The 98,936-nt window shown below is 72.9% G+C and carries 67 protein-coding genes and 1 pseudogene; 33 read left to right on the top strand and 35 right to left on the bottom strand.

The annotated features are described in order from the left end of the window. Nucleotides 1–241: 241 nt before the first annotated feature. Nucleotides 242–691, top strand: a complete 450-nt coding sequence (locus IH00_RS0107390) for an SRPBCC family protein (protein ID WP_031070879.1) — start codon at nt 242–244, stop codon at nt 689–691. A 392-nt stretch (nt 692–1,083) separates the two neighbouring features. Here IH00_RS0107390 and IH00_RS0107385 read toward each other — a convergent pair whose 3' ends face one another. From IH00_RS0107385 to IH00_RS0107375, 3 genes are all read right to left on the bottom strand, one after another. Then, nucleotides 1,084–1,602, bottom strand: coding sequence for a SixA phosphatase family protein (locus IH00_RS0107385; protein ID WP_031070877.1), 519 nt, complete (start codon nt 1,600–1,602; stop codon nt 1,084–1,086). 245 nt (nt 1,603–1,847) lie between these two features. Then, a complete protein-coding gene (locus tag IH00_RS0107380) occupies nt 1,848–3,587 on the bottom strand; it encodes an ABC transporter ATP-binding protein (protein ID WP_031070875.1) in 1,740 nt (579 codons plus the stop codon). A gap of 61 nt (nt 3,588–3,648) precedes the next feature. Then, the gene (locus IH00_RS0107375; RefSeq protein ID WP_031070873.1) at nt 3,649–5,478 is read right to left on the bottom strand and encodes an ABC transporter ATP-binding protein; all 1,830 of its coding nucleotides are present in this window, start codon (nt 5,476–5,478) and stop codon (nt 3,649–3,651) included. A gap of 152 nt (nt 5,479–5,630) precedes the next feature. On the opposite strand from IH00_RS0107375, the gene IH00_RS0107370 reads away from it, so the two are divergent. Next, nucleotides 5,631–6,266: a TetR/AcrR family transcriptional regulator gene (locus IH00_RS0107370; protein WP_031070871.1), complete on the top strand. Its 636-nt coding sequence runs from the start codon at nt 5,631–5,633 to the stop codon at nt 6,264–6,266. A 187-nt stretch (nt 6,267–6,453) separates the two neighbouring features. Here the strand turns inward: IH00_RS0107370 and IH00_RS0107365 are convergent, their stop codons facing one another. Both IH00_RS0107365 and IH00_RS0107360 read right to left on the bottom strand, forming a co-directional pair. Beyond that, entirely contained in the window at nt 6,454–7,362 is a 909-nt protein-coding gene (locus IH00_RS0107365; RefSeq protein WP_031070869.1) for an NAD-dependent protein deacetylase, read from the bottom strand. A 241-nt stretch (nt 7,363–7,603) separates the two neighbouring features. Then, nucleotides 7,604–8,179 carry a dihydrofolate reductase family protein gene (locus tag IH00_RS0107360; RefSeq protein WP_031070867.1) on the bottom strand — a complete coding sequence of 192 codons (576 nt, stop codon included), beginning with the start codon at nt 8,177–8,179 and terminating at the stop codon, nt 7,604–7,606. Between the two features lie 304 nt (nt 8,180–8,483). On the opposite strand from IH00_RS0107360, the gene IH00_RS0107350 reads away from it, so the two are divergent. After that, a complete protein-coding gene (locus IH00_RS0107350; protein WP_052411236.1) occupies nt 8,484–9,524 on the top strand; it encodes an AraC family transcriptional regulator in 1,041 nt (346 codons plus the stop codon). A 57-nt stretch (nt 9,525–9,581) separates the two neighbouring features. On the opposite strand, the gene IH00_RS0107345 is transcribed toward IH00_RS0107350, so the two are convergent. Continuing rightward, nucleotides 9,582–10,481 (bottom strand): LysR family transcriptional regulator, encoded by a 900-nt coding sequence (locus tag IH00_RS0107345; protein WP_234334794.1) that lies wholly within the window; start codon nt 10,479–10,481, stop codon nt 9,582–9,584. Between the two features lie 256 nt (nt 10,482–10,737). On the opposite strand from IH00_RS0107345, the gene IH00_RS0107340 reads away from it, so the two are divergent. Beyond that, entirely contained in the window at nt 10,738–11,577 is an 840-nt protein-coding gene (locus IH00_RS0107340; RefSeq protein WP_031070857.1) for a hypothetical protein, read from the top strand. A 49-nt stretch (nt 11,578–11,626) separates the two neighbouring features. Here the strand turns inward: IH00_RS0107340 and IH00_RS0107335 are convergent, their stop codons facing one another. Together IH00_RS0107335 and IH00_RS0107330 are read right to left on the bottom strand one after the other, a co-directional pair. Beyond that, entirely contained in the window at nt 11,627–12,070 is a 444-nt protein-coding gene (locus tag IH00_RS0107335) for a hypothetical protein (protein WP_031070855.1), read from the bottom strand. A 95-nt stretch (nt 12,071–12,165) separates the two neighbouring features. Beyond that, nucleotides 12,166–12,474, bottom strand: a complete 309-nt coding sequence (locus IH00_RS0107330; protein ID WP_031070853.1) for a DUF1330 domain-containing protein — start codon at nt 12,472–12,474, stop codon at nt 12,166–12,168. 140 nt (nt 12,475–12,614) lie between these two features. Here IH00_RS0107330 and IH00_RS0107325 point away from each other — a divergent pair, with 140 nt between their 5' ends. The 9 genes from IH00_RS0107325 (at nt 12,615) to IH00_RS0107285 (ending at nt 23,819) form a co-directional block, all read left to right on the top strand. After that, nucleotides 12,615–13,568 carry an AraC family transcriptional regulator gene (locus IH00_RS0107325; protein ID WP_031070851.1) on the top strand — a complete coding sequence of 318 codons (954 nt, stop codon included), beginning with the start codon at nt 12,615–12,617 and terminating at the stop codon, nt 13,566–13,568. Between the two features lie 41 nt (nt 13,569–13,609). Then, complete coding sequence (locus tag IH00_RS0107320) at nt 13,610–14,296, top strand: HAD family hydrolase (protein ID WP_031070849.1); 687 nt, start codon at nt 13,610–13,612, stop codon at nt 14,294–14,296. A 764-nt stretch (nt 14,297–15,060) separates the two neighbouring features. Beyond that, nucleotides 15,061–15,267 (top strand): hypothetical protein, encoded by a 207-nt coding sequence (locus tag IH00_RS0107315; RefSeq protein WP_158827723.1) that lies wholly within the window; start codon nt 15,061–15,063, stop codon nt 15,265–15,267. 114 nt (nt 15,268–15,381) lie between these two features. After that, nucleotides 15,382–18,540 (top strand): lantibiotic dehydratase, encoded by a 3,159-nt coding sequence (locus IH00_RS0107310; protein WP_078887607.1) that lies wholly within the window; start codon nt 15,382–15,384, stop codon nt 18,538–18,540. Then, nucleotides 18,537–19,910: a lanthionine synthetase C family protein gene (locus IH00_RS0107305; RefSeq protein WP_052411234.1), complete on the top strand. Its 1,374-nt coding sequence runs from the start codon at nt 18,537–18,539 to the stop codon at nt 19,908–19,910. Before IH00_RS0107310 ends, IH00_RS0107305 begins: the two co-directional genes overlap by 4 nt. Nucleotides 19,911–19,927: 17 nt before the next feature. Next, nucleotides 19,928–20,908: a thiopeptide-type bacteriocin biosynthesis protein gene (locus tag IH00_RS0107300; RefSeq protein ID WP_158827719.1), complete on the top strand. Its 981-nt coding sequence runs from the start codon at nt 19,928–19,930 to the stop codon at nt 20,906–20,908. Then, the gene (locus tag IH00_RS0107295) at nt 20,905–22,665 is read left to right on the top strand and encodes an ABC transporter ATP-binding protein (protein WP_031070839.1); all 1,761 of its coding nucleotides are present in this window, start codon (nt 20,905–20,907) and stop codon (nt 22,663–22,665) included. Before IH00_RS0107300 ends, IH00_RS0107295 begins: the two co-directional genes overlap by 4 nt. Nucleotides 22,666–22,678: 13 nt before the next feature. Further along, the gene (locus tag IH00_RS0107290; protein ID WP_031070837.1) at nt 22,679–23,275 is read left to right on the top strand and encodes a GNAT family N-acetyltransferase; all 597 of its coding nucleotides are present in this window, start codon (nt 22,679–22,681) and stop codon (nt 23,273–23,275) included. Nucleotides 23,276–23,522: 247 nt separating this feature from the next. Beyond that, on the top strand, nt 23,523–23,819 hold the full coding sequence (locus IH00_RS0107285) for a hypothetical protein (protein WP_031070834.1): 297 nt from the start codon (nt 23,523–23,525) through the stop codon (nt 23,817–23,819). A 240-nt stretch (nt 23,820–24,059) separates the two neighbouring features. Here IH00_RS0107285 and IH00_RS39970 read toward each other — a convergent pair. After that, nucleotides 24,060–24,263, bottom strand: a pseudogene (locus tag IH00_RS39970) (helix-turn-helix domain-containing protein); the annotation flags it as partial. A gap of 247 nt (nt 24,264–24,510) precedes the next feature. Here IH00_RS39970 and IH00_RS0107280 point away from each other — a divergent pair. After that, nucleotides 24,511–25,725, top strand: a complete 1,215-nt coding sequence (locus IH00_RS0107280; RefSeq protein ID WP_031070832.1) for a PQQ-binding-like beta-propeller repeat protein — start codon at nt 24,511–24,513, stop codon at nt 25,723–25,725. A gap of 117 nt (nt 25,726–25,842) precedes the next feature. Here IH00_RS0107280 and IH00_RS0107275 read toward each other — a convergent pair whose 3' ends face one another. Further along, a complete protein-coding gene (locus tag IH00_RS0107275) occupies nt 25,843–26,220 on the bottom strand; it encodes an HGxxPAAW family protein (protein ID WP_031070830.1) in 378 nt (125 codons plus the stop codon). Between the two features lie 94 nt (nt 26,221–26,314). On the opposite strand from IH00_RS0107275, the gene IH00_RS0107270 reads away from it, so the two are divergent. After that, the gene (locus IH00_RS0107270) at nt 26,315–26,803 is read left to right on the top strand and encodes a MarR family transcriptional regulator (RefSeq protein WP_031070828.1); all 489 of its coding nucleotides are present in this window, start codon (nt 26,315–26,317) and stop codon (nt 26,801–26,803) included. A 207-nt stretch (nt 26,804–27,010) separates the two neighbouring features. After that, a complete protein-coding gene (locus IH00_RS37095) occupies nt 27,011–27,211 on the top strand; it encodes a hypothetical protein (RefSeq protein ID WP_234334793.1) in 201 nt (66 codons plus the stop codon). A gap of 153 nt (nt 27,212–27,364) precedes the next feature. On the opposite strand, the gene IH00_RS0107260 is transcribed toward IH00_RS37095, so the two are convergent. Continuing rightward, nucleotides 27,365–28,462 (bottom strand): hypothetical protein, encoded by a 1,098-nt coding sequence (locus tag IH00_RS0107260; RefSeq protein ID WP_052411232.1) that lies wholly within the window; start codon nt 28,460–28,462, stop codon nt 27,365–27,367. 117 nt (nt 28,463–28,579) lie between these two features. Here IH00_RS0107260 and IH00_RS0107255 point away from each other — a divergent pair, with 117 nt between their 5' ends. The 4 genes from IH00_RS0107255 (at nt 28,580) to IH00_RS0107235 (ending at nt 32,495) form a co-directional block, all read left to right on the top strand. Further along, on the top strand, nt 28,580–29,203 hold the full coding sequence (locus IH00_RS0107255) for a TetR/AcrR family transcriptional regulator (protein ID WP_031070823.1): 624 nt from the start codon (nt 28,580–28,582) through the stop codon (nt 29,201–29,203). A 377-nt stretch (nt 29,204–29,580) separates the two neighbouring features. After that, on the top strand, nt 29,581–29,754 hold the full coding sequence (locus IH00_RS43270; protein ID WP_199819705.1) for a hypothetical protein: 174 nt from the start codon (nt 29,581–29,583) through the stop codon (nt 29,752–29,754). 700 nt (nt 29,755–30,454) lie between these two features. Then, a complete protein-coding gene (locus IH00_RS0107240; RefSeq protein WP_031070821.1) occupies nt 30,455–31,033 on the top strand; it encodes a potassium channel family protein in 579 nt (192 codons plus the stop codon). Nucleotides 31,034–31,088: 55 nt separating this feature from the next. Next, a complete protein-coding gene (locus tag IH00_RS0107235) occupies nt 31,089–32,495 on the top strand; it encodes a DUF2252 domain-containing protein (RefSeq protein WP_031070820.1) in 1,407 nt (468 codons plus the stop codon). A gap of 93 nt (nt 32,496–32,588) precedes the next feature. Here the strand turns inward: IH00_RS0107235 and IH00_RS0107230 are convergent, their stop codons facing one another. From IH00_RS0107230 to IH00_RS0107190, 9 genes are all read right to left on the bottom strand, one after another. Continuing rightward, nucleotides 32,589–32,786 (bottom strand): hypothetical protein, encoded by a 198-nt coding sequence (locus IH00_RS0107230; RefSeq protein WP_031070817.1) that lies wholly within the window; start codon nt 32,784–32,786, stop codon nt 32,589–32,591. Nucleotides 32,787–33,145: 359 nt separating this feature from the next. Further along, nucleotides 33,146–35,812: a winged helix-turn-helix domain-containing protein gene (locus IH00_RS0107225; protein WP_031070816.1), complete on the bottom strand. Its 2,667-nt coding sequence runs from the start codon at nt 35,810–35,812 to the stop codon at nt 33,146–33,148. 380 nt (nt 35,813–36,192) lie between these two features. Further along, on the bottom strand, nt 36,193–36,720 hold the full coding sequence (locus IH00_RS0107220) for a transglycosylase SLT domain-containing protein (RefSeq protein WP_031070814.1): 528 nt from the start codon (nt 36,718–36,720) through the stop codon (nt 36,193–36,195). Between the two features lie 662 nt (nt 36,721–37,382). Further along, nucleotides 37,383–38,447: a class I SAM-dependent methyltransferase gene (locus IH00_RS0107215; RefSeq protein WP_031070811.1), complete on the bottom strand. Its 1,065-nt coding sequence runs from the start codon at nt 38,445–38,447 to the stop codon at nt 37,383–37,385. Nucleotides 38,448–38,677: 230 nt separating this feature from the next. Beyond that, the gene (locus tag IH00_RS0107210) at nt 38,678–39,919 is read right to left on the bottom strand and encodes a glycosyltransferase (protein ID WP_031070808.1); all 1,242 of its coding nucleotides are present in this window, start codon (nt 39,917–39,919) and stop codon (nt 38,678–38,680) included. Continuing rightward, the gene (locus tag IH00_RS0107205; protein ID WP_052411231.1) at nt 39,916–40,761 is read right to left on the bottom strand and encodes an alpha/beta fold hydrolase; all 846 of its coding nucleotides are present in this window, start codon (nt 40,759–40,761) and stop codon (nt 39,916–39,918) included. Before IH00_RS0107205 ends, IH00_RS0107210 begins: the two co-directional genes overlap by 4 nt. Then, nucleotides 40,758–41,087 carry a phosphopantetheine-binding protein gene (locus IH00_RS0107200; RefSeq protein WP_031070804.1) on the bottom strand — a complete coding sequence of 110 codons (330 nt, stop codon included), beginning with the start codon at nt 41,085–41,087 and terminating at the stop codon, nt 40,758–40,760. Before IH00_RS0107200 ends, IH00_RS0107205 begins: the two co-directional genes overlap by 4 nt. After that, nucleotides 41,084–46,327 (bottom strand): type I polyketide synthase, encoded by a 5,244-nt coding sequence (locus tag IH00_RS0107195; protein WP_039946512.1) that lies wholly within the window; start codon nt 46,325–46,327, stop codon nt 41,084–41,086. Before IH00_RS0107195 ends, IH00_RS0107200 begins: the two co-directional genes overlap by 4 nt. Nucleotides 46,328–46,329: 2 nt before the next feature. Beyond that, nucleotides 46,330–53,847 (bottom strand): type I polyketide synthase, encoded by a 7,518-nt coding sequence (locus tag IH00_RS0107190; protein ID WP_031070801.1) that lies wholly within the window; start codon nt 53,845–53,847, stop codon nt 46,330–46,332. 772 nt (nt 53,848–54,619) lie between these two features. Here IH00_RS0107190 and IH00_RS38825 point away from each other — a divergent pair. From IH00_RS38825 to IH00_RS0107175, 4 genes are all read left to right on the top strand, one after another. Continuing rightward, entirely contained in the window at nt 54,620–55,825 is a 1,206-nt protein-coding gene (locus tag IH00_RS38825) for a heparin lyase I family protein (RefSeq protein WP_078887605.1), read from the top strand. Nucleotides 55,826–56,017: 192 nt separating this feature from the next. Then, complete coding sequence (locus IH00_RS45020; RefSeq protein ID WP_267882550.1) at nt 56,018–56,338, top strand: S8/S53 family peptidase; 321 nt, start codon at nt 56,018–56,020, stop codon at nt 56,336–56,338. Beyond that, nucleotides 56,335–56,700 (top strand): S8 family serine peptidase, encoded by a 366-nt coding sequence (locus IH00_RS45015; protein WP_267882549.1) that lies wholly within the window; start codon nt 56,335–56,337, stop codon nt 56,698–56,700. Before IH00_RS45020 ends, IH00_RS45015 begins: the two co-directional genes overlap by 4 nt. A gap of 170 nt (nt 56,701–56,870) precedes the next feature. After that, nucleotides 56,871–57,320, top strand: a complete 450-nt coding sequence (locus IH00_RS0107175; protein WP_234334792.1) for a hypothetical protein — start codon at nt 56,871–56,873, stop codon at nt 57,318–57,320. Between the two features lie 241 nt (nt 57,321–57,561). On the opposite strand, the gene IH00_RS0107170 is transcribed toward IH00_RS0107175, so the two are convergent. Beyond that, nucleotides 57,562–59,028, bottom strand: coding sequence for an aminotransferase-like domain-containing protein (locus tag IH00_RS0107170; RefSeq protein WP_031070798.1), 1,467 nt, complete (start codon nt 59,026–59,028; stop codon nt 57,562–57,564). 64 nt (nt 59,029–59,092) lie between these two features. On the opposite strand from IH00_RS0107170, the gene IH00_RS0107165 reads away from it, so the two are divergent. From IH00_RS0107165 to IH00_RS0107155, 3 genes are all read left to right on the top strand, one after another. Next, entirely contained in the window at nt 59,093–60,298 is a 1,206-nt protein-coding gene (locus tag IH00_RS0107165) for a trans-sulfuration enzyme family protein (RefSeq protein ID WP_031070796.1), read from the top strand. Between the two features lie 668 nt (nt 60,299–60,966). After that, nucleotides 60,967–61,785 (top strand): ABC transporter ATP-binding protein, encoded by an 819-nt coding sequence (locus tag IH00_RS0107160; RefSeq protein ID WP_031070794.1) that lies wholly within the window; start codon nt 60,967–60,969, stop codon nt 61,783–61,785. Further along, the gene (locus tag IH00_RS0107155) at nt 61,770–63,629 is read left to right on the top strand and encodes a hypothetical protein (RefSeq protein WP_031070791.1); all 1,860 of its coding nucleotides are present in this window, start codon (nt 61,770–61,772) and stop codon (nt 63,627–63,629) included. The genes IH00_RS0107160 and IH00_RS0107155 overlap by 16 nt, the downstream gene beginning before the upstream one ends. 543 nt (nt 63,630–64,172) lie before the next feature. Here the strand turns inward: IH00_RS0107155 and IH00_RS0107145 are convergent. The 5 genes from IH00_RS0107145 to IH00_RS0107125 form a co-directional block, all read right to left on the bottom strand. Beyond that, nucleotides 64,173–64,799 carry a hypothetical protein gene (locus tag IH00_RS0107145; RefSeq protein ID WP_199819703.1) on the bottom strand — a complete coding sequence of 209 codons (627 nt, stop codon included), beginning with the start codon at nt 64,797–64,799 and terminating at the stop codon, nt 64,173–64,175. Nucleotides 64,800–64,860: 61 nt separating this feature from the next. After that, nucleotides 64,861–66,402, bottom strand: coding sequence for an ATP-binding protein (locus IH00_RS0107140; RefSeq protein WP_078887644.1), 1,542 nt, complete (start codon nt 66,400–66,402; stop codon nt 64,861–64,863). Nucleotides 66,403–66,569: 167 nt separating this feature from the next. Beyond that, nucleotides 66,570–67,253, bottom strand: coding sequence for a response regulator transcription factor (locus tag IH00_RS0107135; RefSeq protein WP_031070783.1), 684 nt, complete (start codon nt 67,251–67,253; stop codon nt 66,570–66,572). Between the two features lie 22 nt (nt 67,254–67,275). Beyond that, on the bottom strand, nt 67,276–68,976 hold the full coding sequence (murJ, locus tag IH00_RS0107130; protein WP_078887603.1) for a murein biosynthesis integral membrane protein MurJ: 1,701 nt from the start codon (nt 68,974–68,976) through the stop codon (nt 67,276–67,278). Nucleotides 68,977–68,984: 8 nt separating this feature from the next. After that, nucleotides 68,985–70,181: a lipid II:glycine glycyltransferase FemX gene (locus tag IH00_RS0107125; RefSeq protein ID WP_031070780.1), complete on the bottom strand. Its 1,197-nt coding sequence runs from the start codon at nt 70,179–70,181 to the stop codon at nt 68,985–68,987. A gap of 229 nt (nt 70,182–70,410) precedes the next feature. Here IH00_RS0107125 and IH00_RS0107120 point away from each other — a divergent pair, with 229 nt between their 5' ends. Beyond that, entirely contained in the window at nt 70,411–71,613 is a 1,203-nt protein-coding gene (locus IH00_RS0107120; RefSeq protein WP_031070777.1) for a L,D-transpeptidase, read from the top strand. Between the two features lie 334 nt (nt 71,614–71,947). Here IH00_RS0107120 and IH00_RS0107115 read toward each other — a convergent pair whose 3' ends face one another. Then, complete coding sequence (locus tag IH00_RS0107115) at nt 71,948–72,310, bottom strand: STAS domain-containing protein (RefSeq protein WP_031070775.1); 363 nt, start codon at nt 72,308–72,310, stop codon at nt 71,948–71,950. A gap of 169 nt (nt 72,311–72,479) precedes the next feature. Between IH00_RS0107115 and IH00_RS0107110 the strand changes: the two genes are divergently transcribed. Beyond that, nucleotides 72,480–72,956 carry an ATP-binding protein gene (locus IH00_RS0107110; protein WP_039946509.1) on the top strand — a complete coding sequence of 159 codons (477 nt, stop codon included), beginning with the start codon at nt 72,480–72,482 and terminating at the stop codon, nt 72,954–72,956. A gap of 378 nt (nt 72,957–73,334) precedes the next feature. Here the strand turns inward: IH00_RS0107110 and IH00_RS0107105 are convergent, their stop codons facing one another. The 5 genes from IH00_RS0107105 to IH00_RS0107085 are packed head-to-tail and all read right to left on the bottom strand — an operon-like array spanning nt 73,335 to nt 89,979. Continuing rightward, the gene (locus IH00_RS0107105; RefSeq protein WP_052411229.1) at nt 73,335–74,600 is read right to left on the bottom strand and encodes a cation:proton antiporter; all 1,266 of its coding nucleotides are present in this window, start codon (nt 74,598–74,600) and stop codon (nt 73,335–73,337) included. Beyond that, a complete protein-coding gene (locus tag IH00_RS0107100; RefSeq protein WP_052411228.1) occupies nt 74,597–75,427 on the bottom strand; it encodes an alpha/beta hydrolase in 831 nt (276 codons plus the stop codon). The genes IH00_RS0107105 and IH00_RS0107100 overlap by 4 nt, the downstream gene beginning before the upstream one ends. 11 nt (nt 75,428–75,438) lie before the next feature. After that, nucleotides 75,439–76,230: an alpha/beta fold hydrolase gene (locus IH00_RS0107095; protein WP_052411227.1), complete on the bottom strand. Its 792-nt coding sequence runs from the start codon at nt 76,228–76,230 to the stop codon at nt 75,439–75,441. A 55-nt stretch (nt 76,231–76,285) separates the two neighbouring features. Further along, the gene (locus tag IH00_RS0107090) at nt 76,286–77,629 is read right to left on the bottom strand and encodes a hypothetical protein (protein WP_031070766.1); all 1,344 of its coding nucleotides are present in this window, start codon (nt 77,627–77,629) and stop codon (nt 76,286–76,288) included. Next, a complete protein-coding gene (locus IH00_RS0107085) occupies nt 77,626–89,979 on the bottom strand; it encodes a type I polyketide synthase (RefSeq protein ID WP_078887602.1) in 12,354 nt (4,117 codons plus the stop codon). The genes IH00_RS0107090 and IH00_RS0107085 overlap by 4 nt, the downstream gene beginning before the upstream one ends. A gap of 628 nt (nt 89,980–90,607) precedes the next feature. Between IH00_RS0107085 and IH00_RS0107080 the strand changes: the two genes are divergently transcribed. Next, nucleotides 90,608–92,077 carry an MFS transporter gene (locus IH00_RS0107080; RefSeq protein WP_052411226.1) on the top strand — a complete coding sequence of 490 codons (1,470 nt, stop codon included), beginning with the start codon at nt 90,608–90,610 and terminating at the stop codon, nt 92,075–92,077. A 162-nt stretch (nt 92,078–92,239) separates the two neighbouring features. Here the strand turns inward: IH00_RS0107080 and IH00_RS0107075 are convergent, their stop codons facing one another. After that, complete coding sequence (locus tag IH00_RS0107075; RefSeq protein ID WP_031070761.1) at nt 92,240–93,430, bottom strand: acetyl-CoA C-acetyltransferase; 1,191 nt, start codon at nt 93,428–93,430, stop codon at nt 92,240–92,242. A 578-nt stretch (nt 93,431–94,008) separates the two neighbouring features. Between IH00_RS0107075 and IH00_RS0107070 the strand changes: the two genes are divergently transcribed. Further along, nucleotides 94,009–94,806 (top strand): hypothetical protein, encoded by a 798-nt coding sequence (locus IH00_RS0107070; protein ID WP_031070759.1) that lies wholly within the window; start codon nt 94,009–94,011, stop codon nt 94,804–94,806. 105 nt (nt 94,807–94,911) lie between these two features. Further along, nucleotides 94,912–95,409, top strand: coding sequence for a hypothetical protein (locus tag IH00_RS0107065; RefSeq protein ID WP_199819702.1), 498 nt, complete (start codon nt 94,912–94,914; stop codon nt 95,407–95,409). 835 nt (nt 95,410–96,244) lie between these two features. On the opposite strand, the gene IH00_RS0107055 is transcribed toward IH00_RS0107065, so the two are convergent. Next, nucleotides 96,245–96,922: an RNA polymerase sigma factor gene (locus tag IH00_RS0107055; protein ID WP_234334791.1), complete on the bottom strand. Its 678-nt coding sequence runs from the start codon at nt 96,920–96,922 to the stop codon at nt 96,245–96,247. Nucleotides 96,923–96,944: 22 nt separating this feature from the next. Continuing rightward, nucleotides 96,945–97,343 (bottom strand): LAETG motif-containing sortase-dependent surface protein, encoded by a 399-nt coding sequence (locus IH00_RS41705; RefSeq protein WP_158827717.1) that lies wholly within the window; start codon nt 97,341–97,343, stop codon nt 96,945–96,947. A gap of 1,218 nt (nt 97,344–98,561) precedes the next feature. Here IH00_RS41705 and IH00_RS0107045 point away from each other — a divergent pair. Next, complete coding sequence (locus IH00_RS0107045; RefSeq protein WP_031070750.1) at nt 98,562–98,888, top strand: MerR family transcriptional regulator; 327 nt, start codon at nt 98,562–98,564, stop codon at nt 98,886–98,888. Nucleotides 98,889–98,936: the final 48 nt, after the last annotated feature.

The following is a 98,936-nucleotide window of genomic DNA, read 5'->3' as shown; positions in this document are numbered from 1 at the left end:
CCCGCGGAGCGGGCCGCACTCGCGGCAGGACTGAGCAGCTTCCGCCTCGCCGTCGCGGACACCGAGCCGGAGCAGCGCGCGGCGGGCGACGGCAGGGTGAGGTCCGCCGGATCGGCGTGAGCCGTACGCCACGGCACGGTGTCATGACGCGTCAACGCCGGGGTACACGCAGCCCGTCGGCGCCGCTGAGGGCAGTCCGCCGCAGCGCAGTCCCGAACCGACGAGGAAGCGAGGTGCTCGTATGTCGCAGGTCGAGGAGTCCATCGAGGTGGGCGTCCCGGTGAGGACGACGTACAACCAGTGGACGCAGTTCGAGACCTTCCCCGAATTCATGGAGGGGGTGGAGCGGGTCGAGCAACGCACCGACACCCTGACCCACTGGGTGACGACCGTGAACGGCGCCAAGCGCGAGTTCGACGCCGAGATCACCGAGCAGATCCCCGACGAGCGCGTCGCCTGGACCACCGTGAGCGGTGAAGCGAGGCAGGCGGGGGTGGTGACCTTCCACCGGCTCGACGACACCACCACGAAGGTCATGCTGCAAATGGACTTCGACCCCGAGGGCCTGGCCGAGACGGTCGGCGACAAGCTCGGTTTCGTCAGGCGGCAGGTCTCCGGTGACCTGAAGCGGTTCAAGGTCTTCATCGAGAACCGGGGCAGCGAGACCGGGGCCTGGCGAGGCCAGGTCTGACACCGCGCCGTCGCCCGCAGGACGTGATGTCCCGCGAGCGGGGCGCAGCACACCTTCGAGCCCCCGGACCGGACGCCCCCGGGCCGGGGGCTCGGTGCGCGCCGCCCTTGCCGGTACCCGCCCCGGCACCTCGGCGGAGCCGTCGCTTCTCTGTAGCTGACCGGTAACAGGTGTACCCACCAAGCGAGTTCGGAGCGATCGTGTTGCAGGTTCAGCACCTGCAACAACCGGGCCCGGGCGTGGCCCGGGCCCGGTCCCCGCACGGGTGTCGGCTGGAGCAGCGACGCACGGTGCTGGAGCAGCGACCGGTCGGCGGCGGTCAGCACGGCTCCCTTACTCGTGAGGCCCACCCAGAGGGGCGGGTGCACCGGACGTGCCCCGCAAGGCGCTGCTCATGCGTGTGGGGCCCAGAACGCCGCCAGTCTGCCGGTCCCGACCTCCACATTCTTCCAGGTGCCGGCGAAGGTGAGCACGGCGATGGCGGAGGTGGGGAAACCGCTGCGGTTCAGCCTGGCCGGCAGATCGCCGTCCGCCTCACCGGCGAGCGCGTCGGCGAGCGCGTGCATGCCCGGGTTGTGCCCCACGACCACGAGGTTCTCCACCTCGTCGGACACCTCGTTCAGCACGGCCATCAGCTCTCCGGGGGAGGCATCGTAGATGCGCTCGTCATACGCCGTCCGGGGCCGCTCGGGAAGCTCCGGCACGACGAGCTTCCACGTTTCGCGGCAGCGCACCGCGGTCGAGCACAGGGCCAGGTCCGGGGTGACACCGGAGCCCGCCAGCCAGCGCCCGGCCACGGGCGCGTCCTTGCGGCCGCGCTCCGCCAGCGGACGCTCGTGGTCGGCGTCGTCGTTCCATTCCGCCTTGCCGTGCCGGAGAAGGACAAGGCGGCGGGTGGTCTCAGTCGTCATGCGGTCGAGCTTGGCAGGACCCGCGGCCCACCAGGGCGAGGGCCGACCGGGATTCCACCCTGCGAGCGAATCCCCGCTCGACAAGAGGGGGGCCGCACGGGACAGCCGCCCGGTTCGGTCGGGCAGGACGGCGTCGTCGGAAACGCGGCAGACGTACCATCCCCCGCCAGCTGGGTACGTCGTCGAGGCCGGGTCCTGCCGCGGTGAGGTGGAACCCGCCGCGTATCAGGTCACCGGCGGTGAGGTCATGCCCCGGAAGCGGGACGCGGCGTCGATGACCCGGACGGTGCCAGGGCGAGGTTCCAGAAGCCGGCGTAGCGGCCACCGCTGCGCAGCAGTTCCTCGTGGGTGCCTTCCTCGACGATACGACCGGAGTCGAGGAAGACGATGCGGTCGGCGTGCTGGACGGTGCGCATCCGGTGGGCCACCATCACGACGGTGCGGCCCGCCATCAGGCGCTCGACGCCGGCGTGGACGGCTGCCTCGTTGACGGGGTCCAGCGCGGAGGTGACCTCGTCCAGCAGCACGATCGGCGCGTCCTTCAGCAGAGCCCGGGCGATCGAGACGCGCTGGCGCTCGCCGCCCGACAGGCGCGCGCCGCCCTCGCCCACCTGGGTCGACCATCCGTCGGGCAGGCGCCCGACCACTTCGTCCAGTCGCGCCGCGGCCGCCGCCGCCCGCACCTCGGCTTCGGTGGCGTCGGGGCGGCCCAGGCGTACGTTGTCCTCGATCGTGCCGTCGAACAGGTAGACGTCCTGGAAGACGATGGCGAAGCGTGCCATCAGCGCCGCTGTGCTGATCGCGCGCACGTCCGCACCGCCGACGCGCACCGCGCCCCCGTCCACGTCGTGGAACCGCGCGAGCAACTGCAGCAGCGTGGTCTTGCCCGCCCCCGACGGTCCCACCACGGCGAGCCGTTGCCCTTCGGGCACGGACAGCGACAGGTCGTCGAGCACCGTGCGCCCACCGTGCCGGAAGGTGACACCGTCGAACTCCACACCGTGGCCGACCGGTCGGACCGGCTCCGCGGCCTGCGGCAGCGGCTCGGTGCGCAGCACCGCATCGAGCCTGCCCAGCTCGCCGCGCGCGCCGCGCAGCTTGCCGCCGAGATCGGCCAGCGACAGCAGCGGATCCGCGCAACGGGCGGCCAGGACCAGGACCGTCAGCAGCTCCGCGGCCCCGATGCGCCCGCCGAGTGCGAGGTACGCCCCCAGGGCCAGTACGACGGTGAACACCGCCTGGACCGTGAGCGTCAGCCCCAGCGCGCCGGGCAGCGCGGACAGCGTGGAGCGGCGGGAGGCGCGCTGCACCTGCCGCAGGGCGTCGTCCAGCAGCCGGAAGCGTTCGGTGGTGCGGCCACCGGCGCGCAGCACCGGCTGGGCCTGGAGGAACTCGATGACCCGTCCGGTGGCCTCGCGGTCGCGTGCCGCGCGCTCCGTGTCCTCGGCGGCCGCCGAACGCCCGGTCAGGATCTGGATCGCCGCCACGACGGGGACGGCGGCCAGCGCGGCCAGGCCCAGCTGCCAGTCGAACGCGAGGATGACGACGACGATCGTCAGCGGCGTCACGGCGGCGGAGACGAACGGCGCCAGCAGGTGCGCGATCACGCTCATCGCCTGCAGTACGCCCTGACCGGCCAGGACGGACACCTCTCCCACCCGGGCCGGGCCGTACCAGCCGAGCGGCAGCCGGGCGAGGTGGTCGCCGAGGCGGTGGTACACACCGCGCAGCAGCGCGGTGCCGACGCGGAACCCCGACAGGTCGCTGACGTATCGCAGCACCGCGTAGGCCACCACCGAGGCCCCGAACGCGCCCAGCCACGGCCAGGCTTCGCCGGCCGAGCCCCCGAGCAGGGCCCGCAGCACGGGCACCAGCAGGCTGTAGGACAGGCCCTCGACGACCGCGGTCGTCGTCATCAGCGTGAGGGCGCGGCGCATCGGGCGGGAGTACTGGTGGCCCAGCACGCGCAGCAGCATGTGGATCATCGCGGGTCGTCTCCTTGGCGTCCATCGCCGGACAGAGGTGGGAAGGTGTGGTCGTGCCGGGTCACAGCCGCTCATCCCCTCCCGCGGAGCCCGCCGCGTGCCGGGCCCGCCACTGCGAGGCGAACGTCCCGCCCGCCTCCAGCAGTTCGGTGGGTGCGCCCTGCTCGACGATCATTCCGTCCTCCAGTACGGCTACGGTGTCGGCGCCGGCGATGGTCTCCATGCGGTGGGCGATGACCAGGACCGTACGGTCCCCCCGCAGCTCCTCCAGGGCGCGGCGCACCGCGAGCTCGGTGTGCGGGTCGGCGAAGGAGGTCGCCTCGTCGAGCACCAGGACGGGGGTCCCGGCCAGCAGCGCGCGGGCGAGCGCGACCCGTTGCGCCTCGCCGCCCGACAACCGGGCGTCTTCGCCGATCACCGTGTCGTACCCTTGCGGCAGTTCGAGGACGCGGTCGTGGACGTTCGCCAGACGGGCGGCGCGTACCACGTCCTCCGGACCGGCGTCCGGCACCGCCAGCGCGATGTTGTCCGCGACCGAGGCGCGGAGCAGGGAGACGTCCTGGAAGACGAAGGAGACCTGCCGGTACAGCTCCCGGCTGCCCAGCTCGCGCAGATCGACGCCGCCGAGGCTGACGGAGCCGCTCGTCGGGTCCACGAACCGGGGCAGCAGACGGACCAGGGTGGACTTGCCGCTGCCGGACGGTCCGACGAGCGCGGTGACCGTTCCCGGCTCCAGCACCAGGTCGATGCCGCGCAGAACCTCCCGGCCGGGTTCGTAGGCGAAGCGGACACCGCGCAGTTCCACGCGGTGGCCGTGCGGCGCGACCGGTTGGGCCGGCTCCCGCAGCGGCGGCACCGCGAGCACGTCACGGATCCGGCCGACCGCCCGGCGGGCGGCCTGCAGCTCGTCGAAGCCGTGCCCCAGCGCCGCAACCGGCGCGGTCAGCCCGAGCCCCAGCAGCAGGAAGGGCAGCAGATCGGCCGGGGCCATCCCACCGCCGGTGATCAGTGCCGTGCCGCCGACCAGCACGGCCAGGAGCACGAACGGGGGCGACAGCACCAGTTGCATCGCCGCGGCGATCGGGGAGATCCCGTGCACCCAGCGGCGGAAGGTGGCGACGAAGTCGTCGGTGGCGGTGCGGAACTCGCGGTGGGCGCGCTCGCCCCCGCCGAAGGCCTTGACCACCGCGATGCCCTGGACGAACTCCACGACGGAGCCTGCGATCCGGGTCATCGCCGCGTCGAAGTCGGCCTGCTCCCGGAGCCGGGCCGGGGTCATCATCAGCGGGACCAACGCCACTGCCGCCACCACCGGTACCAGTGTGATCAGTGTCAGGCGCCAGTCGACGCCGAAGAGGTAGACCAGCGACACCAGCGGCACGACGAAGGCGGAGACCAGCTCGCCGGGGGTATGGGCGATGAACGGGTGCACGGCGCCGACGTCCTCGCCCACCAGCTTGGCCAGCTCACCACTGCGGCGACGGGAGAGCCAGCCGATGGGCACGCGCCCCAGCCGCGCGGCCAGCTCCCGGCGTAACGCCAACTGCACCCATCCGTCCAGCAGATGCCCCATGCCCGCCGCGGCGGCGGTGAACAGCAGCCGGACGAGCAGGCCGGCCGCGCCCGCGACCACGATGAACCGGACATGGTCATGGTCGACCGTGCCTGGCGCGAGCAGGGTCCGGCCCAGCTCGACGGCCGCGAGCAGCGGCGCCAGCCCCGCCACCGCCCCGATGACCTGCAGGACGCCCACGGCGGCGAAGCCGCCCGCGTACGGACGCAGCAGCCGCCGCACGCCGTGACCCGCGGGGGAGTGTGCCCGCTCGGAACCGGCGTCCGCAGGTGGCGGCCCTGCTTGTTTCCTCGCTGTGGCGAGCTCGGTGGTCGTCATCGTCCTCGCGTCCTCGTCGGGCCCGTACGGGAGGGGCCGCGGCCGGCGTACAGCTCCCGCCATTCTTACGATGTAAGGCCAGGTGGGTCGACGCTATACTTACGCCGTAAGAAATGTCAATCGACCCGGGTACGGAGCGAAGGAGAGGCCCCATGGCGGCCAACAGGGCCCGCGGGCAGCGCGCCGGGCTCACGCGGCAGACCGTCCTGGAGGCGGCCGTACGGCTCGTCGACCGGGAGGGGATGAAGGCGCTGTCGATGCGCAGGCTCGGCGCCGAACTGGGCGTGGAGGCGATGACCCTCTACCACCACGTGCCCTCCAAGAGCGCCCTGCTGGACGGGATGATCGAGCAGGTCGTGGCGGAGGCCGTGCCCCCCGAGTTCGGCGCCGCGACGTGGCGGGAGGACCTGCGTGCCTACGCCCACGCGCTGATGGCCGCGCTCGCGGCGCATCCGCACGCCGTGCCGCTGCTGCTGTCGCGTCCCGCCCTGACACCCCGCAACCTGCGGACGATGGACGCCGTGGTGCGGATGCTGCACGAGGCGGGCTTCCCCCTGCCCCGGACCCTGGACATCCTCTACTCCCTGACCGGTTTCGTCGTCGGCCACGCCGCCGGGCAGGCGGGCGGCGTCGACGGCGCCGGCAGCCTGGCCTCATTGGACCCGGACGCCTATCCGATGCTGGTCCGGGCCGCCCGGGCGGCGGGCGGTGACGCGGGTGAGGCGCGGTTCGAGTACGCCCTCGACGCGCTGCTGTCCGGCTTCGAAGCATCACGTGGCCGCACCTGACGGCACCGGACCGCCTCCGCGCCTTCCCGCCGCCGGGTCTCCGGGCCGCCGGGGCTCCGCGCCTTGCGCCTTGCGTGCACGGGCCGGCCGCCGACGGCGCCGGCGTCAACGGCTGCCCCGACCAGCGGTGCTCCTCCCCGAGGAAGGTACGTCGCACAGGGCCGGCGCCGGCGTGGCCCCACCACCCTCACCGCGTCGGTCGGGCCGCCCGGCCGCCGACGGGGATGTCCAAACGGTGGGCCACGGTGGTGAGGGCTGTTCCCAGGGGGAGTGCGACCCGGGTGAGGGCGTGCCGGTCACCGCGGGTCGGGTCCTGGTTGACGATCAGCACCGGCTTCCCGGCCTGGACCGCCTGGCGGACGAACCGGAGCCCTGACATCACCGTCAGCGAGGAACCCAGAACCAGCAGCGAGGCCGCGTCACGGACCAGCCGGCGGCAGTACTCGACCCGCTGCGGCGGAACCGCTTCGCCGAAGAACACCACGTCCGGTTTCAGGATGCCGCCACAGCCCGTGCAGGGCAGCACGCGGAAGTCGCCGACCTGTTCGTCGGTGAGGTCGGCGTCACCGTCCGGGTTGATTCCGGCCGCCACCGGCTCGAAGCCCGCGTTGGCCTCCTGCAGCCGGACGGCGAGCTCGCGTCGCGGGCTGAAGGCTCCGCAGGACAGGCAGACGACGCGGTCCAGGCTTCCGTGGAGTTCCACGACGCCCTCGCTGCCGGCGGCCTGGTGCAGGCCGTCGACGTTCTGGGTGATCACGCCCGAGAGCAGGCCGTGCCGCCCGAAGGCGGCCACAGCCCGGTGCCCGGCGTTGGGTCGGGCGCTGCCGAAGGTGCGCCAGCCGAGGTGGCTGCGCGCCCAGTACCGGCGCCGGGCCCGGCCGCTGGCGGTGAACTCCTGGTAGGTCATCGGAGTGTGCCGGCTCAGGCTCCCGCCCTCGCCCCTGTAGTCGGGTATGCCCGACTCCGTGGAGATGCCCGCCCCGCTGAGCACCAGCACGCCCCCGGTGCTCAGCGCGTCGGCCACCGGTCGCAGATCCGTGGTCCCCGGCGGCAGGTCCTCGGTGGGGGTCCAGCTCAGGGTGGGGCGCATGCGCATGCCGCCAGGGTACGAAACGCGCCGCACCGCACGCCGTCGCCGTCCGGCCGCCCGCCTTCCTGGCCCCGGCCCGGTTGGTCGCGCCGCGCCCTGCCCTGGTGAGACGCCGTTCCGCCGGGCACGGCGTGGCACCGGCTCCGGCCACCGGGTGGCACGGCCCCTGTGCGGGAGGGGCCGGGTGCTCTCGTCGTCACGGAAGGCCGTGACGCGGTCCGAACCCGATGTCGTCACCGGCGGCGGATCACACCGTCCGCGTGTACGTCGTGATCAGCGCGCCGGTGGCGAAGGTGTGCACGTCCGTCACCGCGAAGCCGTGCGGGGCGAAGGGCGAGCGGAACAGCGGGATGCCGGTACCGACGACCACGGGGTACACCTTGACGATCAGCTCGTCGATCTCCTCGAGGAGTTCGCCGGCGAGGCCCGCACCGCCGCTGAGCCAGATGTCCATGCCGCCCTCCTGCCGCTTGAGGCCGCGGACGAATCCGGCGGGATCCCCGGGGACGATTTCCACCTCCGGGTCGACCTGCGTCAGGGTGCGGGAGAACACGTACTGCTCCAGGTGCGGATAGGGGCTGGTGAGACCCACCGCCAGCCCGGGGTCGTACGTGCCGCGGCCCATCACGATCGTGTCGAACCTCTTGTTCGCGACTCCGGTGAGCCCCAGGGACTCGCGTGCCGGTGCGGGCAGCGTCTCCGGGTAGTCCGCCATCACGGCGGCGGCGAAATCACCCTCGAAGGCCAAGAAGTCGTGCTGCCCGTCGGGGCTTGCGATGAAGCCGTCGATGCTCGAGCCGACGAAGTAGCTGAGCTTGCGCATGTGGATCCCCTTTCCTGGCCGGCGGCCACGCTATGGCCGCGGTCCTGAGCGGGGGGATGCCTTTCGGCGCCATGAAGCGGACCGCGTGCGCCACGACCGGCCCACCCGCGTCGTCCCGGGCCCTCCGCGTCGTGCCGGGACCGCCCGCGTCGTCCGGGGGCCGGGACGCCATCGAGGGTCCTGACCCGCCGACCGGAGCCAGCCCCGCCGGCCAGGTCTTCACATGCCGTCCCGGGACCGATCACGTCAAGAAGCGGGCGTGACAGGCCACTTGTGCACGATCGCTGGTAAGATCGTCACTCTTATGCATGAGGGGACGATCTCCGCGCGGCTGGCCCGATTCATCACCGCGTCGGTCCGCGCTTCGGGGACGCCGATGTGGCGTTTCGAGCGCTTTCCCGACCTCGGGCCCGAGGTGCTGAACGATGACCTGGCGCGGATATCGACGCCGTCGGCGCTCGCGCTGTGGGAGCAGCTGACGCTCACCGAGCCCGGCCCGGCGATCGGCGCGCTGATCACCGAGGGCACCCCGCTCGGCACCTTCGGCTTGTGGGACTACCTCATCAGCACCGGTGACAACCTTGCCGAGTCGCTGAAGGTCGCCATCGATCACCTTGCCTGCATCGGTGACGTGGCCGCCGAGAAACTGCAGGTCATCGAGGACGGACGCACCTTCACCGTCCGCCACGCCACCGGTTCGTGGGTACCCGACGTCGTCGAGGCCATCGACCTGTTCGCCCTGGCGATGCTCTCCACCAGGGCCAGCGCCGCCACGCAGCGGCCGGTGATACCGCTGGAGGTCACGCTCACCCACCGGCCGCCCCGGACGTACCAGCGGCTGGCCGCGTTCTTCGGCACCCGCAACATCGTCTTCGACGCCCCGCACAACTCCATCACCTTCGCCGACAACGACGTCCGCGCTCGGCTGCCCAAGGCCACGCCCGGTCTGCAGCAGATCCTGACCGAGCACGCCCTGCTGACCCTGTCCGCCTCCAAGCCCGTCCTCCGGTGGCACGACAGGTTCCGGGCCACCCTGGACGCGGCGCTGCGGGAGGACGCCGCATCACTGGACAGGGTCGCCCAGCGCCTGGCGATGAGCCCGCGCACACTGCAGCGCCGCCTGGCGGAACACGGCACCAGCTGGCGGGAGGAACTCGAGCAGACACGTCACCAGCAGGCCATGGAGCTGTTACGCCGCACCGACCTGCCGTTGCACTCCATCGCCACCCGGGTCGGCTACAGCGACGCCCGGGCGCTTCGCCGCGCCGTGCAGCGCTGGGAGGGACGCTCCCCGAACCTCGTCCGCCGCGACCCGGTCACGGTCGGAGGGCCGGCGGAGGCGTAGGGCGATGCCGCCGCGTCGCACTGCCGGCCCGGCTGCACCGGGCGGGGCCCGAGCGGCTCAGGGGCCGGCGACTCGGCGGACCACCTCGACGAAGGCCCGTACCCGCGCCGTCTCGCCGGCGACCGGCCACAGCAAGCCGTACTCGATCGGCGGAGCATCGTGGAACGGCACGAACGCGATGCCCGGCCGGACGTGGTACTCCGAGGCACGCAGAGCGGCCGGCGACACGCCCTTCCCGCTCGCGACGAGGGTGGGCACTTCCTGCCAGTAGGTGGCGGTCGCACCGTGTTCGACGGGGCGACCGGCGGGGGTGGTGCGGGGGTAGTGGTGGTCCAGCCAGTACTGGGGGATGTCGCCCGACATGCTCACCAACACGGTGTCCGCCAGGTCCTCGACCGAGACCGCATCCCGCCGGGCGAGCGGATGCCGGGCAGGGACGATCAGTGCGCGCGGCTCGGAGAAGATCACCGGTCCGGTGACCAGGTCGGGCTCGAGAACGGGGAACTCGGTGAGCTGGAGGTGCAGTGCGCCCGTGCGCAGCGGGCCGTAGGGGTCGGAGAGTTGCACCTCCTGGATGTGCACGGCGCAGTCCGGATACCGGCTGCGGAACGTGTCGGCGGCCCGGATCACCAGGTCGCCGACCCACGGGGAGGAGTACCCGACGCGCAGCATCCCGGTGATGCCCTTGCCGCTGGCGATGGCCCGCGCGACCGCCTCCCCGACCATGCGGTACGCCGGGGCCAGGTCGTCGCGCAGCTGCTGCCCGACGTCGGTCAGGGCGACACGGCGGCTGGTGCGGACGAACAGGGGAGTGCCGAGGCGGTGCTCGAGCTTTCTGATGGTCTGGCTGACCCTGCCCTGCGCCAGCCCCAGCCGTTCCGAGGTACGCCGGAAGTGCAGTTCTTCGGCCAGCGCCAGGAACACTTCGATTTCGTGCCGCTCCACCACTGCCCCCATGGGTGAGCATCCGTCACCGACCCATGCTACGTCGGTCTTCTCCGGCTCGGTCGCCCACGCGACAAGGGGCGTCCACCGGCCACCGGTACACGGAGCGACTCCACGGACGTGGACCCGGGCGCATGCTGCCGCACGGCGGGCGGTGTCGGGCTCCGGGCCGCGGAACTGCATCGGTGCGCCCCCGTGCGCTCTCGGGCGACGCGGCGGATGCCGTACACGATGGGACGCCCGGATGTTCGCGAGCAGAGGAGTACACATGGTCCGGCGCGGCGGTGCAGGCGGTTCCGGAGACACGGCCCGGGGCAAGTCGCGGTTCGACGACATCTACGACCGGCCCGACCCGCGTGCGTACTTCACGCGGCTGGAGCCGCTGGAGTACGAGATACCGCACCATGCCCAGCCCGTCTTCCGTCAGGCGGCCGCCGAACGGGCCGCCCTCGACGATGGCCACCCCGGCACGCCCGCGGTGCTCGACGTGTGCTGCTCGTACGGCATCAACGCCGCGCTCCTCAACCACGAGGTGACCTTGGCGCAGCTGTACGAGCGGTACACCTCCGAGGAGGCACGATCCATGTCGACGGCGGAACTCGCCGCGTCGGACAAGGAGTTCTACGCCGAGTGGCGCCGGCCCGGGGCGCTGCCGGTGTACGGCCTGGACGTGTCCCGGCCGGCGGTGGACTACGCGCGGGAGGTGGGTCTGCTGGACGCCGCCTTCACCGACAACCTGGAACAGGACCCGCCCGGCCCCCGCCTCGGCCGTGCACTGGCCGGCGTCGGCCTGATCACACTGACGGGCGGTGGCAGTTACATCACCGGCCGGACGCTGGCCGCGCTGCTCGACGGCGCACGGCGCCCGGTATGGGTGAGCGCGTTCGTCCTGCGGACCGTCGCCTACGCCCCTGTGCTGCGGACACTGTCCGCGTACGGTCTGCACAGCGCGGTCGATACAGCGCGCACCTACCCTCAGCGCCGGTTCACCGACGAGCGGGAACAGCGGTATGCGGTGGCGGCGGTCCGAGCGCTCGGCATCGATCCGTCGGGGCGGGAGGACGCCGGGCGCTTCCACAGCGTCCGGTACGACTCCCGCCCCGCCTGAGGGCCCGGGTGCGGCGGCCCGCTCTACGGGCAGCCGCACCCGGCGGGTGTCAGCCGCCCGGGCAGAAGCCGCTTCCGTGGAGCGAGGCACCGGCCTGGCCGCTGTTGTACGAGTCGAGGCTGGACCAGCCGCACACCTGCACGGCGGCAAGGTTGCCCCAGACGCGCAGGTAGTGCTTCCCGTGCAGGTCGATGCCCTTACGGTCCGCGCCGCCCACGATGTTGACGTCGATCCACGCCCGGTCCCCGCGGTTGTGCACCACGCCCAGGCGGAAGGAGCTGTAGGCGCCCTTGTTCCCGCTGCAATGGGCCCGGCTGTTGCCGCTGGTGTCGGTGAGGAGGCAGTAGTCGGAGACGAACGCCGTCTCCCGTACGTCGATGCGGATGTTGTAGCTGCCGGCGGCCTGGGCGTTCGGTGCCGTCGCGGTCAGCAATCCTGTGGCCGTGGCGAGTGCCGCCGCTGTCATGGTGAGGTTCTTGCCGAAGGCCTTCATGTGATTTCTGCTCCAAGAGGGAAGGGAGGGGCGAAACATGTGTTGCCGGCCGTGTCGCTGCACACCTGGCGAAGCGGTCGGGACGCGCAGGTGACTCACGGCTTTGCCGCGGGCGTTCGTCCGGTGGCCCCGACGACGACCCGGACCGAGGAGTGGTCGCGTCGCAGGGACTTGAGCGGCTGGTACTCGGGCGCGTCCCAGAAGGCCTGCGCGGCCGCAAGGTCTGGGAACTCGTGCACCACGAGCGTCGAAGGCCGCCAGTCCCCTTCCAGGACGACCGGGGCTTCGTCCACGACCAGGTTCCGGGCACCGGCCTGGTCCATCAGGGGGGTGACCAGCTCGACGTACCTCCTGAACCCCTCCGCGTCACGGATGTCGAGGTCGATCACGATGTACGCGCTCATGGACACTCCTTGCCTCGGTGCCGGTGGACCGGCGGTTCGTCGGAACGACCGTACGAAGCAGCGTGCAGGCGGTCCCATACGTCAAACGCCGCGATTCATGCGCGTACGTCCGGGACTTCGGATGCGGGGTACCGTCTGGTATGGACGTGTTCAGCGACGTGGTCGCGACGATGAAGGCCGGCCGGGCCAAACTCACCCGCTCCCGCTGCAGCGGCCGGTGGGGCAACCGATACGGCCCGTACCCCGGGGCCGGATTCCACGTCGTGCTCAAGGGCGCATGCTGGCTGTTACCGGCTGAGGGGCGTCCCGTCCGCATGTCCGCCGGAGACGTGGTGTTCCTGCCGAACGGCAGCACTCATGGCATGAGCGACACACCGGACCGCCCTCTGGAAGGACTTCCCCCGCTCTCACCGGAGGGGGACGGCCCGGTCGGCGGAGTCAGCCACCACACCCACGCGGGCCGGCCGCCGGCCGCTGACGACACGATCCTGTTGTGCGGCGCCTACCGGCTCGGATCCGGGACGGTGCATCCGTTTCTGCGAGGCCTTCCCGATGTGATCCACCTCCCGTCGGAGCCCGGTCGGCACAGCGAACTCCGTGCGGTGGTCGACCTGCTGAGCGCAGACACCATCGAGGACCGTCCCGGCGCGGACGCCGCCCTGCCGGCTCTGCTCGACCTCCTGCTCGTCTACGCCCTGAGGGTATGGCTGGAGGCGCAGTGTCCTGAGGCGTCCGGTGGGTGGTGTGCCGCGCTCAAGGACCCGGCCATCGGCACCGCGCTGGACCGTATGCACCGCGATCCCCGCCGTCCCTGGAGCGTGCGCGAACTCGCCGAGACCGCGGGGCTGTCGCGTACCGCCTTCGCGGCGCGCTTCACGGCCTACGTCGGCCAGTCCCCGATCGCCTACCTCACGTGGTGGCGCCTGAGCTCCGCCGCACGTCTTCTGCGCACGACCGACGCACCGATCGCTTCGGTCGCGCACCAGGTCGGTTACACGTCCGAATACGCCTTCGCGCACGCCTTCAAGCGGGAATTCGGCACGGCCCCGGGAACCTTCCGCCGAGTCGGTCGCGATGAACTGCCCCCCTCCTGACCGGCGGACTGCCTGCTCGGGCGCAATGACATGATCGAAGTGTGATCAGTGAAACCGGCCGGTCCGGTGCGACGAGGTATGTCCTGTTCGATGTCGATGGCACCTTGATCGACGCCGTGGACAATCAGCGCCTGGTATGGCGCACCTGGGCAGAGCGTTACGGACTGGACCCCGACGAGGTCCACCGGGTCGCGCTGCGGACGAGGCCGATGGAGACCTTCGCGCAGGTCGCTCCGGACCGGGACCCGCAACAATGCCTAGCGGCACTGCACGGGCTGGAGGACGAGGACGTCCGCTCCGGCGCCTATACGGCCTTCGATGGCGCCTCGGAGCTGCTCAGGGCTCTGCGGCCCGGGTCCTGGGCACTGGTGACGTCGAACTATGAGCACCGGGTGCGTGGACGCTTCGCACGGACCGGCCTGCCGGTCCCGGACGTCCTCGTGGATGCGGCCGCCGTGGAGGAAGGCAAACCGTCGCCTGTGCCGTATCTGCAGGCAGCCGCGCGACTTGGCGCCGAACCGGAGGACTGTCTGGTCATCGAGGACGCTCCTTCGGGGGTGGAGTCCGGGCTGCGTGCCGGGATGACGGTGTGGAGTGTCAACACCCCCGTGGCGGTGGAGGGCGTGCATCGTCATTTCGGCAGCCTGCGCGAAGCGGTCCGCGACGTCCTTGCCTTCGTGTCCGGACCCTGTCCTCACGGGTCGCAGGGAACGGCCGCGGCCGAGTGATCTGCCGGGCTGCTGTGATCACGGCGTAGGAGCCGTTCCGGACGGCCCCGTTCGCCGTGCCGAGCCCGCGCCCCATGCTGCTCTCCGGGCCCACGTGGTACCAGCACAACGGGCGCAGCACGGCAGGACTCCGTCCCGTCCCTGGCGACTTGGGGGATCGCGCGAACCGCTGGGCCGCGCTCCGCCCGACGCCACCTCCATCGGCCCGGCCCCGCGCCCAAGTGCAGCAAGCCCAGCTGGGCATGCGCTGTCATCCCGGTTTGTACCCATTCGTTCGCCCTGCTGCTTCTCGCAATGCTTGATCTTGCAGGTGATCGGGACCGCTCAGTGATCCGGGTGGGCGGCAAGGTGGGAAAACCAACTCCGCCACACCGCCACCCACCGGCACGCATTAGCCGGGGCGTCGGCGGTCGGCCACCCACCTGGGTGCGTTCCTGACCAGGACGATCCGGCAGGGCGGCCGTCAGGGGCGCGGGAACGACCAAGGGGAGGACAGTGACGGCAGAGCCACGGCCGGCCGGACCGCGCGGCACCGGAGGCTCGTAGGGCGTGCCACCGCGCGAGCGGCATGGAATCGCGTACTGAGATCGTCAACACTTCTGACCGTGTTCAGGCTTTATTGAATACGGCACTTCGGCATGCCCTTTTCGGGTTCGAAAGGCGAGAGGAAATTACAGTTGACGGTGCCGGGGAAGCGACCTAGCTTGATTTTGCAAGCGACGGGAAAACGGATTTCCGCCGCACTTCGACCATGGAGTTCACTCATGACTGCTGCCATGCTGCTCGACGACGCCGCGACCGCGGACCTCTCGGACTTCGACCTGGAGATCCAGCTCGCCGTCACCGGTGACCTGAACGGCCCGCTGGCCCCGGAAGCCGGCTTCACCAACGTCACCTGCCCGGAGGGCCCGGTGCTCACCTCCGGCCACTACGCGGTGAACCAGATGATGGGCCCCATCTGCTGTTCCTGAGCTCGGTCGGCCGGCACCGCCGGCACTCCGCCTCCGCCCGCCCGCATCTCCGCGGGCGGGCGGAGGCCCTGGCGGCCAGTACGGAAAGAGACTTCACAGCGGGGAACGCGGGCAATGACGACAGACCATGAATTCGAAGCCACCAGCCCTCTCCTTCTGCGGTTGGCGGCCCGGCCACGAAACGAAGAAACGCGCGATTCCCCACCGTGCTTCGGGCCGGAAATTCCCGGTGACGAGGAACTTGTCTCCGCAATTCGGGACATGCTGCGCCGTGCCGATCTGTGTGAAGCGGTGCACATATCCAGCGAATCCCTGATGTCCACGGCGGAGAAAATCGGAAGCGGCGCCACAGTTCCGCGAAAACGGCTGTTGAGCACAGCCATGTCCCTCACGCGCTACGCACTGCGGAGCGCCGGCCGGCCGACACCCTTCGGCCTGCAGGCAGGGGTGGCGCCCGTCGAGGTGGGCTCCCGAGCCCGTGTCACCTGGTCCTCGCACGACCGTAAGGCCGCGCGGCCGGACGCGGGCTGGTTCGCCGACATGGTCACGCGCTGGCTCGAGGTCCCGGCCATCCGCCACCGGCTGGAGGTGGTCGCCAACGACCTGTGCACCATCAGAGGGGAGCGGCTCGTCCTGCCGTACGTCACCGCGTCCGCCCGGACGGACAGCGCCCGCGCCGGACACGCGGGCCAGGAGGTGTCGCTGCGTCACACCCGGGTGCTGCGATGGATCCTGGACGCTGCCCGACGCCCCGTGACGTACACGGCGCTGCTGGAAGCGGCCGGTACCGAGTTCCCCCAGGTGGCGGTGAGCACCCTCGACGACCTGTTGCTGAGCCTCGTCCGGTGCGAGGTCCTCCTGACCGAACTCTCGGCCCGGGCCATGGACGAGGCCCTCCTCGACCGCACGCTCGGCCTCCTCACCGCGGTTCCGGAGGAACGCGCCGCCCTCGCCGAGGTCCGGGAGGCCCTCACCAGGTACATCGACGAGCCGCTGGGCTCCGGGGCGGAGCAATGGCGCCGGGCGGTCGCGGCCGCCCGCCGGATCGGTGAGAGCGCCCATCCCGTCGCCCAGGTCGATCTGCGCGTGGGAGCGGACGTCACACTGCCACGGACCGTCCTGCGCGAAGTGGAGAAGTGCGCCACCGCGCTGTGGAGGATGTCACCGGAGGGCCGCGTCCACCCGGAGATGCGCGCCTATTACGAGGCCTTCGTGGAGCGTTACGGAGAGGGAGGCGCCGCCCGGCTGCCCGAACTCGTCGACCCGCACAGCGGCCTGGGGTTCCCCGCCGGCTACAAGAACCCGCGCGTCGCGCGCAACGGCCGCCTGCTGATCCAGGCCGGGACCGTCGAGAACGCGGCCGACCCGTACCGGCAAGCCGTGGTCGCCGACCTCGTCCAGAAGGGCATGCTCCGCCCGGACCGCGAGATCGTCCTCGACGAGGAAGCCGTCGGCCGTCTGACCACCGGCCCCGCCGAGCCGCCGCCGTCGCTGGAGCTCTGCCTGCAACTGCTGTCCGACTCCGTCGAGGACCTGGACAGCGGCGACTTCCGGCTCCTGGTCTCTCCCATGCTCGGGTCGGCGACCCCGGGCGCGTCGATGGGCCGCTTCGCCGGCCTCGCGGGCATCGAGGAGGGTGTCGGCCGGCTCATGGCGCACGCCCGGGCCGGCGGTGACGGTGGCGGTGACAGGGACGGCATCACCGCGCAGCTCGCCTTCCGCACCCGGTCCGCCCGGAGCCTCAACGTCGCCCAGGTCCCGCTCCTCGCGCCCTGCGAGATCGCCATCGGGCGTTTCCCCCGTACCACCGGCGCCACGTCCCTCGACTGGCGCGAACTGCTCGTGGTCGCCGACGAGGAGCGGTTGCGGCTGGTGTGCGCGCAGACGGGCCGGGAAGTGCACCCTGTGCTCCCGCACAAGCTGAACCTGGAGGACCAGGCTCCCAACGTCGCCCGCCTCCTCAACGACCTGCGGCACACCGGACGCACGAAGAAGCTCCAGCTGTGGGACTGGGCCGGGTACGGCGCTTCCCCCTGGCTGCCGAGGGTGCGCATGGGGCGGGTGATCCTCTCCCCGCTCACCTGGAATCCCGGACCCGGACTCCGCGAGAACGCCGCGGCCCGCACCGGATGGAACACCGCGCTCGACCGCTGGCGCCGGGAGTACCAGGTCCCGGACCGCGTCTGCGTCGCCCGGGCGGACCAGGTGTACGAACTCGACCTGACCGACGGCCTCCAGCGGGAGATGTTCCGCCGCGACCTCGGCAACGGGTCGGTCACCGTGACGGAGAGCCCGCGTGATCTCGGATCGTACGGATGGTCCGGCGGCCGGGCCAACGAGGTGGTCGTACCGCTCGTGGGCAAGCGCGGCACCCACGACACGCACCGGTCCGCCTACCGCCACAGCACACCCGTGATCAGCGCCGTCCCCATGCACTCGCCGGGAAGCGACTGGTCGTACGCCCAAATGCCGGCGACCCCCGAGACGCACGACCAGCTCATCGGCGCCCTCGGCGTGCTGATACGCGAGATCGCTCCCGACCTCGACCAGTGGTTCTTCAGCCGGTACTACGCCCCCGAACCGCAGGTCCGCCTGCGGCTGCTGCCCACCTCCCCGCAGTCGGCCGAAGACGTGCGCAACCGGCTGTGCGCACACCTGGAACGGTTGCGCAAGGACGGCCTGATCCGCCAGTTCGCGCTGGCGGCGTACGAACCGGAGGTCGCCCGCTACGGAGGACCCGAGGCGCTCGCCGCCGCCGAACCGGTCTTCTGTCTCGACAGCCAGCTGGCCCTGGCACAACTCACCCTGGTCGGCACCGGCAAGTGCGCCGTGCCCCGGGCACAGCTCGTCGTCGCCAACCACGCGCTGCTGCTGGAGTCGCTGGGCTCCTGGGACTGGCTGCGCTGGGCCGCGACCGCGTTCCCGCGGAGCAACGACGGCACGGTCACACGTCAGGACGTGCACGAGGCCATGCGCCTGGTCCGGCCCGGCGAGACGGCGGCCCGTCTGGAACGGGCGCTGGGGCTGCGCCGACTGCACGAGACATGGCAGGGGTCCGGGACCGTGGCCCGGCTCGGCGACCGGCTCCAGGCCCTGCGCGACGGCGCCGCCGGCACCCGCCGCCGGGACCTGGCCGTGCTGTCGCTCCTCCACATGCAGCACAACCGCCTGGTGGGTGGAGACATGGCCGCCGAACGCAAGGCGGGCATGCTCCTGGGCCACGTCGCTCGGGCCCACCTCGCGGACGGCCGCGGAACGAAGGGATCCCGATGACCCCCCTGCCCGAGACGACGACCCCCCTGCCCGGGACGGCGACCCACCCGCCCGGGACGACGACTCCCCCTCCGCGCCACCGGGACCGCGCGGGGCAGCTGTCCGACCTCCTCACCGAGCGCCTCCTCGACCCGGTCGAGGTGGCGGCCCTGGCGGGTGTGCCCGGCGCACCCGCGTCGGAACCACTCGCCTGGGGACCGGTTTCCCTGGGACGGGGCCATGCGGGTCTCGCCGTGCTGTGCATCACCAGGTCGAACCGGCACCCCGGCTTCGCCGTCGCGGCACACCGCCACCTGAGCCGGGCCACCGACCTGCTCGGCCGGTCACGCCGCCCGAGTTACGGCATCGTCGGCGAGATCACCGGCCTCGCCTTCGGCATGGAGATGGCGCACCGGGTCACCGGTGGCTACACCGGCGCCCTGGCGTCCCTCGACCGGACCGTGGCGCAGCACGCCGCACGTCTGTGCCGGGACATCGAGCAGCGGCCGATCGGCGGCATGGCGCGGTACGACGCCATCGAAGGGCTGGCTGGCATGGGCCGCTACATGCTCCTGCGCGGCGACACCTTGCGCGCCCCGCTCGAAGAAGTGCTGGCCACGCTCGTGCGCATGGCCGGTACCGTGTCGGCGCCCTCCGGCCCTCTGCCGGGCCTGTGGTGCGACGGCCCGCCCTCGCTCACCGCCCGCGTCACACCCGATGTCGAGGAGCACGGGCACCTGAACCTCGGGCTCGCGCACGGCATCGCCGGCCCGCTCGCCCTGCTGTCCGTGGCCTTCCGTGAGGGGGTGCGCGTGCAGGGCCAGCACCGGGCGGCGTCCGCCATCGTTTCCCGACTGCGCCGCGCCGCGTACACCGATGCCTACGGAGTCGGCTGGGCGGACTACGTCTCGCGGGAGCAGTGGCTGCGGGGCACACCGGTACCGGCCTCCCGGCGCGCGGCGTGGTGCTACGCCGCACCGGGAGTCTCGCGGGCCGTCCAACTGGCCGGTGACGCCTTCGGCGAGCCGGGCTGGACGGAACTCGCCGAGGACTCGGTACGCGCCGTGGTGCGCGCCCCGATCGAGGAGTGGCGTCTCCGGGACCAGGGCCTGTGCCATGGAACGGCAGGCATGTTGACCATGTTGCGCTTCTTCGCCGACGGGCCGCTGGCGGAGCTGGTCGTACCGGTGCGCGACACGCTCGTGGAGATGCTCCTCAGCGCGTTCGATCCCGAGCGGCCGTTCGGCTACGTCGTTCCCGTACGCGGATCGGCCGCCGGCGGGGACTACCCCGGTCTCCTGGAGGGCGCTGCGGGCATCGCCCTGGCGCTGGACACGTACGCGGGCCCGGAGCCACGGGTCCCGTGGGAAGCGGCCCTGATGGTGGTATGAGGGAAAGAGACGTGATCATGGACGAGCTTCCCGGCCTTCTGCTTCCCGGTCCACGGATGCCGGCCGGCGGGCTGCCCGCCTTCCTGCGCCGTGTCGCCGACCTGCTGGAAACCGACACGGCGGACGAGAGCACGGAGTTCACACGGGTCGCGCGGCGATTCCTCGACGCCGGCCGTGCGGCGGCCTGCGCACCCGACACGGTGCCCTGGCTGGAGTACCGGCTGCTGACGCGTCCGGCCGCCATCGGCGAGGTGTTCGCCCGGCTTGCCCGGCTCGCCGTCGACCACTTGGACGCGGAGTCCGCCGAGGACTTCTTCTTCGTACGCAAAGGACCGGTCCTGCGCGTGCGCTTCCGGTGCGTGTCCGGCCGGGAGGACGAACTGGACGAGGTCACCGTGGCGGACTGGGACCGCCTGTGCCGGCAGGGCCACGTCGAGAGCTGGAGCCGCGCCTTCTACGAGCCCGAGTCGCATCTCTTCGGAGGCGAGAGCTCCATGGAGTTCGTCCACCGCATCTTCACGGCGGACTCGCTGTACTGGGCACGTCACCACGGCTCGCCGCACGAGCAGGCTCCGGCATGGGCCGTGTCGCTGCTGCTGATCCGGGTCCTGTTCGACGCCCTGGGCATCGTGGGCTGGGAGGACGGCCATGTCTGGGAGGTGCTGCGCCGGCGGGCCGGCCGCACGTTCGGCCCCACCGTGCCGGACGACTGGCCGCGGATCGCGGACGGCCTGCGCGACGCGTGGTCCGGGCCCGGCGGGCCGACACGGCTCGTGGACGACCGGACCCTCGCGCGGATCGAGGGGTACCGGACCGCGGTGGCCGCGTCCTGCGCACGCTGGCGCGAGGAGTACTTCGGCACTCGGAAGGCCGTGGTGGGTCCGCGGGAGGCAGCCGCGTTCCTCATCGTGTTCCACTGGAACCGGGCCGGTCTGCCGATGTCCTGGCAGACGGCGATCGCCGAGGCCCTGAGCGCGCCGGCGGGGGGCGGGCGATGACCGTGGCGGCCCGGCCCGACCGGCCGTGGCGCCGGATCGCGGGCCTGTTCGCGCCCTACCGCCGGAGTCTGTGGCTGCTCGTCCTCCTCCTCGTCATGGACGCGCTGGTGTCGATCACCTGGCCGTTCCTGCTCAAGGGCATCCTGGACGTGGCGCTGCCGCAGCAGCGTCCGGGGCTGCTGACCGTACTGGCGCTCGGCATGGTCGCCGTGGCCGTCGTCACCAATGCCCTCGACGCCTGGCAGACCCTGATCTCGACCAGGATGGGACAGGGGGTGATGCACGACCTGAGGACCGGCGTCCACGCGCGGCTGCAGGGCATGTCCTTGCGGTTCTTCACCGACCACTCCTCCGGAGAGACGCAGTCCCGGATCCTGAACGACGTGGGCGGTACGCAGTCCACGGTGACCACGGCAGCCACCTCTCTGGTCTCCCACCTCACCAGCGTGCTGGCGATCTCCACGTCCATGCTGGTGCTGGACTGGCGCCTGGCGGCGGTGTGCCTGCCCATGCTCGCGCTCTTCGCGTGGATCAGCGACCACGTGGGCAAGGAGCGCCTCGACATGACGCGCGAGAAGCAACGCCGACTGGCCGCCATGGCGGGAATGATCGGCGACTCCCTCTCGGTCGGCGGGATCCTCCTCAGCCGCACCATGGGGGCCGCCCCCACTCTGACGGACAGGTTCCGCGGTGCGTCGGCCGGCCTGGCGGAGGCCGAGGTGAGCACGGCGGTGGCGGGCCGGTGGCGGCTCTCGCTGATCGGCATGGTCATGGCCTCCGTACCCGCCCTGTTGTACTGGGTGGCCGGGGTGGTGCTGGGCGGCGGCACCGCGTCCCTCGGCACACTGGTCGCGTTCGTCGCCCTTCAACAGGCCCTCCTCTGGCCGGCCGTCGGGCTCCTCACCACCGGGGTCCAGGTGCAGGCGTCGCTGGGGCTGTTCGAGCGGGTTCTCGCCTACCTCGACCTCGAGCCCGACATCGCGGAGGCGCCCGTGCCGGTCGTGCTGGAAGCACCCCGCGGACACGTCCGGTTCGAGCAGGTCACGTTCGCCTACGACGGGGCAGGGACCGGACCGGCCCTCCGGGACGTGGATTTGAACGTGCCGGCGGGCACGCATGTGGCGGTCGTGGGGGAGACGGGGTCGGGGAAGACGACACTGGGCTACCTGCTGCCGAGGCTGTACGACGCGTCCGGGGGCCGCGTCCTGATCGACGGCGTGGACGTGCGCGACGTGTCCTTCGCGTCACTGGCCCGGACCGTGGGCGTGGTGTCGCAGGAATCCCACTTCTTCCATGCGTCGATCCGGGAGAACCTCCGCTTCGCGAAGAACGACGCCACCGTCGACGACATTCTGCGCGCCACGAGGACCGCTCAGGTGCACGACACCATCGTGCGACTGCCGGACGGTTACGACACGGTCCTCGGTGAGCGCGGCTACCGCTTCTCGGGGGGTGAGCGGCAGCGGCTCGCACTCGCCCGGACACTGCTGCGCGACCCGGCCGTGCTCGTCCTCGACGAAGCCACGAGCGCGCTGGACACGCGCACGGAGCACGAGGTACAGGCGGCGCTCTCCGAGGCCCTCGCGGGCCGGACCCGCATCAGCATCGCGCACCGCCTGTCCACCGTCCGGGACGCCGACCTCATCGTGGTGCTGCACCAGGGGCGGATCACCGAGCGGGGCACCCACGAGGAACTCATGGCGGCGGACGGCAGATACGCACGCCTGGTGGCACACGACCTGACAGCCGGATCTTGAAGGGAGCACTGCGATGGAGCCCGCGCACATCGTCACCGACCGTCTCGACATAGGAATGCTGCTCGACTCCGACGTCGACGCGTTCGTCGAGGCGTGGAAGGACCCGCTGATACGGCGTTGGACCAACGTGCCGAGTCCCGGTACGCGGGAGCAGGCCGCGCACTTCATCCACCACTTCTGCCCCGAGGGCTGGCGCGAGGACACCAACTACCTTTTCGGGGTGCGGGTCCGCGACTCCGGGGAACTCGTGGGTCCCATGGGTATTTTCGGACTCAGCTGGGTGGGCCGATCCGAGCGCATGGCGTCGCTGGGTTGCTGGACCCTCGCGGCCCACCGGGGCAAGGGGTACACCGCCGAGGCGATCCGCGCCATCGCAGGGTGGGCCTTCACCGAGTTGAGGCTCGACCGCATCGAGAGCGTCGGAGAGGTGGCGAACAGGGGGTCGCTGGCCTGTGCCGTCAAGGTCGGCTTCACCCACGAGGGAACCCTGCGCTCGCGCATCATCCAGGACGGCGTGCGGCGCGACGCGTGGATGGCGTCCCTCCTGCCCCAGGACCTCGGCCTGGAACCGTCCATGCCCTATGTCGGCGAGCACGAGACCCTCGTTTGAGTGCCGGCCCCCTCCGGTGCCATCGGGGCCGGGCGGCACGCTGCGAGCGCCGCGGTGACAGCGGTGACGGCGGTTGCCCGCGCCCGGCACGGTGTGTGCGTTGCGCCGAGCGGGGGTCGGGCGGCCGCCGTGCCGTCCTCCGGCGCGCCTGCTGCGGCACCTCACCCACGCCTGCCGCCTCCGGCCGCGGGAGCACCCCAGCCTGACGCACCCTGTGTTGTCAGTGGTGGCTGCCAGGCTGGTCGGCATGAACGGAGATGAGCAACTGCTGCGCGGCCGGGTCTACGGCCGGGACCACGACGACCCCGACCCCGGCCCGTTGCCGCACCACACGTACGCAGTGCTGATCGGCGGGCCGCTGGACGGGCTGCTGCTGGACATCACGGGCTGGCGGCCGGAGGAAGTCGGCGACGGCGCGGCCTTGCCCACCGAGCTCGGGCAGTTCCCCGGCGGCCGGTCGGTGTACGAACCGCGGCAGGGCGAACCGCGCGCACCGGGGCCGGGTGTGAGCTGCCGCTACTACTACTGCGGCGACACTCGCTGACCTGCGTGCCGCACGCTCACCCCGGCCGCCGTGCCGGGCCGTGCCGGGTGTGCCGGGCCGTCCCGGGCACGCGGCCGCGCCGGGCACTGAGGAAGTCACCCCGGTGCCGCCGACCGCGTGGATGACGTGGCCGTCGTCAGCGCGCGCCCGGCGGTGCCTCGGCCGAACCCCCGAGACCCCCACCGCATCCCTGCGTTCCACGAACGACCGGGAGCGAAGCCGTTTTTCCGGCCCGGCCGGCTACGCCCCCTGACGGAACGCCCTCCGGTAGCCCTGCGGGCTCGTCCCCACCACTCGTCGGAAGCGTTCCCGGAACGCCGTCGGCGAGCCGAATCCGCACTGTCCGGCGATCCGCTCCACCGAAGAGGACGTCGTCTCCAGCAGGTACTGCGCCCGTCGCACCCGCGCCCGGTGCAGCCATTGCAACGGCGTCGTTCCGGTCTGCTAAGCCGGGGCGCGGGCCGGACTCATGCCGTAGGGATGCGTACCTCCGGCCTCATGCCCGTACCTGCCCCTCCCGGACCGGCGCGACCAGTTGGCCGGATCCGGACGGATCAGGGACGGAAGCGGGGGTAACGGAGAGGGCGGCCGGGACACCGGTCCTTCCCGTACCCGCCGGTGCGCGGGTCTCGCCTTGGGGGGCACAGTGAACAGAACAGTGCGGCACGCCTGGAGAAGAGCCGGTTGTGTCATGGCGGCGGCCGTGGCGCTGCTGGCGGTCGACGCCGCTCCGCGGACCGCTGCCGCGGGCGCCGGACCCGTGGCGGTGACGACCACGGAGCCCGTCGACGCCACGCTGGGGTACCGTGCCAACGCCCGGAACGACAGCTGGGTCGCCGGCGCCACGGCCGCCCCGCCCTACAAGAAGTCGTGGTCCCGCGATCTGGGGTCCGCGGTCTCCGCTCCCGTGGCCGTCGGCCGTCACGTCTTCGTCGTGGTCAACGCCGATCAGGGGGACGAGGGCGGTCCGCGCATGCAGCTTGCCGGACTCGACGCTGCCACCGGCAAGGATCTGTGGCCGCAACGGTTCCTGACGGGCGAACCCGGAGCCACCGTGAGCTACGGCGGTGGACTGCTCTACACACAGACCCTCAGCGGCACTGTCGCCGCGTGGGATCCGGCCACCGGCACGCAGAAGTGGACCGTCCGGCTCGGATCGGGATCCGCCTCCTGCCAGTACCCTCCGACCTGGTACGAAGGCGTCCTCTACACCCAGGACGGGCGGGGGCTGGCGGTGGCCCTGGGGGCGGCGGACGGGCGACGCCTGTGGACGGCACCGCTCGCCGAGAACGGCTGGTCGACGGTCTCCGTCGACGACGCCGGTGTGTGGATCGGCTTCGACAACATCGCCTACCACCTGCTCGACCGGGCCACCGGTAGGGAACTGCGCCGTTTCGAGGCCCCGAACATCTCCGGGCCGGGCGGCAATCCGGCCGTGCTGGGGGCCGGCGCCCTGTGGCTGCGCAACAGCTGGTCCGACGACGAGAAGGTGGTCGCCTACGACCGGAAGAGCGGCGCCGCCCTGCGCTCCTTCCCCGCCGACGCCACTCCGGCGTTCGGCCCGGGCCGGGTCTACGTGACGTACCGCGGAGTCGTGAAGGCCGTCAGCACCGGCACGTACCAGGCCGTGTGGAGCTGGAGCAGCCCGCGCCAGGTGGCCACCGTCCGTCTGGTGGCGGGCGGGTACGTGTACGTGCAGGACGGCAACGGTGAGCTGGTGGTCCTCGATGAGCGCACCGGGGCAAGGGTGTGGTCGCACCGGCTGTGGCCCGAGCCGCACCCCATGGAGAACGTGACTCCGGAGGCCGACTGGCGGGGCTGGACCGTCCCCGGTGTCGCCACCGCGCAAGGGCGCCTGTTCGCGCAGGCGGAAGGCGGCGTGCTCATCGGCTTCGGAAGGGCCTGACCGCGCTCCCGCAACCGGAGTGACCGGCCGTCACGACGGTGTCCGGCAACGGCCTTGCCGTTGCCGGACACCGTCGTCGGTCAGGATGGCCGCCTGCGACCGCGCCGTACCGAGGGCTCATCGTGTGGCCGCAGCGGCTACCGCCGTGACGGGCTCGGGGAGTTCCACCGGGGCGGGCGCGGCGGCCGCCGTGGGGCGCCTGCCCGCCATGCGGCAGCCGAGGCAGTCCCGGTGGCCGTGCCTCGCCGCCCGGTCGCGTACCTTCCAGGACCACTCCTCGGGCGGACGCACTCCGCTCGGCTTGCCCCAGCCGAGGAGGTGGAGCACCCACGTCACGGCGGCGGCGGCAGCGAGGATCCCCGAGCCGAGCAGTGCCAGGGGGAGGGACACGGCGATGACGGCCAGTCCCATGACGCCGAGTCCGGTGAGACCGATCGCCGTGCCGGTCCAGCCCGCCACGGTGTGGCCCAGATCGACGTCTCCGTGTGCGCTCATGGCATGCCTTTCGGGTGGCGAGAGATAGGCTCCCCATGTCGGAAGAGAAGTTTATCTCGCGAGCTAAGTTACTTAGAGACTAAGGGAATATTCGGTGGACGGCAAGGTGCGGCCCCCCGCCACGGCGGAACAGGCTCATGCCCAGATGGATCACCTCATCGCGCTGGGCATCGTCGCCCAGCACGACGTGGCGCAGAGGCTGGGGCTGAACGTCACCGACCTCACCTGCCTCGGTTTCATCCTGGAGGCGCAGGGAGCGCAGGAGACCATCAGCGCCGGTGAGCTCGCCCAGCGGGCGAAGCTGACGACCGGGGCGATCACCGGAGTCATCAACCGGCTCGAACGTGCGGGATACGCCCGCCGCCGGAGCGACCCCGGCGACCGCAGACGCGTGCATGTGGTCGCCGACGTGTCCGCGGCGGCCCGGGTGTACGAGGTCTACGAAGGCAACCATCGCCGGATCGCGGAGCTGTTCGCCGATTACTCTCCCCAGGAGATCGCGGTGCTGTCCGACTGGTTCACTCGCGCGACCGACATCATGCGTGCCTCCTTGGAGGAGGTCCGCAGCCACGGAACGACCTGACCGCCGACGGCCGAGGCGTGACGGGCCCCGCCCACGCCCACACCGCGACGGTCAGCCGCGACGGCCCGCCGCGCCGGCCGGCGTGCCGGGACGAGTCGCAGTGCCGCCCCCAGGCGCGGGGCATCCCGGCGGGCGCACGGCCTGCGTACGGGCGCGTGAGTACGGATACTCATGTCTCGCGCCGCGGGCGCTGCCTACGTTTGCGGCATGCCCATGAGTCCACGCGAGTCGCCCGCTGCCGGCAGGGGCGGCGGGTGCTGCTGTCTGGTATTCGCCGTCCTGCCCGTCGCGTGGATCGTCGCTGCCCCGCTCCTGCCGGAGCCGGTGTTCTGGTTCCCCTTCTGGGTGGGGGCTGTGATCTGGAACGGAACCGATGGCCACGGCGGCATCGGTCATCTGCTCGACTGAAGGCGCAGGACGTGAGGATCGGCAACCCGGTGTCGGAGAGCGTCCTCCTCAGGCCTGCCCGGGCCGGAGGGAAGGGAGCTGATCGCCGCAGCGAGATGGTCGCCGCGGTGCGGTGCGTCCTCGCCGCCCACGCCTGCGATGGTGAAGTACAAGTCAAGCCGCTCCTCCCCGTACCCCGGTGTCCACGCGCCGCTCGGCACCGTCCTGCGGAGCAACGGTCCCGGCCGGTCGTCGCCGTGCCCAGAACAGCAGCGCCAGCACACCCGCCATGAGAACCGCGTTGGCTGCGTACTTGGCGGTGTAGGAAACCTCTCCCAGTGGCTCGACCATGAAGGCCAGCCCCGCGTTGGTCACCAGCGCGGCGCCTCCGACCGCCAACGCGTGCGCGCGTCCCCACTGCGCCCGCACGGACCACCGCGCCACCAGTCCGCCGAGCAGAACCAGTACCAGCAGATCCGACACGGTTCCCGGCCGGCTCGCGGGCAGTACATGATGCACCGTCATCAGCACCACTGCGGTGCTCCCGGCCAGCCACGGTGCCGGTACCCACCCGGAACGCCGCGGAGCGCGGCAACGCGGCACCAGGAATGCCGCCGCCGCCAGGGCGACGGCCGATGCCGCAGTGGCGCCGAGCTGCGCGGGCGAGGCCATGAAATGCTTGGTGTGCTCGTGGAGGAACACCAGTACCGCCAGCCCGTAGAGCATGACCATCACTCCGATGCCGACCCGGCCCAGCCATGGTCGCTCGGCGGCCCGCGGCGCGCACGACTCGACCACCGCGATGGGCGCGGCGAAGCTCCAGATCACATGGCCGACCACGAAGTCGAGTACGTGGTTGGCGCTGATTCCCAGAGCGGGGATCGCGGTCGGCAGCCGCTCCAGGTCCCAGGAGGGTTCGTCGACGAAGTCGGGGTTGAACAGACTCTGGTCGACCAGTCCCGCCTGGATCACGCCGAACGCGGCGCTCAGCAGCAGGATCGACGGCCATCCGCGCCCGGTCCGGCGTAACACTTCACGGATCAGCACCGCGGCCGTGCCGTAGAGCGGGGCCAGGAGCAGCAGCCCGATCAGCAGATCCACCGGCCGCCCCATGACCTCCAGGTAACCGATGAGGTACTCCGCGCAGATGGGGGAGAGCAGCAGCAGCCCGACGACCGGCCCGAGTCTGCGACGCAGCGGGGGCAGTGGGGCGCGGGTGGTGCGGGCAGTACCGGTGGTGCCGGGGGAGCCGGTGGGGCGGGCTGAGTCCATGGGCGTTCCTTGGTCGTGAGGGCGTGTTCATTAGTCGATCGAGTACTCGGTTTATTATTACGCGCACGGACCGCTAAGGTGGAACCGCTCCACGAAAGCTCAGTCAGGAAGGGTGCGATGAGAACGGTCGACCCGGCCAAGCACCAGGCGCGCCGGCAGCACATCCTGAACGCCGCGACCGGCCTGTTCGCGGCCAAGGGGTACGAGCGCACCACAACTGCCGAGATCTGCAAGGCCGCTGGGATCAGCGCGGGCAACCTGTTCCACTACTTCCCCAACAAGAAGGCGATTTTCCTCGCGGTGTTCGACGAGGAAGGCCATGACAAGGCCGAACGGCTGGCCAGGGCCCGGGACGCCGAGGACCCGTGGCAGGCCCTGCTGGATCTCGTGGACGACCTCGCCGCCCCTGCGGTCGAGCCGGTGGTGCCCGCACTGGTGATGGAGGCGATGGTCCAGGCCTACCGCGACCCCGAGATCGAAGCGCTGCTGAGCCGCGGCAACGCCGACGAGCACGCGGCGATCGCCGCGCTGCTGACGCGAGCCGCCGCTGCCGGCCGGATCGACCCCGGCCTCGACCCGGACAACACGGCGACGTGGATCATGGCCTTGATCGCCTCCGTCTTCACCAGCGCCGCCACCAACGCAGGCTTCGATCCGGCCGAACAACTCCCCGTTCTCCGCCTCATCCTGACCCGCTTCCTCGAGGCGCAGCCGCACGGCTCCCGGCCTCGGCCCCGGTAGCGTGCCCTCCCGCCCCTTACCCCGGGGGCACGCGTTCTGCTGAAGGTGCGAGGACGGCCGGTGCGCGCCGATACTGCCGGCGGGCGCAGCTGCTTGCCCGGGCGGGCGGCCCGCTCACGCTGGTGCCGGTGCGGTCCGTCCCCGCCGGTGCGACGGCGCTGCCCCCGGGCGTCGGCGATCCGGCTTCGTGTCCGGACCGGGGCAGTTGGGACGGCCTACGGGCTCCTCGCCGCGGCGCGGTGTCAACGAGGACGCCCGGTCCTCCGGTGCCCGCGCTCGGCTGTTCTCGCCGAGGCGCTTCCGGCCGCACACGGGACACCGTTTTCGCGTGGGTGTCCGGGGCAGGCGCATCGTAGAGCGTCGACGAAGGGACCGACATGAGCGCCGGGGAGAAGGCCAAGGCCACGACCGAGCAGGTTGTCGGGAAGGCCGTGAGGAAACTGGCCCACGCGATGGGCAAGGACACGACCGCCGCCAAGGGCGCCGCACTGGAGGCACGGGGCAAGGCCCGCGCGATCAAGGAGGGTGCCCGGGACGGCTTCCGTCACTGATCGCGTCCACTCCGAGGGGAAGGCGGAACGAAGGCCCGGTGCGCACAGCACCGGGCCCTTCGCCCGTACCGGCGTGCCGGACGTGGTCGAGTCCCTGCCGGAGTGGAATTCGAACTCACCCGCCTGGGCCGGCTGCTGGGTGAGCCGGACACCCGCGTCACCGACGCCGAAGTGAGGCCCCGGACGAAGACCGTGGGGGCAGCCGCAGGCATGCCGGGATCCAGCCTCTGCACGTCGATCGACTGCGTGAGGATGAACAGCTGCGCTTGTTCCCGCCGGCCCGGCGGCGGGAACGAACGGCGCCGACGAGTGATGGCGCAGCGGACGCTGCGCGACCCGGCGGCGGCAAGAGCCACCAGCACACCGGCCGGCAAGGCGCACAAGGACAGGCGCGCCCATCCGGCACGGCCTTCACCGGCGTCCGTCGCGGTGCGTCCGCCCGGCTCGTCCGTCTCAGCGCTGTGCCGGCCCATGCGGCCCCTGGGCGACCGGACTCGCCAGGAGAAGGGCGGTCGTCACCGCGCCCCCACCGGATGGAGCAGTACGGGGTCGACCGGCCCCGCATCCCACCGGCCGGCCTGCTGTCCGCCGCCGGGCGCAGGGTCACCCCTCGCGGGTGATCCGCCGGTCCCCGCCAAAGGGTGAGGTGGGTGTCTGGAGACGTACGCCGACGCACCGCGGAATGGACCAAGAGAACGACATGAGCGATCCAGCGGCATCCCGGACCGGTCCCGGCCGTGGGCGGGCCACCGACCGCCCGGGCCCGGGGCGAAGGGCGGCAGTCATTGCCCTCGCGCGAGCGGTGTGCGTCGCCGTCGGCCTCGTGGCCGCGTTCTACCTGCTGCCCTTGGAAGGGCGTAGAACGGCCGCCACCTGGGCCTTGCTCGCATGCGGTCTGCTCGCGGTCGTCATGGTCCTGGTCTGGGAAGCACGGGCCATCGTGCGCTCACCCTTCCCCCGCCTGAAGGCCGTCGAGGCCCTCGCCGCCACGCTGGTGCTCTACCTGGTGCTCTTCGCCAGTGCCTACCACCTGCTGGAGAGCTCCTCGCCGGGGACCTTCAGCGAGCCGCTGACCAGGACGGACGCGCTCTACTTCGCCTTGACCACGTTCTCCACCGTCGGCTTCGGCGACATCACCGCCCGTTCCCAGACGGCCCGAGTGGTGACGATGTTGCAGATGCTCGGCGGACTGCTGCTCGTCGGTGTCGCGGCGCGCATCCTCGCGGGCGCCGTGCAGGCGGGGCTGCGGCGCCAGGGCCGTGCATCGCCGCCGGAATAGGCCCCGGCACGAGAGCGACCGTCGTTTTGTGAACCGTGTCGAGGAGGTGTGAACCATGGCCGCACCGCACACGATGACGGCCCCGCCGTCACCGTCCGAGAGGGCGGCGTACGGAAGGAAGGCGCGTTCTCGTGCCTCGCGTTCCGGTCACGCCGCCTTCGAAAGGGACACGGGAAGGGTCGACCCGGTGGCAGTGGTCGAGCGGCAGTCGGCCACCCGACTGCCCGAGCTGGTGCCCCTCCGCTACGGTCGCATGCTCGAGTCCCCCTTCCGTTTCTACCGGGGTGCGGCAGCGATCATGGCGGCCGACCTCGGATCCCTGCCGAACACCGGCCTGACGGTCCAGCTCTGCGGGGATGGTCACCTGCTGAACTTCCGGCTGCTGGCCTCACCCGAGCGCCGCCTCGTCTTCGACATCAACGACTTCGACGAAACCCTGCCGGGGCCGTTCGAGTGGGACGTCAAGCGTCTGGCGGCCAGTGTGGCGATCGCGGGCCGGGCCAACGGCTACTCGGCCAAGGAGCAGAACTCCGCGGTGACTGCGTGTGTGAAGGCGTACCGCGAACGGATGCGCTTGTTCGCCGGGATGCGTGCCCTCGACATCTGGTACGCGCAGGACGACGCCGACCGCATGCGCGGCCTGCTCGCCTCGTCGAGCAAGGAGGCCAGACGCCGTACCGCCGCGGCAGCGGCCAAAGCCCGTACCCGCACGCACCTCCAGGCTTTCGCGCAACTCACCCGTGTCACGCCGGAAGGCCGGCGGATCGCAGCGGACCCACCTCTGGTCACTCCGCTCCGGGACCTGGTGACCGACCCCTCCGAGGACGACCGCCGACAACTCCGGACCCTCCTTCAGACCTACGAGGACACCCTCTCGTCCGAGCGCCGGCATCTGCTGCGCCAGTACCACCTGGTCGACATGGCCCGGAAGGTGGTGGGCGTCGGCAGCGTCGGAACGCGATGCTGGATCCTGCTCCTGCTCGGCAGGGACGACGACGACCCGCTGCTGCTCCAGGCCAAGGAGGCACAGCAGTCCGTCCTCGCCGCCCACACGGACGCCGACCGCTTCGACAACGAGGGCCGGCGGGTGGTGGCGGGGCAACGGCTGATCCAGACCACCAGCGACATCTTCCTGGGCTGGACGCATGTCGTGGGCCTCGACGGCCGCGGGCGGGATTTCTACGTGCGCCAGCTGCGGGACTGGAAGGGCATCGCCAGGCCGGACACCATGGACCCCGATCTGCTCCGCCTGTTCGCCCAGCTGTGCGGGGCCAGCCTGGCACGTGCCCACGCCCGCTCCGGCGACCCCGTGGCCATCGCGGCCTACCTGGGTCGGAGCGACCGCTTCGACCGCGCACTCGCCGCGTTCGCCCAGACCTATGCCGACCGCAACGAACGGGACTTCGAGGCGCTGGGCGTCGCGGCCCGCTCGGGCAGGATCCACGCCGAGAGCCCCGGGTGACCGCCCTCCTCACCGCGTCGCGTACACGGTGACGCCGCGTCGCGTACACGGTGACGCGGCCGCCGGTCCCCGCACTGTCACTCGGGGGGCCGGTCACTCCGGAAGCTGGCGCATCTCCATGACACGCAGCCCCAGTGACTGGCAGCGGGCGAGCAGCCCGTACAGGTGCGCCTCGTCGATGACGGGCCCGAAAAGTATGGTCTGCCCCGACATCCTCACGTGTTCCAGCTCCGGAAAGGCCTTCGTCAGCGGTTCCGACATGTGTCCTTCGACGCGGATCTCATAGCGCATGAGCTGCTCTCCCCGCGGGCGGCCCGGGACAGGCGGGTTCGTGTACTTCTCGATCGTCCGTCCCGGAGCCCCCTGGCGGCCTCACCCTGCACAGGTGACCGTGACGCCGGAGCCATCGGCACCCGCGTCCATGCGTCAAGAGGATCTTGACCGCGATGACGGACAGGCCGAGGACCGGATGCGCCGAAGCCGTGACGGCCATCAGCCGCCGCGCGGCGCCGGCGCGCCATGCCGCGGCCGGAACGGCCGGGCCGGCACCTCACCCACGGCGGGGGAGCCGAACCGCATCGTGTCGGGGAGCCCCTGGGCCGACGCGTGCCACGGCGGATCGGCCGTCTGACACCGGACCGGTGCCCACCTCACAGCAGCCGGTGCTCGCGCGCACGCCGTACAGCGTCATTGCGCCGGTTGACCGCCAGTTTCCGGTAGACGCTCTTGAGGTGGGTCTTGACGGTGTTCATCGAGACTTGCAGATCGGCGGCGATCTCCTCCGTCGACATCATCTGCGCCAGCCGTTGCAGCACGTCGTGCTCCCGTGCGCTGAGTTCCTCGAGGACCGGGGGCGACTGATCGGCAGCCCGGGGCGGTCCGCCGGGCGTCGCGGTACGGGGGGCGAGCCATCCCTCGGCCATGTTCCGCAGAGGCGCCGTGCTCAGAAGCGGCCGTATCCACGGCCCCGTCTCGAAGAAGGGGCGTCGCACCCGCTCGCGGCGCGCCTCGGACAAGGCCTGGGCGACCAGTCGGCGCGACCCCCCGTGATCATCCGCCAAGTGCGCCGCCTGCGCCCTCACCAGCAGGGCCCGTACGGTCAATGCGGGGCCGGTGCGCACCCGTGGGCCAAGGGTGCCGAGCAGATCGTCCACCGCGACGGAGTCCCCGACCGCGAGCCTGGCCCGGGCGATCTCCACGGCACACGCCGGCTGGTCCTCCGGCACCGTGCCCAGCAGCCTGACGGCCGCCTCGGACTGCCCTTCCGCCAGATGGGCGGCCGAGGCGACCAGCGCGGCGCACCCGTCCGCCCAAGGGGAGGCCACGTCGGTCGGGACCGCCTGCTCCGCCGTCCGCAGCGCGGTGCGCGTCTCACCGCGGGCCAGGAGCAGACGAGCGGTGACGATGGCCCGGCCCGCCCCCACCACCGGGTCCCGCATCATCCTGGGCGCCGCGGCCAGCGTGTCGAGCAGCTGCTGGGCCTTGCCCAGTTCGTTCCGCTCGAGGGCCACGGCGGCCAGGACGAGCTGCCCGATGCCCGACCCCGAGGGCTGTTCCTGACTGAACCGCTCTGCCGCGGACACGGCCGTCAGCGCCTTGCGCTCCGCCCTTTCGAGCCAGCCGTTCAGGTAGTCGATCATTGCCAGGCTGCCCAGTGCATCCTCCAGAGGCAGGGCTGTCGAGGGCCCGCCGGCAGCGTTGGCCACCTGGGACAGGGCGGCCCGAGCGTCCTCGAACCGCCCTGCCCACAGCCGCGCCGAGCCGACGTGGGTCAGGAGGAGGGCGGTCAGTTCGGGATGCTTGTCCAGGAGGGGGGAGGGAACCTCGTCGCGCAGCCTCCGGGCCGTCTCCGCTGCGACATCCGCTCTTCCGGGGGCACCGGTGAGGCGCGCCGCGAGGGCTTCGAGCAGGGCACAACTCAGCCGGGCCGCTGTCCGGTCGGTCCCGTCCGCGCTCAGGCCCTCCTCGGCGCGGCGCAAGTGGGTCAGGCCCCGGCTGATGTCCGACCGGGACAGGTCCCGCGCCGCACGTACGAGCTCGGTCGCGGGGCCGGCAGCCTCGGGACCCATCCGGGAGAACAGTTCCGCGAGGTCCTCGGAACGAAGACCGGTGAAGAGCTGACCGATGGCGAGGTCGTCCACCAGAGCACCGGCGGTGAACTCCCAGTCGCCCGCGGCGGCCCCGTGCCCGAGTGTTTCCCAGAGGGATCCGGCCCGCCGCAGCCACTGCGCCGCCCGCCGGTGGAGCTCCGGCTCGAGAGCGGGGCTCTGCAGGCGCAGGTGGGCCCGGAGGATCTCGCCGAACAGGGGGTGGAGGCGGTACCAGGTATGGCCGAGGTGCTCGACGAAGGCGTTCTCGCGATGGAGCTCGAAGAGGATGGCCTCGGCGTCGGCTCGTCCGGTCAGCGCGTTCACCAGCGCGGGAGTGAAGCGCTCCAGGACGCTGACCCTCAGAAGGAGGTCCTGCTTCGCCGGGGACTGCCGTCTGAGTACCTCCGCGAGCAGGAAGTCCGCAACGCTGGACTCGCCGGCCTCGAACTCCTTCAGGTACGTCTGGGGGGCCGGGCTCTCGCTCGCCGCCAGGGCGCTCAGCCGCAGACCGGCCGCCCACCCCTGCGTGCGCTGCACCAGGGCCCGTACGGCATCCGCCGGAAGACTCACACCATGCGTCTCCAGCAGCGCGGATGCCTCGTCGGGAGTGAAGGCCAGCTCCGCGCCCCGGATCTCGGTCATGTCGCCGGCCGCCCGGTAGCGGTGCAGCGGCAGAAGCGGTTCGGTACGGGTGACCAGGACAAGTCGCATGCCTCTGCCCGCGTGGTGCAGTACGAACTCCAGCTGCTGCGCGAACTCGGGGTCGGTCACCCGATCGAATTCGTCCAGAACCACGATCACCGGCTGGTCGCGGGTGCTCAGATGAGACGCCAGGCGCACCAGCAGCCCATGGTCCACGCGGCTCGCGTCCGCCGGGCAGCCGATCCCCGCGGGCAGTGGGACTCCCGAGAACCGCAGCGCTTGGAGCAGGTAGGCCCACAGCATGCCGGGGGCCGGCTCCGCGGCGTCGGTCGTGAGCCAGGCGACGGGTTCGTCCCGTTCCGAGGCCCAGTGGGCGACGAGCAGCGTCTTGCCCGCGCCGGCGGCGCCATTGACCATCGTCAGCGAGGTCTCCATGGCGTGGTCGAGATGCCTGATCAGCCGTTTCCTGGGCAAGTAGGTCACCGGAAGCGTCGGTATGGCGAACCGGGTGAGCAGGAACGGCTCTCCTTGCGGATCGGCGTACGGCCAAGTCGAGCTCGTGTCGCTCTCCTCGATACCGACCATGGTGCCCACCACCGCCGTCCCGTCCTGAGTCGGGCAATGCTGCTTTTCCCAGCATCTCAGCGTTGGTACGTTCGTGCGAGCCGCCGCCCGGGAGCAGCACCTCGGCGGTGGCCTCCCGGCTCGCCATCCGGGGAGAGGGGCAGCGGTGACCGGCGCCGGCCGCGTGAACGCGGGGCGACGTCCCAGGGGCGCCGGCGTCGACGCGCTCGCCCAGGCGGGACAACCCGGTGAGGAGCCTTCCGGGCGTGCCCCACCAGAAGGCGACCGCCCGGGCGAATCCCGCCAGGCCTGACCCGCCGACCGTCCGGCGCCGTGGTGCGCCGCTGTCGGGTCGGGCTGGGTCGGGCGGGGGCTGGTGGCGTGGGGTTTGGCGGGGAGGATCAGTAGGCGGAGTCGACGTTGTCGATCGAGCCGTACTTGTCGGCCGCGTAGTTGGCGGCCGCGGTGATGTTGGCGACCGGGTCGGTCAGGTCATGAGGGGTGCCGGGGACGTGGTAGGCGTCGAAGGTCGGCTGGATGACCTGGAGCAGGCCCTTGGACGGCGTGCCGTTCTGCGCGTTCACGTCCCAGTTGTTCTGGGCGTCCGGGTTGCCGGAGGACTCACGCATGATGTTGCGGTGCAGGCCCTCGTAGGTGCCGGGGATGTTGTGGGACTTCATGATGTCCAGCGCTTCCTTGATCCAGCCGTCGAGGTTGTCGGCGTACTGCTTCTTCGCCTTCTTCGCCGCCGGGGCGTCCGCCGCCGTCACCTGGGCCGCAGGGAGATTCGCCGACACCGGTGCCGCCTGGGCGGCCGACGGGGTCAGCATCAGCGCCGCTGCCGCCGCACCCGCGGTGGCCATGCCGGTCACGGAGAACTTGCGGAAGCGGGCGATACGGCTGGTGGTGCGGTGCGTGGGCGCGGTCATACGTGGGTGACTCTCCATCTGAGACAACGTGGGGAAGGCCGACCGCATGCGGTGCGGCGGAGCGGAGCAGCGCTCCGCGTGGGCCCCGAGCGGTCGTGCGGACCCGGCTGCTGCGTCGGGTCCGGCGCGGGGCTCCCCGGAACGACAGCCATGGTTAGGGGCGCTTCGAGCGCCACGCAAGGATGTGACGTACTACCCGACCGCATAGCAACGTCCGCCGCGGGCCTGCCGAAAGCCACAAGGATGCGGGTGGAACGGACTGCTGTGTACTACCTCCCTTAGGACGTGACGCAGCCCCTATGCGAGGCATCACAGCCATGGCGCGTCCCGGGGCGCCCATGTCACTGGCCGTGGAGACGGCTCACGTGCTGTCACCACCGGCGGAGGTGTCCAGGCGGACGACACCGCAGGACGGGCGGACGCGCTGCCGGGCGGACCGAGCGCTGCGCGTTCGCAAGCGCGGGCACCTGAGTCGGCGGGGCGTCCACCGGGCGGAGAGCGCAGCAACCCCGGCGTGGGTTCGTGAGCGCCTGAGCGACCGGACGACGGACGGGCATCGCCTGCCGGCCGCGTGACGGGAGCGGCGCAGGTAGGCCTGAAGGAAGTGGCTCGGGACGAGCCGGTGGACCTCCGGCACTCCGCCGGGCCGGGTACCGGGCGGCCTACGCCTGCCGGCTCGTCCCGGGCCGCACCTCCCGCCGCGCGACCAGCCGGTAGGCGTTGGTCAGTCCCCACCGCCCGGCGAGGGGCGCCGCCACCGTCCGGTCCAGCAGGGTGGCCGCCAGCAGCAGCGGCACACCGGCCATCAGGGTGGCGCCGCGCGCCGCCCTGCGCACCCGCCCGGGCGGCTCCGGCAGCCAGGGCAGGTCCTCGCGCGGCGCCAGCGCGTCCAGGGCCAGCCACGCCGCCGCGACCAGGTCCACCGTGTCGTGCGCCTGGGCGTGTTCCTCCGCCAGTACGGTGAAGCCGGTCTCGCCCAGCCGCCGGCGCAGGTTGGCCACCGGCGCCAGGTGCAGGTGCTGCGGCTGGAGCCACGGCAGCCACCAGCGGCCCAGCAGCCGGGCGAAGCGGCTCTCCGGATCCGGTACGTCGATCACCAGCAGCCCGCCCGGCCGCAGTACGGCGCGTGCCGCCTCCAACTCGTCCTGCGGGTCGGGCGCGTGCTCCAGGTAGTGGAACATGCTCACCACGTCGTACGACCCCGGCCTCTCCGCCGCCAGCTCCGGGAACGTCCCGCGGTGCCCGTGGCGCACCCGTCCGGCCCGCTGGGCGAGCTCCGCGCCGTCGGAGCGGTCGAGGCCGTCGAAGACCACCTCGGGCAGAACCTCACCGGCACTCGCGCAGAAGTGCCCGTGCCCGGTCCCCACGTCCAGCCACTCGGCCGGGCCGGCCAGGTGCGGGCGCACCGACTCGGCCCGCCTGCGGTAGGTCGCGGTGCCGCCCGCGAACATCCCGCCGAGGCGCTCCTCGCCCAGACCGTCGTAGAAGTCCCGGTAGTAGAAGGCGAGTCCCCGTTCGCTGAGCCGGGGATTCTGGAAGATGTGCCCGCAGTCATGGCAACGGTCCAGGCTGAACTCGCCCGGCTTGTGCTGCAAGAGGTCGGTGGTGCGCAGCCGCCCGCCGAGCCGGGCCGAGCCGCACCAGGGGCACCGGTGCTGCCGGGCCTCGAAGAAGACCCTGGTGCCGTCCGCGAGTTCCCGCCGGTAGGCGGCGCGCAGCTCGGCCACCCGTGCGGCGCGCTCCCTGCGCCCCGTACGGCCGGCGGCGGGGGAGGAGCTGCTACCGGGGGTGCCGCGCGGCCCATCCCCCTGGCGGTCGGCGACCCCGACCTCGTCGGCGTGCTCGGCGTGCCTGGCGTTCTCGAGGTTCCCTGTGTCCGCTGCGTCCCTGGTGTTTTCGGTGTCCCTGGTGCTTTCGGTGTCCCCGGGGTCGCCGAGGTCGGCGTGCGGTGCGGAGCTCATACGTGGTCCTCCTGCCGTGCCAGCCGTTCGAGATGGTCCGCCGCCGCGGTCGCGCCACCGGCCGCACGGAAGGCGGCGGAGATCGTGGCCGCCGCGGCCCGTACCTGCTGCTCGCCCAGTACGGTGTCCAGCGCCGCCCCGATGGCCGCGGCACCGGCCCGCCCGAAGCGGATCCGGACGCCCGCTCCGGCGCCCGCCACCTGTGCGGCGATCACCGGTTGGTCGTCCCGGATGGGCGCCACCACCAGGGGCACCCCGTGCCACAGCGCCTCGCACACGGTGTTGTGGCCCCCGTGGCAGACCACCGCGGCGGCATGCTCCAGGAGGTCGAGTTGCGGAATCACGGGCAGCGCGATGACGTCCGGATCGCCGGTCCGTTCGCCGAGCACCCCCTCCGGGTCGGCCACCACCGCCTGCACCCGCCCGGCCCGGGCCCGTACCGCGCCCGCCGCCTCGGTGAGGAATCGGCCGCCGACGCCGGCGTTCGCGGTCCCGAGCGTCACCAGCACCAGGGACCGGCGGGGATCGAGCCGGTGCCAGGGGAACGCGGCGGGGCGGGGCCGGGCGGCCAGTGAGGGGCCGATCCAGCGGATCCGGTCGCCACCGCGCAGGGCGGGCCCGGCCAGTTCGGGGGTGCTGAAGGCGAGTACGAGGTGCGGGGAGAACCGTGGGTCGCAGGTGCCGCCCGGGCGTCCTATCCGTTTCCGCAGGTCGCTCAGCAGCATGTCGTTCCAGGCGGCGACCCGCGGCATCGAGGCGAGCGCATCCGCGAACTCCGCGGAGGTCGTCGCCGACGTCACCCACGGCAGCCCCAGATCCTCGGCCACCAGAGCTCCGGCGAGCGCCTGCTGGTCGGCGACGACGACGTCCGGCCGGAAGGCGCCGATCGCCTGTCCCACTCCCGGCGCCATCGCCTCGGCGAGCGGGACCAGGAAGCGTTCCCACAGGAAGCGCAGGGCCTCGGGGCCGCGCAGGTCCGGCGGCCGGACGGCGCGCGGCGCACCCTCGCCGGGACCGGCCTCGCCGAGCCCGCCTGGAACGCCCGTCCCGCCTGGAACGCCCATCCCGCCCGGCGGGCACGGATGGACCACGGCATCCGGTCCGGCCAGGCGGCGTACCAGCGCGGGTTCGCCCGCCCAGGCCACGCGGTGCCCGCGGACGGTGAGCGCGGACGCCACTCCGACGAGCGGGTTGACGTGTCCGACCAGCGGCGGCACGACGAACAGGAAGGAGCTCACCGGGAGCGCACCTCCGGCCCGGCCGCGACCGGTGTCCTCGCCGGTTGCGGCGGGACCACACGGGCGACCCAGTCCAGGACCGCTTCCCGCACCCGCCCGGGCGCCTCCACCAGCACCGAGTGCCGCAGGCCCGGCACCAGCTCGGTGGTGCAGCGCGGCAGGAGTTCACGCAGCCGCGGAGCCTGTTCGGCCAGGTCGGACTCGGCGCCGTAGAGCGCGAGGACGGGGCAGCGGATGGAGCGGATCTGCGCGTCGTCGAGCACGGGGCTCGCCGGGATGTCCCGGGCCAGGGTGGTGTCCCGCACCAGCCGCCCGGCGGACTTCGCCAGGCGGGCGGTGTGGCCGCCGTGATGGGTGGCGATCCAGTCGAGGGCGGCGCTCTCGTTGACGCTCATCTCGTGGCGGACCCGCTCCAGCAGCCGGGCGAGCTTGACCGCCCAGGCGGCGGTGGCGGGTTCCGACTCGACGACCACGAGGCTCGCCACCCTCTCCGGGTGCCGGCGGGCGTACGCGAAGGCGACCGTCCCGCCGTACGAATTGCCCACCAGGTGCACCGGTCCGGTCACACCGAGACCGGCGAGCACCGCGTCCAGGTCGTCGGTGAAGGCGTCGAGGCCGTATCCGGATGCGGGACGCCCGCTGCGGCCGTGGCCCCGGTGGTCGTACATCACCACGTCCAGCCCGGCGGCGGCGAAGGCCGGGGCCACGGTGAAGTAGTAGCTGGCGAGGCTGTCGGTGAGCAGCCCGTGGACCAGTACCACGGTGGCTGGTGCCGGACCGCCGCCCGCGGGTGCGAGACGCTGCACGTGCAGCCGGATCCGGCCGGTGTCGAGGACGCTCACGGCCGGCTCCCGTCCGCGGCCTTCAGGCACACGCAGATGTGCTCGACCAGCCGGCCCACGTCCAGCTCGATGATCTCCTCCAGGTCCATGCCGGCCACGAACTCGGCGAAGTTCACCGCACGGCCGTAGCGTTCCTCCAGCAGCCCGGCGAGCGCCACCAGGTCGATGCTCTCGAGTTCGAGGTCGCTCCCGAAGCGGGTCCGCATCGTGACCTCGCCCTCCTCCCCTTCGTATCCCTCCAGCACCTGGCGGATCATGGCGGTCAGGTCGGCGAGCACCTCCGCCTCGTCGGTGCCTTCGCAGCCTGCGGGCCGGCTGGTCGTCACAACAGGTCCCCCTCGTCACGGTCGGAGCCCCGACCCGGCGGTTCCGGGTCCGGGCCGGTCGTCCACGCCACGACGTACGCGCGCGGTGGCAGTCCCGGCGGGTTGGCGACCTCCACGCAGTCGACCCGGTACACGCGGACCGGGGTGCCCGGAGGAACCGGGGAGTCCCGGCTGTCCCGGGCGTCCGGTGGATCGGGGGACTGCGGTGTGCCCGGCCGGTGGACGTGGACCGTCAGCCGGCCCGCGTCCGCGGCCGTCACCGCGATGTCCCTCGGGCGGCCACCGAAGCCTGTGCCCTCCGCCTTGGCGACGGCTTCCTTGGCCGCCCAGAACCGGGTGAACCACAGCTCCGGCGCCTCGCCGGAGCGTGCCCGGCAAGCCGTCAGCAGTTCGCGCTCTGCCGGGCCGAGCGCGGTGGCCACGGTCGCCTCCGCCGGCACGGTGATCTCCTCGATGTCGATGCCCGGCCCGGGCCGGCCCGTCTGCGCACCCTCCCCGCCCGGCCGCGCCGGTGGACGCGCAGTGCGGGCCAGCGCGACACCCGCCTCGGCGCGGTGCGCCAGCGACACCTCCAGCGGCGGCAGCGTACGACCGTGCCGCCCGGTGACCCGGGGCCGTCCCGACGGCTCGTTGTCCACGAGGAGTTCGGCGGGGAAGACGGGCCCCTCCCCGGCATCCCACAGCAGACGGCGCACGGCGTCCTTGGCGGCGATCCGGCCCAGCAGCCACTGCCGGCGGCCGCGCGGCGGCCTCGCGGCGTAGGCGGCACGCTCGGGTCCGCCCAGCGCGTTGCGCATGATCAGCTCCCGGGAGGCCAGATCGGGCCAGCGCTCGAACACCAGCGACCAACCGCCCGGCCCGGGCACCGAATGGGTGTTGCGCTCGGGGAAGCGTTCCACCGGCCGGGTGTGCGGGTCGTTGTCGAAGCGGCGGTCCTGCCAGCCGGTCACCTCCGCCCACACCCGGCCGGACACGGTGAGCACCGCGTCGGCCTCCAGAGCCGTGTCCGTGAGGGAGACGATCCGCACCAGGCAGTCCACCGGTGTGCCGGGCAGCGGGGCCGGGCCGAAGAACCGCATGCGCCGCATCCGCACCGGGAAGACCACGGTCCGGTCGGTGCGGGTCGCCATGATCCAGTAACCGAGGACCTGGCCGACGTTGTCCAGCAGCGCACCCGGCGCGGGCGGTGCGGTGAGGGTGGCGCGCACGTGCCGTTCCCCGATCGCGGTGAGCCGGCTGATGCCCTGGAAGGCGGGGCCGTGGAACATCCAGCGCTCGCGGTAGATCTGCTCGGCGGTGTGGTCCGGCACCCGCTCGGAAGCGTGGTCCGGTGGTGCGGGCGGCAGCGGGGCCGTGGGGTGGCGGGCGGCCAGTTCCACGACGGCACGCGCCTGCGGACCGAACGACACCCCCACCCGGTCCGGCCCTCGCGGGGTGACGGTGACCGGGACGTCCACCGGTTCGGACGCCGTCAGCCACCGGTCGAAGCACGCGTCGTGCACCGCCACGGCCACCTGCCCGGGTACGGCACGCTCCGCCGCCGCCATCAGGTGCGCCACGATCGTCGTGGCCGGCACCACCGGCCACCGGTCCGCGACATCCGGCCAGTCCGGCCGCTGCGGGAAGAAGCAGTGGTCCAGCAGGTAGGGCATGTGTTCCACCGAGACCCGCACCGTCTCGTGCCGCGCGGGGCCGCCGGGGTCGGCTCCCGGCTGCCGCGGCCCGCACTCCGGACGGACGGTGAGCCCACGCCCCGGTTCCGGCTCCGGCGGTGTCCCCGGCAGTGACGCCGGTGGACGCGCGGGCGGTCGTACGGGCGCGCCCGGTGCACTGGTACCGGATGGCGGTGCGGCCGGAAAGGACGGCTGCCCGGGCGAGGGCGGTGCTCCCGGCAGTCGTCCGTGCGCGGCGGGCACAGGGGCCCGTGCAGGCCGTGGGGCGGGTGCGTGCGCCGGAGGGCGTACGGGCCGGGCCGGGCGGGCGGCGGCGAGCAGTGCGGCGGCGGTGTGCGCGGCCTGTGCGGCCTCCTTCAGAAGAGCCGACAACTCCACTGCCACGGGTCCGGCGGCCGCCGGTACCTGCCCGGGTCCGGCCGAAGCGACGCCGGCCGCAAGGGCGTCGGCCGCACGGACATCGCCCGTACGAGCGTCATCCGGAGTGATGCCGGCCGGAGTGATGCCGGCCGGAGTGACGTCGGCCGAGGTTCCCTCGGCGACCGGGTGAGCAGCCACGGGCATCGCGGTGCCCGGCGTGGTGTCCACAGCGGTGGGGGAGGGGTGCGGGGTCAGGGAGGGACGGGCCGATGGCGGCAGGGTCACCAGCGCGCCGCCGAGGTCCAGCCGGACCGGTCGCCCGGGCCGACGCCCGGCGGGGCCGGCGTGCTCGGCGACGCGCCCGGACGCGGCCGGCCCGTCGACGGCCCCGGGGTCGGTGGTGGCGCCGGCCGTCCACAGGGCGGTGGCCGCTCGGCGGAGCTGGTCGAGCCCACCGCGCTGAGGGGAGTTGGCGGCGACCACCAGGTGGTCCCGCCCGGCCAGCGCATCACCCACCAGCGAGCCGAGCTGCCCGGGCCCCGCCTGGACGAAGACGCGGAACCCCGCCTCGTACAGCGCCCCGGTCAGCACGCGGAACCGGACGGGTTCGAGCAGGTGGCGTACGAACAGCTCCCGGATCCCCGCCTCGTCGGCCGGGAACGGCGCCCCGGTGGTCCCCGACCAGACCGGGGTGTGCGGGGCGCGCAGCGGCAGCCGTTCGGCGGCGTCCCGGAACGGCCCGAGACACGGGGCGAGCATCGGGGTGTGGAAGCCGGAGCGGAACGGCAGCGTGCGGACCAGCACGCCTTCGGCGCGCAGCGCGGCGGCGAACCGTTCCACCGCCGCGGGCGGCCCGCACACCATGGACTGGTGAGGCGCGTTGTCGTGCGAAACCACCACACCCGGGTGGTCTCCGGCGGCCAGCCGCCCGGCCACCCGGTCGGCGTGCGCGCCGACCGCCGCGTACGCGAGGTCGGCCGCCCGGACCGTCTCGGGGTCGAGGGCGGCCATGAAGGCGTCCACCGCCTCCTCCTCGTACAGCCCGCCGGCGGCCATCGCCGTCCACTCGCCGACGCTGTGTCCGGCGACCGCGTCCGGGACGACGCCGATGCGGCGCAGCGCGGCGTCCATCAGGCGGCCGACGGCGACGACACCGAGCCCGTGCCGGCCCAGCCCGCCGGGACCCCCGCCCGGCCCGCGGGGGCCGGCCGGGCCATCGGGGCCGCCGGGATCACTCGGACCGCCGGGACCGCGACCGCCCGGCCGCCCGCCGCCCGGAGCCGGGGCGGACGCGTCAGGCGGCCGGGGCAGGCCGAACCGGTCGGCGACGTCGTCGACCCGGGGCGCGAACTCGGCCTCCAGACCGGGGAACAGGAAGACCGTCCTGCCGGCCTCGGGCGCACCCTCGCCGAGCAGCGGGTACGGCCGGAACCACACATCCCCGCGCCCGTGCCAGGGCTCGCCCTTGGCGACGGCCCGCCGGGCGAGGGCGAGCCGCTTGGGGGTGGGGCCGACGATGCCCAGCCGTACCGGCCCGGCGCCCGCGCCGTCGGCGGGGCCCCCGCCTGCCGGGCCCGGGGCCCCCGACGCTGCGTGCTCGTCGAGAAGGCCGACAAGGGAGTCGGGCGTCGACGCGGCCAGCAGCAGGACCCGCTCCGGCTCGTCGACCACCGCCCGCGCCTCCACCGCCCGCGCCTCCGCCGCCCGTGGTGCGGGCGGCGGAGGCGCAGCGGGGACGGCGGCCGGTGCGTCGCCCGGGACCCGCGGGGCCTGTTCGAGGACGACGTGCGCGTTGATCCCGCCGAATCCGAACGCGTTGACCGCCGCCCGGCGCGGCCCGCCGTCCGCCCCGGACTCCCAGGAAGCCGCCTGCGCGAGCGGACGGAAGCGGGTCCCCGCCAGCGCGGGATGCGGGTCCTCGCAGTGCAGGGTCGGCAGCAGCACACCGTGGTGGACGGCCAGCGCCGCCTTGACGAGCCCGGCGACCCCCGCCGCGGGCATGGCATGCCCGATCATGGACTTCACCGACCCGATCACGGCCCGGTGCGCCGGCGATCCGGTGTCCGCCGGCCCGAACACCTCCCGTACGGTGGCCAGTTCGGCGGCGTCGCCGGCCGGGGTGGCCGTGCCGTGGGCCTCCAGCATCCCCAGGGAGCCGGGCGCCGCGGGATCCAGGCCGGCGGCACGCCAGGCCGCCCGTACCGCTCGTGTCTGCCCGGCCGGGTCGGGGTTCACCAGGCCGGACGTACGGCCGTCGCTGCTGACCCCGGTACCACGGATCACGGCGTACACCCGGTCGCCGTCGCGTTCCGCGTCGGCGAGGCGCTTGAGCACCACCACACCGGTGCCCTCGCCGATGAGGAGTCCGTCGGCGCCGCGGTGGAAAGGGCGGATCCGCTCGGTGGGGGAGAGGGCGCGCAACTGCGAGAAGACGCTCCACAGCGTGATGTCGTGGCAGTGGTGCACACCTCCCGCCAGCATCAGATCGCACCGCCCGGACGCCAGCGCGGCGACCGCCTGGTCCACGGCCAGCAGCGACGACGCGCATGCGGCGTCGACCGTGTAGGCGGGACCCCGGAGGTCCAGGCGGTTGGCGACCCGGGAGGCGGCGAGGTTGGGCACCAGCCCGATGGCGTCCTCCGGCCGGTCGGGGCCCAGGCGTTCGGTGAACGCCGCCCGGACCCGTTCCAGTTGCTCCGGATCCAGGCCGGGCACCAGCTCGCCGAGGGTGTGCACCAGCTGACGGGCGGTGCGGACCCGCTGGTCGAGGCGGACCAGGCCGGGGGTGAGGTAACCGCCGCGCCCGAGGACGATCCCGATGCGGTCGCGCTCGGGCAGCCGGCCGGTGCCGCCCGCGTCGGCCAGCGCGTTCGCAGCCACGTGGAGCGCGATCAGCTGGTCCGGCTCGGTGCCGGGCACGGAGCGGGGCATGACGCCCAGTCCGGTGACGTCCACCTCCGCGACGGCGTCCACGAACCCGCCGCGCCGGCAGTAGACGCGGTCGGCCACCGCCGGCTCCGGGGCGCTGCCGGGGTGGTAGTACGCGGCGTCCCAGCGTCCCGGTGGGACCTCGCCGATGACGTCCACGCCCGCGCACAGGTTGCGCCAGTACGAGGCGAGGTCGGGCGCGCCCGGCAGCAGCACGGCCATACCGGTGATCGCGACGGGTACGGAGGGGGCGCCACCGCCGTACGGGGGGCGGGTCACCCTCACCACTCCGAGGCGGTCAGGACGACGGCCCGCTCCGCCGGATCGCCCCAGGCCAGTTCCCGCAGCAGGGCCAGGGCTCCTTCCTCCGGATCGATGAGACGGACGCCGCGACGGGCATAGTGCCGGGCCAGCTCCGGGCCGACCATGCCGCCGTGGGCCGCGGAGGGGGCCCACGGTCCCCAGTGCACGGTCAGCGCCCGCCGTCCTGTGCGGGCGGCCCAGGCGGCGCCGTACGCCTCCAGCGCGTCGTTGGCCGCCGCGTAGTCGGACTGGCCCCGGTTGCCGAGAACCGCCGCGATGCTGCCGAACAGGACGACGAAGGAGGGGCGTTCGCCCTCCGGCAGCTGGTCCACCGCCGCGAGCAGCGCGGCCGCGCTCTCCGTCTTGGTGCCGTGGACGCGGCGGAAGGAGGCCTCCGGCTTGTCCTCGATCAGCCGGTCCTCGATGACTCCGGCCGCGTGGATCACCCCGTCGACGCGGCCGTGTTCCGCGTGGATCTCCTTGACGGCCTGAAGTACGGCGGCCGCGTCCCGGCAGTCGGTGCTGCGGTACCCGGCCCGGCCGCCGGCGGCCCGTACGGCGTCGAGCGTCGCGGCGACCTCGCGCTGGGCCAGGACCAGGCCGGCGGCACGGTCGACCGCGGCGGCTGAGGAACGGCGGCCGGTACGGGCCAGCACGCCCCGCAGGGCGGCGCGGTCGCGCGCGGCGGCGGTCGCCGGGTCCTCGGGACCGGTGGGCACGGGGGTACGGCCGAGGAGCTCGATCCGGCAACGGGCGGCGGCCGCCAGCACGGCCACGCACCGTGCGGTGATCCCACGGGCCCCGCCGACGACGACCACGACGCTGTCGCGGTCCAGCCCCATGGCCTCCGCCTCGGCGGCGCCTTCGCCGGCCGGCCCGGCCCCGGCCGCGGCGAGCGGGCCGAGCGGCGCCTCGGCGAGCGCCGGCGCGAACCGTCCGGCGGGCGTACGCACGACGACGGGTTCGGTGCCGCCCGCGGCCAGTTCCTCCAGCAGCGCGTCCGCGGCACGGGCCGGCCCGGGCGCACCACCCGGATCCAGCGCGACGCAGCGCACGGTGACGTCGGGGTACTCGCGGGCGGCGGAACGCAGCAGCCCGTCCGTGCCGGCCGCCCGCGCCCCGTACCCCGCCTCCCGGACGACCAGCAGGCGCCGCGGGGCACCCCGCAGGGCGGCTCGTACGACGGCGAAGCCGGCGGGCAGGAACGGCGGCCCGCCGTCGTCGCCCAGTGCGCTCAGCACGACGACACCGTCCGGCGGGCCGTCCGCCACCGTCGTGCGGTCCGTGGCCGTCACCGGTGGGAGCCCCGTTTCCGCCATCACCGCCTGCGCGCCGCGCGCGAGCAGCAGCGCCCGCAGGTGCGCGGCGGTCCCGCGCCAGGCCCCGGCACCGTCGCCGAGCAGCACCCACCGTGTGCCGGCGAGGTCCGCTGCCGAACCGGCCGTGCGCGCCAGCGCCGCCCGCACCACCCGGTACCGCCGGGGGGCGGCCACGACCGGCTCCACCGGCCCGTCGGGTTCCACTGCCGGGGCCGCCGGCGCGGGGGTTCCACCGCGCCCTGCGTCGGTGGCAGCACCGGGGGTGCCGCCGGCCGAGGGGTCCGGAGTACCGGCCGCGTCCGTGCGGGGTGCCGGCCCGGTCGATCCGGTCTCCGTCGCTTCGGTACCCGTCCTTTCGGTCGCCGTCCCTTCGGGCCCTGGGGCCCGGCTGCCGACGGGGTCCGAGGCGTCCGGAGCGGGGAAGGCATTGCTCTCGAAGGAGGGTGGGACGTGGCCCTGAGGCGTGGCGGGCGGGGCGGCCGGGACGTCGGGAAGGGCCGGGTGCACCGCCGCGCCGGGGCCCGACGCCCGGTCCACCAGCCACCGGGCGATCTCGGACGCGGTTCGCGCCCGCGTCAGTTCCTCCAGCTCCGCATCGTCCAGTGCCGCCGGCACGGGGCCGCCCGAGCCGCCGAGGCGACGCGCGAGTTCGCCCGCGATCTCGGCGCGTTTGATGGAGTCCACGCTCAGGTCGGCTTCCAGGTCGAGCCCCGGCTCCACCATGTCCAGGGGGTAGCCGGTCCGTTCGCTGATCAGCTCCAGGACCGCCCGCACCACCGTTTCCTCGGTGAACTCCGTCCTCGCGGAGGGGTGCGGCGCCGGCGCGGACGCCTCCGGCGCATCGCCTCCCGGGACGGGCTCCGCGCGAGCGTGCGGCGGTTCACGGTCCGGATGCGCACTGCCCTCATGCACGTCGTCCTCATGGTCCTCATGCACGCCGTTCCGGCCGGTGCCCGCCGGCTGGGCGCTCACCGCGGGCGCACCGTACGCCGCCGGCGCCGCGAGGCCCGCTGTGCCGGCGCCGGCGGCCGCCAGCCCAGGCCCGTACTCGGGCACCGGCACGGGACCGCCGGGAACCGCTGCGCCCGGTACGCCGCCGAAGTACGCGAGCAGCACGTCGCGCTGTGCGGCGATCATCTCCCGGCTGCTGCGCAGGAACTCGGCGATCAGCGCGTCCTGCGCGCCGGAGGGCGCCTCATCGGGGTTCGTCGTCACGGGTGCCTCCACGACTCGTCGGGCCGGCGCGAGGGCGCCGGGAAGCGGCTCGCCGGACGCGGTACGGACGATGTGTCCGTCCACCGTCCAGCCGGGCGTGCGCGGGGCGGCCGCGAGGTCGATGTCCACGGCGTCCCGCCCGCGGAACATCCAGTCGCAGACCACCGGAAGTCCGGCGACCGCCAGCCGGGCCAGTGCGTCGAGGAAACCAGCCAGACCGCTCCCGGCGTGCGGTTCGCAGGCGACGACCCGGTGCGGCCGGTCGCCCAGGACGTCCGCGACGAGCCGGGTCAGCACCCGTCCGGGACCCACCTCGACGAAGGTCCGGGCCCCGGCGCCGTACATCGCCTCGATCTGCGCCGCGAACCGCACCGGCGCTCCTATCTGCGCGGCGAGTTCCTCGCGCACCGCCCGGGGACCGGCCCCGTAGGGGCGGGCGGTGCGGTTGGCCCACACCTCGAACTCCGCTTCCCGTAACGGCTGTCGCGCCAGGACCCGGCCGAAGGCCGGCCCGGCCGCGGCCACTACCGGACTGTGGAAGGCGCACGCCACCGGCAGCCGCTTCACACCCAGCCCGGCCTCCCGCAGCCGTCGCACCGCTGCCTCGACCGCGAGCGTCGGTCCCGACAGGACGCTCTGCCGCGGCGCGTTGTGGTTGGCGACCACCACCCCGTCCGGCAGCGGCGGACCGCCCAGCACGCACCCGATGTCCTCCGGCGGGGCGGCCACCGCCGCCATCGCGCCGGGGTCGTCACCGGCCGCGTCCAGGATGGCCGCGGCGCGGGCGGAACTCAGCCGCGGCAGCGCCTCGGCCTCGATGACACCTGCGGCGCACAGGGCGACCAGCTCGCCGTAGCTGTGGCCGCCGGCCATGTCGGGCCGGATCCCGCAGCGGGTGAGCAGTTCGTACGCCGCAAGCTCCACCATGCCCAGGGCGGGCTGCGCGGCCCGCGTGTCGGTGAGCGCCCGCCGCGCCTCCTCCCGGGCGGCCTCGTCGAAGGCGGCGGGCGGGTACAGCGCCCCGACCGCCCGGCCGTCCGCGTCGGCAGCGAGCAGCCGGCCGAGTCCGGGAAAGGTGGTGAAGAGGTGGGCGGACATCCCGGGCCGCTGACTGCCCTGTCCGGGGAAGAGGAACGCGGTACGCCCGGCGCCCTCGTCCCCTTCGGCCGCCCGGTGCAGCCTGCCGCCGGCACCCGTGGAGGTGCCCGGACCCGGGCCGGCGCCCGCCCCGCGACCGGCCCCCGCACCCGGGCCGGCGCCCGCCCCGGAACTCACCCCCGCCCCGGAGCTCACCCCCGTGCCCGGATCCGCCCCGCCGTCCGCCTCGACCGCGGCCCGCAGCAGCCGGCACAGTTCCTCGGTGTCCGAGGCCACCAAGGCGATCCGGACGGACCCGCGGGCCCGCGCGGCGCGGTGGGACGCGGTGGCGGCCAGGTCGCGCAGCCGCCACGGGGCCTCACCGGCGGCGGCCGCGGTGGCCAGGTCCAGCAGTCCCGCGGCGGCGCGCCGGGCGGCCGCCGGATCGGTCCCGCGGAACAGGAACAGCTCAGCAGGCCACGCGTCCCGGGCGTGCGCCGGCGGCGGCCCGTCCCCGGCATGGGCGGCGAGCACCGCGTGGAAGTTGGTGCCGCCGAAGCCGAACGCGCTCAGCCCCGCGTACCGCCGCTCCGGGGCCGCCGGCCACGGCAGCGCCTCCCGGTGGAAGACGAAGGGCCCGGCGCCGGCCCCCCAGGCGGCGTTCGGCCGCTCCAGGTGCAGGGTGGGCGGCCGGACCCCGGTGTACAGGGCGAGTGCGGTCTTGATCAGCCCGGCCAGCCCCGCCGCGCACTTCGTGTGCCCGATCTGGGACTTCACCGAGCCCAGCACGCAACTCCCGCCGCGGGCACCCGCTTCGGTGAAGACGGCCGTGAGCACGCCCAGTTCGGTGCGGTCGCCGACGACCGTCCCGGTGCCGTGCGCCTCCACCAGACCGACCTCGGCGGGGGAGACCCCGGCGCCCCGGTAGGCACGTTCCAGGGCCGCGCGCTGGCCCTCCGGCCGGGGCGCGGTCAGCCCCAGGGAGCGGCCGTCGCTGGACGCCCCGACTGCCTTGATCACCGCGTACACCCGGTCCCCGTCGCGCTCGGCGTCGGCGAGACGTTTGAGGACGACGCAGGCGACTCCCTCCCCGAGGGCGATGCCGTCGGCGGCCTCGTCGAAGGCGCGGGACCGGCCGGTCGGGGACAGCGCGTGCACGGAGGTGAAGAGCGCGTAGTCGTTGATGCCGTTGTGCAGGTCCGCGCCGCCGCACAGCATCATGTCGCTGGTGCCGAGGACGAGCTCCTTGCATGCCACGTCCAGGGCGGCCAGCGAGGAGGCGCAGGCGGCGTCCACCGTGTAATTGGGGCCACGGAGGTCCAGCCGGTTGGCCACGCGGCCGGCGACGACGTTGGCGAGCATGCCGGGGAAGGTGTCCTCGGTGAGCCGGGGAAGCTGCTCGTCCAGCCCGGTGGGCACCTGCCCGTAGTAGGAGGGCAGCACGGCCCGCAGCGTGGTGGCGTTGGACAGGTCGCTGCCGGCCTCGGTGCCGAACACCACCCCGGTCCGCGCGCGGTCGAAGGCGCGGCCGTCCTCGCCGTAGCCGGCGTCCTCCAGGGCGCGCCGGGACGCTTCGAGCGCGAGCAACTGCACCGGCTCGATGCTGCCCAGGGACGCCGGCGGAATGCCGTACCGCAGCGGATCGAAGGGGATGCGCGGCAGGAACCCGCCCCATCTGGACGCGCTGGCCGCGCCCGTGCCGTCCGGGCCGGGGGAGCAGTGCACGGAGGGGTCCCAGCGCTCCGGGGCCACTTCGGTGACGGCGTCGCGGCCGTCCAGCACCTGCGCCCAGAAGGAAGCCAGGTCCGGAGCCTGCGGGAACATGCAGGCCATGCCGACGACGGCCACGTCCAGCGGTGCGGCCGCCCGGGTGGAGGGCCCGGCACCGGCCGGGTCCTGCCGGGCCCGCAGGGCGGCGCGCCGCCGGTCCAGGAAGGCGGCTGCCCCCTCGGTGACGGACGCGTGCAGCGCGGCGACGGTGGTGGTGGCATCGCGCAGCACCGCCACCTGGCCGGCCATGAACATCCCCTCGGCGTACTGCCGTTCCTCGTCCACCGGGACCAGGGCGCCGGCACCGGTACGCTCGACGCCCTTGCTCGCCAGCCTCAGCCGGCCCACGTTGAGGCGCTCCAGCCGCTCCCAGACCTCCCGGTCGGGAACGCCCTGCGCGCGCAGGCCCGCCGCCAGGTCCCGGAAGCCCTCGCTGAACGGGCTCGGTACGCACCGCGTGGCATGCCCGGGGGCCGTGCGCAGCAACGCCGTGCCGTCGGCCGCCAGCACCTGCCGCTGGAACAGGGGCCGTACGGCGCCGTGGGCGACGGCCTCCCGGGTGAACAGGTAGGCGGTGCCCATCAGCATGCCGACCGCGCACCCTCGGGCGGTGAGCGGCGCGGCCAGGGCCGCCACCATGGCGGCGGAGCGGGCGTCGTGCACGCCGCCCGCGAAGAACACCTCGATGTCCGGCGCGGCGCCGGGATCCTCATGCAGGTGGTCGAGCAGGACGCCGGTCTGCGCCTCCCACAGGGGGAAGCTGTTGCGCGGCCCGACGTGGCCCCCGCACTCGGCGCCCTCGAAGACGAACCGGCGCGCGCCCTGCCCGAGGTACTGGCGCAACAGCCCGGGGGAGGGTACGTGCAGGAAGGTGCGGATGCCGTCCGCCTCCAGGGCGCGGGCCTGCGAGGGCCGGCCCCCGGCGATGACGGCGTGGCTGGGCCGGTGCGCGCGCACCGCGTCGAGCTGTGCCGCACGGGTCTCCTCCGGCGCGAAGCCGAGGATGCCCACCCCCCAGGGGCGGCCCTCGAGTGTCGTGGCCGCCTCGGTGAGCAGGGTCCCGGCCTGTTCCCGGCCGGCGAGCGCCAGGGCGAGGAAGGGCAGGGCTCCGCCGTCGGAGACGGCGCGGGCGAAGTCAGCCCCGTCGCTGACCCGGGTCATCGGGCCCTGGGCGACCGGCAGCGGGGTGCCGAGCGCCCGGCTCATGGGCGACCCGGCACCAAGACTCCGGGCGGCGGTGTCGTCCTCGGTCGCCGCCCGGATCGCTTCGGTGACGGCGCGGACGGCACCGGCCGCGTCCCGGTGGCGGTCGGCGAAGTGCGCGGCGAGGAAGGCGTCCTGGCCGGCCGGCAGCAACTGGGTGTCCGGGTCGCGCCCGCCGAGCAGGCCGGCGACCTGGTCCGCGGCCGGGTCGGTGACCGGCGGGGCGCCGGGGCCACGGCGGCGCAGGAAGCGGTGGCCGCCGAGCACCGTGGTCTCGGAGCCGTCCATGGACCGCAGGACGGCGGCGACGGACGCGGGGAGCGCCGACTCCGCGAGGAGGGCCAGCTGGGTGTCGAGCACCACTCCAGCGGCGCCGCCGACGACGGCGGCGGCGGCCGTGCCCGGCGCGATGCCCCCGCAGGCCCACACGGGGGGCCCGTCGGGGCCGGTGGCGTCGAGGATCCGCTGCAGCAGCACGAACGTACTCAGGTCCCCGATCCGGCCGCCGCATTCGCTGCCCCGGGCGACGAGGCCGTGCGCGCCGTCGCGCAGGGCGTCCCGCGCTTCCGCCAGGTCGGTGATCTCGGCCAGCACCTGCACACCGGGCGGCAGGTCACCGGCCCGCAATCCGTCCCCGGCCAGGAGTACGGTGCGGGGCCCGCCGGGCCCGCCGAGCAGGCCGGCCGCGTCCCCGGCGCGTAATCGGCACCGCGGACCGATCCGCACGCCGTACCGCCCGGGCAGCCACCGACGCAGGTCGCGGAGGGCTTCTCGGGCGGCCCGGTCACCGGACCCGAGGTCCAGGACGCCGAGTCCGCCGCCGCGGGTGACGGCGGCCGCGAGGCGGGCGTCGGGCTCGCCGAAGGGGGTCAGTCCGATGACAGGATTCAGGACGTGCGCTGCCGACGTCATAATTCTCCGAATGTGCGATGGCGTTGCCCGGAGGGGGGGTATTCCGGCCATAACAAAGGCCGCGGGAAGCACAAGGTCGCGCGGGCCCGGAACGGGAATTCGGGCCTTTCGGTGAACGTAGCGAAAGTAGCGGGAAGTTACTGAGGGGTCAACGCTACGTTCCTGATCCGAGGGTGGCGGTGCGGAAGTGGCCGCCCGGGGTGCGGATCCCGAGCCGGAAAAGCGGACGCTCAGCGGGGGAATGTCGCGTACGGCTTCCCAGGTAATGAACGGCGTGAATTCGCTGTCCCGGAGCGGGCGCGGAAGAGCCGGAAAGTACTGGTCAGTAGCGTCATGAATGCCCGTTGTGGCTGCCGCGTGCCGGCCCCCCGGTGTCCGATTCGAGTCACGCACATTTCAGGCCGAACGCGGAACGGGCCGCCCCGGCCGCACGGGCCGGCGCGGTGCTCGACGCAGCCCGCACCGCGCCCCGCGCGTTCCTTCCGGTGCCCGAGAAGCGGCGGGCCCGACCGCCCCCCGCCGTCGCCGCCTCGTCCCGTCCGGCTGTACCGGTCACGCACGGCCGGTCCGTCCGGCGCCTGTGCGGTGTACGGATACGGCCGCCGCACCGGGCCGCATGGGCCATCTGTCGGTGGTGCGGCGAGGAGCCCGATGCACCACCGCGCGCCGGGTCGTCCGCCTTGCCCTACCCCTCGGTGGCGGGAAGAGTCGGCGCCCGGCACCGGACAGGTGCGGCATCGGGGCGACAGGCGTCCCGGAAGGGAAGGCAAGCATGCGACGATCACGCCTCAGAGCATGGCTCGTGGCGGTGGCCTCGACGGTCCTGGCCGCGGGAGTGACACTGGGCCCGGGGCAGCCGGCCGCGGCAGACCCCGCGGGGGTACAACGCACCCTCGACTGGGAGCAGTCGTCCGACCGGACGCTCCCCAGCGCGGCCCCTCCCCAGTTCATCAAGCAGTGGGCAACGGAGTACGGGGCGACGAACGCCACCGGTCCCGCGCGGGACGGCTCCTACGCGGCACGCTTCGAGTTACGCAAGACCGATCCGGTCGTCTCCAGCAGCAAGCGCGCGGAGATATCGCAGCGCGACGAGCAACCCGTGGGCGCGGAGCGGTGGTACGGATTCAGCATCAATCTGGCGACGACGTGGGCCCACGACACGTCGGCCGAGATCGTGAGCCAGTGGCATCAATGCGACGTCGGCTGCCCCGGAGGTTCACCTCCCTTGGCCCTGCTCACCGACGAAGGGCGCTGGAAGATCGACTTCCGTGGCCAGTTCATCGATCTGGGTCCGTACACCACCGGTGTCTGGGTCGACTGGGTCTTCCATGTGACCTGGCGTACGGACAGCACCGGTCTGCTGCAGGTGTGGAAGAACGGCGAGCGAGTCGTCCACCGGGCGGGCGTCGCCACCCACGGCGGGGGACCGAAATCCCCGTACTTCAAGTTCGGCATCTACAAGTGGGACTGGAACACCGGAGCTCCCTCCAGCGTCACCCAGCGAGTGCTGCACCACGACGCCCTGCGCCTCGGTGACGAACGCGCCACCTACAAGGACGTCGCACCTCAGCGGACCTGCACGCGCGCGGCGGCGGTGGCCTCGGCGTCCGCCACGACGTACGAGCCGTCCAGCCCGCCGGCCAACGCCATCGACGGCGACCTGACCACCCGCTGGTCCGGACAGGGCTTCGGCGCCGCACTGATCCTGGACACCGGTGCGGTCCGCCAGCTGTGCGGCGCGACGGTGGCCTGGCACCGGGGCAACCTCCGCTGGAACGACTACACCATCCACGCGTCGCAGGACGGCGTCTCCTACACCAAGGTGTGGGAAGGCCGCAGCTCGGGCACGACGACGGCGCCCGAGACCGTGCTGTTCACCGCGGGCTCCCTGGACGCCCGCCACCTCAAGATCTCGTTCTGGGCGAACCCCGAGAACGACTGGGCCAGCATCACGGAAGCCGGAGCGCTGGGGCTCTGAGCCGGACGGCCCGCCGGCGCCGACGGTGAGCATCGACGGCGCTCGCCGGGCCTGAACGCCGCCGAACCGCCGGTGCGGTCGCGCAGTTCCGGGGGCCTCACCGGCGGGTCCTTCTCCTCGGGAACCTTCGAGGCCGAGCCACGGGCAGTCCCCGGGTGCCCGGACCGAGGCGTCCAGCTGCGCGGTGTGCGCGTGCTCAACTGCCAGGGTTCCGGTTCGTTCTCGGGCATCATCGCCGGCTTCGACTGGGTCCGGCAGAACGCCGTCAAGCCCGCCGTCGCCAACGCCTCGCTGGGCGGCGGCTACTCAGCGGCCCTGAACAACGCGGCCACCGCACTCGCCAACTCCGGGGTGCACCTCGCCGTAGCGGCGGGCAACGAGAACCAGGACGCCTGCAACGTGTCCCCGGCGAGCGCGTCGGGCACCATCACGGTGGCCGCGTCCGACTCCGCCGACCGCAAGGCGAGCTCCAGCAACTACGGCAGCTGCACCGACCTCTACGCCCCGGGGTGAGCATCACCTCGGCGCGGGCCGGCAGCGGTTCCACCTCGTCGAGCGGCACCTCCATGGCCTCGCCGCACGTCTCCGGCGTGGCGGCCCTCTACAAGTCGGTCCACGGCGACGCGTCCAGCGCCACCGTCAACAACTGGCTGACCAGCAACAGCACCACCAGCGTGATCACCGGCAACATCAGCGGCACACCGAACCGCCAGCTGTTCACGCCCTCGACGGCCGTCGGCCCCACCTTGCACGGGCGCCTCGGCCGCCCGGCGTCGGCGGCAACCGCGGAGAGGGACGGTGCGACGACCGAACCGCGGCACCGCCCACCGCCGGGCGGAGGGGTCCGAGCACGCATGCCACCGTCGAACCTCTGACCTCTATCGCCACCGTTCGCCACCCTTCCGGACGGACCCCGCGGCTCACGAGGATGATCCAGCGTTCCCGGGCCGGATCGTTCGTGCCGGCCTACCGGCTCGGCGCGCCCGCACGCGAGCGGCCGCGCGCCGCCCTGTCGCAGGAGGTTCTTGTGTGGAATCCAGTGTGGATGCGGAGCGTCGAATGGCTGGCGGCGGCGGCGGCCGACCCCGTGGCGTGCAGGAAGCAGTGGCGGGGAGACCCCGGAACGGCGCTGCTGGAGGCCGGACGCTACTGGAACGTCCTCAGTACGCCCGAGGACCGGGGCTGGCTCGCCCTCGAGGCCCTGTGGTGCGACCGGACAACACCGCCCGGCCCCACCCTGCTGGACCGCAAGGCACGGAGAATCGGGTTCTTCCTGCCACCGGACAACGACGAATGGTTCGGGTCCGGCCTGCGGTACGCCAGCAGCAGCAGCTGGGTGGCCGTGCCGCCCCCCTACCGGGAAGCGGGACACCTGGAATGGATCATCCCGCCGGACGGCAAGGGAACTCTGCACTCGTCCGACGACCTCGAGGCCGCCCTGCGCGCAGCCGCCACCACACAGGTGTTATGGGCAGCCGCCCTGGGCGAGGAGTGACGGTCGACACCGGCTACGTCCCACCGCGGGCCGGAGCTGTTGCGGTCGGGCGACTGTTCTTCTGCGCGCCGGCTTCCGTGCGAAGGTCCGTCGCCCGTCGAGCACTTCCCCGTATGGGGGTGGGTCCGTCGGCCCCGGCCTTTCGTGATGCCGCGGACCCGGGCCCGGAACCGACGCCGCATGCGTACGCGGCACCCGCCCCGGACCCGGACCCGTACCTGGCCGGTCCGGGCCCCGCTTCTCAGACCGCGATCGCGTTCAGCGCTGCCGGTGAGACCGTCGGAGAGGTCGTCGGCGCGGCCTGGGCCCCGTACTCGGCCCAGGCCCGCGCCAGTCTGCCCACCGCCTCCGACAACAGGTCCGGAGGCAGCAGGAAGTGCAGCCGCAGGCAGCGCGTGCTCCCGCCCAGTGCGTCCATCGTGGCGCCCGGCAGCACCGCCACACCATGCCGGAGCGCCACCTGGGCGAAGGCGACGCCGTCGCCGTACGGGAGGCTCACCCAGATCGTCTGGCCGCCCTCGGCCGGCGGGCAGCTCCACGAGGGGAGCAGCCGCGCCAGCTCGGCCCGCAGGTGGTCGTGGCCGGCGCGCAGCATCCGCGCCCGGGCCGCCACGATCGGCGCGAAACCGTCCAGCAGCCGTGTGGCCACGTGCTGCGCCGCCACGTCCGACCCGAGGTCGTGGATGGCCTTCAGCCGGGCCAGCCGCGCGATCAGCGGTGCCGTGCCACGCACCCAACCGATCCGCAGTCCGCCCCACACGGCCTTGCTGAGTGAGCCGATCCCGATCACGTCCCCGTAGCAGGACAGCGACGGCGGCGGCATCCGGGGCTCGAACGCGAGGTCGGCCAGCACCTCGTCGTCCACCAGCGGCACACCGAGCCTGTTCGCCGCCTCGACGAGCCGCCGGCCGGCCAGCGGGGGAAGCACCGATCCGGTCGGGTTGTGGAACCGGGGGACCACATAGGCCAGAGCGGGCCGGTGATCCTCCATCACCGTGACCGCCTCCGCCACGTCCACCCCGTCCGGCCCCACCGCCACCGGGTGCGCGACGGCCGCCGCCTCCCGGAACAGGTCCAGCGCCCCCGGATACGTCGGCGCCTCGACCAGTACCCCGTCCCCGGGCGCGACCAGCAGCCGGGTCACGAGCGAAAGGCCCTGCTGCGCACCCGTGGTGACCAGGACCTGCTCGGGACCGGTCGGGACGCCCCGGGCGGCGTACCGTTGCGCGATCGCCTCCCGCAGAGCAGGAAGCCCCGCCGGGTGGTAGCCCAGGTCCCCGGCCGGGAGGGTCATCGTGCGGTACGCCTCCGTGAGTTCGGGCGGCGGGTCCAGCGGGGCCGCGCAGCTCATCAGGATCACGTCGTCGGGTGTCTCCAGCAGATGCAGGAAGAGAGGGTTGGACGTCTCCCGCACGCGAGGTCCGGGTGGGAGCGCGGCGGGCGCGACGCGCGTCCCGCTGCCCTGCCGCCGTACCAGCCGGCCTTCCTGACGCAGTGTGTCGTACGCCGCCACGACCGTCGTCCGGCCCACCGCGAGGGCAGCGGCGAGCCGCCGGTCGGGCGGCAGCAGGACACCCGGAGCCAGCAGCCCCTCGTCGATCAACTGCCGGAAACGGGCGGCGAGCAGGAGATACAGCGGTCCCCGCCCGGCCGACCAGCGGCCGAGACGGGCGACGAGTTCGTCCAGAGGCAGAGGAATTGGTTTCATCGCCGGACCAATCTGCCGCGATTGGTCCTGTGACCGCAAGCGGACCGCCCGTTCACTGGGATCCATGAGCGACGACACCGCAGCACTGCGACCCGAGACCCTCGCCGTCCACCCTCCCCAGGTACGGATCACCGGCAGCACACCCCTGGGCGTCCCCCTCCACCAGGGGCACGTCTTCGCCTTCGACAGCGCCGACGCGATGGCCGACGCCTTCCACTCGCCCGACACCTTCGTCTACAGCCGCCTCGGCAACCCCACCGTCCGCGCCCTGGAGGACGCCGTCACCCGCCTCGAAGGGGGAGCCGCCGCCCTCTCCTACGCCTCCGGCATGGGCGCCATCAGCGGCCTCCTGCTCGGACTGCTCTCCGCCGGGGACCATGTCATCGCGCAGCGCTGCCTCTACGGCGGCACCTACGCGACACTCACCGACCTCGCCGCGCGCTGGGGCATCGAGGTCACGTACGTTTCCGGGACCGACCCCGAGGAGACACGGCGAGCCGTGCGGCCCGAGACGCGGCTGCTCTACCTGGAGACCATCGCCAACCCCACCACCCGGGTCTCCGACCTGCCCGCCCTGATCGCCGTCGCCGCCGAAGCCGGCATTCCCAGCGCCGTCGACAACACCTTCGCCTCGCCACTGCTGTGCAGGCCGATCGAGCACGGCGCGGACGTCGTGATCCACTCGGCGACCAAGTACATGGCCGGACATGCCGACGTCCTCGGCGGGATCGCGGTCTTCAAGGACGCCGAGCTGTACGGCCGCATCCGCCACCACGCCATCGAACAGGGCGCCATCACCGACCCGTTCGCCGCCTGGCTGACCCTGCGGGGCCTGCAGACGATGCCGCTGCGCATCGAGCGGCAGAGCGCGAGTGCCCTCGACCTGGCCGGCCGGCTGGCCGCGCACCCGGCGGTCGCGGCTGTCCGCCACCCGGCGCTGGCGGCGCACCCCGACCACGCCATCGCACGCCGGTTGCTGCCGAAGGGCGGCGGCGGAGTCATCTCCTTCGACCTCGCGGGCGGGCGCGAGGCGGGCCGCGCCTTCATCGAGGCGGTCCGCCTGGCATCCCTGACCGCCTCGCTCGGCGACGTGAAGACCCTGGTGATGCACTCGGCCTCCACCTCCCACCGCCAGCTCGACCCCGCCGCCCTCGACGCGGCCGGCATCGGCCCCGGGACGGTACGGATGTCCGTGGGCATCGAGCACGTCGAGGACCTGTGGGCGGACCTGGAACAGGCGCTGGAGCAGGCGGCGGCGCGGACTCCGTAACGGGCGCCGGCCGGCGCGGCGACGCCGCTCGGCCGACCGCCCGGCCGCCCAGGGCCGCGGGCCGACCGACGGGCCGCCCAGGGGCGCGGGCCGGGCCCCGGCCCGACTTCCTCCACCGTCCGTTACTCCCTCCTCCGGACCAACCCGGTCGGCTCGTGGAGATCCACGACAACCTTCTCGACCGCATCACCGAGGCCCAGCGGGAGGCTGACTCGGAGAATCGAAGGCCTCCGCGTCAGCCTCGCCGGCGCCCGTGGCCTTCTTCTGCTCGGACCGCAATACCGTGCCAGGTTCTTACTGCGTCCGGCCGCTGAGTCGCAGCGGCTGCCCGTCCCGGCGGCATAGGTGGCCTGATCGACTCCGGGGAGAACGGCGGCACGCGATGACGGCCGCCCTCCCCGCCGGCGAACCGAACGGCGTTGCCCCTAGAGGGGCACGTTCCGGGGTTGGGGGGTGTTGACCGCGAACCGGTGCGGGGACCATCGGAGGAGCCGTCCGAGCTGAGCCCCCTCAACACCCTCACTCGGTACGCGCGGATCGCGACCGCTGCGTTCCGGCCTGCCACGTGAACGAACTCGCAAGCGTGACGGGACGTTGGCAGGATGGCAGGCAGGACCGAGAGGCCCGCACCCCGCGGGGCCACCCTGTGTCTCACCCAGAGGAATGCGGTGGACGACGTAACTCAGCACACGACCACGACCGACACGACCTCCAGGGACTCCGGTAGAGAGGAACCCGCGTTCCGCCTCGACGGCCTGCACAAGGTCTTCGGTGACTACACGGCGGCGGACCACGTGGAACTCGCCGTCCGGCCCGGCTCCTTCTACGGACTGGTGGGACCGAACGGAGCGGGCAAGACCACCACCCTCTCGATGGCCGTCGGCCTGCTCCGGCCCGACGCGGGCACGGCCAGGGTCCACGGCGTCGACGTCTGGGGGGAGCCGCTGAAGGCGCGCCGCCTGCTGGGCGTCCTGCCCGACGGGCTGGCCATGCCCGAGCGGCTCACCGGCCGGGAACTGCTCACCCACCTCGGCCAGTTACACGGCATCGACGCCATCGAGGCGGACCGGCGCGCCGACGAGCTGCTCGCCGTGATGGAACTCGACGGCTCCGCCGAACGCACCCTGGTGGTCGACTACTCCACCGGCATGCGCAAGAAGATCGGCCTCGCCACGGCCCTGCTGCACGCACCCAGGATGCTGGTGCTCGACGAGCCGTTCGAGGCGGTCGACCCGGTCTCCGCCGCCACCATCAAGCAGATCCTGCGGCGGTTCGTCGACGGCGGCGGCTCCGTTCTGATCTCCAGCCACGTCATGGCACTCGTCGAACAACTCTGCGACACCGTCGGCGTGATGGCCCGCGGCCGCGTCGTCGCCGAGGGACCGCTGGACGACGTGCGGGGCAGCCGCTCGCTGGAGGAGACCTTCGTCGAGCTGGTCGGCGTGACCATCGGCGGCGGGGAGGGACTGTCGTGGTTGGCGTCCTGATCCGGATGAAACTGGCCGTGCTGCGCCACAGCACGTCCGACACGAAGATGGCGCTGAGCGGCCTCGGCTGGGCCGCCGGGAGCTGCCTCGCCGTCACCACCGTCATCCTGGCGTTCCTCGACTTCTCCCAGCCGCGGATGCTGACGGACGTGCTCGCGGTCACCTTCGCGCTGTGGGCACTGGGCTGGATCGTCGGCCCGATCTTCGCAGGCGAACCCGCCCTCAACGGGGAGCACTTCCACCGGCAGCCGATCCCGCGCCGCACCCTCACCACGGGGCTGCTGGCCGCCGCGCTGGTCTCCGTCACCACGGCGATCACCGTGCTGGCGCTCGGAGCGACGATCGCCTTCGCGGCCCGGCTGAGCTGGCAGGCCGTCGTGGTGTCGGTGCCCGCCGTGGTGCTGCCCCTGCTCTTCATGGTGATCCTGTCCCGGGTGGTCACCCTGCTGTTCCGGGCACTGGCCCGGTCCCGTATCGGCGGCGCCATCACCGCGACCGTCACCGCCGCGATCGTCTCCCTGTGCTCCTTCTCCTGGGTGCTGTTCATCGGGGTCTACCTGCTCCTCGAGTACGGTTTCCCGCCCGCCTTCTCCACCGTGGTGCGAGCGCTGCCCTCCAGCTGGGGCCTGCTCGCCGTCGAGGCGGCGGGCCGCGGCGACTGGCTCTGGGCGGTGGGGCCGCTGGCCGCCCTGGCCGTGCTCGTGGCGGCGCTGTTCGCCGCGTGGAGCGCGCTCATCGGACCGCAGCGGCTGGCCCGTCCCGTCGTCCGCGGCTCCTGCGCGCAGGCCGCCGCACGGCGTCCGCGGCTGTTCCGCGGCGACGTGGGGACGATCTGCCTCAAGGAGCTGCGCACCTGGTGGCGCGATCCGATACGCACCCAGAGCATCGTGCTCGGCCCGGCCTTCGCGGTCATCACCGCGCTGTTCCCGCTGATCTTCGACTTCACCGCCGCGTTCCCGTTCGTCGGCGCGGCTGGCGCGCTCATGGCCGCGGCGACCTGCGCCAACCTCTACGGACAGGACGGCACCGCGCTCTGGCTGACCCTGACGGTGCCCGGGAAGGAGAGGGCCGACGTCCGCGCACGCCAGCTCGCCTGGCTGATCGTCTTCGGCCCGCTCACCCTGCTGCTGACGCTCGCCGGAACACTCGTCCACGGCGACCCCGACCTGCTGCCCTGGGCGCTCGCGGGCAACATCGCCGCCCTCGGCGGCGGTTCCGGCCTGCTGATCTGGGCCTCCGTCGCGGTCCTGGTGCCCGGCCCGGACCCGCGCAAGAGCAAGAACTCGCCGATGGACCACGGCGATGTCACCGGCCAGTCCTTCCTGATGTTCTTCCTGGTCGCGCTGGCCGTGGGCCCCACCCTCGGGGTCGCCTGGGCGGGCCACGCCCTGGAGCGGCCCGCGCTGCTGTGGGCGAGCCTCCCGGTCGCCTTGCTCACGGGTGTGCTCAGCCATGTGCTGCTCGGCTCGGTGGCGGCACGGAAGCTCCGGGACCAGGGGCCGGAGCTGCTGCACCTGATGCGCTCGGGCGCACCGTCGTCGACGGCCACCCCCGAGGAGGGGGTCGGCAAGTCCCCGTTCGAGACGATGTCCGCCCAGCGCCAGACGCTGATGTGGACGGCGATGGCCGTCGGCCTCATCGGGCTGCTCCCGCAGGGCCTGGTGCCCCTGGGCATCAAACTCAGCGGCTCCCCGGACAAGGTGTGGTTCCTCGCGCTGCACGTCTCCGACCCGTGGCAGTGGCCGGTGATCGCCGCCATGGTCCTCATCGGCGTCTCTGGCTTCTGGGCCGCCTACGGGCTCTACCGCGCCGAGAAGAGCCGCGGCCAGGCGGTGGCCGCGTGACCCGCGCCGTCCGGCAGCCCTCGCACCCCTGAACCGGCCGTGGCGCCGCCCCCTGGGCCAGGTGGTTGAGGGGCGCGGGCACCCCTCTAGGGGCGACGCCGTTCAGTCAGGCGTGGGGCTGGGCTGCCAGGGGTCGCTTGTGAGCATGTTGATGCTGATGGTGGCTTCACCCTCAGGCGGCTCGACCAGAAGTCCGGACACCGGCCTGACCCTCTACCAGGTCCTCGACGTTCTTCAGGACCTGCCGTCGGCCAGGGACTGGAGCCGGGTGAGGATTCACCACCGTTCCGGCCACTGACGGAACAGGCTGTCGACCGGTTCCACGGTCCGCATTCGACGGGGACGTCCCACCACGGAACACCGGTCCGGACCCGGAACCCCATGCCGTCGATCAGCTGCCGCCGAGGCCGGACGGGGCGGCCGCCCCACCTTGGCACCCTCCGGAAATAGCGGCTCCAGCATCGCCCACTGCTCGTCCGTGGGATCTCTCCGACCCATGAACCGTGATCATTCACGGCCCGAGATCAACTTCCGATGCACGGCCTAGCCGGCCCGGCCGGGCGGCGTCGTCCGGCTGCCGGTTTCGACGGCCACGGGAGTGGCGTCGGTGTTGAGGTCGAGACCGCAGGTACCGGTCGCCGTCACGCCGTCCTGGCCGGTGAGCAGCACCGTGGCCCGGCCGTCGCGGTCCTTGCTGTAGGCGGCGGTGCAGATCAATTGGCGCACAGCCGTCGCGTCCAGCCCGCCGAGGGCGAGGGGAAGGTTCACCATGACCTTTCCATCCCCGGAGAGCCGGACCCGGACGCCGTCGGCCGTGACCCGGGGCAGGGAGGTGCCGAGCCCGGCGGCCTTGTCGGCCTCTCCCGGGCCACTGAGCAGCGCGGACATCGCGCTCTCCGGCACCGCCGGCGGAGCCGCCCCGTCGGCCTGCCGATACTCGTCGCCGAAAGGGTTCCGGGGTGGGAACGACCGGATCACGGGCGTCAGCTTGCCGTGCGGCATCCGGAAGAACAGCAGCGCGTCGTAGCCGGGTTCGACGAAGGCCTGCACACTGGCCGGACCGCCCGCCTCGATGACGTCGGTCTCCTGGATTCCGCATCCGGCGAGCAGCAGGGCTGCTGCCATCGGCGCGGCGGCGAGCACCGGACGGCGTGTGTGCCACCGCCTCACGCGCCGCCCCCTCCCGTGCCTCCCTGACTCACGCGCCGTCCCCTCCCGTGCGTCCCCTGACTCACGCGCCGTCCCCTCCCGTGCGCAGCGGTATCTCCACGGTGAAGACGGAGCCTCCCCCCGGCAGGTTCCCCGCGCGGACCGTCCCACCGTGCAGCCTGACGTTCTCCAGAGTGATCGCGAGCCCCAGACCGCTGCCCGCGGAGCGGGTACGGGCCGCGTCGGCTTTGTAGAAGCGGTCGAAAATGTGCGGCAGTACTTCGGGCCGGATGCCGGGGCCGCTGTCGGCGACCTCGGTGACCAGCACGGGCACCCCGCCGGAGCTCATCTCGCTGCGCAGCCGTACGGTGACGGGCGCACCGCCGTGCCGCAACGCGTTGCCGACGAGGTTGGCGATGACGATGTCGAAGCGGCGCGGGTCGAGCCGTACACGGATCCCGTCGGGCAGTTCGGCGCGGACCCGGCCGTCCGTCCAGTGCCGGTTGTGCAGCGTCTTGCGGATGGCCTCCGCCGCGTCGAGTTCGTCGGTGTTCAGCTCCGCCGCCCGCGCGTCGAAGCGGGATATCTCCATCAGGTCCTCGACGAGGACGGCGAGCTTTCCGGTCTCCGAGCTGATCAGCCGCACCGCCCGGGCGGTGTCGGGGTCCAGCAGGCCCGCGTCCTCGTCGAGGACCTCGGTGACCGCGAGCATGCCGGCGAGCGGCGTGCGCAGCTCGTGCGAGACGTCGGACGCGAAACGGCGGGCGCGCGCCTCGGCCTGGCGCAGTTCCCGCACGGAGTGCTCGAGCTTGCCCGCGGACTCGTTGAAGGTGCGGGCGAGGTCGGCCAGTTCGTCCCTGCCCCGCACGCGGATACGGGTGTCGAGCCTGCCGCTGCCCATGCTCCGGGCGGCCTGGCGCAGTTCCCGCACCGGCCGCAGCACGCTGCGGGCGGCGAGCAGGCCGGGCAGCAGGGCGACGGCGAGTCCGGGCAGTGCACCGTCGCGGGCGGCGGTCATGAGCGCGTCCACGTTGATCTGCTCGTCCGTCATCCGCATGACGGCGTACAGGATCAGCCCGGTGGGCAGCACACCCTGGGGACCGGTCCGGAAGACCGTGGGCATGGCGATGGTCAGATACGGGACCCCGTCCTTGACGACCCGCTGGAAGCTGCCGTGGGGATCGGCCCGCGCGGCCCGCCGCAGCTGCGGGGTGATGACGCCGGAGACGGGGCTGGTGCCGGAGGAGGCACGGATCGAGCCGTATTCGGCGAAGACGACCCAGGGGTGCGGCTTGCCCTTGCGGGCGATGTCGCGCAGGACCTCCTCCATGCCCTCGCCCCGTACGGGCAGGGGGAAACCGGTCTGCTGGACCTGATCGCGGAACGACGAGACGGCCGTGTCCTGCGCGGTCTTCAGCAGGGCGCTGCGAGCCTCGCGGTAGGTCAGCGCCGCGGTGGTACCGGCGCTGACGACCGCGACCAGCAAGAACGCCAGAACCAGGCGCGTGCGCAGACCGAACGCCCACGCCCGCCGCGCCGGCCACCGCCCGCCGGCGCCGGAGCGCCTTCGCCGGCCGGCGGGACGTCCGCCCCCGGGGTGCTCCGCGCCGTCGCATCCCGGCACATCGCCGTCGCGGGCCGGGCCGCCGCCGGCCTCGGCGCTTCCGTCGGCCGGACCGCTGTACGCCCCGGCGCCGGGCACCGCGCCGAGGCCGTGCCCGCTTGCGTCCCCGTTCCCGTTCCTGCCGCCGTTCCTGCCGCGGCGCCCCCGGCCGAGGATGGGCGTCCCGGTCACAGCGGCCCGAAGCGGTAGCCGAAGCCCCGCAGCGTCTGGACGTACCGGGGGGTGCCGGAATCGTCCTCGATCTTGTTGCGCAGGCGGCGGACGCACGCGTCGACCAGGCGCGCGTCGGCGTGGTAGCTGTGCTCCCACACGTGCTCCAGCAGTTGCTGACGGCTGAAGACCTGCTCCGGGGCGGCGGAGAGGTGGAGCAGCAGTTTCAGCTCGGAGGGAGCCAGCGCCAGGTGCCGGCCGGCCTTGGTGACGGTCAGTCCGGCCCGGTCGATGGTGAGGTCGCCGTGGATCTCCGTGGCCGGCCGTCCCGGGCCGGTGTCCTCGATACGGCGCAGCACGGCACGGATGCGCGCCTCGATCACGTCGGGGCGGGCGGGCTTGACGATGTAGTCGTCGGCGCCCGCCTCCAGTCCCACGATCATGTCGAAGTCGTCGCCGCGTGCGGTGAGCATGATGATGGGCAGCTGGCTGTCCTCGCGGACGCGCCGGCAGATCTGCACGCCGTTCATGCCGGGCAGCATCAGGTCCAGCAGCAGCAGATCGGGGCGGAACTCGCCCAGCGCGGCGAGTCCGGCCTCGCCGGTGGCGGCCGACCGCACCTCGTGGCCGCGGCGGCGCAGACCGAGTTCGACGCCTTCCCGCACGGCGGGGTCGTCCTCGATGAGCAGTACGCGGGGCATCAACAGTCTCCTCGATGATGATTCAGCGCCGGGCCAGTCGTCGGCGTACGCCGGTGATCAGCGCGTCGAGTTCGGTCAGCCGCAGCGGACGGGCGAGCAGCGCGAAGGTGAGCACGATGACGGCCGCTCCGGCGGCCGTCGCGGCCGGAACCCCGGCCCGTGCGGCCCCGGTCGCCGCCAGATGACCCAGCGCGGCGGCGGGAACGGCGGCGAGGAGCAGCCGTGCGTGTGCCACGACGGCGGACGACCGCCACGGCCGGGCCACGACCAGCCGACGGCTCAGCACCCGGCCCGTGACCGCCCAACCCGCGAACAGTGCCAGGGAGTACGCCGCCGCCATCCCCGTCACCGCCCAGCGGGCCGGCAACAGCTGGGCGGCGGACACGGACAGCCCCGCGTTGAGGGTGACGATCACCAGGTTGAGCAGGAAAGGCGTACGGGTGTCGCCGAGCGCGTAGAAGGTGCGGGAGAGCACGTACTGGCCCGACATGGCGACGAGTCCGGGCGCGAACGCCATCAGGATCCCGGCCATCGCGGCCGTGTCGCCCGCGCTCGTCCTGCCGTGACCGAAGACGAGGGCCATCACCGGGTGCGCGAGAGCGAACAGCATGCAGGCGGCGGGAACGACCGCGGCCGCCGAGGCGCGCAGGGCGTGCGAGACGTCCCGCCGCAGGGCCGCGGTGTCCGCGTCGGCGGCCGCCGCGCTCATCCGGGGCAGCAGCGCGGTCACCAGGGAGACCGTGATGATGCCGTGCGGCACGACCCACAGGGCATAGGCGTTGTTGTAGGCGCTGTAGCCGGGGCCTCCCTGCAGGCCCGCGGTGGTGGCCAGCCGGGTCGTGACCCAGTAGGCGGCCTGGTTGGCCAGGACCAGCAGCACCAGCCAGCCGGCGGACCGCAGGGGGCGCGTCAGTCCGCTGCCCCGCCAGTCGAAGCGCGGCCGCCAGCGGAAGCGGGCCGCGCGCAGCCCCGGGACGAGGGCGAGTGCCTGGACGGCGATCCCGGCGGTGGTCCCCCAGCCGAGCAGCGCGGTCTCGGTCGCGGTGAGCGTGTCCCCGCCACCCATGGCCAGCGCCAGAAACAGACCGAAGACGCTGATGACGACCACGTTGTTGAGGACCGGGGCCCACATCATGGCGCCGAACCGGCCGCGTGCGTTGAGCACCTGCCCCAGCAGTGTGAACAGTCCGAGGAAGAAGATCTGAGGCAGGCAGTAGCGCGCGAACGCCGTCGTCATCGCCGCCTGCGGACCGCTGTAGTCGGTGTAGGCGTCGACGATCGCGGGGGCCGCCCACACCGCGGTCGCGGTGATCGCCAGCAGGGCTACGACGCAGACCGTGACGAGCCGGTCGGTGTACGCGGCCCCGCCGTCGTCGTGCTCCTTGGCCGCCTTGACCAGCTCGGGCACGAAGACGGCGTTCAGTGCGCCGCCGAGGAGCAGCATGTAGACGATGGTGGGCAGTGAGTTGCCGACCGCGTAACCGTCCGCCGTGGGTCCGATCGTGCCGAGCGCCGCGGCGACCACGGCGGAACGGACGAAACCGGTACCCCTGGACACCAGGGAGCCGGCGGCCATGACCGCACTGCTGCGCGCTGCGGAGACCGCCTTGCGGGCGTCGCCGGGTACGGCTCCCGCGCGACTGCCCGTACCGGAGCCGCCGTCCGGCGCCGTGCTCGCCTCCGTACCGGAGCCGCCGTCCGGCGCTGTGCCCGTCTGCGACATCGGCGGCCTCACCGGCGGTTCAGGTACGCCTGGAAGGCGCGGTGAAGCGTCTGATTGGCGGTGCCGCCCAAGGCTCTCTCCCATTCCCCCAACGTCTCGACGACCTGTCCGCCGGTGCCGAGCTTCCACCGCAACAGTCCGTACGCACGTTCGCCAGGGTCAAGGGTGGAGGGTACCCCGCGCATGTCGTAGACGTCAGCGCCCAGCGCGTGGGCGTCCAGCAGCATGCGCCATTGCAGGGCGTTCGACGGCCGTACCTCCCGGCGGTGGTCGGCGGAGGCGCCGGTCTGGTACCAGACCCTGTGGCCCACCGTGATCATGGTGTGCGCGGCGAGGACCTCCCCGCGGTGGCGGGCCAGGTAGAGCTTCATCCGGCCCGGCTCCTCGGCGTTGAGCGCCGCGTACTGGCGTTCGTAGTAGCTGAGCGAGCGGCCGAGCCGGAAACCGTCGCGCTCCTCGGTGATGCGCAGCAGCCGGTAGAACTCGGGCAGGTCGGCCGCACTGCCCACGACCACCTCCACGCCTTCCTTCCGGGCGCGCCGGACGTTGCGCCGCCACTCCTGGTTCAGCCCGGACCACAGATCCTCGGTGCTGCGCCCGGCGAGGGGCACGTGGAAGACATGGCGCGGCTGGGCGTCCCCGTCGTCCCCCGATCCGTCACCGCCGCAGCGGCGCCAGCCGCGGGCGCGCAGCCGATCGGCCACCGCGGTGCCGAGCGGGTCGACCTCGCTGGCGAGGACGTCGCCCAGACGCCTGTCCGGTCCGCCGAGCGACTTCAGCAGGGCCGCGTCCCAGCGCCGGTAGGCAGGCGAGGGACCGATGCGCACGGCGAAGGCGCCCGCGCCGCGCAGGTGCTCGAGCAGCGGGCCGAGCCAGCCGTCGATGTCCGGGTCCGCCCAGTCGGCGACGGGTCCCTCGGGAAGGTAGGCGAAGTACTTGCGCGTACCCGGCAATGGACGCAGCAGCACCAGCGCCACTCCCGTCAGCCGGCCGGCCTGCGGATCAGGACCCCAACCGACCAGCTGGGCACGCCAGCCCTCCTTGACGTCGGCCCAGGACGGGCACTGCAGGAATCCGGCGCCGAGCGCCGCGCCGTCGCGGGAGGCGAGAAAGGCCCGGTAGGTCTCGGCGGTGACGCATTCCAGCCTGAGGGACCGGTTGCCCTCGTCGTGAGGGCGTCGGGGCGGTACGAGCAGCGCTGACACGGACTGGGCCTCTCCTTCTCCCCGGACGGTCGCGGGGTTGCACGAGATGCTCACAGCCGCCCGTGACCGTCCCGCGCGGCGAATGTGACCGGACCATGACCGTTCCTCACCAGTCGCCGTCACATTGCTCCGCCACCGCTGACCTGCGCTTCTCCGCATCTACAGTCACGACATCGGCTGCCCGGCCCTTCCTTGCCGGCCCTCGCTCCCTTCCGCCCCGGAGGTCCTGTTGCACCGCATTCGTGTCCGCGTCCACGCCCCGGTACGTTCCGCCGTCGCCGTGGCCCTGTTCGCCTCGCTCGCGGCCGCCTGTTCCGCGAACCCCGCTCCGCCAACGGCGGACGCCGGCACGGCCGGGAAGGACGGTGACCGCCCCGTCACCGTGACGGTCACTCCCACGGGCCGGCAGGCCGCGGCCGGCGAGCCGGTGAAGGTCACCGCGGCGGACGGACGCCTCACCTCGGTGACCGTCACCGACGCCAAGGGCCGCGAACTCGCCGGCAAGGTCGCCGCCGACGGCCGCTCGTGGATCTCCGAGCGCAAGGCCGTACCCGGCACGGCGTACGCGGTCACGGCGGCCACCCGGACCCGGGGCGGCACCGCCGGCACGAGCCGGGCCTCCTTCGCCACCGCCCCGGCGGCCAAGGTCAACAAGGTCGACTGGCGACCGGGCGCCGGCGCCACCGTCGGCATAGCCCAGCCGATCTCGCTCGTCTTCGACAACCCCGTCGAGAACCGCGCCGAGGTCGAGAAACAGCTGAAGATCATCACTTCGAACGGCACCGGGGGATCATGGGGCTGGATGCGCGACTGGTCGGGCAAGGACCGGGTGGACTGGCGACCCGAGAAGTACTGGAAACCCGGCACCAAGGTCACCCTCGACGCCCGGCTGAACGGCACCGACTCCGGCGACGGCGGCTGGTTCGTGCGCGACTACACCACCACCTTCACCATCGGCGTCCAGCAGATCGTCAAGGTGGACCTGGACAGCCATCAGCTCACGCTCCTGCGCGACGGCAGGACCGTCCGGCGCATCCCGGTCTCCGGCGGCACGCCCGGCGGCGACAAGCGTTCCTGGCGCGGCACCGCCGTCCTGATGGCCAAGGAGGGCACCATCAACATGAACTCCGAGACGGTCGGCCTCGGTGACGCCTACGACAAGATGGTCGACTACTCGATGCGGCTCACCTGGTCGGGCATGTACGCGCACGCCGCTCCCTGGAACGCCCGCTGGTTCGGCAACGCCAACCGCAGTTCGGGCTGCATAGGAATGAGCAACGCCGACGCGGCCTGGTTCTACAGCCAGGTACGGGCGGGCGACCCGTTCGAGATCACCGGCAAGGACACCAAGGGCGTCGTCGCGCCGGCCAACGGCTTCGGCCAGTGGAACCTGTCGTGGGCCGACTGGCAGCGGCGAAGCGCGCTGCGCTGACGGGCGGGCCGCGACGGCTCGTCCGGCGCCGTGCCGCGGCGCGGGAGGCCGGCGCACATGGCCCGGTCCTCGCGATCGTGGCCCAGGCTGTGCGCACGTGACGGCGCATGCGTCGGCAGAGGTGGCGACGGGCGCGGCGGCGCGCGGTTCGAGGCGCTCGCCGCGCCGGTCGGCGCACAGCCGGCGGCCGTGGCCGACGACGACCACCGCGCCGGGGAACGAGGCCGGCGCGGCGGCCACCACGGCGGCACGGCGCCGCGTCTGCCTCTCCTGAGTGACCGGACGCTCCAAGGGCGTCCACGGCGCGCCGACCCGACCGCCCCGGGTGACGCGGTCAGTTGGTCAGGGCCTGCTCGATGGTGGGATGGCAGGGAATGACCGCGTCGACGCCGACCAGCTGGAGCACGCGCAGGACGGCTTCCTGAGCGCCGGCGATGCGCACCCACCCGCCCGCGCCGCTCACCTGCTGGTGGGTGGAGACGAAGACGTTGATCCCGCTGGAGTCCATGAACGTCACACCGCCGAGATCCGCCACGATCCGTGGAGGGGCACCGTCCTCGCACCGCAGGGCTTCGCTCAGCTGGTCCTTGACATCGTGGTCGATCTCGCCCCGGAGAGTAACCACCCGGACACCCTCGACCATGCGGTGCCCGGCAGAAAGCCGGGCCGGCCGGTCCGCGTTCTCGATGTGGGTCACGATCTCCTCGACTGCGCTCGGGCTTGCACGGGTCAGGGCTTGCGCGGACGATTCTGCCCCACTGCCGCCGCCGGATGCACCCGGGCGGCTGCGCCCGGCGAAACCCGTACGGCATGCATGGCATGGATCGGGGTAGAGGCGCGCGTAAACGGGGAGTGAGGCGAGGCCGGTGGGATCCCAAGCCGACGGTGACGGCTGCACGGCGCCGGACGCGTACCTGATGCGGGCCGGCTACGCCCTGGGCGGGGACGACGGCTGCATCGCGAACGCCCGCCACCACGCCGCCGCCTTCCTCGACCAGGCAGGCGACGAACATCACCTGCCGGTCTCCGCACGTGTGAAGGACCTCACCCGGCTGGTGGTCAGCGAACTGGTCACCAACGCCCGCAAGTACGCCCCCGGCCCGGTGCTGATGGACCTGCGCATCACCGCCCGTGCCGTGGAGGTCGTCGTGTGGGACAGCGACCCCGCGGTCCCCGTCGCCCGGGCCGCGGATGCCGGCAGAATCGGCCAGCACGGCCTGGAGATCGTCAAGGCCGTCACCGAGGACCTGTTCGTGGAGCAGGAACCGGTCGGCAAGCGCATCACGGCCCGCATCAGCCTGGCCGACACACCCAGCGACTCCGCTGCCGGCAGCCGGGCGTGAACACTCACCTTCTCCCTGGTCGTGCGGCTCCGTGATCGGGATGGCCGGGGTCGATGCGAGAGGTTGCGACCCGCATGGGCGCGCTTCCGGTGACGGGCCCTGACCCCCGGTGGAAGCTGCGCATTTCCCAGGCGTCCCTCGGCGTCGTCGCCGAACGACGTGTGGCTCCTCCGCTGTCCGGCCCGCGGTCCGTGGCCCCGCGCGGCTGCTCGCCGGCTGGTGGTCTTCTCGCCGGACTCCCGTTGCCGGGCCCGGCGCCCGCCCGCCGCCGGTCGGTCCTGCGAAGCCCCGAGTCCGGAGTCCGGCCGGGGTGCGGGGCCCGCCGCCCCGGCGGCCTGTCGTGCGCCGCCGGGGCGGCCGCGGGCGGGGGAGAGGTGCTCACCCTGCCGTGAGCTGCTCACTCTTCCGGGGCCCGGAGGGCGTGCGCCTGGCCTGGCGGCGGTCGATCAGCGACAGGAGCGGGCCGGTCATCGAGGTGGTGACCACCGCCATCACCAGCAGCGCCAGATACAGGCCGGAGGTGAGCACTCCGGCGCTGTACCCGACCTGGAGCAGGACGATCTCGGTGAGCCCCCGAGTGTTGAGCATCACGCCGACGCGAAGCGCCTCGGCGTGCTCCTCCCCGCCCAGACGGGAGACCGCGTAACCGCCACCGATCTTGGCGAGCACGGCCAGGACCGTCGCCAGGATCGTCACCAGCCACGGAATGCCGCCCGAGCCCGTCCATATCCTCAGCCCCGTGGCGATGAAGAAGACGGGCACCAGCCACAGGCCCAGGGTGGACACCCAGCGGACCGGTGCGTCCCAGCGAGGCGAGTCGGGCGGGACCATGAGCCCCACCACGAACGCGCCGAAGATCGCTGTGAGTCCCCAGGACTCCGCCACGCCCGCCGCGAGGAGCACGCAGACGCCCAGGACGACGGCCACCAGCCAGGGCCACCGGGCGCACAGGCGCTCGGCCTGAGTGGTCCTCAGCAGGCGGCGGCCCAGGGTGGCCGCCAGCACTCCGGTCACCAGTACGGTGGCCGCGGTCGCGACACCGCCCGAGCCGGGCTGGGCGATGCCGATCACCACGGCCAGCAGCAGCCAGGCGACGGAGTCGATGAGCGCGGCCGAGGTCAGCGAGAGCCGCCCGGCGCGGGTGGCGGTCAGGCCGCGGTCGGCGAGGATCCTGGCGAGCACGGGCACCGCCGAGACCGCCATGGTGGTCGCCAGCAGCAGCACGAAGGCCAGGGTGGGCGCGGCCCCCCGCAAGGAGGGCTGGTCGTACCAGACGAGCCAGCCGCCGAACGCAGCGCCGACCGCCAGGGAGGGCACGAGGGTGCCCAGTGCCGTCCAGCCGATGGCCCGGTCCCGCAGGCGGGAGGCGTCCAACCGCAGTTCGTGGGCCACGCCCACGAGGAACAGCACCAGTCCGGCATGCCCGAGGTCGCGCAGCGGCTGCAGCACCTCGGCCGGTAACAGCACGGACTGCGCCTCGGGCCAGGCCCAGCCGAGTACCGCCGGACCGAGCAGCATGCCGAACGCGATCTCGCCGACGACGCCGGGCTGCCCGATCCGGCGGGCCAGCCGGCGTCCCAGGTGGCCGACGACCAGGAAGGCGCCGAGTGCGGCGATCGCGTGCGCGGCCACGGGAAGTGTCACCGGCCCGCCGCTCCATCCCCCGCCGCGTCGCTGTCCGCTCCGTCGCCCGAGCCGTCCGCCGTCAGGAAGCCGACGGCGCGACGGACCACGGCCTCGTCGCGCAGCACCTTGGTGTGGCCCAGGTCCCGCACCCGCATCAGCTCGGCCTGTCCCCAGGCCGCCACCAGCGCCTCGCTGTCGGTGATCGGCGACTCCGGGTCGTTCTCGTCGTGGACGACGAGCAGCCGGCCGGTGAAGTCCCGTGCCGCGAGTGCGGGTTCGATGGCGTCGAAGGAGATGCCGAGCCACTCCTCCGCACGCGCGCGAACCAGCCCGATGGCCTCCGGCGACACCTGCATCACCTGGCCGGAGCGGCGCCAGAGGCTGGTGTAGCTGCTGATGGGGTTGACGAACACGGCCCGCTCCAGCGTTACCCCGCGCGACATGGCGTAGGTCGTGGCCGCGGCGCCCAGCGAGTGGGCGACGACGGCGTGGAAGGGACCGAACCGCTCGTGGGCCGCCTCGACCGCCTTGGCGAAGTGGATGACGGAGGACTCCCCTCCCTCGGACTCGCCGTGGCCGGGGAGATCGGCGACGACCACCGCGCAGCCCGCCCGGGCGAGCGCGTCCGCAAGGACGGTCAGGTGCCCGGCGTTGCCGGCCCAGCCGTGGACCAGCAGGATCCGCCGCTCGCCTTCGCCCCAGAGGTAGTGGACCACCTTGCCGCCGTCGACGACCTCGACCTCCTTGGCAGCCTGTTCCAGGATCGGCCGGGTGGCGTTCGGAGGCTGCGTCCGCATCGGCGTGAAGGCCAGCCGGCGCAGCTTTTCCGTGATGTCGGTGTCCAATTGATCGCCCCTTACCTTGCTTCTTCCATGCTCCGCAGGTGCGCGGAGATGATCTTCCGTACCTCGGGTGAGTCCACGATGTCGAAGTGTCCGGCGCCCTCGACGAGTTCCACGGTGGAGTTCCGCCAGCTCGCATGCAGATCCCCGGCGTGAACGGGCGGCACGTAGTCGTCGGCCGTGCCGTGGACGACCAGTCCCGGCACGTCGATCGCTCGGGCGGCCTCGAGCGCCGAGTACTCGTCCCACACCGTCTCGCCGAACCTTCTCTCGATCTCCCCGGCCACCCCCCGGACCCGGTCGTCGTCGAGGGCGTTCATCTCGGCGAACCTCTCGACCAGGAACATCTTGGCGGGCGGGGAGGAGATCGAGATCACGGTCCGGGCGGCCACCCCGGCGTGCCACGCGGTGAGGGCCCACAGGCCGCCCATCGAGTGGCCGACCACCGCGTACAGGCCGGTGAGCCGGTCGTACAGGGCGCGCAGGAGGGCGCGGATCTCGGCGGGGTCACCCGTGGTGCCCAGCGCCTCCCCGTGCGGCGGCACGTCGAACAGCACCACCCGGTAACCCTGGGCCAGGAGTTCTTCGGCGATGGCCACCATGCTGCCCAGATGGGTGTTCAGGCCGTGGACGAGCAGGACGGTGGGGCCGCTGCCGCTCTGGTAGTACTTGTAGAAACGGCCGTCGACCTTGACGGTGTGGGAACGGCACCGATTGAGGAACACCTTGGTGAACGGGTCGTGCGGCAGCTTCACGACCGTGTAGAAGCGTTCCACGAGGTCGTCCACGGATTCGGTTCGGCTCACAGCGCATTCCTCGATCGGTGTCGGTGGCTCACTTCAGCCGTGCCCTTTCCGGACCTCAGGTGCCGGGCTGCTCGCTCAGCGCCGCCAGGCACTGCCTGGCCCGCTCCGGCAGGACGTACTCCCCCTCCTTGGCGATGCGGTCGTACAGGGCCTCGACCCGCTCGTAGTGGTCGTCGAGGTTCTGGTCCAGGAGGTGGTACTCGGACTTGTTGTAGATGCCGAACTGCAGGTCGGTCATCAGGCCGAACGGATCGATGTCCGCCGCGCTCCGGGCCCCGCCGAACACCAGGCGCAGGAACTCGTCGACGCTCTCGTAACCGAGTGTGGCGAGCAGGAACTCGATCGACGCCCACTTGCGCTTGACCTGGTAGGCGCGCTCGTCCGGGTCGACGATGAAGTCCAGGCCACTGGTCATGCCCTTGGGGTAGTGGACCTTGTTGAAGCACCGCAGGTCGATGGTGAGGCGGTCCTTGGTGGTGCGGGGCAGGGTGCTGTCGGCGTGGGCCCGGTAGTTGTCGAAGACCAGCGCGTCGCCCACCCGGCTGTCGCAGTAGTAGCCGGGAGACGGCTTGTCGGCGTACGTCTTCGCCCAGTACATCGCCATGAGGTAGTCCCGCACCGACGGCAGGTCGATCTCGGACAGCTTCCCTTCCAGGAAGAGGTACAGCGCCTTGTCGACGGCGTCCTTCTCCTCGCCCTCCAGGCCGTGCTCCAGCATCTTCTCGTAGACGTAAGGGAGGTTCGGGGCCTCGACCTCGGCCTCCTCGAAGATCACGAAGGGCTGCCGGGTCAGCGGCGTCGGGGTCAGCGCGGTGTGGAAGCTGCGGTACTCGGTGGGGAAGCCGAGCTGCTTCTTCACCAGTGACGGGATCTGCAGGGCGATCGAGCTGGCCGCATGGGTGCCGTACGGCCGCTTCTCCGCCGGCACGATGAACGCGTTCACCACCGCGGTCTCTACCTCGGGGAAGTGCTCGTGGACGATGTCCTGGTTCAGGTCGTAGAAGCGCTTCGCCGAGGGCACGAACAGCACGCAGTTCTCGAACATGGTGGAGACCGGGAAGTAGCTGCCGATCGAGGCGGCCGCGAAGCTCTCCTGGATCACCGCCTGACAGCGCAGCTGGCGTGCCAGGTTGTCCGCGAGATCGTCGTCCAGATTCATCCGGACGACCTCGGTGGGGAGCACCTCCGGGTGGAAGCAGCTGGTGTTCAGCGTCCGGTGCGGAGGCAGCCTCGACCCCATCTCCTCCTTGTCGACCTGGTACTTGTCCAGCACCGGGGACAGCTGCTCGGCGTGCGCCGCCGCCGAGGAGTGCAGGAAGGTGCCGGTCTTCCGGTAGGTGCCGGTGACCGTGGCGTCGTCGTCCACGGTCGCGTCTGCCGCCTGGGTAGCGTCGCTCATGACGTCGTGTTCTCCGCTCGGTCCGTAGTGTTGATGCGGTCCACATAGGTGCGGACGAAGTCCTCGTCGAGGGGCGGGGACGGGTAGTCCTCCGCGCCGAAGACGGCGTCTCCCACAGGGAGCGCGGCGAACATGTCCGCCAGGCCCTCCGCCGTCAGGCCGTCCACCAGGGCGGCGATCCGGGCCAGGGGGCTCGCCGGGTGTCCGGCGGCGAACGCCAGCGCCCGCTGCCGCCATTCGTCGAAGGGCACGATCTCCGCCCCGCCGCCGGCGGCGCCGACCATCTCGAAGAAGCGGTCGAAGGCCGGGGCCCCGGAGTTGACGAAGTCGTAGTCCCTGCCGATGCGCGCCAGGTCGCCGGTCATCGCCTCGGCGATCGTGCGGCACAGGTAGTCGACCGGCAGGACCGCCGTGAGGTCCGCCGCCAGCGACGGGAAGCTCCCCATCTCGAGGCCGCCGGTGATCAGGTTGTGCAGGAAGTCGCCGCGATCGAGCCGGAAGTGCCCGGTACGCGTCGAGGCACCCACGAACGGCAGCCGGTACGTCGACGCCTTCGCGCCGCGCCAGCGGGCGGCGGCCACCATCTGCTCCGCCTGCCACTTGGAGGTCAGGTAGCCGTACTCCCGGTCGTCCTCGGTGACCTCGTACCCCAGGTACTTGGGCAGCGTGGCGAAGGTGGACACGAAGTGGAACGCCTTGCCGCGGCCGCGCGAGGCCAGGCGCAGCGCCTCGTGCGTACCGACCACGTTGGGACCGATGTAGTCCTCCAGCGGCCGCATCCAGTCCACCAGGGCACCGGAGTGGCAGATGGCGTCCACCTGGTCGGCCAGTTCGTCGAAGCCCTCCTCGTCCAGGCCGAACAGCGGCCTCGTGAGGTCGCCCACCACCGGGTTAAGCAGCGGCGCGAACTCCTCCTTCCACAGGCCGTAGGCGTCGAGGGCGCCGACCAGGCGCTCCATGGCCTGGCGGGTGTCGTCCGCCCGCACCAGGCAGTAGGCGACCACCTCGGAGGCGAGCAGCTCGTGCAGCAGGTAGGCGCCGACGAATCCGGTGGCGCCGGTGACGAACACCGCCTCCGGGCGTACCGGCGCCCCGGTGGCGTTGGTGAAGCGCAGGTCGGGGTGGAGCAGGCCCTTGCGGGCCGGGGACAGGTCCACGCCCACGGCCTCCGCCGGCTCGGCCGGCCCGGTGGCCGCCGTCCCGGTGGCGGTCGGGGAGGCCGCGTCCAGCCCCGCCTCCAGCAGCTGCGCCAGCAGGAAGTCGGCCAGCGAGGTGAGGTTGGGGTGATCGAACGCGATCTTCGCGGGCAGGGCGAGCCCGGTCAGGTCCGCCAGCTGGTTGCGCATCAGCACCGCCGTCAGGGAGTCGATGCCGATGTCCTGGAGCGGCACGCCGACGTCCACGGCCTCCGCCGAGGCAAAGCCCAGGGTCTTCGCCACCTCCTCGCGGACCACGCTCAGCACCACGTCCGGGTACTCCTCCGGCGCGGCCTCGCCCAGCAGCTTGCGCAGATCCGTCCCGCCGCCGGCCCTCGAGCGTCCGCCGGCGTTGCCGCTGAGCAGCGCGCGGAACAGCGGCGGTATGCCGCCACGGTTCTCGAAGTAGTGCTGCACGCGGTTCAGGTCCAGCGCGGCGGCCATGGTCAGCGCACGGCCGCTCCTGACGGCGAGCTCGAAGAGCTCCAGGCCCTCGTCCGGGGCCAGCCGGTCCAGGCCGAGCTGGGCGAAGCGGGCCCGGTCGAACTCGCTGAGCCCGGCGGCCATGCCGTCGCCCTCCCAGGGCCCGAAGGCCACCGAGGTGGCCGGCAGGCCCTCGGCCCGCCGCAGGTGGGCGAGCGCGTCCAGGAAGGCGTTGGCAGCGGCGTAGTTGCCCTGGCCGGGGGCTCCCATGACGCTCGCGATGGAGGAGAACATCATGAAGAAGTCCAGCTCCATGTCCTGGGTCAGCTCGTGCAGATGCCACAGGCCGTCCACCTTGGGCCGCAGGACCGCGTCGAACCGATCCGGCGTCAGCGCCGTCAGGGCGCCGTCGTCCAGCACACCGGCCGCGTGGACCACGCCCCGCAGCGGGCGTTCGTCACCGAACAGGGCCATCACCGCGGCGACGTCGTCGCGATCGGCCGCGTCGCAGGCCACCACCGTGGCCGTGGCGCCCAGCTCGGACAGCTCCTCCACCAGGGCTTGCGCACCCGGGGTCTCCATCCCGCGGCGGGAGGTCAGCACCAGGTCGCGTACGCCGTGGGTGCCGGCCAGCCACCTGGCCACGCGCCGGCCGAGGTCGCCGACGCCACCCGAGACGAGCACCGCGCCGTCCGGCCGGACGAACTCCCGCTGCTGGGCCGGGACGAGCACCACCTTGCCCACGTGCCGGGCCTGGGCGATGAAACGCAGGCCGTCGGAGGCGTGTGTCATGGGGAAGGCCCGCAGCGGCAGCGGGGCCAGCTTGCCCTGCGTGAACAGCTCGGCGATGGAGACCAGCATCCGCTGGATGAGGTCCGGGCCCGCCTCGGGCAGGTTGTAGACGGTGTAGGTCACGCCCGGGTGGCTCCGGTCGATGGCGGACTGCTCCCGCACATCGATCTTGCCCATCTCCAGGAACCGTCCGCCGCTGCCCAGCATGCCCAGGCTCGCGTCGATGAACTCGGTGGCCAGGGAGTTCAGCACCACGTCGAAGCCGCCGCCGGACTCACCGCCGGCGCCCTTGCCGAAGTGCTCCACGAAGCCCAGGTCGCGCGACGAGGCGAGATGGGCGTCGTCCAGGCCGAGCTCCCGCAGCGCGGGCCACTTGGGCTCGCTGGCCGTGCCGTAGACCTCGGCACCGGTGAGCCGCGCCAGCTGCACCGCCGCCATGCCCACGCCACCGGCCGCGGCGTGGATCAGCACCCGCTCGCCCGCTTGCAGACCGCCCAGTTCGTGCAGCCCGTACCAGGCGGTGAGGAAGGTCATCGGGATGGTGGCGGCCTCCTCGAAGCTGAGGTGCTCCGGCATGCGCACCACCTGGCGCGCGTCCGTGACGACCTCGGAGGCGAAGGAGCCGCGGGCCAGACCCAGCACGGCATCGCCCACCTTCACCTGGTCGACGCTGCCGCCGACCTCGGTGACCACACCGGCGAACTCCAGACCGAACGCGGGGATCTCGACCATGCCCAGGGCATTGAGCACGTCGAGGAAGTTCACCCCGGCGGCCCGCACCTCGGCGCGGATCTCGCCCGGTGCGAGGGCCCTCTCCGGCAGGGACTTGACCGTCAGCGGCTCGTCCAGGCGGCCCTTGGCGGCGATCTCCAGCTGCCAGCGGCCCTCCGCCGGGATCTGCAGATCCTGCGCCGAGCCGACCCGCAGCAGTTGCGGCACCAGCACCTCGCCGTGGCGCAGGGCGCACTCCGGTTCGGCCTCCAGCATCAGCGCGGCAGGCAGCGCCTTGCGGTCCGCCTCCTCCCCGCCGAGGTCGATCAGGCGCAGGCTCAGTTCGGGGTGCTCGTTGCGGGCGGTGCGCATCAGGCCCCACAGCGGTCCGGCGCCCAGCCCGGAGACCATGTCGTCGGCGCCGGTGCCCACCGCGCGGCGGGTGACCCAGACCAGCGGGGTGCGGAACTCCGTGCCGACCGCTTCCTGGAGCTGCTCCAGGGCCCTGGCGGCGAACGCGTGGGCCTGGGACGGTACCTCCGCGTCGGAGTCCCACAGGCAGACCAGGCCGTCCAGGTCCTCGGCGTCCTCCAGCTCCCGGACCTTGATCACCTGGATACCGGCGCGGGCCAGGAGGGTCTTGACCTCCCGCGCCCACGGCACGTCCCCGGCCGGGGTCATCATGCCCCAGGAGCCGCCCAGTTCGACGGTCTCGGTGTCGACGTGGCGCCAGTCGACGTCGAACTGGAAGCGGTCCACCCCGGCCGCGGCCAGGCGGCGCAGCACCGCGCGGTCCACCCGCCGTGCGTGGAGGCGGTGAAGCCGGCCGACATGGGCGCCGTCACGGTCGTGGATGTCGAGCGATGCCCAGAACTCGCCGTCGCCCAGCTCGAAGTCGGCGACCCTGACCCAGATCTCCGACAGGCCCTTCACCCGCAGCGACAGCCGCTCGGCCTCGAACGGCACGAACAGGTCGTCACCGGTCCGGTTCTGCAGCCGCTGGGTCAGCAGCAGGGAGTGCATGGCCGAGTCCAGCAGGGCAGGGTGCAGGACGTAGCCGGCGGCGGACTGCTCCGCGCTCTCCGGCAGCGCGGCCCTGGCCCACACCTCCCCGCCCACGTGCCAGGCCTCCTTGATGCCCTGGAAGGTCGGCCCGTAGCCGTAGCCGAGGGCGTCGAGATCGCGGTAGAGGGCGGACGCGTCGAGGGGCTCGGCGCCCCGGGGCGGAACCGTCACCGCGGTGCCGGCACCGGCTCCCTCCGCGGGCGTGATCCGGCCCTCCGCGTGCAGCTGCCAGGCACCGTCCTCACCCTCGGGGGCGCTGTAGACCTGGACGGGACGGGCCTCACCGACCGCCGGACCCACGGTGACCTGCATACGTACCGGCACACCGGAGGCCAGCACCAGCGGCGAGGCGATGACCACGTCCGACAGGTCCCACTCGCCCTCGTGGGCCGCGTCGCCCGCCGCCCGCATGGCCTCGAAGAACGCCGTGCCCGGCATCAGGACGGCGTCCATCACCCGGTGCTCCTGCACCCACACCGGCTGGTCCGCCGCCACCACGTTGGTGAACAGCGACAGCCCGGTGCCGGCGATCTCCACACCGCCGCCGAGGAGCGCGTGGCCGGTGGCGTCCAGACCGGCGCCGACCTCGCGGGAGAGCGGCGGCTCGAACCAGAACCGCTCCCGCTGGAAGGCGTACGTCGGCAGGGCCACCCGGCCACCGCCGAAGGGCGCGAAGTAGCCGTCCCAGGCGACCGGGACACCCCGCACGTGCAGCTCGGCCAGGCTCCGCTGGATGACCGAGGCGCCGTTCCTGCCCGGGGTGCAGGACGGCACCCAGGACACCGGCCCCTCGTCGGCCAGGCAGGTCGCGCCCAGGCCCGACAGCACGGGCTGCGGGCCGAGCTCCAGGAAGGTGTTCGCGCCCTGGCGGTGCAGGCTCCGCATGCCGTCGCTGAAACGGACGGCGTGGCGCACCTGGCGGACCCAGTAGTCGGCCTGCTCCAGCTCGCCCGGCGCGGCGAGCTCGCCGGTCAGGCTGCTGACGAGGGGGATCGCCGCGGGACGGAAGCGTATGGTCTCCGCCACGGCCCGGAACTCGGCGAGCATGCCGTCCATGTGGTGCGAGTGGAAGGCGTGGGACACCGTCAGCCGCTTGGCCTTGCGGCCCTGCTCCGTGAAGTGGGCGGTGATCGCCTCGACGGCCTCGGCGTCACCGGACAGCACCGTCTGCGTGGGCGTGTTGAGTCCGGCGACGTCCAGCTTGCCGCGCAGCCCGAGAGCGTCGATGGCGGCTTCCGCCTCGTCACCGCCGGCTTCCAGCGACACCATGGCGCCGCGAGCGGGCAGGGCCTGCATCAGCCGGCCGCGGGCCGCGACCAGCCGGCAGGCGTCGTCCAGATCGAACACCCCGGCCACGTGCGCCGCGGCGAGTTCACCGATGCTGTGGCCCAGCAGCACCTCCGGCCGCACACCCCAGCTCTCCCACAGGCGCCACAGCGCCACCTGAAGGGCGAACAGGGCCGGCTGGGTGAAGTCGGTGCGGTGCAGCAGGGCCGCCTCCTCACTGCCCGGATCGGCCCACATCACCTCGAGGAGAGGCTTCTCCAGCTCGGTGAAGCGGGCGGCGACCTCCTCCAGCGCCTCACGGAAGACGGGGTAGACGTCGTGGATGTCCCTGCCCATGCCCGCGACCTGGCTGCCCTGGCCGGTGAACAGCAGGGCCAGGCGGGGTTCCTCGGTGTGGTTCCCGCTGCGCACCGACTCCGCGGGCACCTCCCCGGTGCGGGCGAAGGAGGCCAGCTTGTCGAGGAGTTCGGCCTTGTCCTTGACCAGGAGCACCAGCCGGCGCCGGAAGTGGCTGCGCGTGGTCGCGAGCGAGAACGCCACATCACCCAGACGGTCCTGGATGTTCATGCCCATGTGCAGGTGCAGCTTCTCGACCTGCTGGCGCAGGGCGGCGTCGGTGTAACCGGACACCAGGAACGGCACCGTGGGCGGCAGCGGCGCGGAGGCGCCCTCCCCGGTCTCCTTCACGGCCGTCCGCGGCGGCTCCTCGACGATCACGTGGGCGTTGGTGCCGCCGATCCCGAACGAGCTGACGCCCGCACGGCGCGGCACGTCCTTCGCCGGCCACGGCCGCTGCTGCTGGACCAGCGCCATGCCGGCGCCCTTCCAGTCCACGGTGGGGGTGGGCTCGGCGACGTGCAGGGTCTGCGGAAGGGCGTCGTGGCGCATGGCCATCACGACCTTCATCACGCCGGCCAGCCCGGCGGCGGCCTGGGTGTGACCGAGGTTGGACTTGGCCGAACCCACCCACAGCGGTTCCCCGTCGGCGTGGCTGCCGCCGAAGACCTCCGCGAGCGCGGTGCCCTCGATCGGGTCGCCCAGCTTGGTGCCGGTGCCGTGCGCCTCCAGGTAGTCGATGTCGCCCGGCTGGAGACCGGACGCGGCCAGGGCGGCGCGGATGACGCGCTGCTGGGCGGGGCCGCTGGGCGTGGTCAGGCTGGCGCTGTGACCGTCGTGGTTGACGGCGGTGCCGCGCAGTACGGCCAGGATGGGGTCGCCGTCGCGCTGGGCGTCGGACAGCCGCTTGAGGACGACCGCGGCCGACCCCTCGCTCCAGCCGGTGCCGTCGGTGTCGGAGGAGAACGACCGGCAGCGGCCGTCCGCCGACATGCCGCGCAGGCGGCTGAACTCGACGTGCAGTTCAGGGGTGAGCATCAGGCTCACACCGGCCGACACCGCAAGATCGCATTCGCCGTTGCGCAGCGCGTTGCAGGCCAGGTGGGTGGTGACCAGGGAGGAGGAGCACGCCGTGTCCAGGGTGAGGGTCGGGCCCTCCAGACCGAACACGTACGACACCCGGCCGGACATGGTGCCGCCCGCGGAACCCGGGCCCACGTAGCCGTCGAGGTCGGTCAGCCCGCCGGCCATGGTCAGGCCGTACTCGTGGTACGCCGAGCTCTTGCCCACACCGATGAACGCGCCGGTCTGGCTGCCGCGCAGCTGATCCAGGGTGTAGCCGGCGCGTTCGAACGCCTCCCAGGTGGTCTCCAGCACCATGCGCTGCATGGGGTCGAGCGAGCGGGCCTCGCGCGGCGAGATACCGAAGAAGGGGGCGTCGAAGAGGTCGATGGGGGTGACGAACCCGCCCCGGCTGCAGTACGAGGTCCCGGGGACCTCCGGGTCGGGGTTGTACAGGGCCTCGGCGTCCCAGCGGTCCTTGGGCACCTCGACGATGCCGTCTCCGCCGCGCTGCAGCAGCTCCCAGTACTCCTCCGGGGAGTTGGCGTCGCCGGGGAGGCGGCAGGCCATGCCGATGATGGCGATGGGCTCGTCGAGGACGGCACGGCGGCGGTCGGGCACGACCTCGCGACCGGCGCCCGTGGCGGTGCCGGTGTTGCCGGCCAGGTAGGCGGCCAGGGTCTTGACGGTGAAGTGCTCGAAGAGCTTGGCCCCCAGGACGGGGCGTCCCAGCAGTTCCTCCAGCCGCGTCTGGACCCTCACGACCCGCAGCGAGTTGCCGCCGATCTCGAAGAAGTTCTCGTTGACGCCGATCCGGTCGTGGCCGAGCACGTCCGACCAGATGGCCATGATGTCCCGCTCCAGCTCGGTGGCGGGCCTGGCCGTGGCGTCGACCTCCACCACCGGGTCCGGCAGCGCGTTCTCGTCGATCTTGCCGTTCGGGGTCAGGGGAAGCTCGTCCAGCTCCACGATGAACGCCGGCACCATGTACTCCGGCAGCCGCTCGGCGAGCCACGGACGCAGCACGCGGTGCAGCGGGGGCCTGGGCGGTTCGCCGGCCGAGGGCGTGTTGGCGTACCCGGCCAGGGCGTCGCGGTCCCGCGCTTCGGCGGGGAGCGGGCTGAGGTCCGGAGTCTGCCCCGGCCGCCAGAACAGGGCGTCGCACTGCCAGATGCCGCCGGAGCGGCTGGGCAGCAGAGCCAGTTCCAGGCCCGCCTCACGGGCGAGGTCGGCGAGGTCGGCGGGGTCGATCCAGGACGTGGGCACCACCGGGGCACTCGCGCCCATGGCCTCCAGCGCTGCGCCGACCCGGCCGCACACCTCGCCCAGCCGGCCGTTGGGGATGCCGTTCAGGCGCAGCGGGCGGTCGGCGACCGAGCCCAGCTCGGTGCGCAGTGCCGCCAGGTCGAGGCCGTCGGCCTGCCAGTCCTTCTCCGCCGCCGGGGTGGCGGGCCGGGCCTCCTCGCCGATGTGCAGGGTGACGTCGTAGCGGTAGCGCGTCATCTCGTTGACGCAGCGGCCGTCGCGCAGGGTGATGTCGACGCGGGTGATCTGCGGGAACAGGTGTGGCAGGGCGGCGAAGTAGTCGCGGCTGAGCACCAGTTCGCGCTCCGTGCGCATCCCGCGCTCGGCGCGGCGGGCCAGGTCCTCGGCGGAGATTCCGCCGGCCTCCCCGTCCGCGCGGAAGTGCGCCACGTCGGCGTGGAAGACACTCAGCAGCGACAGGTCGCGTACGTCACCGAGGAACACGCGTCCCCTGGTGACCGCCCGGGTCGCCCACTCCAGAACCGAGGTCAGGTAGTCGGCGCTGGGGAAGTACTGGGCCACCGAGTTGATGAGCACGGTGTCGAACGAGCCCTCGGCCACCTCGGGGAGCGCGTGGGCGGCGCGCTGCTCGCAGGTCACGTGCGGCAGGGAGGCGGCGTGCTCCCGGATCATCCCGACGGCTGCGGCGGAGGCGTCCACGGCGTGGTAGGTGCGGCAGTGCGGTGCCAGGCCGAACAGCATCAGGCCGCTGCCGGAGCCGATCTCGAAGACGTTCCGCGGCGCGTGCGAGAGGATGCGCCGGAGCGAACTCTGCTGCCAGTCACGCATCTCCGCGCCTGAGAAGGGCAGACCGTCGTAACTGTTCCGCCAGCCTGCCAGGTTGAACGTGGCGTCGGCGGTACCGGCGCCGGCGCCGGGGTGGGGGGAAGCGGGGTCCGTGCCTGCTTCGTAGGCGCGGTCCCAGGCGGCGGCCCACTCGGACAGGGCGGCGCTCCGGTCCGCCGGGGCGGGCGCCGGATCACCGGCCGCACCCGCGTCGCGGACGCAGTAGGCGACCAGCTGCTCGTCACGGCCGACCACCACCGCGCGGCGGACCGACTCGTGACGGCTGATGGCCGCCTCGATGTCGGCCGGCTCGATCCGGTGGCCGCGCAGTTTGACCTGGCGGTCGTTGCGTCCCAGCAGCGTCAGCCGGCCGGGTTCGACGAAGCGGGCCAGGTCGCCGGTGCGGTAGAGGGTGCCGGGGTGGAAGGGGTTGTCCGCGAAGCGCAGCCGGGTCTGCCCGGGGTCGTTGCGGTAGCCGCGGGCCACTCCGGCGCCGCCGATGCACAGTTCTCCGGGGAAGCCCAGCGGTACCGGTGACAGGTTCTCGTCGAGGACGTAGACCTGGGTGCGGTCGATCGGGCTGCCGATGAGGATGTCGTCCTCCCCGTCCCGGGCCGCCACCTCCCAGACCGTGGACCACACGGTGGTCTCGGTGGGGCCGTACATGTTCCACACCGACGCCGGGCCCCCGGCGGCGAGCAGCCGGTCCGCCAGGTCGCGGGACAGCGCCTCACCGCCACAGAGGATCTTCCTCAGCGTGGGGGTGCCCCGCCAGCCGCCGTCCAGCAGCAGCTGCCAGGTGGAGGGGGTGCCCTGCATCACGGTGATCGCGTGCCGCTCCATCAGCCCGCTCAGGGCCTTGGCGTCCAGGGTCTCCCGCGCCTGGGCGATGACCGTGGTCGCGCCGGACAGCAGCGGCAGGAACAGCTCCAGCACGGAGATGTCGAAGGACACGGTGGTGACCGCCAGCAGCCGGTCGGTGGCGGAACACCCGGGCCGCTCGCGCATGGCGGCCAGGAAGTTGCACAGGGCCCCGTGGGTGATCTCGACACCCTTGGGGCGGCCGGTCGAGCCCGAGGTGTAGATGACGTAGGCCAGGTCGCCGGCGTCCGCCTCGACCTGGAGGTTGTCGTCGGCGCCCGCCTCTCCACCCAGGTGGACGCTCACGCAGCGGGTGTCCCAGGCGGCGAGGGCGGCGGGCACGGCGGCGGGGGTGACGATGAGCTTGGGATCGGCGTCATCGATCATCAGGCGGATGCGTTCGGCGGGGAACCGGGGGTCGACGGGCACATAGGCGGCTCCCGTCTTCATCACCGCCAGCAGGGCCACGACCAGGTCGATCGAGCGGTCCAGGGCCACGCCGACCAGGTCGCCCCGGCCCACGCCCCGGCCGGTCAGCGCGTGGGCGAGCCGGTTGGCGCGGGCGTTGAGCTCGGCATAGGTCAGGCTCGTGTCCCCGCAGACCAGTGCGGTCGCCCCTGCATGGCCGCGTGCGGCCTGCTCGAAGAGCTGGTGCAGACCCTGCTCGGGCAGGTCCGCGGTGGCCCGGGCCGTGTCGTTGAACTCCTCGATGAGGAGGAGGCGTTCATCCGCGGTGAGCAGGTCGGCAGCGGCCGGAGGCTGCTCCGCGGCGGCGGGGAGACGGCGGCACCACGCGGCGAACTGGTCGGCCAGCCGGACGACGTCCCGGGCCGACAGGCGCACGGCGTCGTAGTGGAAGGTGACGAGCGCACCGTCCTCGGAGCCGTCCTGCCGGACGTGGAGTTCCAGTCTCGGACGGCGGCCGCCCTGACCACCCGGGCCCTGGCCGGCGGCGTCACGGGGGCCCCAGGAGATCAGCACGTCCGGTGTCAGTGCGCCGCTGTTCCAGCGCTCCCGGAGCGCTTCGTCCCGGCCGACGGCGTCGCGACGGATCCATCCCCGGTCCTGGCCGAGGGTGAACTCCTGCCGCACCGCCCGCAGGTTGTCCGAGACCGTCGCGTCGGCGTCGACACGGCACACCAGGGGCAGCCAGGCGGCGAACAGGTCCCGGTACGCGGCGTCTACGCCCTCGCGAGGTGCCGCCATCGCGAGGTGGACGTCCTGCCGGCCGCTCGCCCTGCCCAGGAAGACCCCCAGCGCACCGGCCAGGCGGGCGGCGGCCGCCGCGGACGCTTCCAGGCCGCCGTCGCCGCCGTCCTCGAGTGGGACGGGACACCGCACGGATACGGGAGCCGCCCGCCGCTCGCCTGCCGCGCTGTCGGTTCCGGACCCCGGGCTGGGCTGCGGGTAGGGAAGGCGATAGGGATCGTCGCCACCTGCGATCAGGCGCTCACGCCAGCGGTGGGCGGCCTTGGAGGCCCGGACGCCCGCCTCGGTCAGGCGCGCGCTCGCGTCCTCGCCGGGGACGTCCAGAACCGTGCCGGGCCGGACCCCGTGCGCCGCCGCGATGGCGCCGGCGGGCCGTTCCTCGCCCTCCAGGGTGCACAGCCGGGTCAGGGTGAGGCTTCCGGAAGCCGTGGCCACCCGCAGGCCCGACGCGTCGTCGCAGGACAGGACCGTTCCGGGCGCGGCGGCGTCACCTGAGGCGGACGCGCCATCGGCAGCCGAAGCGGCGGCCCCGGCGGTAGGAGCGGTACGGGCGGAGGGAGTCGAACCGGCGCAAGCGGCGGCGGTCTCGAATCGGGCTTCCCGGACGGCGTAGAAGTGCCCGCCGACGCCGACCTTGGGCCACACCAGCGGGCTCGCGAACGGGCCGTAGTCGGTGGCCCGGACCATGGCCGCGATGCGCTCGGCCGGCAGGCTCCAGTCGATCAGTCCCTCGGCGGGGAATTGGGTGTGCCGTGAGAAGTAGCGGCGTGTCGCGGAGTCCTGGGGGGTCGCGGTCTCGCGGCCCTCCGCTATCTCGTCGATCAGTCCGGCCAGGCCGGCGACGGCCGCCTCGTCGCACTTCAGGCCCAGTGACAGCGCGGTGTCCTCCGGCCCGATCGCCACCGGCACCCGCCTCAGCACCTCACCGCTGTCGACCACCTCGGCCATGCGGTGCCAGGTGATGCCGTACTCACGCGCCCCGTCCGCGATGGCCCAGGACGGCGTGTGCAGGCCCGAGTACTCGGGGAGCGGACCGTAGTGGTAGTTGACGGCGGCCCGCCTCGCGCAGCCGAGCAGCGCTTCGGGCACCACCGCGTAGTTGCCGACGCTCAGCAGGAGGTCGCAGGACAGACGCGGTGCGATCGCCACGGCCTCGGCGAGTTCATGGTGCGGGATCCCCGCCTTGACCGCCCAGGACCGGGCGGTGGCGTCACCGGTCACCACGGCTGCGATCCGGTGCCCTTTCGCCACGAGTACCTCGCCGCAGCGAGCGAGGACGCTCCCGCTGCCGATCAGGACGGAACTCAAAGAAGTCATCGACAAGTCTCCCCGTGATCACCCGCGGCGCGTCCGGTGAGCGCCGCCCGTCCCGGGGCAGGGCAACAGCACCCGAGGCAGCCCTGTGAGGGCCTCCAGGTGCCGGATCCAAGCGCGTGCACAGGACTGATCCCCGTGCACCCGTGCCGTTTCCCCCGTGATCGAGCGGCGTCCGTCCCACATGAGCAGTCGTTCAAGCGGCTGCGCCGTGAGTCGTTCGCGCTGTCAGGAATGAAGTGCCAGTACGCCAAGTGCTGAACTGCCGAAGTGCTGAACTGCCGAAGTACGGAAAGTGCTGTCGTGCAGGAACGCTGTCGTGCAGAAGTACTGCGCTACGGAGGTGCGCTGACGTGCAATGGGGCGTAACTGCCCCTGCCGGTACGCCGGTTCCTCCCGGACGCCCCGCCCCATCATTGGCGTGCCGCGAGAGCCACCGCAAGGCATGGCGGCAAAGATCTTCGGGCGAATCCCGAGTGATGGTCATCACAGGTACTGATCGCATACTTCGGCCCGCCGCTGACGGGGGACGGGCACACTTGCTTCGGTCGTATTGCATCGACCACCGTTCCCACGCACCGAGTTGACCCGCAGGCGAGTTCGACGACGCACACGAGCTGAGGGGACTGGCATGCCCGACGAGCCGGCCGAGCGCACCCGTACGACGAAGGAGGTCAACCCGGCCCGCGTCCTGGCGCTGTGCAGCGGCGCGAGCTTCATGGCCTTCCTCGACCTCTCGATCGTCAGCATCGCTTTCCCGGACATTCTCGACGACTTCCCCGGCACGTCGCTCAACAGCATGACGTGGGTCCTCAGCGGCTACACGATCCTGCTGGCGGCCGTGCTCACGCCCGCCGGAAGGATCGCCGACAGCGTCGGCCGGCGCACCGTCTTCCTCTGGTCCCTGGCCGCCTTCACCGCCGCCTCCCTGGTCTGCGCCGTGGCGCCGTCCATCTGGTGGCTCATCGCCGCGCGGTTCGTCCAGGGCGCGGCGGCCGGTGGCATGATCCCCGCCGCGCTCGGCCTGATCCTCGCCACGACACCGCGCGAGCGGATCGCCAGAGCGGTCGGCACCTGGTCCGCGGTGGCGGGGTTCTCCGCCGTCGTCGGACCGGCCGCGGGCGGGCTGCTGCTGCGCGCCTTCGGCTGGCGCTCGGTGTTCTACGTCAACCTCCCGCTGTGCGGCGCGATGCTGATCGCCGCCGTGGTGGTGCTGCCGAGGCAGCGGTTGCGCGGCACCGGGGGCCGGTTGCCGGACGCGGTGGGCAGCATCGCGCTCGCCCTGGGCATCGCCGGGGTGGTGAGCGCGCTCACCGAGGGGGACACCTGGGGCTGGGTGGACGTCCGCACCCTCGGACTCGGCCTGGCGGGGCTGGCCCTCGTCGCCGTGACCGTGCTGCGCTCGCGCACGCACCCGGCGCCGGCCCTGGAGATGACGGTGTGGCGCAGCCCCGTCTTCCGAACCGCCAACCTGGGCCTCGGCATGCTCAACATGACGATGTTCGCCTGGATGCTGGCCGCCCCGTTGTTCGCCGCCGAGATCTGGCACTGGTCGGTCCTGCAGACGGCCGCCGCCCTGAGCGTCGGAGCCGTCTCCTCGATGGCCGGTTCGCTGACCGCCGGACGGGTCACCCGGCCGGCGACCCAGGTGAAGGTGACGGTTCTGGGCGCGCTGTCCTTCACGGCCAGCAACGCCATCTGGGCGTCGGACCTCTTCGGACCCACGCCCAATTTCCTGGGCGGCTGGCTGCCGGCCGCGATCCTCGGCGGCGGCGGCCTGGGGCTCGCCATCACCTGCCTGTCGTCCCTGGCGGCCGGAACGGTGCCGCCACAGAAGTTCGCGGGCGGCCTCGGCATGACCCTGACCGTGCGCCAGGTCGGCGGTGCGGTCGGCGTCGCCGGGTTCGCCTCGATCATGGCGTCGGGCGCGGCCCCCGGCGGCATCGCCTCCTTCCACCACGTCTATGTCGCCGCGATGGTCGTCAACGTCCTGTGCGCGGTCGTGGTGGGCACGATGCTCGCCATGCTGCGGCCCGGACCCGCACCGGCGGCCGCGTCCGCAGCGCAGGCGCCGCAGGACCGGGCCACGCCCACCCAGTGAGCGCGGGGAGCCCGGTGACCGCGTGCCCGGCGACTCATGGGCAAGCCCTCGCCGGCGCGGCGCGAGCTGTGGACGGCACCTGGGCGCGGGCACCAGGTGCCCGCGCCCAGGGGGGCGTGTCGTTCTTCCGGCTCCCGGCCGCGCTGCTCCGTTGTCGGGCGGTCAGGCGGACGGCACGCTGATCAGCAGGGCGTCGCCCTGCCCGCCGCCGCCGCACAGCGCCGCCGCGCCGAGACCGCCACCGCGGCGGCGCAGCTCATAGGCCAGGTGGACGACGAGCCGGGCGCCGGAGGCGCCGATCGGGTGGCCGAGCGCGATGGCGCCGCCGTCGACGTTGACGATGTCCGGGCTGATGCCCAGCTGCTCGGTGGAGACGATGCCGACGGCGGAGAACGCCTCGTTGATCTCCACCAGATCCAGGTCGGACGGCTCCAGCTTGGCATTGGCCAGCGCCGCCCTGATCGCGTTCGACGGCTGCTCGTGCAGGCTTCCGTCCGGCCCGGCCACCACGCCGTGGGCGCCGATCTCGGCGATCCAGGACAGACCCAGCTCCTCGGCCTTGGCCTTGCTCGCCACCACCACGGCGGCTGCGCCGTCGGAGATCTGCGACGCCGTCCCCGCCGTGATGGTTCCGTCGGCGCTGTACACGGGGCGCAGCTTCGCCAGGACCTCCGCCGTGGTGTCGGGACGCACGCCCTCGTCGGTGTCGCACACCACCGGCTCGCCCTTGCGCTGCGGGACCGTCACCGGCGCCATCTCCTCGGCGAACCGCCCGGCGGCCGCCGCGGCGGCGGCCCGCTGGTGCGAGGCCGCGGCGAAGGCGTCCTGCTTCTCCCGGGTCAGCCCGGGGTAGCGGCTGTTGTACTTCTCGGTCGAGACGCCCATGCCCAGCTGGTCGAAGGGGCAGAACAAACCGTCGTGGACCATGTGGTCGATCAGCGGTACGTCGCCGGCCTTGAAGCCCGCACGCGACTTGGGAAGCACGTGCGGTGCCTGCGACATGGACTCCTGACCACCCGCCACGACCAGGTCGAACTCACCGGCCCTGATCAGCTGGTCGGCCAGCGCGATCGCGTCGATCCCGGAGAGGCACACCTTGTTGACGGTCAGCGCCGGAACGCTCATCGGGATGCCCGCGGCCACCGCGGCCTGACGGGCCGGGATCTGCCCGGCGCCCGCGGTGAGCACCTGCCCCATGATCGTGTACTCCACCTGCTCGGGGGCCACCCCGGCCTTCTCCAGGGCCGCCTTGATCGCGATGCCCCCGAGCTGAGCCCCGGAGAAGTCCTTCAGAGCGCCGAGCAGGCGGCCGGTGGGGGTACGGGCCCCGGCCAGGATGACGGATCCGGACACGACGTCCTCCGTGGGTGAGAAGTTGTGGTTCACAACACGGCTACATTACCCACGAGTTGCAGCGTGGAAATGCGCCCTTCGGTGGTGTGAGCGACGGCACAGCCGACCGGACGCGCCCCGGCACCGCACCGTCGGACACGGCACCCCTCCCGCCACCGGCGGCTCTCCGCCGCGGCCCGCCCGCCCCGGGGCCAGGGAGGCGACGGGAGGGGCACGGCCCCCGACAGCGGCGCCTCCCACATCCGCGCCGCGGCCGCCGAACCTGCCGACAGCCGCACCGAGCCGTCCGGCACCGCCGCCCCTGGGACACCTCCACTCGACGCCGTACCCCGCCCGACCCCGCCCACCGACGTGCGGCCTGTCCGGCAGGGGCGGGCCGTCGCCGTCCTGTCGGCCGGATGACGACTGTCGCCCGGGCGGGGCCGGCCGTGCGGGGCCGTGCTCGGCCGAACGGGGCCGCGCGGCCGCTGGCCGGCCGCCGGCCGGGGCGGCGGCCGCACGGCGTCCGATGGCCGGCTGCGATGACGGCAGGAAAGGAAGGGCCGGGAGTGTCGGACCCGCGTGCGACACTGCCGCCCATGTCTCTTGCTGATCTCACTCTCGACCAGTGGCGGTCCTTCGATGCCCCGACCGCACGCCGCGTCACCCAGCAGGCCGCTGATCTGGTCGGGGGGCGTGTGACGGGCGTCGACACCATCGAGCACCTGGGCGCCCCGCTGCACCGCGCCCGGATCGAGAGGGACGGGTGCGAGTTCGCGCTGATACCGGGAGGGCCGGTGTCCGTCGGCTTCGACCTCGACGCCTGGCAGCCCACGGCCGAGCAGGCCGCCGACTACGCGCAGAGCGTGGAGCAGGGGTACGGCTACTGCTCCGATCTGCGAGCCCACCTCGCGCAGGTGCTCAGTCCCCGCCGGAGCGTCGTCCTGGCGACCGTACTCATGGCCGTGGAGGACGAGAACCTCTCCGAACGGCCCGCGGACATGCCGGCGGCGCTCGCGGCCCGTGGCCTGCGGATGCCCAGCGCCGACGAATGGGAGCACGCCTGCGGAGCCGGCGCCGGCACCCTCTTCCGCTGGGGCGACACATGCCCGCTCGACCGCATCCCGTACGGGGACGACACCGGCCCGCAGAACCGGCCGAACGCCTTCGGCCTGCGCATCGCCTACGACACCTACCGCTCGGAACTGTCGAGCGACACGACTGCCGTCCACGGCGGAGACGGCGGGGAGTCGGTGTGCGGCGGTTACGGCGCCTTGCTGGCGTGGTTGCCACTGGCCACGGCCAACCGCAATCCCGTGATGGCCGAGTTCGTCCACGGCCCCGAAGGGGAGGACCTCTGCGAGGACTTCTCGACCCGTCCTGTGCTCCCGCTCTGAGTGCCCGGGCGGAACCCTGTACAGTCGGCCGCCGTTCACCGACGTCCACCCCGGAACCGCACGCCCGGGAGCAACGCCCGGGCCCCGGAGCCCGTCCATGAGGGTGTGATCGAGTCCTTCCATTACGGTGAACCCGACCAGGATGCCGAGGAGATGGTGCGCCGCAGCTCGTTCGGGCGCCATGCCTTGTGGGTCGTCGGTGTCACAGCCTTCGCGGTCGCCCTGGGGTGGGCCACCGCTCTCTTCCGCATCGGCCCCGACCAATACGGGCTTCCCCCCGCCCTCCCTGGCCCCGTCTGGCCGTACCTGACCGTCTGGGGCGTCACGGGAGTGACGGTGGCCGCGATGCTCAGAGCGACCGCGGCAAAGGTGCCTCTCTATGCCGCCGGACGCACCGCGATGCTGCTCACCGCGCTGGGCACACGGCTCTCCCTGGGCTGGCGCCCCGAGGCCCTTGTGCTGGCCGCGTTGATCACGGCTGCGCTCGCTTGGGCGGCACTGTGGTGCGCCTTCGCGTTGAGGACAACCCGTCCTCGAAAGACGGCGGGGGACGCGGCCCCCAACGAAGGACCGGGCCGGGGGGCTTCACCGCTGGGCAGGTGACCGGCCGTCCGCCGACGCGGAAGGTACCGGCGTCCGCGCGGGTGCATCCTCGGCATCCCCGGCGTCCGGCCGCCACGTCACTCGCCGATCAGGCAGGTCCATCACCGCGAGCCGGGCCGGGACGCTGACCACCGGGACACCGGTGATCCGGCCGTCGGTGACGCTCAACGCGGTGCCGGACAATGGCGCAGCCGTCGGCTCAGGACCCCGCCTCAGGCATGCCGTTGACGAGTCCGCTCGCACCCCGGCCGGTGCACCCGGCCTTCCGCCGGGCCGCCATCTGCCGTCGTGCCGCGGCCCCGGCGCCGCGCCTCGTGCCTCGTTCCGGCGCCCTGCCACCGACCATGCCGGAGCCGGGGCGCCGGAAGCTAGGTGGCGCCCGGGGCAGGGGCGGCGGGAGTGAGGGCGGTGGGCGGCGGCGCGGGCCCGTTCGCGGGCACGCTGACACTCGGCTGGGCCGTCGGCACGGCGCTGGGGCTCGGGGCCGGGTTCGGGGTCACGCTCCGGTCCGTGTCCGTGTTCGGGGCCGGGGTCGGGGTCGGGGTTGGGGTCGGCGAGGTGATCGCGGGAGGGTTGGCCGGCGGAACGGGACGGGGGGCGGCCGGTTCCTGGGCCGTCAGGTAGGCGACGCCGACCGCGGCCGCGGCCGCGAGCCCCGTCAGGCCGGCGAGGCGTAGCCGGTACGCCGGGCGCCGCTCCCGCCATGACGGCCGACGGGCCGGGCGTCGCGGCGGCGCGGCCGGACGCAGATCATGGAGGGTCACCGACTCCGCACGGGCCTCGAGCGCCTGCCGGAGCCGGCGCTCGACGAGACGCTCGGATTCGCCGTCGGCCGTCATATCCGTCCCTCCAGGATCCGCTCCAGCGCGTCCAGGGCGCGGCTGGCGTTCGACTTGACCGCACCCCGGCTGATCCCCAGGGTCCGGGCGATCTCCGCCTCGCTCAGATCGGCCCAGTACCGCAGGACCAGGACCTGGCGGCGACGCGGGGTGAGCAGGCCGAGCGCGGCGAGCACCTCGCGATGCGCCTCGTCCAGCACGACGTGCTCCTCGGCGGACGGAACCTCCGCGGGGGCGGGCGGCGTCCAGGAACGGGCGGTCCGGCGGCGCCGCAACACCGAACGCGAGGTGTTGACGACAGCCGTGCGCAGGTATCCCAGGGCGTTGTCGACCTCGGTGATGTGCTCGCCGTGGCGCCGGTAGAGGGCGGTGAAGGCGTCCTGGACGACGTCCTCGGCGGTGGCGAGGTCGTCGACGAGCAGCACGGCCAGACGCACCATGCCCAGACGATGGGCGTGGTAGAGCTCCGTGACGGTGGGCGGCGGGCAGACTGCGGCGGCGTACGGCTCCGCGGGGAGGTACGGGCCCGTCGGCCGCGGCTGGTCGACCGGCGGGGCCGACCCGTCACGGCGCAGCAGTACGCGGATTGCGGCACGCAGGCCCCGCCCGCCGACCGGCCGCACCCGGGACGGTCCGGGCGCGGCGGGGCGGAACGGCAGCGCGTGGTGCAGCACGGGGTTCCTCGGGTCGAGCACGTCAGCGGTGGGCGCGCCGCCGCACGACGAACAGGGTTCCCGCCCCGAGTGCGATGAGCGCGGCGGCACCGGCCCCCATGGCGATGCCGGTGGTGCTGGAGGCACCAGTATGCGCGAGCTCCGGCTCGGCGGAAGGCCGCGGGGCGCCGGGGGCGCTGCTGGTGGCCGGAGCCGGGGCCGGGGCGGTCGACGGGGTGGCGGTCGGGGCGGCCGACGGGGCGGCGGTCGGCGGCACGCTGGTCGCGGGCGTCGGCGCGGCGGACGGCACGCTGCTGATCGCGGGCATCGGCGCGGCCGAGGGCGTCGCGCTCGGTCCGGAGGCCGCCCAGGCAGGCACGGCGACGGCAGCCAGTGCGGCGGTGGCGGCGGCGGTGGCGACTGCGCGCTTCAGGTTGGGCACGGTGGTTCTCCATGGGTACGGGGGCGCGGGATCACGCCCCTTCATCCCGCACGACGCACAAGTGGGCGGGTGGTTGCCGCCCTCCGTGAAGTTTTTCCGGCGGGGCACGGAAGCAGGGCTCCTGCGCCGGCCGTCCGGATGATGGCCGGCCCTCGCACGGGCGGACCAGCACTACGGCCGACCGTGCCGCGGCGCCGCGCCCTGCCCGCCCCGACGCGTACGGTGGCCGGGACCGCGACCGAGGCGGCGAGGCGCGCCCCAGCACCGCCGAAGTCCGGCTTCCGGCGAATCCTGGCGCGTACGCACAGACACGGTGCGACAACGTCCCTGCGCCCGTGACACAGGCGGGACGCGGCGGCCGCCGCCCTCCCGTGCCGGAGCCTCCCCCCTGTCACCGCGGATCGGCCCCATGGTCCTGCGCTGGGGGTGTCCGGGCGCCGTCGGATCGTCTGCTCGCGTTCCGGCCCGGGGCCGCACCCGGGTGTACAGGCCCGGGACGTCCGCCCCGCTGCCGCAGGTTGCGCCCAGGCCCGCTGCCACCCGCCCGTCCCCCTTCAGCCTCGTTCCCCTTGAGCCCCGTCGCCCTTCCAGGCCTGGCCCGTCAGCGGGGGTGTGCGGACGTCGTAGAGGCAAGGCAGCGCTTCCTCCGTCTCCCGGACCCGGTCGCGGCGTCAGCCGAGCGCCCTGCGGCCGGGCTGGATGTAAGCGCCATAGAAATACCATCTCGCGAGCTGAGGAAAATCTGCTGTGGCCAAGGTAGACATGCCGCCCCGTCGGAGTTAGTGTTTTCTCCGTAGCCAAGAAGTCGAGGATGGCGCGGCAGAGACGAAGCCGTGCAAGCAGGTGCGGAACGGCGGCGGAGTGGCGGGGCCGAAAAGTAGTGGGCCTCTCCACTGGCAGCCGGGCCGAGCGGCCCTGGGGGTCGCACAGAAGTACCGCAACACCCAGCAGTGCAAGTGGTTGATCGAAACAGTAAGGAGCAGACGCCATCAGGATCGCCCGGGCGAGAAGAACACCCGCTCGGGTACCGCAGGCCCCGGATTGGAAGGTGGTCCCCGGTCACGCAACCGCGATCCCCGCTCCTCCGTCCTTTCAGGCGGACCGCAGCGGAAAATGAGAGGCTGGCCCAAAGCCGGCCGTAGATGGTGTTGAAAGCTCGGGGCTCGGGGGCCGTACGGCACCCGAGCCCCTCGGCGCGTCCCTTGAAGGAAGAGGTTTATGCCCCCTCGCAGTACCCGCCCCGTCGACAGCCTCGACGACGACGACTACCCCGCTTACACGATGGGCCGAGCCGCCGACATGCTCGGCACCACCCCCGCCTTCCTCCGCGCCCTGGGCGAACACCGACTGATCACCCCTCTGCGCTCGGAAGGCGGCCACCGCCGCTTCTCCCGCTACCAGCTGCGCATCGCTGCCCGGGCCCGCGAACTGGTCGACCAGGGCACCCCCATCGAAGCCGCCTGTCGCATCGTCATCCTCGAGGACCAGCTCGAAGAAGCCCAGCGCATCAACGCAGAACTGCGCACCCGCGGCGCTGCCTCGTAGCTGCTGTTCGACGTGTGAACCGCCCGAGCAGGTCGGCGCTGCGGAGAC

Origin of the sequence: Streptomyces sp. NRRL S-118 (assembly GCF_000716335.1) — a bacterium.
GTDB lineage: Bacteria > Actinomycetota > Actinomycetes > Streptomycetales > Streptomycetaceae > Streptomyces.
Note: the sequence above shows the minus strand (reverse complement) of the source record. Positions and strands in the feature narration are given on the sequence as shown.

Bases quoted from the DNA above. Each gene is read 5' to 3' on its own strand.
- IH00_RS0107390 (WP_031070879.1), top strand. From the start codon at position 242: ATGTCGCAGGTCGAGGAGTCCATCGAGGTGGGCGTCCCGGTGAGGACG.
- IH00_RS0107385 (WP_031070877.1), bottom strand. From the start codon at position 1,602: ATGACGACTGAGACCACCCGCCGCCTTGTCCTTCTCCGGCACGGCAAG.
- IH00_RS0107380 (WP_031070875.1), bottom strand. From the start codon at position 3,587: ATGATCCACATGCTGCTGCGCGTGCTGGGCCACCAGTACTCCCGCCCG.
- IH00_RS0107375 (WP_031070873.1), bottom strand. From the start codon at position 5,478: ATGACGACCACCGAGCTCGCCACAGCGAGGAAACAAGCAGGGCCGCCA.
- IH00_RS0107370 (WP_031070871.1), top strand. From the start codon at position 5,631: ATGGCGGCCAACAGGGCCCGCGGGCAGCGCGCCGGGCTCACGCGGCAG.
- IH00_RS0107365 (WP_031070869.1), bottom strand. From the start codon at position 7,362: ATGCGCATGCGCCCCACCCTGAGCTGGACCCCCACCGAGGACCTGCCG.
- IH00_RS0107360 (WP_031070867.1), bottom strand. From the start codon at position 8,179: ATGCGCAAGCTCAGCTACTTCGTCGGCTCGAGCATCGACGGCTTCATC.
- IH00_RS0107350 (WP_052411236.1), top strand. From the start codon at position 8,484: ATGCATGAGGGGACGATCTCCGCGCGGCTGGCCCGATTCATCACCGCG.
- IH00_RS0107345 (WP_234334794.1), bottom strand. From the start codon at position 10,481: ATGGGGGCAGTGGTGGAGCGGCACGAAATCGAAGTGTTCCTGGCGCTG.
- IH00_RS0107340 (WP_031070857.1), top strand. From the start codon at position 10,738: ATGGTCCGGCGCGGCGGTGCAGGCGGTTCCGGAGACACGGCCCGGGGC.
- IH00_RS0107335 (WP_031070855.1), bottom strand. From the start codon at position 12,070: ATGAAGGCCTTCGGCAAGAACCTCACCATGACAGCGGCGGCACTCGCC.
- IH00_RS0107330 (WP_031070853.1), bottom strand. From the start codon at position 12,474: ATGAGCGCGTACATCGTGATCGACCTCGACATCCGTGACGCGGAGGGG.
- IH00_RS0107325 (WP_031070851.1), top strand. From the start codon at position 12,615: ATGGACGTGTTCAGCGACGTGGTCGCGACGATGAAGGCCGGCCGGGCC.
- IH00_RS0107315 (WP_158827723.1), top strand. From the start codon at position 15,061: ATGACTGCTGCCATGCTGCTCGACGACGCCGCGACCGCGGACCTCTCG.
- IH00_RS0107310 (WP_078887607.1), top strand. From the start codon at position 15,382: ATGACGACAGACCATGAATTCGAAGCCACCAGCCCTCTCCTTCTGCGG.
- IH00_RS0107305 (WP_052411234.1), top strand. From the start codon at position 18,537: ATGACCCCCCTGCCCGAGACGACGACCCCCCTGCCCGGGACGGCGACC.
- IH00_RS0107300 (WP_158827719.1), top strand. From the start codon at position 19,928: ATGGACGAGCTTCCCGGCCTTCTGCTTCCCGGTCCACGGATGCCGGCC.
- IH00_RS0107295 (WP_031070839.1), top strand. From the start codon at position 20,905: ATGACCGTGGCGGCCCGGCCCGACCGGCCGTGGCGCCGGATCGCGGGC.
- IH00_RS0107290 (WP_031070837.1), top strand. From the start codon at position 22,679: ATGGAGCCCGCGCACATCGTCACCGACCGTCTCGACATAGGAATGCTG.
- IH00_RS0107285 (WP_031070834.1), top strand. From the start codon at position 23,523: ATGAACGGAGATGAGCAACTGCTGCGCGGCCGGGTCTACGGCCGGGAC.
- IH00_RS0107280 (WP_031070832.1), top strand. From the start codon at position 24,511: ATGGCGGCGGCCGTGGCGCTGCTGGCGGTCGACGCCGCTCCGCGGACC.
- IH00_RS0107275 (WP_031070830.1), bottom strand. From the start codon at position 26,220: ATGAGCGCACACGGAGACGTCGATCTGGGCCACACCGTGGCGGGCTGG.
- IH00_RS37095 (WP_234334793.1), top strand. From the start codon at position 27,011: ATGCCCATGAGTCCACGCGAGTCGCCCGCTGCCGGCAGGGGCGGCGGG.
- IH00_RS0107260 (WP_052411232.1), bottom strand. From the start codon at position 28,462: ATGGACTCAGCCCGCCCCACCGGCTCCCCCGGCACCACCGGTACTGCC.
- IH00_RS0107255 (WP_031070823.1), top strand. From the start codon at position 28,580: ATGAGAACGGTCGACCCGGCCAAGCACCAGGCGCGCCGGCAGCACATC.
- IH00_RS43270 (WP_199819705.1), top strand. From the start codon at position 29,581: ATGAGCGCCGGGGAGAAGGCCAAGGCCACGACCGAGCAGGTTGTCGGG.
- IH00_RS0107240 (WP_031070821.1), top strand. From the start codon at position 30,455: ATGAGCGATCCAGCGGCATCCCGGACCGGTCCCGGCCGTGGGCGGGCC.
- IH00_RS0107235 (WP_031070820.1), top strand. From the start codon at position 31,089: ATGGCCGCACCGCACACGATGACGGCCCCGCCGTCACCGTCCGAGAGG.
- IH00_RS0107230 (WP_031070817.1), bottom strand. From the start codon at position 32,786: ATGCGCTATGAGATCCGCGTCGAAGGACACATGTCGGAACCGCTGACG.
- IH00_RS0107225 (WP_031070816.1), bottom strand. From the start codon at position 35,812: ATGGTCGGTATCGAGGAGAGCGACACGAGCTCGACTTGGCCGTACGCC.
- IH00_RS0107220 (WP_031070814.1), bottom strand. From the start codon at position 36,720: ATGACCGCGCCCACGCACCGCACCACCAGCCGTATCGCCCGCTTCCGC.
- IH00_RS0107190 (WP_031070801.1), bottom strand. From the start codon at position 53,847: ATGACGTCGGCAGCGCACGTCCTGAATCCTGTCATCGGACTGACCCCC.
- IH00_RS38825 (WP_078887605.1), top strand. From the start codon at position 54,620: ATGCGACGATCACGCCTCAGAGCATGGCTCGTGGCGGTGGCCTCGACG.
- IH00_RS0107175 (WP_234334792.1), top strand. From the start codon at position 56,871: ATGCGGAGCGTCGAATGGCTGGCGGCGGCGGCGGCCGACCCCGTGGCG.
- IH00_RS0107170 (WP_031070798.1), bottom strand. From the start codon at position 59,028: ATGAAACCAATTCCTCTGCCTCTGGACGAACTCGTCGCCCGTCTCGGC.
- IH00_RS0107165 (WP_031070796.1), top strand. From the start codon at position 59,093: ATGAGCGACGACACCGCAGCACTGCGACCCGAGACCCTCGCCGTCCAC.
- IH00_RS0107135 (WP_031070783.1), bottom strand. From the start codon at position 67,253: ATGCCCCGCGTACTGCTCATCGAGGACGACCCCGCCGTGCGGGAAGGC.
- murJ (WP_078887603.1), bottom strand. From the start codon at position 68,976: ATGTCGCAGACGGGCACAGCGCCGGACGGCGGCTCCGGTACGGAGGCG.
- IH00_RS0107090 (WP_031070766.1), bottom strand. From the start codon at position 77,629: ATGAGCGACGCTACCCAGGCGGCAGACGCGACCGTGGACGACGACGCC.
- IH00_RS0107085 (WP_078887602.1), bottom strand. From the start codon at position 89,979: ATGACTTCTTTGAGTTCCGTCCTGATCGGCAGCGGGAGCGTCCTCGCT.
- IH00_RS0107080 (WP_052411226.1), top strand. From the start codon at position 90,608: ATGCCCGACGAGCCGGCCGAGCGCACCCGTACGACGAAGGAGGTCAAC.
- IH00_RS0107070 (WP_031070759.1), top strand. From the start codon at position 94,009: ATGTCTCTTGCTGATCTCACTCTCGACCAGTGGCGGTCCTTCGATGCC.
- IH00_RS0107045 (WP_031070750.1), top strand. From the start codon at position 98,562: ATGCCCCCTCGCAGTACCCGCCCCGTCGACAGCCTCGACGACGACGAC.